This window comes from Streptomyces sp. NPDC020597 (genome assembly GCF_044335095.1).
Lineage (GTDB): Bacteria > Actinomycetota > Actinomycetes > Streptomycetales > Streptomycetaceae > Streptomyces.
The window spans coordinates 171,451-285,697 of record NZ_JBIRUL010000006.1; the positions used below are offsets into that span (position 1 = coordinate 171,451).

General features: G+C 72.2%; 103 protein-coding genes, 1 pseudogene and 2 riboswitches (2 of these 106 running past the window's edge). Of the genes and pseudogenes, 69 read left to right on the forward strand and 35 right to left on the reverse strand.

Annotated elements, in window-relative coordinates; genetic code table 11:
* The 5 genes from ACH4ZA_RS13255 to ACH4ZA_RS13275 form a co-directional block, all read left to right on the forward strand.
* Positions 1–710: the 3' portion of a c-type cytochrome gene (locus tag ACH4ZA_RS13255; RefSeq protein ID WP_319278871.1), read on the forward strand. It extends 103 nt beyond the left edge of the window; the window shows 710 of its 813 coding nt (coding positions 104–813); the start codon falls outside the window, past its left edge; its stop codon occupies positions 708–710.
* On the forward strand, positions 707–1,765 hold the full coding sequence (locus ACH4ZA_RS13260) for a Rieske 2Fe-2S domain-containing protein (protein WP_319278870.1): 1,059 nt from the start codon (positions 707–709) through the stop codon (positions 1,763–1,765). The genes ACH4ZA_RS13255 and ACH4ZA_RS13260 overlap by 4 nt, the downstream gene beginning before the upstream one ends.
* Complete coding sequence (locus tag ACH4ZA_RS13265; RefSeq protein ID WP_319278869.1) at positions 1,762–3,408, forward strand: cytochrome bc complex cytochrome b subunit; 1,647 nt, start codon at positions 1,762–1,764, stop codon at positions 3,406–3,408. Before ACH4ZA_RS13260 ends, ACH4ZA_RS13265 begins: the two co-directional genes overlap by 4 nt.
* Before the next feature lie 146 nt (positions 3,409–3,554).
* Positions 3,555–4,619 carry an anthranilate phosphoribosyltransferase gene (gene trpD, locus ACH4ZA_RS13270; RefSeq protein WP_319278868.1) on the forward strand — a complete coding sequence of 355 codons (1,065 nt, stop codon included), beginning with the start codon at positions 3,555–3,557 and terminating at the stop codon, positions 4,617–4,619.
* Between the two features lie 75 nt (positions 4,620–4,694).
* Positions 4,695–4,811, forward strand: a riboswitch (SAM riboswitch).
* 180 nt (positions 4,812–4,991) lie between these two features.
* Positions 4,992–6,356 carry an aminotransferase class V-fold PLP-dependent enzyme gene (locus ACH4ZA_RS13275; RefSeq protein ID WP_398429403.1) on the forward strand — a complete coding sequence of 455 codons (1,365 nt, stop codon included), beginning with the start codon at positions 4,992–4,994 and terminating at the stop codon, positions 6,354–6,356.
* Positions 6,357–6,773: 417 nt separating this feature from the next.
* Here ACH4ZA_RS13275 and ACH4ZA_RS13280 read toward each other — a convergent pair whose 3' ends face one another.
* A complete protein-coding gene (locus ACH4ZA_RS13280) occupies positions 6,774–7,055 on the reverse strand; it encodes an Lrp/AsnC family transcriptional regulator (RefSeq protein ID WP_057579946.1) in 282 nt (93 codons plus the stop codon).
* Positions 7,052–7,843 (reverse strand): rhomboid family intramembrane serine protease, encoded by a 792-nt coding sequence (locus tag ACH4ZA_RS13285; protein ID WP_398429404.1) that lies wholly within the window; start codon positions 7,841–7,843, stop codon positions 7,052–7,054. Before ACH4ZA_RS13285 ends, ACH4ZA_RS13280 begins: the two co-directional genes overlap by 4 nt.
* Before the next feature lie 182 nt (positions 7,844–8,025).
* Here ACH4ZA_RS13285 and ACH4ZA_RS13290 point away from each other — a divergent pair, with 182 nt between their 5' ends.
* The 5 genes from ACH4ZA_RS13290 to ACH4ZA_RS13310 all read left to right on the forward strand — a co-directional run bounded on the left by ACH4ZA_RS13290 (position 8,026) and on the right by ACH4ZA_RS13310 (position 13,389).
* On the forward strand, positions 8,026–8,265 hold the full coding sequence (locus ACH4ZA_RS13290; protein ID WP_020129990.1) for a hypothetical protein: 240 nt from the start codon (positions 8,026–8,028) through the stop codon (positions 8,263–8,265).
* 69 nt (positions 8,266–8,334) lie between these two features.
* Complete coding sequence (locus ACH4ZA_RS13295; RefSeq protein ID WP_319278865.1) at positions 8,335–9,678, forward strand: NYN domain-containing protein; 1,344 nt, start codon at positions 8,335–8,337, stop codon at positions 9,676–9,678.
* A gap of 215 nt (positions 9,679–9,893) precedes the next feature.
* Entirely contained in the window at positions 9,894–10,928 is a 1,035-nt protein-coding gene (locus ACH4ZA_RS13300) for an NlpC/P60 family protein (RefSeq protein WP_319278864.1), read from the forward strand.
* Between the two features lie 196 nt (positions 10,929–11,124).
* Positions 11,125–12,147, forward strand: a complete 1,023-nt coding sequence (locus tag ACH4ZA_RS13305; RefSeq protein ID WP_319278863.1) for an NlpC/P60 family protein — start codon at positions 11,125–11,127, stop codon at positions 12,145–12,147.
* Between the two features lie 39 nt (positions 12,148–12,186).
* Positions 12,187–13,389 (forward strand): hypothetical protein, encoded by a 1,203-nt coding sequence (locus tag ACH4ZA_RS13310; protein WP_319278861.1) that lies wholly within the window; start codon positions 12,187–12,189, stop codon positions 13,387–13,389.
* A 130-nt stretch (positions 13,390–13,519) separates the two neighbouring features.
* Here the strand turns inward: ACH4ZA_RS13310 and ACH4ZA_RS13315 are convergent, their stop codons facing one another.
* Positions 13,520–14,056, reverse strand: a complete 537-nt coding sequence (locus tag ACH4ZA_RS13315; protein WP_398429405.1) for a PadR family transcriptional regulator — start codon at positions 14,054–14,056, stop codon at positions 13,520–13,522.
* Positions 14,057–14,176: 120 nt separating this feature from the next.
* Between ACH4ZA_RS13315 and ACH4ZA_RS13320 the strand changes: the two genes are divergently transcribed.
* Entirely contained in the window at positions 14,177–15,541 is a 1,365-nt protein-coding gene (locus ACH4ZA_RS13320; protein ID WP_319278859.1) for an MATE family efflux transporter, read from the forward strand.
* Here the strand turns inward: ACH4ZA_RS13320 and ACH4ZA_RS13325 are convergent.
* Positions 15,502–16,749 (reverse strand): glycosyltransferase 87 family protein, encoded by a 1,248-nt coding sequence (locus tag ACH4ZA_RS13325; protein ID WP_398429407.1) that lies wholly within the window; start codon positions 16,747–16,749, stop codon positions 15,502–15,504. The two genes, ACH4ZA_RS13320 and ACH4ZA_RS13325, sit on opposite strands and share 40 nt — an antisense overlap.
* Before the next feature lie 159 nt (positions 16,750–16,908).
* On the opposite strand from ACH4ZA_RS13325, the gene ACH4ZA_RS13330 reads away from it, so the two are divergent.
* Both ACH4ZA_RS13330 and ACH4ZA_RS13335 read left to right on the forward strand, forming a co-directional pair.
* Complete coding sequence (locus ACH4ZA_RS13330; RefSeq protein WP_319278857.1) at positions 16,909–18,063, forward strand: glycosyltransferase family 4 protein; 1,155 nt, start codon at positions 16,909–16,911, stop codon at positions 18,061–18,063.
* A 293-nt stretch (positions 18,064–18,356) separates the two neighbouring features.
* Positions 18,357–19,943: a GMC oxidoreductase gene (locus tag ACH4ZA_RS13335; protein ID WP_319278907.1), complete on the forward strand. Its 1,587-nt coding sequence runs from the start codon at positions 18,357–18,359 to the stop codon at positions 19,941–19,943.
* A 28-nt stretch (positions 19,944–19,971) separates the two neighbouring features.
* On the opposite strand, the gene ACH4ZA_RS13340 is transcribed toward ACH4ZA_RS13335, so the two are convergent.
* Positions 19,972–21,768 carry an AMP-dependent synthetase/ligase gene (locus ACH4ZA_RS13340; RefSeq protein ID WP_319278856.1) on the reverse strand — a complete coding sequence of 599 codons (1,797 nt, stop codon included), beginning with the start codon at positions 21,766–21,768 and terminating at the stop codon, positions 19,972–19,974.
* Positions 21,769–22,132: 364 nt separating this feature from the next.
* Here ACH4ZA_RS13340 and ACH4ZA_RS13345 point away from each other — a divergent pair, with 364 nt between their 5' ends.
* The 6 genes from ACH4ZA_RS13345 to ACH4ZA_RS13370 all read left to right on the forward strand — a co-directional run bounded on the left by ACH4ZA_RS13345 (position 22,133) and on the right by ACH4ZA_RS13370 (position 27,169).
* Positions 22,133–22,888: a metallophosphoesterase gene (locus ACH4ZA_RS13345; protein ID WP_057579968.1), complete on the forward strand. Its 756-nt coding sequence runs from the start codon at positions 22,133–22,135 to the stop codon at positions 22,886–22,888.
* Between the two features lie 80 nt (positions 22,889–22,968).
* Positions 22,969–23,412, forward strand: a complete 444-nt coding sequence (locus ACH4ZA_RS13350; protein WP_398429409.1) for an SRPBCC family protein — start codon at positions 22,969–22,971, stop codon at positions 23,410–23,412.
* A gap of 125 nt (positions 23,413–23,537) precedes the next feature.
* Positions 23,538–24,701 carry an ArsA family ATPase gene (locus ACH4ZA_RS13355; RefSeq protein ID WP_398429411.1) on the forward strand — a complete coding sequence of 388 codons (1,164 nt, stop codon included), beginning with the start codon at positions 23,538–23,540 and terminating at the stop codon, positions 24,699–24,701.
* Positions 24,702–24,782: 81 nt separating this feature from the next.
* Positions 24,783–25,298, forward strand: coding sequence for a DUF5304 domain-containing protein (locus tag ACH4ZA_RS13360; RefSeq protein WP_319278853.1), 516 nt, complete (start codon positions 24,783–24,785; stop codon positions 25,296–25,298).
* Between the two features lie 66 nt (positions 25,299–25,364).
* Positions 25,365–26,318 (forward strand): ROK family glucokinase, encoded by a 954-nt coding sequence (locus ACH4ZA_RS13365; RefSeq protein WP_319278852.1) that lies wholly within the window; start codon positions 25,365–25,367, stop codon positions 26,316–26,318.
* 95 nt (positions 26,319–26,413) lie between these two features.
* On the forward strand, positions 26,414–27,169 hold the full coding sequence (locus ACH4ZA_RS13370; RefSeq protein ID WP_398429413.1) for an endonuclease/exonuclease/phosphatase family protein: 756 nt from the start codon (positions 26,414–26,416) through the stop codon (positions 27,167–27,169).
* 184 nt (positions 27,170–27,353) lie between these two features.
* On the opposite strand, the gene ACH4ZA_RS13375 is transcribed toward ACH4ZA_RS13370, so the two are convergent.
* Both ACH4ZA_RS13375 and ACH4ZA_RS13380 read right to left on the reverse strand, forming a co-directional pair.
* A complete protein-coding gene (locus ACH4ZA_RS13375; RefSeq protein ID WP_319278850.1) occupies positions 27,354–27,992 on the reverse strand; it encodes a hypothetical protein in 639 nt (212 codons plus the stop codon).
* Entirely contained in the window at positions 27,985–28,764 is a 780-nt protein-coding gene (locus tag ACH4ZA_RS13380) for an alpha/beta fold hydrolase (RefSeq protein WP_319278849.1), read from the reverse strand. The genes ACH4ZA_RS13375 and ACH4ZA_RS13380 overlap by 8 nt, the downstream gene beginning before the upstream one ends.
* A gap of 159 nt (positions 28,765–28,923) precedes the next feature.
* On the opposite strand from ACH4ZA_RS13380, the gene ACH4ZA_RS13385 reads away from it, so the two are divergent.
* The 4 genes from ACH4ZA_RS13385 to ACH4ZA_RS13400 are packed head-to-tail and all read left to right on the forward strand — an operon-like array spanning position 28,924 to position 32,799.
* Positions 28,924–29,757, forward strand: a complete 834-nt coding sequence (locus tag ACH4ZA_RS13385; RefSeq protein WP_398429415.1) for a lysophospholipid acyltransferase family protein — start codon at positions 28,924–28,926, stop codon at positions 29,755–29,757.
* 40 nt (positions 29,758–29,797) lie between these two features.
* Positions 29,798–31,024, forward strand: coding sequence for a MacS family sensor histidine kinase (gene macS / locus ACH4ZA_RS13390; protein WP_319278847.1), 1,227 nt, complete (start codon positions 29,798–29,800; stop codon positions 31,022–31,024).
* Positions 31,021–31,716 (forward strand): response regulator, encoded by a 696-nt coding sequence (locus ACH4ZA_RS13395; protein ID WP_398429417.1) that lies wholly within the window; start codon positions 31,021–31,023, stop codon positions 31,714–31,716. The genes macS and ACH4ZA_RS13395 overlap by 4 nt, the downstream gene beginning before the upstream one ends.
* 54 nt (positions 31,717–31,770) lie before the next feature.
* Positions 31,771–32,799 carry a 6-phosphofructokinase gene (locus tag ACH4ZA_RS13400; RefSeq protein ID WP_351671976.1) on the forward strand — a complete coding sequence of 343 codons (1,029 nt, stop codon included), beginning with the start codon at positions 31,771–31,773 and terminating at the stop codon, positions 32,797–32,799.
* A 30-nt stretch (positions 32,800–32,829) separates the two neighbouring features.
* Here the strand turns inward: ACH4ZA_RS13400 and ACH4ZA_RS13405 are convergent, their stop codons facing one another.
* Together ACH4ZA_RS13405 and ACH4ZA_RS13410 are read right to left on the reverse strand one after the other, a co-directional pair.
* On the reverse strand, positions 32,830–34,692 hold the full coding sequence (locus ACH4ZA_RS13405) for an anthranilate synthase family protein (protein ID WP_398429418.1): 1,863 nt from the start codon (positions 34,690–34,692) through the stop codon (positions 32,830–32,832).
* A 109-nt stretch (positions 34,693–34,801) separates the two neighbouring features.
* Positions 34,802–34,858 carry a trp operon leader peptide gene (locus tag ACH4ZA_RS13410; RefSeq protein WP_115913573.1) on the reverse strand — a complete coding sequence of 19 codons (57 nt, stop codon included), beginning with the start codon at positions 34,856–34,858 and terminating at the stop codon, positions 34,802–34,804.
* Positions 34,859–34,978: 120 nt separating this feature from the next.
* Between ACH4ZA_RS13410 and ACH4ZA_RS13415 the strand changes: the two genes are divergently transcribed.
* Complete coding sequence (locus ACH4ZA_RS13415) at positions 34,979–36,331, forward strand: class II 3-deoxy-7-phosphoheptulonate synthase (RefSeq protein ID WP_319278843.1); 1,353 nt, start codon at positions 34,979–34,981, stop codon at positions 36,329–36,331.
* A gap of 151 nt (positions 36,332–36,482) precedes the next feature.
* Positions 36,483–36,725, forward strand: coding sequence for a (2Fe-2S)-binding protein (locus tag ACH4ZA_RS13420; protein WP_319278841.1), 243 nt, complete (start codon positions 36,483–36,485; stop codon positions 36,723–36,725).
* Positions 36,726–36,778: 53 nt separating this feature from the next.
* On the opposite strand, the gene bfr is transcribed toward ACH4ZA_RS13420, so the two are convergent.
* Positions 36,779–37,258, reverse strand: a complete 480-nt coding sequence (gene bfr / locus ACH4ZA_RS13425; protein WP_107444433.1) for a bacterioferritin — start codon at positions 37,256–37,258, stop codon at positions 36,779–36,781.
* Between the two features lie 185 nt (positions 37,259–37,443).
* On the opposite strand from bfr, the gene ACH4ZA_RS13430 reads away from it, so the two are divergent.
* Positions 37,444–38,073: a sulfite oxidase-like oxidoreductase gene (locus ACH4ZA_RS13430; RefSeq protein ID WP_319278840.1), complete on the forward strand. Its 630-nt coding sequence runs from the start codon at positions 37,444–37,446 to the stop codon at positions 38,071–38,073.
* Positions 38,074–38,130: 57 nt separating this feature from the next.
* On the opposite strand, the gene ACH4ZA_RS13435 is transcribed toward ACH4ZA_RS13430, so the two are convergent.
* The 5 genes from ACH4ZA_RS13435 to thiO all read right to left on the reverse strand — a co-directional run bounded on the left by ACH4ZA_RS13435 (position 38,131) and on the right by thiO (position 43,330).
* Positions 38,131–39,009 (reverse strand): deoxyribonuclease IV, encoded by an 879-nt coding sequence (locus tag ACH4ZA_RS13435; RefSeq protein WP_319278839.1) that lies wholly within the window; start codon positions 39,007–39,009, stop codon positions 38,131–38,133.
* Positions 39,010–39,043: 34 nt separating this feature from the next.
* A complete protein-coding gene (gene pknB / locus ACH4ZA_RS13440; RefSeq protein WP_398429421.1) occupies positions 39,044–40,984 on the reverse strand; it encodes a Stk1 family PASTA domain-containing Ser/Thr kinase in 1,941 nt (646 codons plus the stop codon).
* 172 nt (positions 40,985–41,156) lie between these two features.
* On the reverse strand, positions 41,157–41,951 hold the full coding sequence (locus tag ACH4ZA_RS13445) for a thiazole synthase (RefSeq protein ID WP_319278836.1): 795 nt from the start codon (positions 41,949–41,951) through the stop codon (positions 41,157–41,159).
* A 3-nt stretch (positions 41,952–41,954) separates the two neighbouring features.
* A complete protein-coding gene (gene thiS, locus ACH4ZA_RS13450; RefSeq protein ID WP_319278904.1) occupies positions 41,955–42,155 on the reverse strand; it encodes a sulfur carrier protein ThiS in 201 nt (66 codons plus the stop codon).
* Between the two features lie 8 nt (positions 42,156–42,163).
* The gene (gene thiO, locus ACH4ZA_RS13455) at positions 42,164–43,330 is read right to left on the reverse strand and encodes a glycine oxidase ThiO (protein WP_398429423.1); all 1,167 of its coding nucleotides are present in this window, start codon (positions 43,328–43,330) and stop codon (positions 42,164–42,166) included.
* Positions 43,328–43,439, reverse strand: a riboswitch (TPP riboswitch). It overlaps the preceding gene by 3 nt.
* A gap of 52 nt (positions 43,440–43,491) precedes the next feature.
* On the opposite strand from thiO, the pseudogene ACH4ZA_RS13460 reads away from it, so the two are divergent.
* The 6 genes and pseudogenes from ACH4ZA_RS13460 to ACH4ZA_RS13485 form a co-directional block, all read left to right on the forward strand.
* Positions 43,492–43,824 (forward strand): annotated as a pseudogene (locus ACH4ZA_RS13460) (hypothetical protein); the annotation flags it as partial.
* Between the two features lie 113 nt (positions 43,825–43,937).
* The gene (locus ACH4ZA_RS13465; protein WP_398429424.1) at positions 43,938–45,179 is read left to right on the forward strand and encodes an NAD(P)/FAD-dependent oxidoreductase; all 1,242 of its coding nucleotides are present in this window, start codon (positions 43,938–43,940) and stop codon (positions 45,177–45,179) included.
* Between the two features lie 67 nt (positions 45,180–45,246).
* Positions 45,247–45,612, forward strand: coding sequence for an Rv2175c family DNA-binding protein (locus ACH4ZA_RS13470; RefSeq protein WP_319278834.1), 366 nt, complete (start codon positions 45,247–45,249; stop codon positions 45,610–45,612).
* 77 nt (positions 45,613–45,689) lie between these two features.
* Positions 45,690–46,337: a thiamine phosphate synthase gene (gene thiE, locus ACH4ZA_RS13475; RefSeq protein ID WP_398429427.1), complete on the forward strand. Its 648-nt coding sequence runs from the start codon at positions 45,690–45,692 to the stop codon at positions 46,335–46,337.
* Between the two features lie 149 nt (positions 46,338–46,486).
* On the forward strand, positions 46,487–47,410 hold the full coding sequence (gene metF / locus ACH4ZA_RS13480) for a methylenetetrahydrofolate reductase [NAD(P)H] (protein WP_319278832.1): 924 nt from the start codon (positions 46,487–46,489) through the stop codon (positions 47,408–47,410).
* A gap of 56 nt (positions 47,411–47,466) precedes the next feature.
* A complete protein-coding gene (locus tag ACH4ZA_RS13485; RefSeq protein WP_319278831.1) occupies positions 47,467–48,480 on the forward strand; it encodes a hypothetical protein in 1,014 nt (337 codons plus the stop codon).
* A gap of 136 nt (positions 48,481–48,616) precedes the next feature.
* On the opposite strand, the gene ACH4ZA_RS13490 is transcribed toward ACH4ZA_RS13485, so the two are convergent.
* The 5 genes from ACH4ZA_RS13490 to ACH4ZA_RS13510 all read right to left on the reverse strand — a co-directional run bounded on the left by ACH4ZA_RS13490 (position 48,617) and on the right by ACH4ZA_RS13510 (position 54,835).
* The gene (locus tag ACH4ZA_RS13490) at positions 48,617–50,101 is read right to left on the reverse strand and encodes a phytoene desaturase family protein (protein ID WP_398429429.1); all 1,485 of its coding nucleotides are present in this window, start codon (positions 50,099–50,101) and stop codon (positions 48,617–48,619) included.
* A 38-nt stretch (positions 50,102–50,139) separates the two neighbouring features.
* Positions 50,140–50,754, reverse strand: a complete 615-nt coding sequence (locus ACH4ZA_RS13495; RefSeq protein WP_398429430.1) for a DUF4126 domain-containing protein — start codon at positions 50,752–50,754, stop codon at positions 50,140–50,142.
* Positions 50,755–51,154: 400 nt separating this feature from the next.
* Positions 51,155–51,781, reverse strand: coding sequence for a TetR/AcrR family transcriptional regulator (locus tag ACH4ZA_RS13500; protein ID WP_319278828.1), 627 nt, complete (start codon positions 51,779–51,781; stop codon positions 51,155–51,157).
* Between the two features lie 44 nt (positions 51,782–51,825).
* Entirely contained in the window at positions 51,826–53,910 is a 2,085-nt protein-coding gene (locus ACH4ZA_RS13505; protein ID WP_398429432.1) for a YhgE/Pip family protein, read from the reverse strand.
* A complete protein-coding gene (locus ACH4ZA_RS13510; protein ID WP_398429433.1) occupies positions 53,882–54,835 on the reverse strand; it encodes an ATP-binding cassette domain-containing protein in 954 nt (317 codons plus the stop codon). The genes ACH4ZA_RS13505 and ACH4ZA_RS13510 overlap by 29 nt, the downstream gene beginning before the upstream one ends.
* 172 nt (positions 54,836–55,007) lie before the next feature.
* Here ACH4ZA_RS13510 and ACH4ZA_RS13515 point away from each other — a divergent pair, with 172 nt between their 5' ends.
* The 3 genes from ACH4ZA_RS13515 (at position 55,008) to ACH4ZA_RS13525 (ending at position 57,352) form a co-directional block, all read left to right on the forward strand.
* A complete protein-coding gene (locus ACH4ZA_RS13515; protein WP_319278824.1) occupies positions 55,008–55,574 on the forward strand; it encodes an SAV_6107 family HEPN domain-containing protein in 567 nt (188 codons plus the stop codon).
* Between the two features lie 295 nt (positions 55,575–55,869).
* Entirely contained in the window at positions 55,870–56,661 is a 792-nt protein-coding gene (locus ACH4ZA_RS13520; protein ID WP_319278823.1) for a methyltransferase, read from the forward strand.
* A gap of 286 nt (positions 56,662–56,947) precedes the next feature.
* On the forward strand, positions 56,948–57,352 hold the full coding sequence (locus ACH4ZA_RS13525) for a DUF3040 domain-containing protein (protein WP_319278822.1): 405 nt from the start codon (positions 56,948–56,950) through the stop codon (positions 57,350–57,352).
* 102 nt (positions 57,353–57,454) lie between these two features.
* On the opposite strand, the gene ACH4ZA_RS13530 is transcribed toward ACH4ZA_RS13525, so the two are convergent.
* From ACH4ZA_RS13530 to ACH4ZA_RS13545, 4 genes are all read right to left on the reverse strand, one after another.
* Positions 57,455–59,962: a DUF3488 and DUF4129 domain-containing transglutaminase family protein gene (locus tag ACH4ZA_RS13530; protein ID WP_398429436.1), complete on the reverse strand. Its 2,508-nt coding sequence runs from the start codon at positions 59,960–59,962 to the stop codon at positions 57,455–57,457.
* On the reverse strand, positions 59,959–61,332 hold the full coding sequence (locus ACH4ZA_RS13535) for a DUF58 domain-containing protein (protein ID WP_319281357.1): 1,374 nt from the start codon (positions 61,330–61,332) through the stop codon (positions 59,959–59,961). Before ACH4ZA_RS13535 ends, ACH4ZA_RS13530 begins: the two co-directional genes overlap by 4 nt.
* The gene (locus tag ACH4ZA_RS13540; protein WP_319281356.1) at positions 61,332–62,366 is read right to left on the reverse strand and encodes a MoxR family ATPase; all 1,035 of its coding nucleotides are present in this window, start codon (positions 62,364–62,366) and stop codon (positions 61,332–61,334) included. The genes ACH4ZA_RS13535 and ACH4ZA_RS13540 overlap by 1 nt, the downstream gene beginning before the upstream one ends.
* A 251-nt stretch (positions 62,367–62,617) precedes the next feature.
* Positions 62,618–63,163: a carbonic anhydrase gene (locus ACH4ZA_RS13545; RefSeq protein WP_319281355.1), complete on the reverse strand. Its 546-nt coding sequence runs from the start codon at positions 63,161–63,163 to the stop codon at positions 62,618–62,620.
* 322 nt (positions 63,164–63,485) lie between these two features.
* Between ACH4ZA_RS13545 and rsmH the strand changes: the two genes are divergently transcribed.
* The 17 genes from rsmH to ACH4ZA_RS13630 all read left to right on the forward strand — a co-directional run bounded on the left by rsmH (position 63,486) and on the right by ACH4ZA_RS13630 (position 81,918).
* Positions 63,486–64,442 carry a 16S rRNA (cytosine(1402)-N(4))-methyltransferase RsmH gene (rsmH, locus tag ACH4ZA_RS13550; protein ID WP_319281354.1) on the forward strand — a complete coding sequence of 319 codons (957 nt, stop codon included), beginning with the start codon at positions 63,486–63,488 and terminating at the stop codon, positions 64,440–64,442.
* Positions 64,443–64,487: 45 nt separating this feature from the next.
* A complete protein-coding gene (locus ACH4ZA_RS13555; RefSeq protein ID WP_319281353.1) occupies positions 64,488–65,051 on the forward strand; it encodes a septum formation initiator family protein in 564 nt (187 codons plus the stop codon).
* A gap of 5 nt (positions 65,052–65,056) precedes the next feature.
* Positions 65,057–67,024 carry a penicillin-binding protein 2 gene (locus tag ACH4ZA_RS13560; RefSeq protein WP_319281352.1) on the forward strand — a complete coding sequence of 656 codons (1,968 nt, stop codon included), beginning with the start codon at positions 65,057–65,059 and terminating at the stop codon, positions 67,022–67,024.
* A gap of 93 nt (positions 67,025–67,117) precedes the next feature.
* Positions 67,118–68,818, forward strand: coding sequence for a UDP-N-acetylmuramoyl-L-alanyl-D-glutamate--2,6-diaminopimelate ligase (locus ACH4ZA_RS13565; protein ID WP_398429438.1), 1,701 nt, complete (start codon positions 67,118–67,120; stop codon positions 68,816–68,818).
* Between the two features lie 4 nt (positions 68,819–68,822).
* Complete coding sequence (gene murF / locus ACH4ZA_RS13570; RefSeq protein ID WP_319281350.1) at positions 68,823–70,253, forward strand: UDP-N-acetylmuramoyl-tripeptide--D-alanyl-D-alanine ligase; 1,431 nt, start codon at positions 68,823–68,825, stop codon at positions 70,251–70,253.
* Entirely contained in the window at positions 70,250–71,323 is a 1,074-nt protein-coding gene (mraY, locus tag ACH4ZA_RS13575; protein WP_319281349.1) for a phospho-N-acetylmuramoyl-pentapeptide-transferase, read from the forward strand. Before murF ends, mraY begins: the two co-directional genes overlap by 4 nt.
* The gene (gene murD, locus ACH4ZA_RS13580) at positions 71,305–72,723 is read left to right on the forward strand and encodes a UDP-N-acetylmuramoyl-L-alanine--D-glutamate ligase (protein ID WP_319281348.1); all 1,419 of its coding nucleotides are present in this window, start codon (positions 71,305–71,307) and stop codon (positions 72,721–72,723) included. Before mraY ends, murD begins: the two co-directional genes overlap by 19 nt.
* 108 nt (positions 72,724–72,831) lie before the next feature.
* Positions 72,832–74,196 (forward strand): putative lipid II flippase FtsW, encoded by a 1,365-nt coding sequence (gene ftsW / locus ACH4ZA_RS13585; RefSeq protein ID WP_319281347.1) that lies wholly within the window; start codon positions 72,832–72,834, stop codon positions 74,194–74,196.
* A gap of 6 nt (positions 74,197–74,202) precedes the next feature.
* Positions 74,203–75,300, forward strand: coding sequence for an undecaprenyldiphospho-muramoylpentapeptide beta-N-acetylglucosaminyltransferase (murG, locus tag ACH4ZA_RS13590; protein WP_319281346.1), 1,098 nt, complete (start codon positions 74,203–74,205; stop codon positions 75,298–75,300).
* Between the two features lie 27 nt (positions 75,301–75,327).
* Positions 75,328–76,122, forward strand: a complete 795-nt coding sequence (locus tag ACH4ZA_RS13595) for an FtsQ-type POTRA domain-containing protein (protein ID WP_319281345.1) — start codon at positions 75,328–75,330, stop codon at positions 76,120–76,122.
* 277 nt (positions 76,123–76,399) lie between these two features.
* Entirely contained in the window at positions 76,400–77,590 is a 1,191-nt protein-coding gene (gene ftsZ / locus ACH4ZA_RS13600; RefSeq protein WP_398429442.1) for a cell division protein FtsZ, read from the forward strand.
* Positions 77,587–78,315 carry a peptidoglycan editing factor PgeF gene (pgeF, locus tag ACH4ZA_RS13605; RefSeq protein WP_319281343.1) on the forward strand — a complete coding sequence of 243 codons (729 nt, stop codon included), beginning with the start codon at positions 77,587–77,589 and terminating at the stop codon, positions 78,313–78,315. The genes ftsZ and pgeF overlap by 4 nt, the downstream gene beginning before the upstream one ends.
* A gap of 6 nt (positions 78,316–78,321) precedes the next feature.
* Entirely contained in the window at positions 78,322–79,041 is a 720-nt protein-coding gene (locus tag ACH4ZA_RS13610) for a YggS family pyridoxal phosphate-dependent enzyme (RefSeq protein WP_319281342.1), read from the forward strand.
* 128 nt (positions 79,042–79,169) lie between these two features.
* On the forward strand, positions 79,170–79,811 hold the full coding sequence (locus tag ACH4ZA_RS13615; protein WP_319281341.1) for a cell division protein SepF: 642 nt from the start codon (positions 79,170–79,172) through the stop codon (positions 79,809–79,811).
* Positions 79,812–79,884: 73 nt separating this feature from the next.
* Entirely contained in the window at positions 79,885–80,169 is a 285-nt protein-coding gene (locus ACH4ZA_RS13620; protein WP_319167576.1) for a YggT family protein, read from the forward strand.
* 52 nt (positions 80,170–80,221) lie between these two features.
* Positions 80,222–81,475, forward strand: coding sequence for a DivIVA domain-containing protein (locus tag ACH4ZA_RS13625; RefSeq protein WP_398429444.1), 1,254 nt, complete (start codon positions 80,222–80,224; stop codon positions 81,473–81,475).
* Between the two features lie 236 nt (positions 81,476–81,711).
* Positions 81,712–81,918, forward strand: coding sequence for a hypothetical protein (locus ACH4ZA_RS13630; protein WP_319281339.1), 207 nt, complete (start codon positions 81,712–81,714; stop codon positions 81,916–81,918).
* Between the two features lie 86 nt (positions 81,919–82,004).
* Here the strand turns inward: ACH4ZA_RS13630 and ileS are convergent, their stop codons facing one another.
* Positions 82,005–85,142 carry an isoleucine--tRNA ligase gene (ileS, locus tag ACH4ZA_RS13635; protein WP_319281338.1) on the reverse strand — a complete coding sequence of 1,046 codons (3,138 nt, stop codon included), beginning with the start codon at positions 85,140–85,142 and terminating at the stop codon, positions 82,005–82,007.
* 606 nt (positions 85,143–85,748) lie between these two features.
* Here ileS and ACH4ZA_RS13640 point away from each other — a divergent pair.
* The 5 genes from ACH4ZA_RS13640 to ACH4ZA_RS13660 all read left to right on the forward strand — a co-directional run bounded on the left by ACH4ZA_RS13640 (position 85,749) and on the right by ACH4ZA_RS13660 (position 90,547).
* Entirely contained in the window at positions 85,749–86,744 is a 996-nt protein-coding gene (locus ACH4ZA_RS13640; protein ID WP_319281337.1) for a TraR/DksA family transcriptional regulator, read from the forward strand.
* A 67-nt stretch (positions 86,745–86,811) separates the two neighbouring features.
* Positions 86,812–87,408 carry a signal peptidase II gene (gene lspA / locus ACH4ZA_RS13645; protein WP_319281335.1) on the forward strand — a complete coding sequence of 199 codons (597 nt, stop codon included), beginning with the start codon at positions 86,812–86,814 and terminating at the stop codon, positions 87,406–87,408.
* A gap of 72 nt (positions 87,409–87,480) precedes the next feature.
* Positions 87,481–88,425, forward strand: coding sequence for an RluA family pseudouridine synthase (locus ACH4ZA_RS13650; protein WP_319281334.1), 945 nt, complete (start codon positions 87,481–87,483; stop codon positions 88,423–88,425).
* A complete protein-coding gene (locus ACH4ZA_RS13655) occupies positions 88,422–88,895 on the forward strand; it encodes a GNAT family N-acetyltransferase (protein WP_319281333.1) in 474 nt (157 codons plus the stop codon). The genes ACH4ZA_RS13650 and ACH4ZA_RS13655 overlap by 4 nt, the downstream gene beginning before the upstream one ends.
* Before the next feature lie 65 nt (positions 88,896–88,960).
* Complete coding sequence (locus ACH4ZA_RS13660; protein WP_398429446.1) at positions 88,961–90,547, forward strand: Na+/H+ antiporter; 1,587 nt, start codon at positions 88,961–88,963, stop codon at positions 90,545–90,547.
* 102 nt (positions 90,548–90,649) lie between these two features.
* Here ACH4ZA_RS13660 and ACH4ZA_RS13665 read toward each other — a convergent pair whose 3' ends face one another.
* Complete coding sequence (locus ACH4ZA_RS13665) at positions 90,650–91,750, reverse strand: mechanosensitive ion channel family protein (protein WP_398429447.1); 1,101 nt, start codon at positions 91,748–91,750, stop codon at positions 90,650–90,652.
* Positions 91,751–91,848: 98 nt separating this feature from the next.
* On the opposite strand from ACH4ZA_RS13665, the gene ACH4ZA_RS13670 reads away from it, so the two are divergent.
* On the forward strand, positions 91,849–92,418 hold the full coding sequence (locus ACH4ZA_RS13670) for a dienelactone hydrolase family protein (protein WP_398429449.1): 570 nt from the start codon (positions 91,849–91,851) through the stop codon (positions 92,416–92,418).
* Between the two features lie 12 nt (positions 92,419–92,430).
* Here the strand turns inward: ACH4ZA_RS13670 and ACH4ZA_RS13675 are convergent, their stop codons facing one another.
* The 4 genes from ACH4ZA_RS13675 to ACH4ZA_RS13690 form a co-directional block, all read right to left on the reverse strand.
* Complete coding sequence (locus ACH4ZA_RS13675) at positions 92,431–94,113, reverse strand: alkaline phosphatase D family protein (protein ID WP_398429451.1); 1,683 nt, start codon at positions 94,111–94,113, stop codon at positions 92,431–92,433.
* Between the two features lie 199 nt (positions 94,114–94,312).
* Positions 94,313–95,134 carry a thioredoxin domain-containing protein gene (locus ACH4ZA_RS13680; RefSeq protein WP_398429453.1) on the reverse strand — a complete coding sequence of 274 codons (822 nt, stop codon included), beginning with the start codon at positions 95,132–95,134 and terminating at the stop codon, positions 94,313–94,315.
* 173 nt (positions 95,135–95,307) lie between these two features.
* Positions 95,308–96,003 (reverse strand): hypothetical protein, encoded by a 696-nt coding sequence (locus ACH4ZA_RS13685; RefSeq protein WP_398429455.1) that lies wholly within the window; start codon positions 96,001–96,003, stop codon positions 95,308–95,310.
* 68 nt (positions 96,004–96,071) lie between these two features.
* On the reverse strand, positions 96,072–97,397 hold the full coding sequence (locus ACH4ZA_RS13690; RefSeq protein ID WP_319276758.1) for a DUF2252 domain-containing protein: 1,326 nt from the start codon (positions 97,395–97,397) through the stop codon (positions 96,072–96,074).
* Positions 97,398–97,611: 214 nt separating this feature from the next.
* Between ACH4ZA_RS13690 and dnaE the strand changes: the two genes are divergently transcribed.
* The gene (gene dnaE, locus ACH4ZA_RS13695; protein ID WP_398429457.1) at positions 97,612–101,151 is read left to right on the forward strand and encodes a DNA polymerase III subunit alpha; all 3,540 of its coding nucleotides are present in this window, start codon (positions 97,612–97,614) and stop codon (positions 101,149–101,151) included.
* A gap of 90 nt (positions 101,152–101,241) precedes the next feature.
* On the opposite strand, the gene ACH4ZA_RS13700 is transcribed toward dnaE, so the two are convergent.
* A complete protein-coding gene (locus tag ACH4ZA_RS13700) occupies positions 101,242–101,406 on the reverse strand; it encodes a hypothetical protein (RefSeq protein ID WP_306953149.1) in 165 nt (54 codons plus the stop codon).
* A gap of 224 nt (positions 101,407–101,630) precedes the next feature.
* On the opposite strand from ACH4ZA_RS13700, the gene ACH4ZA_RS13705 reads away from it, so the two are divergent.
* The 4 genes from ACH4ZA_RS13705 (at position 101,631) to ACH4ZA_RS13720 (ending at position 105,561) form a co-directional block, all read left to right on the forward strand.
* Positions 101,631–102,851 carry an NYN domain-containing protein gene (locus ACH4ZA_RS13705; protein ID WP_319276752.1) on the forward strand — a complete coding sequence of 407 codons (1,221 nt, stop codon included), beginning with the start codon at positions 101,631–101,633 and terminating at the stop codon, positions 102,849–102,851.
* A 107-nt stretch (positions 102,852–102,958) separates the two neighbouring features.
* Positions 102,959–103,933 (forward strand): ABC transporter ATP-binding protein, encoded by a 975-nt coding sequence (locus ACH4ZA_RS13710; protein WP_319276751.1) that lies wholly within the window; start codon positions 102,959–102,961, stop codon positions 103,931–103,933.
* Between the two features lie 103 nt (positions 103,934–104,036).
* Positions 104,037–104,861, forward strand: coding sequence for an ABC transporter permease (locus ACH4ZA_RS13715; protein WP_319276749.1), 825 nt, complete (start codon positions 104,037–104,039; stop codon positions 104,859–104,861).
* Positions 104,862–104,895: 34 nt separating this feature from the next.
* The gene (locus tag ACH4ZA_RS13720) at positions 104,896–105,561 is read left to right on the forward strand and encodes a DUF2567 domain-containing protein (RefSeq protein ID WP_319276747.1); all 666 of its coding nucleotides are present in this window, start codon (positions 104,896–104,898) and stop codon (positions 105,559–105,561) included.
* A gap of 217 nt (positions 105,562–105,778) precedes the next feature.
* Here the strand turns inward: ACH4ZA_RS13720 and ybaK are convergent, their stop codons facing one another.
* The 4 genes from ybaK to ACH4ZA_RS13740 form a co-directional block, all read right to left on the reverse strand.
* On the reverse strand, positions 105,779–106,282 hold the full coding sequence (gene ybaK, locus ACH4ZA_RS13725; protein ID WP_398429459.1) for a Cys-tRNA(Pro) deacylase: 504 nt from the start codon (positions 106,280–106,282) through the stop codon (positions 105,779–105,781).
* Between the two features lie 7 nt (positions 106,283–106,289).
* Positions 106,290–107,030 carry an LON peptidase substrate-binding domain-containing protein gene (locus ACH4ZA_RS13730; protein ID WP_319276743.1) on the reverse strand — a complete coding sequence of 247 codons (741 nt, stop codon included), beginning with the start codon at positions 107,028–107,030 and terminating at the stop codon, positions 106,290–106,292.
* Between the two features lie 11 nt (positions 107,031–107,041).
* Positions 107,042–108,085, reverse strand: a complete 1,044-nt coding sequence (locus ACH4ZA_RS13735; protein ID WP_319276741.1) for a hypothetical protein — start codon at positions 108,083–108,085, stop codon at positions 107,042–107,044.
* Positions 108,086–108,221: 136 nt separating this feature from the next.
* Positions 108,222–109,796 carry an oxidoreductase gene (locus ACH4ZA_RS13740; RefSeq protein ID WP_398429461.1) on the reverse strand — a complete coding sequence of 525 codons (1,575 nt, stop codon included), beginning with the start codon at positions 109,794–109,796 and terminating at the stop codon, positions 108,222–108,224.
* Positions 109,797–109,960: 164 nt separating this feature from the next.
* Between ACH4ZA_RS13740 and hisD the strand changes: the two genes are divergently transcribed.
* The 6 genes in view from hisD to priA are tightly spaced (at most 4 nt apart) and all read left to right on the forward strand, a layout consistent with a single transcriptional unit that may run on beyond the window.
* Positions 109,961–111,286: a histidinol dehydrogenase gene (hisD, locus tag ACH4ZA_RS13745; RefSeq protein ID WP_398429462.1), complete on the forward strand. Its 1,326-nt coding sequence runs from the start codon at positions 109,961–109,963 to the stop codon at positions 111,284–111,286.
* Positions 111,283–112,392, forward strand: a complete 1,110-nt coding sequence (locus ACH4ZA_RS13750; protein WP_398429463.1) for a histidinol-phosphate transaminase — start codon at positions 111,283–111,285, stop codon at positions 112,390–112,392. The genes hisD and ACH4ZA_RS13750 overlap by 4 nt, the downstream gene beginning before the upstream one ends.
* The gene (gene hisB, locus ACH4ZA_RS13755) at positions 112,389–112,991 is read left to right on the forward strand and encodes an imidazoleglycerol-phosphate dehydratase HisB (protein ID WP_319276735.1); all 603 of its coding nucleotides are present in this window, start codon (positions 112,389–112,391) and stop codon (positions 112,989–112,991) included. The genes ACH4ZA_RS13750 and hisB overlap by 4 nt, the downstream gene beginning before the upstream one ends.
* A 4-nt stretch (positions 112,992–112,995) precedes the next feature.
* Positions 112,996–113,160 (forward strand): hypothetical protein, encoded by a 165-nt coding sequence (locus tag ACH4ZA_RS13760; RefSeq protein ID WP_057580120.1) that lies wholly within the window; start codon positions 112,996–112,998, stop codon positions 113,158–113,160.
* Positions 113,151–113,807, forward strand: coding sequence for an imidazole glycerol phosphate synthase subunit HisH (gene hisH, locus ACH4ZA_RS13765; RefSeq protein ID WP_319276733.1), 657 nt, complete (start codon positions 113,151–113,153; stop codon positions 113,805–113,807). Before ACH4ZA_RS13760 ends, hisH begins: the two co-directional genes overlap by 10 nt.
* On the forward strand, positions 113,804–114,247 hold the 5' portion of the coding sequence (gene priA / locus ACH4ZA_RS13770; RefSeq protein ID WP_351677513.1) for a bifunctional 1-(5-phosphoribosyl)-5-((5-phosphoribosylamino)methylideneamino)imidazole-4-carboxamide isomerase/phosphoribosylanthranilate isomerase PriA. 282 nt of this gene lie beyond the right edge of the window; 444 of the gene's 726 nt are visible here — the first part of the coding sequence; it begins with the start codon at positions 113,804–113,806; its stop codon lies off the right edge, out of view. Before hisH ends, priA begins: the two co-directional genes overlap by 4 nt.

The following is a 114,247-nucleotide window of genomic DNA, read 5'->3' on the forward strand; positions in this document are numbered from 1 at the left end:
CGAGCAAGGCGCAGGCAGACGACACCGCCCAGTCCCTCGCCATCGACGAGGGCAAGAAGCTCTATGCCGTCGGCTGCGCCAGCTGCCACGGCACCGGCGGTCAGGGCAGCTCCGACGGTCCGAGCCTGGTCGGCGTGGGCGCCGCGGCCGTCGACTTCCAGGTCGGCACCGGCCGCATGCCGGCGGCGACCTCCCAGGGCCCGCAGGTGGTGAAGAAGAAGAACATCTACTCGCAGGCCGAGATCGACCAGCTCGCCGCGTACATCGCCTCGCTGGGCTCCGGCCCGTCGGTCCCGACCGAGGCCGAGTACGGCCCGGAGGGCGCGGACATCGCCAAGGGCGGCGACCTGTTCCGCACCAACTGCGCGCAGTGCCACAACTTCACCGGCAAGGGCGGCGCCCTGACGAAGGGCAAGTTCGCTCCGACCCTCGAGGACGTGGACCCGAAGCACGTCTACGAGGCGATGCAGACCGGCCCGCAGAACATGCCCTCCTTCCCCGACACCACCCTGTCGGAGCAGAACAAGAAGGACATCATCGCGTACCTGCACGCGGTCAACAGCAGCGACACCGACAACCCCGGTGGTCTGGAGCTGGGCGGCCTCGGGCCGGTCAGCGAGGGTCTGTTCGCCTGGATCTTCGGACTCGGCGCCCTGATCGCGGTCGCCGTCTGGGTCGCCGCTCGGACCGCAAAGGCCAAGAAGTCATGAGTAGCCAAGACATTCCAGAAGAGAACCTGCCCGTAGAGCAGGGCCACGCGCACGGCGCGGTGGACGTCGCGGACGAGCGGAACCCGTTCGCCGACCCCGGTCTGCCGCCCCACGAGCACCGCGTCCAGGACATCGACGAGCGGGCCGCCAAGCGGTCCGAGCGTGCGGTCGCCTTCCTGTTCACGCTGTCGATGCTCGCCACGGTCGGCTTCATCGCCTCGTACGTGGCGATCCCCGCCGACAAGTCGATCTTCGTGTTCCCGATCGGCCACCTCAGCGCGCTGAACTTCGCGCTGGGTCTGACGCTGGGCACGGCGCTGTTCACCATCGGCGCCGGCGCGGTCCACTGGGCCCGCACCCTGATGTCGGACGTGGAGGTCGCCGACGAGCGCCACCCGATCGCCGCGAGCCCCGAGGTCCGCGCCAAGGTCCACGCGGACTTCCGGCAGGGCGCCAAGGAGTCCGCGTTCGGCCGCCGCAAGCTGATCCGCAACACGCTGTTCGGCGCGGTCGCCCTGGTGCCGCTCTCCGGAGTCGTGCTGCTGCGCGACCTCGGCCCGCTGCCCGAGGACAAGCTGCGGCACACGCTGTGGGCCAAGGGCAAGCTGCTCGTCAACATGAACACGAACGAGCCGCTGCGTCCCTCGGACGTGGCCGTCGGTTCTCTCACCTTCGCCAAGCCCGAGGGCCTGGAGGAGCACGACGAGGACTTCCAGAACGAGATCGCCAAGGCGGCCCTGATGATCGTCCGGCTCCAGCCGGAGAACATCAAGGACAAGCGCGAGCTCGAGTGGTCGCACGACGGCATCGTGGCGTACTCGAAGATCTGCACCCACGTCGGTTGCCCGATCTCCCTGTACGAGCAGCAGACGCACCACGTGCTGTGCCCCTGCCACCAGTCCACCTTCGACCTCTCCGACGGCGCCCGAGTGATCTTCGGTCCCGCCGGTCACGCCCTGCCGCAGCTGCGCATCGGCGTGAACGACGAGGGCTACCTCGAGGCGCGCGGCGACTTCGAGGAGCCCGTCGGTCCTGCTTTCTGGGAGCGCGGATGAGCACCACAGAGAACCACGAGAGCAACGAGTCCCGCGCACGCGGGAAGGCTCCGGCCGGCGAGCGGATCGCCGACTGGGCCGACGGCCGGCTCGGGATCTACTCCCTCGCCAAGGCCAACATGCGCAAGATCTTCCCCGACCACTGGTCGTTCATGCTGGGCGAAGTGTGCATGTACAGCTTCATCATCATCATCCTGACGGGTGTGTACCTGACGCTGTTCTTCCACCCGTCGATGAACGAGGTGGAGTACCACGGCAGTTACGTCCCGCTCCAGGGACAGCTGATGTCCGAGGCGTTCAACTCGACCCTGCACATCTCCTTCGACGTGCGCGGCGGTCTGCTCATCCGGCAGATCCACCACTGGGCGGCGCTGATCTTCCTCGCCGGCATGTTCGTGCACATGATGCGCGTGTTCTTCACGGGTGCGTTCCGCAAGCCGCGTGAGGTCAACTGGCTGTTCGGCTTCCTGCTGTTCGTCCTCGGCATGTTCACCGGTTTCACCGGTTACTCGCTCCCGGACGACCTGCTCTCCGGCACCGGTGTCCGCTTCACGCAGGGCGCGATCCTGTCGATGCCGGTCGTCGGCACGTACATCTCGTTCTTCCTCTTCGGCGGCGAGTTCCCCGGCCACGACTTCGTGGCGCGGTTCTACTCGATCCACATCCTGCTGCTGCCCGGCATCATGCTGGGCCTGATGGTGGGCCACCTGATCCTGGTCTTCTACCACAAGCACACGCAGTTCGCGGGCCCCGGAAAGAGCAACAAGAACGTCGTCGGCATGCCGCTGCTGCCCGTGTACATGGCGAAGGCCGGAGGCTTCTTCTTCCTGGTCTTCGGCGTCATCGCGGTCATCGCGGCGATCGCGCAGATCAACCCGATCTGGGCGATGGGCCCCTACCGTCCGGACCAGGTGTCGACCGGCGCCCAGCCCGACTGGTACATGGGCTTCGCCGAGGGCCTGATCCGCTTCATGCCGGGCTGGGAGATCAACCTCTGGGGTCACACGCTCGTCCTGGGCGTCTTCATCCCGCTGGTCCTGTTCGGCGTGGTCCTCGCGGCGCTGGCGCTCTACCCGTTCATCGAGTCCTGGATCACCGGCGACAAGCGCGAGCACCACATCCTGGACCGCCCGCGCAACGCCCCGACCCGTACGGCGCTCGGCGTCGCCTGGGTCACGATGTACATGATCACGCTGGTCGGCGGTGGCAACGACCTGTGGGCCACCCACTTCCACCTGTCGATCAACTCGATCACCTGGTTCGTCCGGATCTTCTTCTTCGTCGGACCGGTCCTCGCGTACATCCTCACCAAGCGGATCTGTCTCGGTCTGCAGCGCCGCGACAAGGACAAGGTGCTGCACGGCCGGGAGACCGGCACCATCAAGCGCCTGCCGCACGGTGAGTTCATCGAGATCCACGAGCCGCTCAGCCAGGAGCAGCTGCACACGCTCACGGCGCACGAGCAGTACGAGCCGGCCGCGATCGGCGCCACGGTCGACGACAACGGCGTCGAGCGCAAGGTGACGGGCAAGGAGAAGCTCCGCGCCAAGATCAGCGGAGCGTACTTCGGCGAGGACCAGCAGATCCCGAAGCCCACCGTCGAGGAGTACAAGGAGATCACGAGCGGCCACGGCCACCACTGATCGTCGAGGCGTCGCCACGCCACGGTGTAAGGGCCCCGTCCGGTTGTCGGACGGGGCCCTTTGCCGTGCCCGTCGGCTGGATAGGGTGGGCACACACGTCTTCCACGGCACCCACGGAAGATCCGTACGACACCCAGGAGCGGCTGATGAGCGCTGTGACCCCCGCTGGAGGCGACACCGCGGCGGGCCGTTCCTGGCCCGAGGTGCTGAACGGCCTGCTCTACGGCCGCGACCAGGGTGCGGACGCCACGTTCTGGGCGCTGGACCGGATCATGCGCGGCGAGGCCACCGACGCGCAGATCGCCGGATTCGTGGTGGCGCTGCGGGCCAAGGGCGAGACCGTCGAGGAGATCAACGGGCTGGTCCGGGCGATGTACGAGCACGCCAACCTGATCGAGGTGCCGGGGCCGACCGTGGACATCGTCGGCACGGGCGGCGACGGCGCGAAGACGGTCAACATCTCCACGATGTCGGCGATCGTCGTGGCCGGGGCGGGCGCCACCGTCGTCAAGCACGGCAACCGGGCCGCGTCCTCCGCGTCCGGCGCGTCGGACGTGCTGGAGAAGCTCGGCGTCAACCTCGAACTGACCCCGCGCCGGGTGGCCGAGGTGGCGCAGGAGGCCGGGATCACCTTCTGCTTCGCGATCAAGTTCCATCCGGCGCTGCGTCATGTCGGCGCTGCGCGCGGCCAGTTGGGCATCCGCACGGTGTTCAACATCCTCGGCCCGCTGACCAACCCCGCCAGGGTGCGGGCACAGGCCGTCGGCGTCGCCGATCCGCTCATGGCGCCGGTCGTCGCGGGCGTCTTCGCCGAGCGCGGCAACTCGTCCCTGGTCTTCCGGGGTGACGACGGCCTCGACGAGCTGACCACGACGGCCACCTCCCGGGTCTGGGTGGTGCGCGACGGCAAGGTCACCGAGGAGTCCTTCGACCCGCGCGACGTCGGCCTGGACCTGGTGCCGGTGGAGGCCCTGCGGGGCGGGGACCCCTCGTACAACGCCGAGGTCGCCCGCCGTCTGCTGGAGGGCGAGCGCGGTCCGGTGCGCGACGCCGTGGTGCTGAACTCGGCGGCGGCGCTCGTGGCGCTCGAGCCGGGCGGCGGGACGCTGGCCGAGGAGATCCGGGCCGGCATGGCGCGGGCCGCGGAGTCGCTGGACTCCGGCGCGGCCAAGCGGGCGCTGGAGCGTTGGGTGGCCGCCAGCAACGCCTGACGCCGGTGAGACGCGGTCCCGCCATCCGGACACGGGTTGCGGGACCGTGATCGGCTCGCGTAGGTTCCTGTACCAGGTCATGAGTGACAGTCATGAGGCCCCGGCCGACTGTCCGGCAACCCTCCGTCCGTGGCGGGGTGCCCCGGGTGAAGACCAGGCCGTGGGCAACGAGGTCCACGGCAAGCGCGGATCCCTCGCACTCTTTCGAGTGAGAACGCCAGGGGTCCTGGGTCGTCCGAGGGAGTCTCCTGTGAGCAAGCGAATGCGCTAGGGCGTAGAGCCCCGCCTCCGCACCCCCCTTTCATCTTCCTCCGTGCTCGAGCCATGTCCGCTCGCACGGCGGTTCCCCCTTTCCTCTCACGGGAGTTCGCCATGTCCGTCTCCACCGCTGCCGCCCTCCGCCCTGTTTGTGCCCCCCTGGATGTTCTGGGCCGGGATGTCACCGTTCCGCTCGTCACCGGCGGCGAGGTCGCCTACGCGGCCCTCGACTACGCCGCCAGCGCCCCCGCCCTCCAGCGCGTCTGGGACGACGTCGCCGCCTACGCGCCGTACTACGGCAGCGTGCACCGCGGCGCGGGGTACCTCTCCCAGCTCTCCACGGACCTCTTCGAGAACGCCCGCAGGACCGTCGCCGAGTTCCTCGACTGCCGCCCCGACGACCAGCTGGTCTTCACCCGCTCGACGACGGACTCGCTCAACCTGCTGGCACGCGCCCTGCCCGCCGACTGCCAGGTCTTCGTCTTCGAGACCGAGCACCACGCCGCGCTGCTGCCCTGGCAGGACGCCCGGGTCGGCTACCTCGACGCCCCGCGCACCCCGGGCCAGGCAGTGGAGACCCTGGAGCGCGCCCTGGCCGCCCGGGACCCGCACAGCCCGGCGTTGGTCTGCGTCACCGGCGCCTCGAACGTCACCGGTGAGCTGTGGCCGGTGCGCGAGCTGGCGGCGGCTGCGCACGCCCACGGCGCCCGGATCGTCCTCGACGCCGCCCAGCTGGCCCCGCACCACCCGGTGTCGGTGCAGGACCTCGACGTCGACTGGATCGCCTTCTCCGGCCACAAGCTGTACGCCCCCTTCGGCTCCGGCGTGCTGGCCGGCCGCGCGGACTGGCTGGCCGCGGCGGACCCCTATCTCGCGGGCGGCGGCGCCAGCCGCAAGGTCACCCGGCGCGAGGACGGGGGAGTGGACGTGGAGTGGCACGAGAGCGCGGCCCGCCACGAGGCCGGCTCCCCGAACGTGATCGGCGCCTACTCCATCGCGTCGGCCTGCAGGGCCCTCACCGAGGCCGGCTTCGACACCCTGGTGGCACGCGAGCGGCACCTGATCGAGAAGGTGCGCACCGGCCTCGCGGAGGTCCCGGAGGTGCGGATCCTGTCCCTCTTCGGCGACGACGCGCCGCGCGTCGGCGTGATCTCCTTCGTCGTCGAGGGCTGGAACAGCTCCCACCTCGCCGCGGCCCTGTCCGCCGAGTACGGCATCGGCGTCCGCGACGGCCTCTTCTGCGCCCACCCCCTGGTCCGCACCCTCCTGGGCGGCGCCCCCGAGGCGCAGGGCGAGTGCGGCGCCCCCGACGCGGCTCCGGGCGAGAGGTCCCTCAACGCCATCCGGGTGAGCTTCGGCGCGGGCACCCCCGACGAGCACGTCGAACGCTTCGTGACCGCGGTCCGCGAGCTGGTGACCGAGGGAGCGAAGTGGCGGTACCGCACGGAGAACGGCCGCTGCGTCCCCGCACTGAACTGACCCCTGCCCACCACCCGCCCAGCCACATGGAACCGTCACGCGCCCACGCCCCGCAGGCTTCCCCTCGCGGGGCGCCGCGGGGGACGGCTCGTTCGGCTCCCCGGCCGGGGCCGTCTCCTTCAGGGGCGCGGGGAACTGCGCGACCAGCCACATCGAACGATCACCCGCCCGCGTCCCCCAGGGCCCCTCGCGGGGCGCCGCGGGAGACGGCTCGTTCGGCTCCCCGGCCGGGTTCGTCTCCTTCAGGGGCGCGGGGAACGGCGCGCCCAGCCACATCGAACGATCACCCGCCCGCGTCCCCCAGGGCCCCTCGCGGGGCGCCGCGGGGGACGGCTCGTTCGGCTCCCCGGCCGGGTTCGTCTCCTTCAGGGGCGCGGGGAACTGCGCGACCACCCGCCCAACCGGCGGAGCCCCCCGCTACGAGTCCAAGCCGATGGCGAACGCCGCTTCGAGGTCGTGCTGCGAGTACGTGCGGAACGCGACGTGGGTGTCCGTCCCCTCGACTCCGGGGATCTTGCTGATGCTGCCCGGGATGACCTCGGCGAGGTCCTCGTGCTGCTTCACCCGGACCATCGCGATGAGGTCGTAGGTCCCCGTGACGGAGAAGACCTCGCTCACGGACTCCAGCGAGGCGATCCGCTCGGCGATCTCGGGGATCCGGTCCACGCTGGTCTTGATGAGGACGATCGCGGTGATCACGGCTGGTTCTCTCCCTCGGAGGCCGGAGCTGGGGCGGCCTTCACTCTAGCCGCCCGCCCGTCGCCCGCCGCCGCCCTGCCCGGGCGGTCCGTGGGGCCTTTCCCGATCCCGAAACGGGCCCACGCGTAGAGGAGCCCGAGGCCGAAACCCACCAGGTGCGCCAGATACGCCACCCCCGGACCCCTGGGCGCCTGTCCCGCCGCCGCCCACTGCAGGGCCGCCCAGAAGGGCAGCAGCACCCAGGCCGGGAAGCGCAGCGGGAGGAAGAACAGGAACGGAAGGAGGCTGGTGACCCGCGCCCGGGGGAAAAGGTACAGAAACGCGCCGAGCACCGCGGAGACCGCTCCGGAGGCGCCGACCAGGGACTGCGACGACCCGGCGTTGGCGGCGGCGTAGCCCAGCAGGGCCAGATAGCCGCAGCCGACGGTGAAGAGCGCGAACTCGGCGCGGCCCATCCGGTCCTCCGTCATCGCCCCGAAGACGTAGAGGAAGAGCATGTTGCCCAGCAGGTGCACCCAGCTGCCGTGGACGAAGAGGGCGGTCGCGGGGGTGAGGACGGCCCGGGGCGCGCCCGTGAAGAGCTCGGCGGGCACCACGCCCCAGCGCCGGAAGTAGGCCCGCTGGGCGGCCGCGAGCTCGTCGCCGGCCCCGTACGCCGGATCGAGGCCCGAGGCGGGGCTGATCAGGAAGATCAGACAGCACAGGGCGATCAGTCCGTAGGTCACCGGCGCCGAGGGGTTCCTGAGCGCCCTGCCGACCGCCCTGTTCCCGTTCCAGTTGCTGATCATGGGTACAGAGCATGACGTAACGGGACGCACGTGCCCGGAGCGCCTCGCCGCCGGTCGGCCCCCGTGGACGGACGGGCGGAGGGTACCCGCCAGGCCGTAGGGTTACGAGCCACACGCACGGGGGAGCCTCCGGCCCGACCCGGCACAGCGAGCACGACACCAGAAGGAAGTGGAAAGTCACGATGACGGTTCCCCTGCCGACCGCCGCCACGCGGTGGCGCTGCACTCTCTGCGGCAACCTCACGCGGTTCGACGTGACGCGCTCGTCGAAGGTCGTCGAGTACGTGCACCTGGACCTCGCGGGCGAGCCGAAGGTCGAGGAGCGCGAGGTGGTCAGTGAGACCATCGAGTCGGTGCGTTGTCGCTGGTGCAACGCCGTGGACCAGGTGGAACTCGTGGATCGGCCGGGCGCCGGTTCCTGACGACGGGGTCCCCCCGCTCGAGCGACGTCGAGAGTGGGGGCGGGCTCCCACAGTATTGGGGTGTGACGGATGGTGGAGAGCGCAGGCGGGGGGCCGGGCGACGGCGCCGCCGAGATGCTCGACCGTCCGCTGCCGGACGGCGTGCGGCGCAGGGTCGTCACGATCGTCTCCGACGGCTTCGGCGGACTGACCGTCGGTGAACTGCCCGCCCAGTTGCGTCAGTACGCCCGTTTCGCGCCCAACCGGCGCGCCAAGTTCGCGGGCAACGCGATGGCGGCCGCGCTGGAGACCGATTCGCTGTTCAGGCAGCGCATCGCCGAGAAGTTCAGAGAGGCCCAGCCGGAACTGTCCGGCGCCCTCGACTCCGGTGCCCCCACCCCGGCCGCGGACCCGCTCGACGTGGCGGCCGCGGCCTATGTTCTGCGGCCCGTCGGCTGGGTGAAGCTGGTGGCGTCGGCCGGCGAGGAGGCCCAGCGGGCCGACGCCGAGCGGGCCGACGAGGAGAGCCGCGCCGAACTGGAGCGGCTGCGCGAGGAGCTCGAGCGGGCGCGTGAGCAGACCCGGGCGGACACCGAGCGGCTGCGCGCCGAGCTGGACGCGGCGAAGAAGGAGACGGAGTCGCTGCACCGCAAGCTGCGGTCGGCGCTCAGTGACGTCAAGCGCGGTGAGGCAGCCCTGCGCAAGGTGCAGAGCGAGATGGAGACCGTGCGCGCCGAGGGGCACACCCAGGTGTCCGCCGCGGAGAGCGAGTCACGTCGGCTGAAGGCGCGCCTGGGTGAGGCCGAGGCCGCTCTGGAGGCCGCCCGGCGCGCGGCCCGCGAGGGCCGCAGCGTCGAGGACATGCGGGTGCGGCTGCTGCTGGACACCGTGCTCGACGCCGCTCAGGGGCTGCGGCGCGAGCTGGCGCTGCCGCCGGTGTCGGTGCGGCCGGCGGAGACCGTCGACGCGGTCGAACCGGGACGAATGACCCCGAAGGACATCGCCGCACGGGCCTTGTCGGAGCACGATCCGGCCATTCTCGACCAGTTGCTCGCACTGCCGCAGGCGCATCTCGTGGTCGACGGCTACAACGTCACCAAGACCGGCTATCCGCAGATGCCGTTGGAGAAGCAGCGGCTGCGGCTCCTCGGCCAGCTCTCGCAACTCGCCGCGCAGACCGGCGCGGAGGTCACCTGTGTCTTCGACGGCGCCGAACTCGTCGCTCCGGTGCTGCTCGCCCCGCCGCGCGGGGTGCGGGTGCTGTTCTCCAAGCCGGGCGTCACGGCCGACGAGCTGATCCGGCAGCTGGTGCGGGCAGAGCCGCCCGGCCGGCCGGTCATCGTCGCCTCGACCGACCGCGAGGTCGCCGACGGCATCGCGAAGGCGGGCGCCCGGCCGGTGGCTTCCGCGGTGCTTCTGAAGCGACTGTCCTGAGAAGGTGGAAAATGCGGGCCCAATGACCGAATTGGCGGAATCGTCACGCAACGTAGCGTCAATCGGTCAATCACTGCACGTGAGTTGTGTGAAAAAACTGCGTTGCGTGATGGGTTTTTTCTGCCGGGGGATTTGAACTGATCACGGAGAGGTCACTAAGGTCTGGTGATCGAACCTCCAAACGGGTGATCACTCAAAAGAAGGAGCCCGTCTCCGTGGCGTCCCATCGTCGACCGAAGCAGCCGAGTCGCGCGCGCGTGACCGTGCTGACCACCGCAGCCGCCGCTGCCGTCGTGCTGAGTTCACAGGCCGCCAACGCGGCCCCCAGCGAGAAGCTCGGCAAGGACGAGGTCAAGAGCAAGGTCGACAAGCTCTACGAAGAGGCGGAGCAGGCCACCGAGACGTACAACGGGGCCAAGGAGAAGCAGGAGAAGCTCCAGAAGGAGATCTCCACCATCCAGGACAACGTCGCCCGCGGTCAGGCGGACCTCAACGAGCTGCGCGACTCCATGGGCCTGGCGGCCGCGGCCCAGTACCGCACCGGCTCCATCGACCCCTCCCTGCAGCTGCTCCTGTCCTCGAACCCGGACGACTACCTGGACAAGGCGTCCGCCGCCGACCAGCTCAGCGCCCAGCAGGTCGAGGCGCTGAAGAAGATCCAGGAGAAGCAGCGCGAACTCGCCCAGGAGCGCAGCGAGGCGTCCGCCAAGCTCAAGGACCTCGCCACCACCCGCACCGAACTGGGCAAGAAGAAGAAGGAAGTCCAGGGGAAGCTGGCCGAGGCGCAGAAGCTCCTCAACACGCTGACCGCCAAGGAGAAGGCGGCCCTGTCCGCCGCCGACGCCCGCGCCAGCCGCGACGCCGGCCAGCGGGTCGACCTCGGCGACACCCCGCCCGGCTCCGGCTTCGCCATGGCCGCCTTCCGGGCCGCCCAGACCCAGCTCGGCAAGCCGTACCAGTACGGCGCCACCGGCACCGCCACCTACGACTGCTCGGGCCTGACCTCCTGGGCCTACGCCCAGGCGGGCGTCCACATCTCGCGCATCTCGCAGGACCAGGCCAACGACGGCACGCGCATCTACAGCAAGTCCGACCTCAAGGTCGGCGACCTGGTCATCTTCTACGGCGACCTGCACCACGTCGGCCTCTACGCGGGCAACGGCCAGGTGCTGCACGCCCCGCGCACCAACACCGTCGTGCGCTACGAGTCGATCAACAACATGCCCTTCCAGTTCGGCGTCAGGATCTGATCGTCCTCAAGATCAGGACACCACGCCGCCCGAACGGGCGAATCGTGGCGACCCGAAGTGACCCCGCGCCCCGCCGGTGACCTGCGTCAGCGGCGGGGCGTCACTGTGCGTGCCCGCCGAGGTCTTTGGCCGACCCCCCGTCGCGGGGCTACTGTCTGCCGCGTTCTGTCCGCCGGTGGAAGGAGCGCGGCTTCCCGTGGGGTCCCATCGTCGCCTTGCACAGTCCGGGTTCGACCGGGGCGCCTGCAGCGCCCTGAGCGTGCTGTCCGTCGCGGCAGCCGCACTCGGCGCCGTCTCCGCCGTACCGGCCACGGCCGCGCCGCACGACGACACCCGTGCCGAGGTGGACCGTCTCTACACGGAGGCCGAGAAGGCCACCGAGGCCTTCAACGAGGCCGGTGAGCGCGCCGACGCCCTGCGGAAGCAGGTCGGCCTGGCACAGGACCACATCGCCCGCCAGCAGGAGCGCGTCAACGGCATGCGCGAGGAGCTCGGTTCGCTGGCCGGCGCCCAGTACCGCTCCGGCGGCCTCGACCCCTCGTTGGCGCTGCTGTTCTCCGACGACCCCGAGGAATACCTCGCCAAGGCGTCCGTCCTCGACCGCATCACCGCCCGTCAGGCCGGCGAACTGCGCACCCTGCAGGGCGCGCTGCGCGAGCTCACCCAGGAGCGCTCCGAGGCCGCCCGCAAGCTCGCCGAGCTGGAGAAGAGCCGCAAGGCGGTCACCCGGCACAAGCAGACCGTGGAGCAGAAACTCGCCAGGGCGCGGCAGTTGCTCAACTCGCTGCCGTCCGACGAGCGCGCCGCCTACGAGCGGGCCTCCCGGTCCGGCCGCGACGGCCTGCCGGACCTCACCGGGGCCGTCCCGGCGTCGGGGCGGGCGGCCGCCGCCGTGGCCGCGGTGCGCTCGGCGCTCGGCAAGCCGTACATCTGGGGCGCCAACGGCCCCTCCGGGTTCGACTGCTCGGGTCTCATGCAGTGGTCGTACGCACAGGCCGGCGTCTCGCTGCCGCGCACCTCGCAGGCCCAGGCGCACGCCGGACGCCGGGTGCCGCTCTCCCAGGCGCAGCCCGGCGACATCGTCACCTACCGCTCCGACGCCAGTCATGTCGGCATGTACGTCGGCAACGGGCAGGTCATCCACGCCCCCTACCCGGGCGCGCCGGTGCGCTACGACCCGGTCGGGATGATGCCGGTGTCGTCCGTCACCAGGCCCTGACCGGGTCCCGCGCGCCGCTGCCGCCGTACGATCGGGAGAATGGCTGGTCGAAGGCGGGCGCGCGGCGCCGGGGTGCGCGGGCTCTGTCTGCTGCTGGCCCCGCTGTTCGTCGGGCTGGTCGCCTGCGGCGGGCGCGCCGGACCGGACGGTGCGCGGGCCGACGTCCAGCGGGTCCTCGACCGGCGGGCCGCGGCGGTCCTCGGCCATGACCCGCGCGCCTACGCGGCCACCGGGACCGCGACCGGGTACGCCGCGCTGCGGGCCGTGCCGCTGGCGACCTGGTCGTACCGGGTGGCGGCGCTGCACCGGGCCGGGGACGCCGCCACCGCCGACGCCGAGCTGAGCTACCGGGTGGCGGGCTACGACCGGGCGCCGGTGACCGTGGGCCGCACCCTGCGCCTGGCCCGCGACGGCTCCGGGCGGTGGTCGGTGGTTTCGGAGAAGCCCGCCGCCAGGACCGCCCAGCAGCTCTGGGACCAGGGCGCGGTACGGGTCGTGCGGGGCGCCCACAGCCTGGTGCTGGGGGTCGGTCAGACCGACGAGCGGCTGCGGGCCTTCGCCGGACTGGCCGACGACGCCGTCCCGGCGGTCTCGGCCGCGTGGGGCACCGACTGGGCCGGGCGTGTCGTCGTCCTCGTGCCGAAGTCGCTGGACGGCATGGCGGCGCTGCTCGGCTCACCGCCCTCCTCCTACCGGGGGATAGCCGCGGTCACGACCGGCGAGACGGGCGGCGGAGCCAAGGCCCCCGCGGACCGGGTCATCGTCAATCCCGACGCGTACGCCATGCTCGGCCGGGTCGGCCGGCAGGTGGTCCTCACGCACGAGACGACGCACGTCGCGACCCGCGCCCACACCAACGCCGCCACCCCGCTGTGGCTGTCCGAGGGGTACGCCGACTGGGTCGGCTACCGCGACACCGGCCGCACGCCCGCCGAGGCGGCGCCGGAACTCCAGCGCGCCGTCGCCGAGGGGAGGGCGCCGGCGGCGCTGCCCGCCGACGGCGACTTCGGCTTCTCCGGCGACACCGAGCGGCTGGCCACGGCCTACGAGGGCGGCTGGCTGGCCTGCCGCATGATCGCCGACCGGTGGGGCGAGGTGAGAATGGACGCCTTCTACCGGGCGGTGGGGGAGCACGGGAAGCGGCCGGGCGCGGTGGAGGGCGCCCTGCGCGACGTGCTCGGGGTCACCTTGGCGCAGTTCACGGCGGACTGGCAGGGCTATCTGAAGTCGCAGCTCGGCTGACCCGCGTCGGACCGGCGGGACTGCGGATCGGCGGGACTGCTGGCCGCCGGGACTGCGGATCAGTGGGACTGCGGGCCGGCGGGACTGCCCGCGGGGCCGGTTCGGCCCGGTCCGCGGCGAAGCGGCGCGGTCACCCGGGGTCCGGGCGGGTCAGTTCCGCGATCGCCTCGTGCAGCCAGTCCCGCTCCGCCCGGCCCGTGGCCCGCGCGACGCGCAGCATGCCCTGCCGGAACAGGTCGTGCGCCTGTTCCGCCCGGACGGGCTCGCCGTCGTCGTAGAAGAAGCTCGTCGGCGTCTGCAGGAAGTCCAGGCGGCGCTGCAGGACGGCGGCCTGTTCCCGGCGGTCGGGCAGGTGCCGCAGGAACGCCAGGACGGTGTTGAAGCGGACCTGGTCGGTGATCTCGGCCTGTTTCGGCCGCCGCAGGCGTTCCAGCAGGTCTGCGCGGCCCTGCTCGGTGAGGGTCAGGACCCGGCGGGGGGCCGCGCTCGCGCCGTCCTCGGTGTGCTGGTCGAGCGTGCCGGCGGCGACGAGCCGGTTGATCGCCGGGTAGAGGGCGCCGTCGCTGACCGGGCGGACGTGGCCGGTCAGGGCCTTGATGCGCTCCTTCAACTCGTACCCGTGCAGGGGCTCCTCGGCGAGGAACCCGAGGATCGACAGCTCGAGCATGACACTCCTTGCGGTCTCGGCGTCCCCATGTTACCTCTTATCGAGCTACCTCGATTAGAGGTATCCGACATCTCGATCAGGGTCGCGCGCCGGGGCGGCCCGTCCCAGGGGGGATCCGTCATGGACAGCCATCGCAGACGACTCGTCTCGCTCGCCCACCCCGTCTACCTGTCCCTGCTGTCCTCCGTGGCCGCCGGGATCATCAACACGTTCTGGGTGTCCCGCCTCGGCGGGCCGGCGGTCGCCGCCGTCGCGGTCGCGACCAACGCCGAGAACGTGCTGCTCGGCGTCGCGCTGGTGTTCGCCTCGGGGACGACGGTGCTGGTCGCGCATGCCCGAGGGGCGCGGGACCCGGCGGCGGTGCGCGCGGCGGTCCGGGGCGGCTGGGCGCTGTGCGCGGCGATCACCCCCGTGGTCGCGGCCGGCGGCTTCCTGCTGCGCGAGCCGCTGTCCCGGCTGGTCCTCGGCGGGGACGGCGGCCCGGCCCTCCCGCTCGCCGTCTCCTACTTCGCCGTCTCGATGCCGGGCATCGCCGTCTTCTTCGCCCAGCAGCTCGTGGACGGCATCCTCAAGGGCGCGGGCGACACCAGGACCCCGATGCGACTGGCCCTGCTGGCGAACGGCCTCATCCTGCTCTGCGACCCGCTGTTCATCCACCTGTACGGCGTCCCGGGCGCCGCCGCCTCCACGGTGGCGTGCCGGGCCGTCGCCCTCGTGACCGGGCTGCTCGCCCTGCGCCGCGCCCCCCTGCCGAGGGAGGCCGCCGGCGCCCCGCCCGCCCTCGGCGTCGCCGCCTCCCTGCGGCGGACGCTGACCACCGGGCTGCCCATGTCGGCGGACTTCACCGTGCGGCAGGCCGGAACGCTGGCCCTGGTGGCGGTCGTGGCGAGGCTCGGAGTGACGGCGGTTGCCGCCTACGCGATCGCCTACAAGGTCCTGTACGTGGCGACCATGGCGTTCTACGCGGTCCGCCAGGCGGCGTCCATCCACACCGCGCACACGCTGGGCGCGGCCGGAACGCCGGCCCTGCGCCCGGGAGCGGCCGCGACCGCGCGGGTGCGGCGGGCGATCGGGTTGCAGGCGGTGCTCGTCTCGGGCTGCGCGGGTCTCGCGGCCGCCCTGGCGCTGAGCGCGACGGCGCCCGTCGTCATGGCCGCCTTCGGCTCCGGCCCCGCGGTGGCCCACCAGGGGGTGGTCTTCCTGCGCTGCATCGGGCCCTACCTCCTGCTCATGGGCGGATTCATCGCTCTGGGCGGGGTCTTCGAGGGGAGCGGCGGTGCGCCCGTGCTGCTGCGGGTGACCGTGCTGGGCGCCGCCGTCCAGCTGCCGCTGGCGTACGGGCTCTCGGATTGGGGGCTGCCCGGGGTGTGCCTGGCCCTGACGCTCGGGATGGCGGTGCAGTGCGCGGCGGTGGCCGCGGTGCTGCGGCGGGCGTGGCGGCCGGGTCAGGAGGAGACGTTGCGCTCGCCGGCGCGGGCCGTCTGACCGCCGGGGCCGCCGGGCACGGGCGTCGGCGCCGTCGAGCGCCACAGACGTACCGCTGCGGTGAGGGCGGCGGCCACCAGCAGCCCGTTGCGCAGGACCATCAGGCAGACGCCGAGGAGGGTGCTCGCGACGACGTCCTCGAACAGGACCGGGAACTCCAGCACCGTCACCGCCGCGGCAGCCAGGACCAGGCCGGCCGGAAGGGTCATCCGGCTGTCGCGGAAGCACAGGCAGACCGCCGCGAGGCCGATCAGCCACACCAGGTACTGCGGACTGATCACCCGGCTGGTGACGGTGAACAGCAGTACCGCCGTGAAGGCCGCCTCGGCGAGCGGACGCGGTCCGAGGCGCCTCGCGGTCAGCCGGCTCCGCCACCGCCACAGCAGCAGCCAGCCCGACGCGAGCACCGTGAGTCCCAGTGCCGCGTCGTTCACCACGCCCACGTACGGGCCGCCGAACTCCAGGGAGCCGTAGCGGAACAGCACCTCGCCCTGCCAGCCGAACCGCCGGGCGACATGGAAGACGAGAGCGCCCACGGACTCCACCTCGGTGCCCCGGTCGCGCTGGAAGGCGAGGAATCCGAAGGCGCCGGGCATGGCCAGCGCGAACAGGGCGGACAGCGCGAGGGCCGTCACCGCCGCCGCGCCCCAGGCCCGCCTGCGCACGGCGCCCGCCAGCAGCAGCACCGGCCAGACCTTGAGCAGCGCCGCGAAGCCCGTCAGCGCACCCATCACCGCGGGGCGCCGCACACCCGCCACCAGCGCGCCGACCGCGACCGCCGTCACCATCACGTCGTAGCGGGAGTACAGGGTGGGGCCGAGCAGCGCGGCGCCCGCCGTCCACAGCCAGGCGCCGCGCAGCGACCGGCCGGGGCGCAGGCCCGTGTGCAGCAGGAGCATGAGGACGGCGAGGTCGGCGAGGAAGGCCAGCACGAAGAACGCCGACGCGTAGTCGAGGAAGGGCAGCAGGCCCGGGGAGAGGATCGCGAGCGCGGCGGCGGGCGGGTACTGCCAGGTGACGTCGGCCGCCGGGAACGCGCCGCCGCGCAAGCCCTCGTACCAGTCCCGGTAGGTGGCCCAGACGTCGCTGGTGACGTCCGGCCCCGGGAATCCGAGCACGTGGAAGACGAAGAGCAGCAGGACGAGCCGGGTCGTCCCCCAGGTCGTCAGCAGGCCCGTCAGGGGCCGTCCCGTGTCCGTCATCTCCACCCGGAGCCGTCCGTTCCTGTCCGCCCGCCCGTTCCGGTCGGCGCGCTTGTCGCTCCTTCGCCCGGCCGCTCGGGCCGCCGTGAGCGCCATGATCCCCCCGCCGGCTGTGAAGCGCGGCCGGACGCGGCGGTGAACAGCGTTTGGATAAGGTCGGCTGCGATGCACAAGACCCTGATCGTGACGAACGACTTCCCGCCCCGCCCGGGCGGCATCCAGGCGTTCCTGCACAACATGGCGCTCCGCCTCGACCCCGACCGCCTCGTCGTCCACGCCTCCACCTGGAAGCGCTCCCGGGAGGGCGTCGAGGCGACGGCCGCCTTCGACGCCGAGCAGCCCTTCACCGTCGTCCGGGACTCCACGACCATGCTGCTGCCGACGCCCGGGGCGACCCGGCGCGCCGCCGCTCTGCTGCGCGAGCACGGCTGCACCTCGGTCTGGTTCGGGGCGGCCGCGCCGCTCGGGCTGATGGCGCCGGCGCTGCGCAGGGCGGGCGCCGAGCGGCTGGTGGCCACCACGCACGGGCACGAGGCCGGGTGGGCCCAGCTGCCCGCGGCCCGGCAGCTGCTCGGCCGGATCGGCGAGACCACGGACACGATCACCTACCTGGGCGAGTACACCCGTTCGCGGATCGCGACGGCGCTGAGTGCCGAGGCGGCCGCACGGATGACGCAGCTGCCGCCGGGCGTCGACGAGAAGACCTTCCATCCGGGCTCGGGCGGCGACGAGGTCCGCGCGCGGCTCGGGCTGACCGACCGGCCGGTGGTGGTGTGCGTCTCGCGGCTGGTGCCGCGCAAGGGCCAGGACACGCTGATCCTGGCCATGCCCCGGATCCTGGCCGCGCAGCCGGACGCCGTGCTGCTGATCGTCGGGGGCGGCCCGTACGAGAAGGACCTGCGCCGGCTCGCGAGCGAGACGGGAGTCGCGGGCTCGGTCCGCTTCACCGGCTCCGTGCCGTGGTCCGAGCTGCCCGCCCACTACGGCGCCGGGGACGTCTTCGCGATGCCGTGCCGGACGCGGCGGGGCGGCCTCGACGTCGAGGGCCTCGGCATCGTCTATCTGGAGGCCTCGGCTACCGGACTGCCCGTCGTCGCCGGCGACTCCGGGGGCGCGCCCGACGCGGTGCTCGACGGGGAGACGGGCTGGGTCGTGCGCGGCGGCTCGCCGGAGGAGGCCGCCGAACGGATCGTCGTCCTGCTCGGGGACGCCGAGCTGCGCCGCCGGATGGGGGAGCGCGGGCGGCAGTGGGTGGAGGAGCGGTGGCGCTGGGACCTGCTGGCGGAGAAACTGCGCACGCTGCTCGCCGAGCCTTCCTAGAGGGCGTCCGCGCTCGTCGAGCCCTCCTGGGGCATGTTCGTGCGCGTCGAACCTTCCTGGAGCACGTCCGCGCTCGCCGAACTTCCCGGGGGCACGTTCGCGAAGCCCCCCGGCGCGGCCGCTGTGCGGACCCGTCCCGGAGCGTTCCCTTCGGCCCGCGTCTGCTCGGTTTTTTCCGACCTGTCCCATCTTTGCCCTCCGCACCCCTAGCCGGACGGCGGAAATCCGCTGATGCTGCGCACATGACAGCCAAACTGATGCAGCGTCAGCTGACGAGACGTCAAATCCTTGGTATGGCCGCCCTGCAGACGGCGGCCACCCTCGGCTTCACCCGCGTGGGCCTGCAGTCGGCCCGCGCCGACGAGCCCGCGGCGGTCGAATCCGCCCCGGCGATCATCGTCGGCTCCGGTTACGGCGCCGCGGTCGCCGCCCTCCGTCTGGGCCAGGCGGGCATCCGCACCCTCGTCCTCGAGATGGGCCGGCTGTGGAACACGGCCGGCCCCGACGGCAACGTGTTCTGCAACACCGCCTCCCCCGACCAGCGGTCCATGTGGTTCCGCACCCGCACCGAGGCGCCGCTCGCCACCTTCCTGTGGCTGGACCTCGTCAACAGGGACATCACCCGCTACCCCGGCGTCCTGGACCGCGTGCACTTCGACGCCATGTCCGTCTTCGTGGGCCGGGGGGTCGGGGGCGGCTCCCTGGTCAACGGCTCGATGGCGGTCACCCCGCCGCAGTCCTACTTCGCCGAGCAGTTCCCCACCGTGGACGCGACGGAGATGTACGCGACGTACTACCCGCGCGCCCGCACCATGCTCGGCGTCAACACCGTGGACCCCGCGTGGTTCGAGTCGACGGAGTGGTACCGGTTCAGCAGGGTCTCCCGCAAGCACGCGGCGAAAGCCGGACTGAGGACCACGTTCGTGCCCAGCGTCTACGACTTCGACTACATGCAGCGCGAGGCCGCGGGCACCGCCGTGAAGTCCGCGCTAGGCCAGGAGGTCATCTACGGCAACAACCACGGCAAGCGCAGCCTCGACAAGACGTACCTGGCGTCCGCGCTCGGCACCGGCAACGTCACGATCCACACCATGGAGAAGGTGCGCGCGGTCAGCCGGGCGAACGACGGGACGTACGTCCTGACCGCCGACCGCATCGACGACACGGGCCGGATCGTCGAGACCAAGCAGTACGGCTGCACCTACCTCTTCCTGGGCGCAGGCAGCCTCGGCACCAGCGAACTCCTCGTCCGCGCCCGGGAGACGGGCACCCTGCCCGCGCTGAACGCGAGCGTCGGGGCGGGCTGGGGAACCAACGGCAACGTGATGCTCGGCCGGGCCAACCACCTGTGGGACACCGTCGGGGCCAATCAGTCGACCATGCCGGTCATGGGCATCGACGACTGGGCGAACACCGCCAACCCCGTCTTCGCCGAGATCGCCCCGCTGCCCACGGGGCTGGAGCACTGGGTGAGCCTCTACCTCGCGATCACCAAGAACCCGCAGCGGGCCTCCTTCACGTACGACGCCGCGTCCGGCGGGGTGAAGCTCGGCTGGAGCGCCGCGCAGAGCGCGGTCTCGGTGGCCATGGCGAAGAAACTGTTCGACCGGATCAACGCGGCGAACGCCACGATCTACCGATACGACCTGTTCGGCACGTCCAACAAGGTCTTCGCCGACGACTTCACCTACCACCCGCTCGGCGGCTGCGTGCTGGGGAAGGCGACCGACGACTACGGCCGGGTGAAGGGCTACTCGAAGCTGTACGTCACCGACGGCTCGCTGGTGCCCGGCAACATCGGGGTGAACCCGTTCGTCACCATCACCGCGCTCGCCGAACGCACGATGGCGCGGGTCCTCGTCGAGGACACCGCGCCATGACGCTCCATCAGGAGGTGCGCCGAACAGGTCACTTGGCGTAGATCGCCTCGATCTCGCCCGCGTAGTCCTTCGCCACCACGTTGCGCTTGAGCTTCAGCGACGGCGTGAGGTGGCCCGAGTCCTCCGTGAACTGGGAGGAGAGAATGCGGAACTTCCGCACCGATTCCGCTTTCGAGACCGCGGCGTTGCCGTCGTCGATCGCCGACTGGACGGCGGCCTGAAGGTCGGCGTCGTCGCGCAGCGACGCCGCGGTCGAGCCCGCCGGCTTGCCGTGATCGGAGGCCCAACGGCCCAGGAACTCCTCGTCGATGGTGACCAGCGCGCCCACGAACGGCCGCCCGTCGCCCACCACCATGCACTCCGCGACCAGCGCGTGCGCGCGGATGCGGTCCTCGATCACGGCCGGGGCGACGTTCTTGCCGCCCGCGGTGACGATGATCTCCTTCTTGCGGCCGGTGATCGCGAGGTAGCCGTCCTCGTCCAGGGTGCCGATGTCACCCGTGTGGAACCAGCCGTCGGCCAGTGCCTCCGCGGTCGCGCCCGGGTTGTTCCAGTACTCCTTGAACAGGTGCTCGCCGTGCAGCAGCACCTCGCCGTCGTCCGCGATCCGCACGACCGAGCCGGGCAGCGGCTGGCCGACCGTGCCGATCTTCTGCCGGTCCCACGGGTTGAAGGCCGTCGCGGCGCAGGACTCCGTGAGGCCGTAGCCCTCCAGGACGGTGAACCCGATGCCGCGGAAGAAGTGACCGAGGCGCTCGCCCAGCGGGGCGCCGCCGGAGATCGCGTACTCGCCGCGGCCGCCGAGCACCGCACGCAGCTTGCTGTAGACCAGCTTGTCGAAGACCTTGTGCTTGATCTTCAGTTTCAGCGGCGGCCCGGCCGGCAGTTCCAGCGCCTTGCTGTAGGCGATCGCGGTGTCCGCGGCCTTGTCGAAGATCGCGCCCTTGCCGTCCGCCTGCGCCTTGGCGCGCGCCGAGTTGTAGACCTTCTCGAAGACCCGCGGCACGCCGAGGATCAGCGTCGGCCGGAAGGACGCCAGCTCGTCGGTGAGGTTCTTGATGTCCGGGACGGTGCCCAGCTTGATCGGCGCCATCATCGGGGCGATCTGCACCAGCCGGCCGAAGACGTGCGCGAGCGGCAGGAAGAGCAGGACGCTGCACTCGCCGGTGCGGAACAGCGGCCGCAGCCGCTCCACGACGTTCCCGCACTCGGCGAAGAAGCTGCGGTGGGTGAGCACACAGCCCTTGGGTCGGCCGGTCGTGCCGGAGGTGTAGACGATCGTCGCCGGGTCGTCGGCCCTGGCCTGCGAGCTGCGCTCCTCGACGACCTCGTCGGAGACGTCCCTGCCGAGCCGCCCGAGCTCCTCGACGCCGCCCGCCTCGATCTGCCAGACGTGCTTCAGCGCCGGCAGCGACTCGCGCACCGACTCCACGGCAGCCGCGTGGGCGTCCAGCTCGACGACGACGGCGGTGGCGCCCGAGTCGGAGAGGATCCACTGCACCTGCTCCGGGGAGCTGGTCTCGTACACCGGGACGGTGACCCCGCCCGCGCACCAGATCGCGAAGTCGAGCAGCGTCCACTCGTAGCGGGTGCGCGACATCAGGCCGACCCGGTCGCCGGGCTGGACGCCGGAGGCGATGAGGCCCTTGGCGGCGGCGTGCACCTCGGCCAGGAAGGCCGTGGCCGTCACGTCCTGCCAGGCGCCGCCCGACTTGCGGGCGATGACGGCGACGTCGGGATGCTGCGCGGCGTTTCTGCGGACGATGTCGGTCAGATTGCCGTCCGCAGGGACCTCGTACAAAGCCGGAAGGCTGAACTCGCGCAAGACTGCTGCTCCTCATAGGGCGCCGGCGCCACGACGTTGTGCGATGCGACGATGCGGTCCATGGCTCGGGCGTGCGCTCAGGTGTCTCGGCGGGATCTCCGTGGCCGGAATCCCGTGGTTGAAAACCTGAGCACGACTGGACTGCCCGGACGTTACCCGCCGGTATGGCCTCTTCGACAGGGGGGTCCCGCGAGATGTTCGCTGCGTCACACAGATTGGTGTCTCCCGGGCGACACTAGTCCACCACTTTACTGACTGGCCAGTAACCGGTATCCGGGCCGCCACTGTTCACGTATGCCACACACGCCTACCCTTGATCGTCATGGCATCCACACCGCCCGGGAACCGCCGGACACGCATCCACGTGGTCAGCGACGTGCACGGCAACGCGCGCGACCTGGCCCGGGCCGGAGAGGGCGCGGACGCGCTGATCTGTCTCGGCGACCTCGTCCTGTTCCTGGACTACGCCGACCACTCCCGCGGAATCTTCCCCGACCTCTTCGGCGTGGAGAACGCCGACCGTCTCGTCGAGCTGCGCACCGCCCGCCGCTTCGAGGAGGCCCGCGAACTCGGCGGCCGGCTGTGGGCCGGCGTCGGCGGCGACCGGGCCGCTCTGATCGAGAAGGCGGTCCGCAAACAGTACGGCGAGATGTTCCCCGCGTTCCCGACCCCGACCTACGCCACCTACGGCAACGTCGACATGCCGCAGCTGTGGCCCGAGTTCGCCGGACCCGGCACGACCGTCCTCGACGGGCAGCGGGCGGAGATCGGCGGCCGCGTCTTCGGCTTCGTGGGCGGCGGCCTGAGGACGCCGATGCGCACCCCCTACGAGATCAGCGACGAGGAGTACGCCGCCAAGATCGAGGCCGTCGGCGAGGTGGACGTGCTGTGCACCCACATCCCGCCGGAGGTGCCGGAACTCGTCTACGACACCGTCGCCCGCCGCTTCGAACGGGGCAGCCGCGCCCTGCTCGACGCCATCCGCCGCACCCGCCCCCGCTACTCCCTGTTCGGCCACGTCCACCAGCCGCTCGCCCGCCGGATGCGGATCGGGGCCACCGAGTGCGTGAACGTCGGCCACTTCGCGGGCAGCGGGAAGCCCTGGGCCCTGGAGTGGTGAACTCGCCCGGCGGACCGCGCGGTAGCCTTCACGCTGCACCCACGTACCTTTACGGGCCCGTATCCCAAGGAGCCACGGCGATGGCGGAACACACCAGCTCGAGCATCACGATCGAGGCGGCACCGGCCGACGTCATGGCGGTGATCGCCGACTTCGCCCGCTACCCGGACTGGACCGGAGAGGTGAAGCAGGCCGAGGTCCTCAAGGAGGACGGGCAGGGCCGCGCCGAACAGGTCCGCCTGGTCATGGACGCCGGCGCGATCAAGGACGACCAGGTCCTCGGCTACACCTGGACCGGCGAGCACGAGGTGTCCTGGACGCTGGTGAAGTCCCAGATGCTGCGCCAGCTCGACGGCACCTACCTCCTCAAGCCGGCCGGCGCCGGCGGCACCCAGGTCACCTACCGGCTGACCGTGGACGTCAAGATCCCCATGCTGGGCATGATCAAGCGCAAGGCGGAGAAGGTCATCATCGACCGTGCGCTGGCGGGCCTGAAGAAGCGCGTGGAGTCGGGCGGGAAGTAGCCGCTCCTCCTTCGGGCACGTTCCCGGCGGCCCTGACCGGCGGCCGAGGACGAGGCCCCTGAAGGGCCGGGGCGAGGCCCTGGGGCGCAGCCCCCGGGGCGCCACGACGGGTACCGTTCCCCACCATGCGCACCCTCCTGATCACCGGCCCCGGCGGCAGCGGCCGTACGACGATCGCGGCCGCCACCGCACACCACGCAGCCGCCGGAGGGGCCCGCACCCTCGTCCTCAGCGCCGACCGCTCCGACACCCTCGGCGCGGCGCTCGGGACGCCGACCGGGACGAGCCCCGTACGGGTCGCCCCCCGCCTCACCGCCTGGCGTCCCGACGCGGCCGCCGGCTTCCGCGACGACCTCACCGGCTTCCAGGACCGCGCCTCCACCCTCCTCGACCTGGTCGGGGCCTCCCGGCTCGACGCGGAGGAGGTCACCCCGCTGCCCGGCGCCGAGGAACTGACCCTGCTGCGCGCGCTGCGCGACGCCGCCCTCGCCGAGGCCCACGACCTCCTCGTCGTCGATCTGCCGCCCGCCCCGCAGGCCCTCGCCCTGCTGGCCCTCCCGGAGGAGCTGCGCCGCTACCTGCGCCGGCTGCTCCCGCCCGAACGCCAGGCCGCCCGCGCCCTGCGCCCCATGCTCGGCCGGCTCGCCGGCGTGCCGATGCCCGCCGAGCAGCTGTACGAGACGACCGCACGCTGGGACCTGGAACTGGCCGCCGTCGAGGCCGTCCTCGCCGACCGCCGCACCGCCGTCCGGCTGGTCGCCGAGCCCGGGCCGGCCGGCGTCGACGCCGTCCGCGACGCCCGCCTGGGTCTCGCCCTGCGCGGCCTGCCGGTGGAAGCGCTCGTCGCCAACCGGGTGCTGCCCGAGGAGGCGGCGCACACAGGACCGTTCACCGGGATCGCCGCCCAGCAGCACAAGGCCCTCGGCGAGTGGTCCGGCGCCGCGACCGTCGCCCACCTCGGTCACGACCCCCGGGGGGCCGAGGACCTCGCCGCCCTCGCCGTGCCCGCCGTCAACCCGGCGGCCTCCCCGGTCGAGTGGCCCGTCGTCGACCGGCTCGCCCAGGACGGCGTGCTCGTCTGGCACATCCCGCTGCCCGGCGCCATACGCGAGGAACTCGACCTCGTCCGGCGCGGCGACGAACTCGTCGTCAGCGCCGGAGCGTTCCGCCGCATCGTCGCGCTGCCCTCCGTGCTGCGCCGCTGCGGGGTCGACGGCGCCGCCCTGCGCGACGGGGAACTGTGCGTGCGGTTCGCCCCGGATCCCGGACTGTGGCCGCGCGGACAGTGAACGGGATACCGCCGTTCGGGTAACGTCGGAGTGACGAGCCGCAGTCCGGCGCCGTCCACCAGGAGTCGTCAGGAGTCCGCCATGAGCGAAGAGCGCCCCACGCCCGACGCCGCAGGGCAGCCCACCGGGACCGGGTCCGGCGACGTCCCGCCCCGCCCGAGCGACGCCGACGCCTGGGCGACCGCCGCCGCCGAGGACCTGGCGGCGGAGAAGGCCCGCCGCCGCGCCGAGTACGGCCCGCCGCAGGGCTCGGCCGCCGAGGAGCTGCGCAAGCTCCTCGACGCCGTCGGCGACAAGCTGTCCTCCCTGCAGTCCCCGCTGCTCACGGCGGTGGCCGGACCCGCCGCCCAGCAGGTCGTCCGCCAGGTCGTCCAGCAGGCCAAGGCCGCCGTGGAGCCCGTGATCGAGCGCAACCCGCAGGTCTTCGACCACCTCGCGGCGGCCGGCACCGAACTGCTCGCCGCCTACCGCTCCGCGGTCCAGACCCAGGAAGGCCGCTGGACGGCCGGGGCGAACGACCCGCGCGACGAGCCGCCCGGCCCGGGGCGCGACGACGGCGAGGGCACCGGTCCCGGCCAGCGCATCGACTTGGACTGAAGCCCTTCGACGGCAGGGCCTCGGGTACGGTTGACCGTAGCGGGGCTCGACCGAACTGAGGGATTCATGGGACTCACCATCGGCGTCGACATCGGCGGCACGAAGATCGCGGCCGGCGTGGTCGACGAGGAAGGCAACATCCTCTCGACCCACCAGGTGCCGACCCCGGGCACCCCCGAGGGCATCGTGGACGCCATCGCCGCCGCCGTCGAGGGCGCGCGCGTGGGGCACGCCATCGTCGGTGTGGGCATCGGCGCGGCCGGTTATGTCAACCGCCAGCGGTCGACGGTCTACTTCGCGCCCAACATCGACTGGCGCCAGGAGCCGCTGAAGGACAAGGTCGAGGCCCGCGTGGGTCTCCCCGTCGTCGTGGAGAACGACGCCAACGCCGCCGCCTGGGGCGAGTACAAGTTCGGCGCCGGCAAGGGCCACCGCAACGTCATCTGCATCACCCTCGGCACCGGCCTCGGCGGCGGCATCATCATCGGCAACAAGCTGCGCCGGGGCCACTTCGGCGTGGCCGCCGAGTTCGGCCACATCCGGATGGTGCCGGACGGCCTGCTGTGCGGCTGCGGCTCGCAGGGCTGCTGGGAGCAGTACGCCTCCGGCCGCGCACTCGTGCGCTACGCCAAGCAGCGCGCCAACGCCACCCCCGAGCGCGCCGAGGTGCTGCTCGGGCTCGGCGACGGCAGCCCCGACGGCATCGAGGGCAAGCACATCTCCATGGCCGCCCGCCAGGGCGATCCCGTCGCCGTGGACTCCTACCGCGAGCTCGCCCGCTGGGCCGGCGCCGGCCTCGCCGACCTCGCCTCGCTCTTCGACCCGTCCGCTTTCATCGTCGGCGGCGGTCTCTCGGACGAGGGCGACCTGGTCCTCGACCCGATCCGCAAGTCGTACAAGCGCTGGCTGGTCGGCGGCAACTGGCGGCCGGTGGCCGACGTCATCGCGGCGCAGCTCGGCAACAAGGCGGGGCTGGTCGGCGCGGCGGACCTGGCGAGGGAGCCCGACCCGATCATGTAGGGGTACGGCGCGTCTGCGTCCACACGGGGGCCTGCTCGCGCGGCCCCCGTTCGCTTTTGCGGACGTACGGGACGAGGCGGCGTATCTTGATCACCATGCCGACGACGTCGCCGCTCCCCAACTCCTGCACCGAGCCGGACGGTTCGGCCGTCATCCGGGTACTCAGCTACAACGTCCGCTCGCTGCGGGACGACACCGGCGCGCTCGTCCGGGTCATCACCGCCTGTGCCCCCGACCTGGTGCTCGTCCAGGAAGCCCCGCTCTTCTTCCGCTGGCGCAAGAAGCTCGCCCGTCTCGCGGCCGCCTCCGGTCAGGTGATCCTCACCGGCGGCGGCACCGCGGCCGGCCCCGCCGTCCTGTGCTCACTGCGGGCGACCGTCGAGCGCACCGAGGACGTGCTGCTGCCGCTCACCCCGGGTCAGTTCCGCCGGGGCCTGGCGACGGCCGTGGTCCGCTTCGCGGGCGCCCGCCTGGGTGTCGTCAGCTGCCATCTCGGACTGACGGCGGCCGAGCGCCGTGAGCACGGCGGCCTGCTCCTCGACCGGATGGCCGGACTGGGCGTGGAGCACGCGATCGTGGGCGGCGACCTCAACGAACGGCCCGACGGCCGCACCTTCGGCCGACTGGCGGCAGCCCTGCAGGACTGCCGCACCGCGGCCCCCTGGGGCGCCGAGCACACCTTCCCGGCCACCGGACCGGACCGCCGCATCGACTCGATCTTCGCGACGAAGGCCGTGGAGGTGCTGGGCTGCGGGGTGCCGGTCGGACTGCCGGGCGTCACCGAGGCCGACCTGCGCGCGGCCACCGATCACCTGCCGGTGCTGGCCGCGCTCCGCGTGCCCGCGACCTGAACCCCCGTCCGCCCCGCCCCTCCCGCAGGGGCGGCCGCAGGCCGTCAGCGGGCCTGCCCCCCAGGGCGGCCACGGACCGCCCGCCGGGTCCCGCCGCCCGCCGCGACGCACACCGCCCGCCGGCCCGTGCCTCCTACGGCCGGACCGCCGGCCGTGGATCAGACGACTGCTCCCCGGCCGTGGATCAGACGACTGCGCCCCGGCCCGGATCGCCCTCGTCCTCGTCGTCCGTGCGCATCCGTGCCACCAGGGTGGCGAAGCCGCCGAGGAAGCCGCCGATGCAGACGGTCGCGAGCCACCACGTCATCTCCCAGCCCAGCAGCACCGCGAGCAGCAGCAGCACCGGACCGCCGAGCACGCCGAGCCAGGCGAACCTGGACGTGGTGTCCGCGGTGGGCAGCGGAGGCGGCTCCGGCGGGACGAAATGGCCCTCGTCGTCCTCGTCGAAGTCCTCCTCGGCCGGTTCGGGCGTCACGTAGTCCCGCGGGCCGACGCCGGGCGCGAAGGCGACCGAACTGCCCAGCGGCTTGGTGGGTTTCTTCTCCTCGCCGGATTCCTTCGCGGGCTCCGCGCCGGTGTCCGCCCCGGCCTCCTCGTCGTTCGCCTCGAACTCGGGGAGCGCCAGGTCCTCGATCGACTTGAACGGCTTCGCACCCGGCGGGTCCGGGGGCTCGTCGCCGTACCCCGCGACGATCGCCGCCCACGCGGCCGCCTCGTCGAAGGGCACGCTCTGCTCCTCCGGCTCGCGCCCCTCCCGGGCGTCCCGGCCGTCCCGCTCGTCCCGGTTCTCCCGGTCCTCGCGGTCGGCGTCGTGCTCAGCCACCTACGGCCGTCCCTTCCTTGCCGACACTGGGCGCGACCCGGCCGATGAACGCGTAGCTCTCCTCGAAGATCCGGTCCGCATCGTGGTCCAACGTCGCCACGTGGTAGCTCTGTTCCAGCAGGATCTCGGTCACGTCCGTCGACGACACCCGGCTGAGGACCCGTGCCGAGTCGGCCGGCGGCACGACATGGTCCTGCGCGCTGTGCAACAGCAGCAGCGGCTGGGTGACCTGCGGCAGCTCGCCGTCGACCAGGCGCAGGAAGGTGCGCAGGGAGTGCGCCGAGTGCAGCGGCACCCGGTCGTACCCGCTCTCCTCGACGCCCCCCTTCGCGATGTCGCTCGTGATCCCCTTGGTCGTGCGGACGAGATGACGGGCCACCGGGAGGGCGTACGCGGACAGGCCGTGCACCTTGTTCGCCGGATTGACGACGACGACGCCGGCCACGCCCTCCCCGTGCTTCGCGGCCAGCCGCAGCGCCAGCGCGCCGCCCATGGACAGACCGACCACGAACACCGCCGCGCAGCGCCGGCGCAGGGCGTGCAGCTCGCGGTCCACCTCCGCGTACCAGTCCTGCCAGCCGGTCAGAGCCATGTCCTCCCAGCGTGTGCCGTGGCCCGGCAGGAGCGGCAGGGAGACCGTCAGGCCCTGCTCGGCCAGGTACCGCGCCCACGGGCGCAGCGACTGCGGGGAACCGGTGAAGCCGTGACAGAGGAGCACTCCGACCTCCCCGCCCTCATGGCGGTACGGCTCGGCTCCAGGAAGGACCGGCACCTTCGGTCTCCTGTCTTCGTCTGTTCTGCATGGGAGGGATGTGTGCTTCACCGTACGCGACCCCACTGACACCGACCAGGGCCGTCGGAGCCATTGCCGCCGCCCCGGGTTATGGTCTGTGCGACACAAACAGGAGGCAGTCGGTTGTTGTACGGCGCGATGAAGGTCGCTATCGGGGGACCCCTGCGGGTCGCCTTCAGGCCCTGGGTGGAGGGTCTGGAGAACATCCCCGCCGAGGGCGCCGCGATCCTGGCGAGCAACCACCTGTCGTTCTCCGACTCGTTCTTCCTGCCCGCGGTGCTCGACCGCAAGGTCACCTTCATCGCGAAGGCCGAGTACTTCACCACGCCCGGCGTGAAGGGCCGACTGACGGCGGCCTTCTTCAAGGGCGTCGGCCAGCTCCCGGTGGACCGCTCCGGCGGGCGCGGCGCGGGTGAGGCCGCGGTCCGCAGCGGCATCGAGGTGCTGGAGCGCGGGGAGCTCTTCGGGATCTATCCCGAGGGCACGCGCTCGCCCGACGGGCGCCTCTACCGCGGCAAGCCGGGCGGCCTCGCGCGCGTGGCGCTCGCCACCGGCGCGCCCGTGATCCCGGTCGCCATGATCGACACCGAGAAGATCCAGCCGCCCGGGAAGGTCCTCCCGAAGATCATGCGGCCCGGCATCCGCATCGGGGAGCCGCTGGACTTCAGCCGATACCAGGGCATGGAGCACGACCGGTTCGTGCTGCGCGCCGTGACCGACGAGGTCATGTACGAGATCATGAAGCTCTCCGGCCAGGAGTACGTCGACATGTACGCGACCGCCGCAAAGCGGCAGATCGCGGAGGCGGCGAAGGCCGACAAGGAAGCCGAGAAGGCCGCGAAGGCGGCGCTCGCGCAGGCGGAGAAGGACCGGGCCGCGAAGGAGCAGGCGCAGAAGGACCGTGCCGACGACGACGCGCAGCAGCCGGACGGGCAGCAGCCGGACGCGGGGCAGCGGGACGAAGAGCAGTAGGGCAAAGAGCCGTAGTCGGCGGCCCGGGGGCGGGGGACGGATGGCCAGACGCGAGAGGGTCATGAAGATGTCGGTCGAGCTGCCGCTGTGGCGTGCGCTCGCCGGATACCGGGTCCTCACCATGCTCTACGCGGTGGGGTTCTTCGCCACTGCCTACGACGGATTCGCCCGGCCCTGGGTCGCGGTCGCCTACTACTGCGTCCTGTTCGTCTGGACGGTGGCCACCCTGCCCAAGGTCGCGAGCGCCGCGAGCTGCACCAAGCGCTTCCTCGCCGCCGACCTCGCCGTGGCGCTCACCGGCATCATGCTCACGACCGTCGCGGACAGCCACGAACGCATCCAGTCCGGCGGCCCGACGCTCCCGTCGATATGGACCGCGGGCTCGGTGCTGGCGTTCGCCATCAAGGGCGGCTGGCGCTGGGCGGCGTTCGCCTCCACGGCCGTCGCGGTGACCAACCTGGTCGAGCGCGGCACCCCGGCCCGCGACACCGTCCACAACGTCGTCCTCGTCTGGGTCGCCTCCATCGCCATCGGCTACGTCGTCGAGGTCGCCCGCGCCTCCGAGCGCACCCTCGCCCGCGCCCTGGAGATCGAGGCCGCGACCCGGGAACGGGAGCGGCTCGCCCGCGACATCCACGACAGCGTGCTGCAGGTGCTCGCCATGGTGCAGCGGCGCGGCGCCGTCATCGGCGGGGAGGCCGCCGAGCTGGGCCGGCTGGCCGGTGAGCAGGAGGTGGCGCTGCGCACGCTGGTCTCCGGCGGCCTCGTGCCGGTGTCCCGGGTCTCCCGGGACGCGGCGGACGGCGCCGTGGTCTACGCGGTGGACGAACCGGCGGAGGAGCCCGCCGTCGTCGACCTGCGCGCGCTGCTCGCCCCCTTCGCGGGCGCCCGCGTGAACCTGGCCGACCCCGGCGCCGCGGTGCCGCTGCCCGCGCCCGCCGCACGGGAACTGGCCGCCGCGGTCGGGGCTGCGCTGGACAACGTGCGCGCACACGCGGGGCCGGACGCCCGGGCCTGGATCCTCGTCGAGGACGAGCCGGACACGGTCGTCGTCACCGTGCGCGACGACGGGCCGGGCATCCCGGAGGGCCGGCTCGCGCAGGCCGAGGGCGAAGGAAGGCTCGGGGTCGCCCAGTCGATCCGGGGCCGGCTGCGGGACCTCGGCGGCAGCGCCGAGCTGATCTCGACGCCGGGACAGGGCACGGAGGTCGAACTGACCGTGCCGAAGGAGAAGAACGTGCAGCGGGGGAAGGCGGGACGGCGATGAGCCAGGAACACGGCGGTGTGGGAACCGGCGGCGCGATCAGGGTGATGGTGGTCGACGACCACCCCATGTGGCGCGACGCGGTCGCCCGGGACCTGGCCGCGTCGGGACTGGACGTGGTCGCCACCGCCGGCGACGGCGAGCAGGCCGTGCGCCGCGCCAGGGCCGTCACGCCCGACGTGCTCGTGCTGGACCTGAACCTGCCCGCCAAGCCGGGCGTCCAGGTCTGCAAGGAGGTCGTCGCCGCGAACCCCGCCCTGCGGGTCCTGGTCCTGTCGGCGAGCGGCGAACACGCCGACGTGCTGGAGGCGGTGAAGTCCGGCGCGACCGGGTACCTGCTGAAGTCGGCGTCCACCGAGGAACTGCTGGACGCCGTGCGCCGCACGGCCGCCGGCGACCCGGTGTTCACCCCGGGGCTGGCCGGCCTGGTCCTCGGCGAGTACCGCCGGCTCGCCTCCGACCCCGGCTCCGCGGCCGACAGCGACGAGCCGAACGCGCCCCGGCTCACCGACCGCGAGACCGAGGTGCTCCGGCTCGTCGCCAAGGGCCTGAGCTACAAGCAGATCGCCGAACGCCTGGTGATCTCGCACCGCACCGTCCAGAACCACGTCCAGAACACCCTGGGCAAGCTCCAGCTGCACAACCGGGTGGAACTGGTCCGGTACGCGATCGAACGGGGCCTCGACGACGAGTGACCCGCGCGCGACACTGACCCTTCGTCAGACAACTGCGGCGAAGGGACACTTTCCATGCGCGTCGGAGTACTGACCGGAGGCGGCGACTGCCCCGGCCTCAACGCCGTCATCCGGGCCGTCGTCCGCAAGGGCGTCCAGGAGTACGGCCATGACTTCGTCGGCTTCCGGGACGGCTGGCGGGGTCTGCTCGAGAGGCGTTCGGTCCGCCTCGACATCCCCGCCGTCCGGGGCATCCTGCCCCGCGGCGGCACGATCCTCGGCTCCTCGCGGACCAACCCCTTCAAGGAGGAGGACGGCGTCCGCCGCATCAAGGACACCCTCGCCGAGTCGGGTGTCGACGCGCTCGTGACCATCGGCGGCGAGGACACCCTCGGTGTCGCCGCCCGCCTCTCCGACGAGTTCGCGGTGCCCTGCGTGGGCGTCCCCAAGACCATCGACAACGACCTGTCCGCCACCGACTACACCTTCGGCTTCGACACCGCCGTGGGCATCGCGACCGAGGCCATCGACCGGCTGCACACCACCGCCGAGTCGCACATGCGCGTCCTCGTCGTCGAGGTGATGGGCCGTCACGCGGGCTGGATCGCCCTGCACTCCGGGCTGGCGGGCGGCGCCAACGTCATCCTCATCCCCGAGCAGCGCTTCGACATCGACCAGGTGTGCGCCTGGGTGACCTCCCGCTTCCGCTCGTCGTACGCGCCGATCGTGGTCGTCGCCGAGGGCGCGATGCCCAGGGACGGCGACGTGGTGCTCAAGGACGGGTCGCTGGACTCCTTCGGGCACGTGCGGCTCTCCGGAGTCGGCGAGTGGCTGGCCAAGGAGATCGAGCGGCGCACCGGGAAGGAGGCCCGCACGACGGTCCTCGGCCACGTCCAGCGCGGCGGCACCCCGAGCGCCTTCGACCGCTGGCTCGCCACCCGCTTCGGCCTGCACGCCGTCGACGCCGTGCACGAGGGCGACTTCGGCAAGATGGTCGCCCTGCGCGGCACGGACGTCGTCCGGGTGCCCATCGCCGAGGCGACGGCCCGCCTGAAGACCGTCGACCCGAGCCTGTACGCGGAGGTCGGGGTGTTCTTCGGCTGAGCCGCCGCGGGGGGCCGTGGCGCCGAGCCGCTACGAGGGCAGGCCCGTGGCGCGGAGCCGGGCGACGGCCTCCCGCACCAGGGACGTCCCGTTCAGCGTCAGCACAGACTCCGGATGGAACTGCACTCCGCCGAACCCGGGGCCCCGCAACGCGTGCACCTCGCCGTTCGGGGCCCGGCTCACCTCCACCCCGTGCGCGGCCAGCTCCTGCGCGGCCGCGTCGCCGCACCGCGCCACGAAGCTGTTGTAGAAGCCCACCGTCTCGGTCCGCCCGAACAGGTCGATCTCCGTCTGCGCCCCCTGGTACGGAATCTCCTTGCGGACGATGTCCAGCCCCAGCTCGGCCGCGATCAGCTCGTGGCCGAGGCACACGCCGAGCACCCCGTGCCGGTGCTCCCGCAGCACCCGGGCGGTCAGCTCCCGCAGGCGCCGCATCTTGGGATCGCGCAGGTCCGAGGGATCGCCGGGACCGGGCCCCAGCACCACCGGCCCCTCGTGCGCGAACACCGCCTCGGGCAGCCCGTCCTCGTCGTACCGCCGGACGTCCACCTCGAGGCCGCCGGAGCGCAGCACGTGCGCCAGCATCGCCGTGAAGGCGTCCTCGGCGTCGACGACGAGGGCGTGCCCGGTCAGGTCCCGTGTGCGCTCCTGCATCCGCAGCCAGAACGGGGCCAGCGAGGCGCGCCGTCCGTCGAGCGCAGCCCGCACCCGGGGGTCGTCGGCGAGCCTCGGCGGCACCGCCCGGGAGTCCGGCCGGCCCGCGCGGACCCCCAGCGCCGCCAGCACCCCGGCCGCCTTGGCGTGGGTCTCCGCCACTTCGCCCGCCGGGTCCGAACCCCGCACCAGCGTGGCCCCGACCGGCACCCGCAGCCGCCCGGCCGCGTCGACGTCGGCGGTGCGGATGAGGATGGGGGAGTCGAGGGTCTGCGCTCCGCCCGAGTCCCGTCCCAGCAGCGCCAGCGCGCCGGCGTAGTACCCCCGCCCGCCGACCTCGTGCCGCTCGATGACCCGGCAGGCGTTCTGCACGGGCGAGCCGGTCACGGTCGCCGCGAACATCGTCTCCTTCAGCACTTCGCGCGCGTCCAGCGAGGACTTCCCGCGCAGCTCGTACTCGGTGTGCGCGAGGTGCGCCATCTCCTTCAGCCGCGGTCCGACCACCACGCCGCCCATGTCGCCGACCGTGCACATCATCTTGAGCTCCTCGTCGACGACCATCGACAGCTCCTCGATCTCCTTGCCGTCGGCGAGGAAGTCCAGCAGGTGCTCGGGGCTCGGCCCCTCGGCGGGATACCGGTACGTGCCGCTGATCGGGTTCATGACGACCGTGCCGCCGGACATCCGCACATGCACCTCGGGGCTCGCGCCGACGAGCGTCCTGTCCCCGGTGTGCACGACGAACGTCCAGTACGCGCCCCGCTCGCCCTCGAGCAGCCGCCGGAACAGGGCGAGGGCGTCGGCCCGCGAGAACCCGGGGATCTCGCCCTCGTAGGTCCGCCGGATCACGAAGTTCGCGCCCTCGCCGCCGCCGATCTCGTCGCGCAGCACCCGCCCGACGATCCGCGCGTACTCCTCGTCGCCGACGTCGAAGGCGCCGTCGCGGACGCGGACGTCGTGGGCGGGCAGCTGGGCGAGGACGTCCTCGAGCGGGAAGGAGTGGGTTTCCTCGGGGTGCAGCACCGAGAGCGGTGTGCCGTCGTCGCGCACGTCGAAGCCGCGCTCGCGGATCTGGCGGAAGGGGACCAGGGCGAGGCCCTCGTCGGGCAGGTCGGCCAGCCGCTCGTAGGCGCGGACCGGACCGAGGAGCAGTTCGACGACGTTCTCGTCGTGGCCCGGCGTGCGGCGGCGCAGCAGGGCGAACGGGCGGGGGTCGCAGGACAGGTCGGGCAGATCCATGAGGCGTGTCCTTCTCGCTGGGAGGAGTGTGTCGCCAGAGGGACGGCCGGCCCGAAAACACCGAAGGCCGCCCCCCGGGCGGCCTTCGCGAAGTCGTGCGTACGCGCAGTCAGTGGGCCGCCGGATGAGCGGTCCACCACCAGTTCTGGATCGAAAGCGCGAACATGCGCCGCACCCTACCCCATGGGCGCCCGGCCCGCGGGGAGCTCCTCAGGTGAGCGCTACGGCGTCTCACCTGTCGAGCCGGTGCGAAAGCGACGTGACACGACCCCGTAGTGTTGAGGGCGTGACCGTGAACGCTAAGACCAGCGCGAGCGCTGGCAACACCTGGCGAGACCTGCCCGCGGCGCAGCAGCCCGAGTACCCCGACACCGAGGCTCTGCGCGCAGTGATCGCGGACCTCGAGTCGTATCCGCCGCTCGTCTTCGCGGGCGAGTGCGACCAGCTGCGCGCCCGGTTGGCGGCTGTCGCCAAGGGAGAGGCGTTCCTCCTCCAGGGCGGCGACTGCGCCGAGGCCTTCGACGCGGTGTCGGCCGACCACATCCGCAACAAGCTCAAGACGTTGCTGCAGATGGGCGCGGTGCTGACGTACGCGGCCTCCGTGCCGGTCGTCAAGGTCGGCCGGATCGCCGGCCAGTACTCGAAGCCGCGTTCCAAGAACACCGAGACCCGCGACGGCGTGACGCTGCCGACGTACCGCGGCGACTCGGTCAACGGCTTCGAGTTCAACGAGGCGGCCCGGGTCCCGGACCCCGAGCGGCTGAAGCGGATGTACAACGCGTCCGCCTCGACGCTCAACCTGGTGCGCGCCTTCACCACCGGCGGCTACGCCGACCTGCGCCAGGTGCACGCCTGGAACCAGGACTTCGTGAAGTCGTCCCCGTCCGGCCAGCGCTACGAGCAGCTCGCCCGCGAGATCGACAACGCGCTGAACTTCATGCACGCCTGCGGGGCCGACCCGGAGGAGTTCAAGACGGTCGAGTTCTACGCCTCGCACGAGGCGCTGCTGCTCGACTACGAGTCCGCCCTGACCAGGGTCGACTCCCGCACCGGGCGCCTGTACGACGTCTCGGCGCACATGGTGTGGATCGGCGAGCGCACCCGGCAGCTGGACCACGCGCACATCGAGTTCGCCTCGAAGATCCGCAACCCCGTGGGCATCAAGCTCGGCCCGACCACCACGGCCGAGGAGGCGCTGCAGTACATCGAGCGTCTCGACCCCGACCGCGAGCCCGGCCGGCTGACCTTCATCGTCCGCATGGGCGCCGACAAGGTCCGTGACAAGCTGCCCGAGCTGGTGGAGAAGGTCACCGCTTCCGGTGCGACCGTGGCCTGGATCACCGACCCGATGCACGGCAACACCTACGAGGCGGCCTCGGGTCACAAGACCCGCCGCTTCGACGACGTGCTGGACGAGGTCAAGGGCTTCTTCGAGGTCCACAAGGCGCTCGGCACCCACCCGGGCGGCATCCACGTGGAGCTGACCGGCGACGACGTCACCGAGTGCGTGGGCGGCGGCGACGAGATCTTCGTCGACGACCTCCACCAGCGTTACGAGACGGCCTGCGACCCGCGGCTGAACCGCAGCCAGTCCCTCGACCTGGCGTTCCTCGTGGCGGAGATGTACCGCGACCAGTAGGCGCGGGGTGACGGCAGTGGGGCGCGGATCACATGCGATCCGCGCCCCACTCCACTTTTCCCGCCACGCGGCGCCGGGTAAGGTTAGGTTAGCCTCACCGACCAGGGATCCCCTGAGACCCGGTAGGCGCGACTCAGGGACCGGCGAGGAGGTGAACCGCGTGTACGTCTGCAGCTGCTTCGGGGTGACCGAGGCCCAGGTCAAACAGCACGTGGACGACGGCGCCTGCACACCGCGCCAGATCGCCTCCGCCTGCAAGGCGGGCACGGACTGCGGCTCCTGTGTGCGCCGGATCCAGGCCATCCTGGGCCGGGGCGCCGGCCCGCGCCCGGGCGTCGCCGACCTCGCCGACCGCAACGCGCCGGTCCTCGCCGCACTCGACGAAGCGGCTTAGCGCCGCACCCGGTACGGCCGGCCGTGGCATGCTCCGGCCCGGCTTCGCGCCGCTCAGCTCTCCGGCTGCTCGATCAGCTGGGCGATGTAGAGCGCCTCGCCGAGTTTCTCGACCAGCTCCAGCTGCGTGTCCAGATAGTCGATGTGGTGTTCCTCGTCCTCGAGGATCGACTCGAAGATGTTCGCGGACGTGATGTCGCCCTTTTCGCGCATCACCTTGATGCCGCGCTTCAGCCGGTCGATCGCCTCCACCTCGATGAGCCGGTCGGCCTCGAACATCTCCTTGACCGTCTGGCCGACGCGCACATGGAACAGCCGCTGGTAATTCGGCAGGCCGTCAAGGAAGAGAATCCGGTCGGTGAGCACCTCGGCGTGCTTCATCTCGTCGAAGGACTCGTGCCGCGTGTATTTCGCGAGCTTCGTCCAGCCGAAGTTCTCCTGCATCTTGGCGTGGAGGAAGTACTGGTTGATGGCGGTGAGTTCGCCGGTGAGCTGCTCGTTGAGGAATTCGATGACCTCGGGGTCGCCCTGCATGGCAGAGGCTCCTTCCACGTCGGGGAATTCGGGAGGTTCCGCCGCATGATTTCACCGGCATCGAAGATCGTCCAGTAAGTGCGTACTTAGTAAGTTAGTGCATGCTTAGTATCGGTTGCCCGATTCGGGGCGGGCCGGGTCATGGCTGGTCATGTGCATCGTCCGGGGTCTGTCAGGATGGAGTCATGGGTCATCCGGTGGAGCGCGAATCTGGAGCAGAGGTGTCCGAGCTTCCGCCGGGACAGCGACTGCAGCGCGGCTGGCCCGTCACCCACTACGGCCCGGTCCCCAAGTTCCGCCCCGAACGCTGGGAGTTCCGGGTCTTCGGCGCCACCGCCGACGGTGAGAAGCGCTGCTGGAACCACGACGAGATCACCGCCCTCCCGTACGCCTCCGTGCTGGCCGACCTGCACTGTGTGACGAAGTTCAGCATGCTCGGCGCCGAGTGGGGCGGCATCCCGGCCCGCACGATCCTGGAGATCGCGCCGCCCGCCCCGAGCGTCACCCATGTGATGGTGTGGGCCGAGTACGGCTTCAGCTCCAACCTGCGGCTGTCCGACTTCGCCGCCGAGCGCACGATCTTCGCCACCCACAAGGACGGCGAGCTGCTCACGGCCGAGCACGGCTTCCCGCTGCGTCTGGTCGTCCCGCACCTCTACGCCTGGAAGGGCCCCAAGTGGGTCCGCGGCGTCGAGTACATGACCGCCGACCGCCGGGGTTTCTGGGAGGAGCGCGGCTACCACAACATCGGGGACCCCTGGCGCGAGCAGCGCTACTCCTACCAGGAGGAGCCCGGGGAGGGCCCCGAACTCTGACCGGCCGCAGGGCCGGGAGGGCCCGAGGGGCGGGAGCGCCCCGGGCGGACGGACGTCCTAGCCGTCCCGCAGCTTCTTCAGCCGTCGCACGTCCTCCGCGTGGCCCTCCCTGCCGCCCGGCGTCTCGATGATCAGCGGCACGCCCGCCGTCGCCGGGTGCGTCATGAGGTCCCGGAAGGGGTCCTCGCCGATGTGACCCGCGCCGATGTTCTCGTGCCGGTCCTTGTGCGCGCCGGCCACGTCCTTGGAGTCGTTGGCGTGGATCAGCTTCAGTCGGCCCTCGCCGACCGTGTCCACCAGCAGGTCGAGGGTGCGGTGCATGCCGGACGGGCCGGCCAGGTCGTGACCGGCCGCGAAGACGTGACAGGTGTCGAGGCAGACGCCGAGCCTGGGGTGGGAGTCCAGAGCCTCGAAGTACGGCCCGAAGTCCCAGGTCCGGGAGCAGAGCGACGAGCCCTGGCCGGCGGTGGACTCCAGCAGCAGGAACGGGTCGTCGTCGTGGGTCAGCTCGTCCAGCAGCGGCAGCAGGTACTCGCGCACCTGTTTCAGCGCCACCGACCGGTCCCGTCCGCCCGTCGCGCTCCCGGTGTGCACGACCACGCCCAGCGCGCCGATCTCCCGCCCCCGGCGCAGCGAGTGCCGCATCGACGCCACCGACCGCTCGGCCGTCGCCTCGGTGTGCGAACCGAAGTTGATCAGGTACGGCGCGTGCACGTACGCCGGGACCGACCGCTGCGAGCACGCCTCCCGGAAGGCCTCGTCCTGCCGTGGGTCGCCCACCGGCGTGGCCCAGCCGCGCGGGTTGGCCACGAACACCTGGACCGCCTCGGCCTCGAGGTCGTGCGCGTACGACATGCCCACACGGTGCAGACCGCCCGCCACGGGCACATGGCCGCCGACGGGATTGCGGGAGGGGAAGGGGGGACGAGCACTCACCCGGTCAGGGTGTCATGCCCGCCCGCCCGGTCCGTCACCGGATGGTGATCGTGATCGTCGACCCCTTGGGAGCCGACTTCCCGGCCTCGACGGACTGCTTCTTCACGGTGTCGCCGAACAGGCCGAGCAGACCGCGGTCCTCGTCGACCTGGAACCCCGCCTGCTCCAGGAGCGACTTGGCGTCGTCCACGCTCGAGCCGACCACGTTCGGGACCTCGACCATCTCCGGGCCCTTGGACAGAGTCAGCGTCACGGTGTCGCCCTCGGCGAGCTGACTGTCCGCCTTGGGGGTCTGCGCCGCGACCTTGCCCTTGTCGACCCCGGAATTGACCTGCTCGGCGGCGACCTTCACCGTCAGGCCGGCCTCCTCCAGCTCGGCCCTGGCGTCGTCCAGGTCGTCACCGGAGACGTCGGGGACGTCGATCGGCTTGCCCTTGCTGACGACGAGCGAGATCGCGGTGCCCGCACGGCGCTTGGCTCCCGCCTCCGGATCGGTGCTGATCACCGAGCCCCGGGCGACGTCGTCGCTGAACTCCTCGGTGACCAGACCCGGTTCCAGGCCGTCCTTCTTCAGCTGTTCCTGGGCCTTGTCCAGCCCCGTGCCCTGCACGTCCGGCACCTTCACGATCTCGGGGCCGTCGGAGACGGTCAGCGCCACCGAGTCGTTCTTGCGGATCCGGGCGCCGGGCCCGGGGTCCGTCTCCGTGACCGTGCCGCGCTTCGCCGTGTCGCTGTACGTGTGCCGGACCTTGCCGACCTCCAGCCCCGCCGCCTCCAGGCGCTTGCGGGCCTCGGCCTCCTTCTGCGTCAGCACCGGGGGGACCTTGGTGAACTGGCCGGAGTTGATGTACCACACGCCCGCGCCCACGCCGAGCACCAGCAGGACGACGGTGACGAGCGCGATCACCGAGCGCCGGGGCCGCACGGAGCGGCGCCGCGGCGGCAGCGGAGGCGGGCTCTGGAACCGGGAGGTCCGGTTGAGCGCGGCCGCCTCGTCGGCGGGCTCGTCCTCGTTGACGGGCAGCGGGCGGGGGACCGTGAGCGAGCGGGGGATCACGCTCGTGCGGTCCTCGGCGTTGTCGTGCTCGCCGGAGAGGGCCTGCGGGGGCAGCGCGTCCAGCTGCTCCTCGGTGAGCGGGGCGCGCGCCTCGCGGACCTGCGCGAGCAGCGCGACGGCGTCGTGCGGGCGGACCCCGGGCGTGCGCGCGGTGGCCGACGCCACGAGTTCGTCCAGCTCGAACGGCAGCCCGGGGACGAGTGCCGAGGGCGCCGGGACGTCCTCGTGGAGGTGCTTGTAGAGCACGATCGCGGGGGAGTCCCCCTCATGCGGCTTGTCGCCGGTGAGCATCTCGTAGAGCACGACGCCGCACGCGTACACGTCGACGCGGGGATCGGCGACGCCCGGCTGGTCGATCTGCTCGGGGGCGAGGTAGGACACGGTGCCGAGCACCGCCCCGGTGGTGCTGGTGACGGTGTCCACCGAGCGCACCAGACCGAAGTCGGCGACCTTGACCCGGCCGTCGTCCCCGATCAGCACGTTCTCGGGCTTCATGTCCCGGTGCACGAAACCGGCCCGGTGCGCGGCGCCCAGTGCGGCGAGGACGGGCTCGAGGATGTCGAGCGCGGCCCTCGGCTGCAGGGCCCCGCGCTCGCGCAGCACGTCCCGCAGGGTGCAGCCGGCGATGTACTCCATGGCCAGGTAGACGTACGACCCGTCGGCGCCCTGGTCGAAGACCTGCACGACGTTCGGATGGGCCAGGCGGGCGACCGATTTCGCCTCCCGGATGAACCGCTCGACGAACGCCGCGTCGGCGGCGAGCGCCGGATGCATCACCTTGAGCGCGAGCACCCGGTCGAGGCGGGTGTCCACGGCCCGGTAGACCGTGGCCATCCCGCCGACCGCGATCCGCGCCTCCACGCGATACCTGCCGTCGAGCACCTGCCCGACCAGAGGGTCCTGAAGGGTCGTGTCCACGCAGGTGAGTGTACGAGCCGACGCCGACACCCCGCCGATCACACCGGGATCGCAGCGCGACTGCAGCCGAGCTGTGACGCGAACCGGCGGGCGGCGCCGGGACCCGCCGCGTTCGCGGCCCGGCGAGTCCCTAGCCGGTGACGTCCGTGCGCCGCCCGGCGGTCGGCCGCCGTCAGAAAGCGGGGCGTTCCGGGTCCAGGGCGGCCAGGCCCTCGGCGGGAGACGACGCCTCGGCGAAGTAGCGGCGGGGGATCCGGCCCGCCAGCCGGGCCCACCTGCCAGCCTCGACGCCGGCCCGCATGGCGGACGCCATGCGCTCGGGATCGCGGGCCCGTGTCACCGCCGACGCCAGCATCACCCCCGCACACCCCAGCTCCATCGCCAGCGCCGCGTCCGACGCCGTGCCGGCGCCCGCGTCCAGGATCACCGGCACGCGCGCGTTCTCGACGATCAGCTGGAAGTTGTGCGGGTTGCGGATCCCTAGGCCGGACCCGATCGGCGACCCCAGCGGCATCACCGCGGCGCAGCCGGCGTCCTCCAGCTTCCGGGCCAGCACCGGATCGTCGTTCGTGTAGGGCAGCACCGTGAACCCCTCGTCCACCAGCGTCTCCGCCGCGTCCAGCAGCTCCACCGGGTCGGGCAGCAGAGTCCGCTCGTCGGCGATGACCTCCAGCTTGACCAGGTCGGTCCCCAGCGCCTCCCTGGCCAGCCGGGCCGTCAGCACGGCCTCGCCGGCCGTGAAGCAGCCCGCCGTGTTCGGCAGCACCCGGATGCCGAGCCGCTCCAGCACCGACAGCACGGACCCGTGCACCGACGGGTCCACCCGGCGCATCGCGACCGTCGTCAGCTCGGTGCCGGAGGCGATCAGGGCCCGCTCCAGCACCTCCAGGCTGGGCGCGCCGCCGGTGCCCATGATCAGCCGGGAGGAGTAGGAGGTCCCCCCGAGGACGAGGTCGTCGTCGGCCACGGTTCAGCCTCCCTGGACGGCGGTGAGGACTTCCACGCGGTCTCCGTCGGACAGGGCCGTGGACGGCCACTGCGCGCGCGGGACGACGGTCTCGTTGAGCGCGGCGGCCACCCCGGAGGCCGCGGGCGTCAGGGACCGCACGACGCTGTCGAGAGCGGTGCCGGGAGCGAACTGCCGCCGCTCGCCGTTGACCGAGACGTTCACAGGGGCGTTCACGCGGGCTGCTCCAGGAGTGCGGCGGCGCCGAAACGCCGGGGGGTGAAGGGGCGGGCCTCGTCGGGCAGCTCCCCGGTGACCAGGACCTCCGCCATCGCGTCACCGGTCACCGGCGTCAGCAGCACGCCGTTGCGGTAGTGCCCGGTGGCCAGCAGCAGCCCGGGCAGCTCCGTCGGCCCGAGCAGCGGCGCGTTGTCCAGGGAACCCGGACGCAGGCCCGCGCGCGTCTCGGTGAGCGGCAGCTCGGTGATGCCGGGGACCAGTTCGTGGGCGTCGCGCAGCAGCTCGTACACGCCCCCCGCCGTCACGGTCGTGTCCCAGCCGAGCTCCTCGCTGGTCGCGCCCACCACCAGTTCGCCGTTGTCCCGGGGGACCAGGTAGACGTGGCTGCCGCGGACCACGGCCCGCACGGTCCGGTTCAGGAACGGCGCGCACCGGGCCGGCACGGTCAGCCGCAGGACCTGTCCCTTCACGGGCCGTACGGCGGGCAGCACGTCCTGCGGGACGCCCGCGAGCCGCCCGCTCAGACTGCCGCCCGCGAGCACCGTCTGTTCGGCCGCCGCCGTCGTGCCGTCCCGCAGGACGGCCCCCGTCGCCCGGTCGCCCGCGACCGTCAGCCGCTCCGCCCACGTGCGGTGGAACACGACGCCCGCCCGCTCGCAGGCCGCCGTCAGGGCTGCGGCCAGCCGCCGCGGATCGACCTGGTGGTCGCCGTCCGCCCGCAGTCCGCCGCGCACCCCCGGCGCGAGCATCGGCTCCAGACGCCGGCACTCACGCCCGGACAGCCACTGCGACTCCAGCCCCGACTGCCGCTGCAGGGCGTGCAGTTCGCGCAGGTGGGTGCGGTCGTCGGAGTCCAGCGCGACCGCGAGCGTGCCGCAGTGCCGGTAGCCGACGTCGAGCCCGGTCAGCTCCGTCAGCTCGGCCGCGAAGTCCGGATAGCGGCGGGCCGACGCGAGGTTCAGGCCGAGCAGGGTCTGCTCGCCGTAGTGCAGTTCCGTGACGGCCGCCAGCATCCCGGCGGCCACCTGGGCGGCCCCGCCGCCCGGCTCCGGGTCCGCCACCGCCGTGGCGAGGCCGCGCTGTGCGGCCCGCCAGGCGGTGACCAGCCCGATGATCCCGCCCCCGATGACGAGGACGTCTGACGTGCGTGGAGACGACATGGGCGTCCAGCCCCTCCCTTCGCCGGCATGACCCGGATCAGGTTCGTACGGTCGGAGGCCGCCAGCCTCCCTCTCAGCCCGGTGCGTCCGGGCTCCCGCGAGTGCTCTACGTTGGCCACCCTAGCCCGACGTGACACGCCTCAGTAAGGGAGCCCCCGCCCATGGCACGCTCGCTCGACGGCCTCGTCCTCGCCCCCGTGGCCGACCAGGCCCGCGGGCAGGTCGGCCTGCGCACCCGCTTCGCCTACCACGAGCGGGACGGGGCGGTCTGGGCCGAATACGCGGGCGGCGACGTCGTGCGCGGGCGCCTCGTGGGGACCCGCGAGGGGGACCGGCTCGACTTCCGGTACGTCCAGCTGGGACACGACGGGACGACCTCCTCGGGTCACTGCGTGTCGACGGTCCTGGAGTTGCCCGACGGCCGGGTCCGCCTCGAGGAGGCCTGGGAGTGGGAGTCCCGGGCGGGCCACGGCGTCAGCGTCGTGGAGCAGATCCCGGACGAAGGGGAGGAATCCCCGCGCGACGCACCGGGTGCCGCGCGCGGTGTGGAGCAGGTCACCGAGCAGGGCGGCTGACTGACGAAACGTCAGGTGTCTATGGTGATCAGGTGAGCGAGCAGAGGCAGGAAGAGGACCGGTCCGGGGCGCGGCGCGTGGTCGTCGCCGGCGCGGGCATGGCCGGGGTGCAGACCGCGGTCGCCCTGCGCGAGCAGGGCTTCGACGGAGCCGTCACCCTGATCGGCGCGGAACCCCACCAGCCCTACGACCGGCCCCCGCTGTCCAAGGCCGTGCTGCTCGGCAAGGCCGCGAACTCCGCCTTCGACGTCGACTTCGAGGGCCTCGGCATCCGGCTTGAGCTCGGCCGCGAGGTCCTCGGCCTGCGTCCCGCCGACCATGAGCTGGACACCGAGCGCGGGCCCGTCCCCTACGACGTCCTCGTCCTCGCCACCGGGGCGGAGCCCGTCCGGCTGCCGGGCTCCGAGGGCGTGCCCGGCGTGCACCTGCTGCGCACCCTGGACGACGCCGAGCGCCTGCGACCCGTCCTCGCCCGCCGGCACGACATCGTGGTCGTCGGCGCCGGCTGGATCGGCGCCGAGTTCGCCACGGCCGCGCGCGAGGCCGGCTGCGCGGTGACCGTCGTCGAGGCCGCCGACCGGCCGCTGGCCGGGGCGCTGCCGCCCGAGGTCGCCGTCCCGATGGCCGACTGGTACGCCGACAGCGGCGCCGACCTGCGCACCCACGCGCGCGTGGCGCGCCTGGAGCCCGGCGCCGTCGTGCTGGACGACGGCTCGCGGCTGGCCGCCGGCGCCGTCGTGGTCGGCATCGGCGCCCGCCCCGCCACCGCCTGGCTCGCCGGCTCCGGCGTCGAGCTGGGCGCGCACCACGAGGTCGTGGCGGACGCGGGCCTGCGCACGAACCTGCCGGACGTGTACGCGGTCGGCGACTGCGCCTCCTTCCCCTCGCGCAGGTACGGCGAGCGGCTCCTCGTCCACCACTGGGACAACGCCCTCCAGGGACCGCGCACGGTCGCGGCGAACATCCTCGGCGCGGCCACCGGCGAGCCCCCGGTCGCCTACGACCCGGTCCCGTACTTCTGGTCCGAGCAGTTCGGCCGTTTCGTCCAGTACGCCGGTCACCACGCCGACGCCGACGTCGTGCTGTGGCGCGGCGAGCCGTCCGGGCCCGCCTGGACCGTCTGCTGGCTGCGCGAGGACCGGCTGGTCGCCCTGCTGGCCGTGGGGCGCCCGCGCGATCTCGCCCAGGGCAGGCGGCTGATCGAGGCGGCCACGCCGATGAACCCGCGGCTCCTCGTGGACCCCGCCCGGCCGCTCAAGGCGGCCACCGCCTGAGCCCCCGCCCCCCTGGTCGGACCGGCCCGGCTTCCGACTGTCAGCGGCAGATGGCAGGCTTGTTCCCGTGACCGAGATTGACGCAAAGACCGACGCCCTCGTCCCCGCCTGGCTCACCGTGCCCGACATCGCGGAGATGCTCGATGTCGACGTGATCCGCGTCCGGCAGCTGATCAAGGACGGCCAGCTCATCGCCGTACGCCGGGGGGAGAACCGCGCGCTGCACGTCCCCGCCGCCTTCATCGACGGGGACAAGGTGGTGAAGGGCCTGGTCGGGACCCTGACGCTGCTGCGGGACGACGGCTTCTCGAACGAGGAGATGCTCGAGTGGCTCTTCACGCCCGACCCGAGCCTGCCCGGCACGCCCGCGCAGGCCCTGAGTGAGAATCGCGGCACGGAGGTGAAGCGCCGCGCCCAGGCGCTCGCCGTCTGAACCCGCGGACTCGCACCGACACCCGGCGTACGGGGGCGCAGCCGGCCCCCGTGCGCCACCACCCTGGGGGACCCCGTATGCCCGACACCGCCCGCACCCGCCTGGCCGCGGCCCGGCTGTACCTGTGCACGGACGCCCGCACCCGGCAGGGCGACCTCCCGGAGTTCCTGGACGCCGTCCTCGCCGCCGGCGTCGACATCGTCCAGCTGCGCGACAAGGGCATGGAGGCCGCCGAGGAGCTGGACCACCTGAAGGTGTTCGCCGACGCCTGCGCCCGGCACGGCAGGCTGCTCGCGGTCAACGACCGCGCGGACGTGGCGCACGCCGCCGGGGCCGACGTCCTCCACCTCGGCCAGGGCGACCTGCCGGTCCCCGCGGCCCGCGCGATCCTCGGCGGCGACGTCCTCGTCGGCCGTTCCACGCACGCGGCGGCCGAGGCCGAGGCGGCCGCGGTCCAGGAGGGCGTCGACTACTTCTGCACAGGCCCGTGCTGGCCCACCCCCACCAAGCCCGGCCGGCACGCTCCCGGCCTCGGCCTGGTCCGGCACACCGCCGGCCTCGGCACCGACCGCCCGTGGTTCGCCATCGGCGGCATCGACCTGGAGAACCTCGACGAGGTGCTGGCGGCGGGCGCCCGCCGGGTGGTGGTCGTCCGGGCGATCACCGAGGCGGCGGATCCGGGCGCCGCGGCGGCCGAGTTCGCGAAGCGGCTGAGCCAGGCGTAGCGCCCGGCGGCCGCCCGCGGGACCGCCGGGCTCCGGCTCGTACGGTCGTTTCGTGTACGCCTGTCCAAGGGATGGACAACAAGTCGGCAATTCGGGCAAATATCCCCCATCCGGTTGGGGGACCGCCCACCCCTGACTAACCTGCGGGTATGGCCCTAGGAACCGCATCCACCAGGACGGACCGCGCGCGCACCGTGCGCGACATCCTGGCGACCGGCAAGACGACGTACTCGTTCGAGTTCTACGCGCCGAAGACGCCCCAGGGTGAGCGGAGCCTGTGGAACGCGCTGCGCAGGGTCGAGGCGGTCGCGCCCGACTTCGTCTCGGTGACGTACGGCGCCGGCGGTTCCACCCGGGCGACCACGGTCCGTGAGACCCAGCAGATCGTCGTCGACACCACTCTGACCCCGGTCGCGCACCTCACCGCCGTGGACCACTCCGTCGCCGAGCTGCGCAACATCATCGGCCAGTACGCCGACGCCGGAATCCGCAACATGCTCGCCGTGCGCGGCGACCCGCCCGGCGACCCGATGGGCGCCTGGGTGCCGCATCCGCAGGGCCTGACGTACGCCGCCGAACTCGTCCGGCTCATCAAGGAGTCGGGCGACTTCTGCGTGGGCGTCGCCGCGTTCCCCGAGATGCACCCGCGCTCCGACGCCTGGGAGGCCGACGTCGCGCACTTCGTCGACAAGTGCCGGGCCGGCGCCGACTACGCCATCACACAGATGTTCTTCGAGCCCGACTCCTATCTGCGGCTGCGCGACCGCGTCGAGGCGGCCGGCTGTGTGACTCCGGTCATCCCCGAGGTGCTTCCGGTGACGAGTGTGAAGATGCTGGAACGCCTGCCACAGCTCAGCAACGCCCACTTCCCGGCCGCCCTGAAAGAGCGGATCCTCACAGCCAAAGACGATCCGTCCGCTGTACGCTCCATTGGCATCGACTTCGCCACGGAGTTCTGCGCACGGCTGCTGGCCGAGGGAGTGCCCGGACTGCACTTCATCACGCTCAACAGCTCCACGGCGACGCTGGAAATCTACGAGAACCTGGGCCTGCACCATCCGCCGCAGGCCTAGACCGGTCGCACCGACTTACGACACACTGCGTAGCGGCCACTGGGAGAGGGGCGTACATGGGCTGGACGGTCCTCTACATCGCGTTCGGCATCGTCGCGCTGTGGCTGCTGGGTGAGGTGCTGCTGCAGTACAAGGCGCGGCTGCGCTGGCGGCTGCTGGCGTTCGTCGGCTTCCTCGGCGTCGTCCTCGGCGTCCTGATCCCGTCGGTCGTCGTCATCGCGCTGGGCGCGGCCGCCTTCGCGGTCGGCCAGACCTACGTCACGCTCTCCTTCCGGCGCGGCTTCGCCGAGGGCTGGGCCTTCCGGCGCGCCGACGCGGACGCCGAGGGCGGCGAGTTCGGTTCGCTCGTCAAACGCCGCCGCGGCAAGGCCGAGCGCCAGGACCCGGTCCTCGAGGACTCCGATCCCGGGGCCGCCGAGGCGGGCTTCGCGTCCGGTGCGCCGTACGACGACGCCGCGGACCCGGCCCGGGACGGCGGCCGGCGCGGCGACGCCAACGCCTACGACGACGACTTCGACCGCGACGACGTCTTCACCCCCGCCGGCCGCACCGCCGCGGCCTCCGTCTACGAGCCGCAGCCCATGCCCGACGACACCGGCTCCTACGGCATATACAGCGACGCCGCGTACGCGGCGTCGACCGGCCAGGGGCAGCAGCAGGGCCAGCAGCAGGACCAGTACGCGACGGCCGGCCAGGGCGCCGACCAGAACTACGGCTACGACGGCTACTCCAACTACCAGCAGCAGTACGGCTACGACGCCACCGGCGAGCAGCAGTACGCCGCCTACTCCGACCCGTACATCGGCACCCAGACCTACGGCACCGGGTCCTACGACCCCGCCTACGGGCAGCAGCAGTACGGACAGCAGGGCTACGGCCAGGACCAGTACGGCACGGGCGGCTACGGGGAGACCCCGGCCGGCGGCGTCTGGGTCCCGCAGCAGCGCAACACCGACGATCCGCTGGGCGGCGACTACCAGTCCGGGCAGCAGCAGTACCCCTACCAGGGCGACGACCGGCAGCAGGGGCCCGGCCAGGGCACCGGCTACGACGAGCAGTACCGGTTCTGACGGCCGCGCCCACCCACCGCACGCCCCGGCCGAGCGTCACCGCGAGCCGGGTCGGCCCACCTCCCGCACGCTGCGCTCACTGCCGAGCCGGGTACGCCGGCCGCTGAGCCGCGCCCGCCCACCGCGCGCCGGACGCTCACTGCGAGCCCCGGAACTGCGGGCCCTCCACGATCAGACCGGACACCAGCGCGCCGGACATCCCCGCGTGCGGCAGCCCGCCGCCCGGGTGCGACCAGCCGCCCACGGCGAACAGGCCCTCCAGTGCCGTGGAGTTGGCGGGATGCAGCAGCCGTCCGCCGGCCGCCGCCAACGCCGGCGCCGGAACCGCCCCGCCGGCCGCACCGGTCTCCCGCGCGATGTCGGCCGCGGTGCGCACCTCCCGCCACAGAACGCGGTCGCGCAGGCCCGGGACGGCCCGCTCGGCGGCGGCGACCAGGGCGTCCGCCAGGGCGTCCGTCTGCCCGGCGGGCAGCTCCGGTCCGGCGGGGACCACGGCGGCGACCGTCACGGCCTCGTGGTCGCCGTCCGGGACCAGCCGGGCGTCGTCCGGCCGCAGGACCGTCACCGTAGGCAGCGCGGGCACGGACGGCACAGCGCCGAAGAGGCCGGTCAGCTCGCCCTCCCGGTCCGGCGTGTGCACCACCGTGCGATGCGCGGCGTCCCGCGGACGGGGGCCGCGCAGGGCCAGCAGCACGGTCAGCCGGCTCGGCAGGGAACGCTGGGGGACGACCTCGCCCTCGCCCCGGACGGGCAGGCCCGCGAAGCTGCCCGGGGCGACCACGAAGTCCGCGTCGGCCACGCGGCCGTCGGCCAGCTCCACGCCCGCGGCCCGGCCGTCCTTCTCGAGGACGCGCGTCACCTCGGCGTCGAAGACGAACCCGACCCGGCGGGCCAGGCACCGCTCGTACACCGCGCGCGCCAGCTCCCGCATCCCCCCGCGCACGTACCACGTGCCGAAGGCGTGCTCCATGTAGGGAAGGACGGCCGCGCTCGCCGGAGCGACCCGCGGGTCGAGACCGTACGCGAGCGCGTGGGACTCCAGGAGCGCGGCGAGCCGGGGGTCGCGCAGCTCCCAGGCGCCGACCTCGGCGAGGGTGCCCGCGCGTCGGGTGCGCAGCAGACGCCGGTGCGGCACCGCCGGGTAGGGCTCACGGTCGGCCAGCACCGACCAGTTCGGCCACAGGGGCTCCTCCAGGAGCGGCCGACGGGTGCGGTCCCAGGCTTCGCGGGCCCGCACCAGGAAGTCGCCCCAGCGCTGCCCGGCCTGCCCGCCCAGTGCCTCGTCCAGCGCGGAGACGACCCCCGCACGTGAGGCGTTCGGCAGCGCCGCCCCGGTGCCGTCCGCGAAGACATGGCGGGCGGACGGGTCGACCTGCACCAGCTCGACGCACTCCTCCAGGGGCTCCTTGCCGGTCTTGACGAACAGGTCGCGCCAGACGGCCGGGAGCGTGAGCAGCCCGGGGCCGGTGTCGAAGCCGAACCCGTCCCGCTCGAAGCGGCGCACCGCTCCGCCGTACGTGCCCGTCCGCTCGTACACCGTCACCCGGTGGCCTGCGACGGCCAGCCGGGCCGCCGCCGCCAGCGCGCCCATGCCGGCGCCGATCACCGCAATCCCTGCCATGTCCGCGACCTTATCGGCCGCCGCCGGCCCACACGCCGTCAGCCCGGCGGCGGCCAGGGGAGCCGGGTGAGCCGGCGTTCTTCGCGCCGCTGCGCCCTGCGCCGCAGGAACCGCCGGATCCGTGAGACGAGGAAGAACAGCACGGTCAGGCCGGCCAGCAGCAGAGCCGCCGCGACGACCGAGGCGGCCACCGGGTGGAAGATCGCGAACGTCACGATCCCGGCGACGCCGAGATCCTCGGCCAGACTCACGATCACGTTGCTGAACGGCTCCGGCGAGGAGTTCACCGCCATCCGGGCGCCTGCCTTGACGGCGTGGCTGGCCAGCGCCGTCGATCCGCCGAGCAGGGCGGCCGCCGCGTCGGAGAGCGAGCCGCTCTGCCCGGCGAGCACCGCGCCCACCCAGGCCCCCGCCGCCGGACGGACGACCGTGTGCACCGCGTCCCACGCCGAGTCCACGTACGGGATCTTGTCGGCCACCGCCTCGCACAGGAACAGGATGCCCGCGACGACGAGCACCTCGGGGCGCTGGAGCGTCCCGGGGACGTCGTCGCTCAGGCCGGTGGCGCCGAACACGCCGAGGAGCAGCACCACCGCGTAGGCGTTGACGCCGCTGGCCCAGCCGCTGGTGAAGACGAGGGGGAGTACGGACACGGAGGCGATCGTAACGAGTCGGCCGCACGGCGTCCTGGGGATGAGCGCGCAGGCCTGAGTACGCGTACCTATGAGGTGAGATGAGTACGCGCGCGGATGGGGGTGGACCTGCGCGAACGGGAGAGTGGAGGCACGGAGAGAGGGGCGGCTCCGGCACCGGCGACACGGGGCGCCGGAACGGAGCGGCCCTCGATCCGCTCCTTCCGCCGACGGGTTCGGCGGGAGCGAGGCACGGGGGACCCCGGGGGGAACGACCGGACGGGGGACACGGGGGACGGGGGAGGGGAAGAAAGAACGGGGGGAGCACGGGGGAGCACGAGGAAGCGCCGGTCGGCGGCGGCACACGGGGGACGTGGCCGCGGCGGACCGGCGCTTTCGTGTGCCCGCGTGTGCCGTTCTGCTACCGCCGCCCGCTGACCCTTCCCTGCAGCAGCCGGGAGAGCGCGGAATGGACGTCGTCCAGCGACCGCTCCGGCTGGAAGGCCTGCCAGTCGAGGGCGGCCACCAGGACCATGCCGACCAGCGCGGCCGCCGTCAGCGGCACGTCGATCTCGTCGCTGAACTCGCCGTTGTCCACGCCCTCGCGCAGCACCCCCTCGACGACGGCCACCGCCTCCTGACGGACCACCATGAGCGTGGACTGCCAGGCCCGGTTGGTGCGCCACAGCTCGGCCACGTAGAGCTGCGTGAAGGACGGGTAGCGGTCGATGAAGACGAGGCCCGCGCGGATCATCGCGTCCAGCGCGTCGACCCTGCCGCCGCCCTCCCTGGCCGTGCGCTCGGCCGCCTCGCGCAGCGACGCGGTGAGCAGGCCCACGCCGTGCCGCAGCAACTCCTCGAACAGGACCGACTTGCTCGCGAAGTTGTAGTAGACCGTGCCCTTGGCGACGCCGGCCCGTTCGGCGATCTCGTCGACGGTGGTCGCGGAGAACCCCTGCTCGGCGATGAGGGTGACGGCCGCCTCGTAGAGCTTCTGCCGGGTGGCCTCGCGGCGGGTGCTGCCGCCCGGGGTGGTGCTGCTTTCCATGGTCCCGATTGTCACAGGGATCCGGCCGCCCGGACGACGCATCCTCACAGGGTCAGCTCCGGGTGCAGCCGGGCCGGCGTCCACACCTGCCGGCGGCGTGCCGACAGGGCCGTCAGCGCGAGGGCTCCCGCGGTGAAGGCGACGAGCACCACGCACGCGTGCCACACCGGGCCCAGGCCGCCGCCGGTGATGAGCCGGCGCAGCGCGTCGACCACGTGACTCATCGGCAGATAGGGATGGACCGCGTTGAAGAACCCGGGGCTGGTCTGCACGGGATATGTGCCGCCCGCGGACGTCAGCTGCAGCATCAGCAGGGCGAGGACGAGGATCCGGCCCGCCGCCCCGAAGCGCGCGTTGAGCCACTGCACGAGCGCCGCGAAGCACGCCGACACCAGGAACAGGAAGCCCACCGTGCCCGCCGCCCGCACCATCTCGAGACCGACCCACCAGTGCAGCACGGCCATCAGGGCGCTGGTCTGCAGCACCCCGATCGCCACCACCGGGAGCCAGCCCGCCAGCGCGATCCGCCAGGCCGGGGCGCCGGCGGCCAGCGCACGCCGGTTCATCGGGGCGATCAGCATGTACGCCACCATCGCGCCCACCCACAGCGACAGCGGGATGAAGTACGGGGCGAAACCGGTGCCGTAGTTGGGCGCCTTGTGCAGGTCCTGGGAGACGAGCCGGACGGGGTCGGCCATGACGGAGGTGCGCGCGTCGCGCTGCCGCTCGTCGTAGTCGGGGATCCGCCGGACGCCGTCGTGCAGGCCGTCGGCGAGCTTGCCGGAACCGTCGGAGAGCTTGAACATGCCGCCGTCGAGGTTCTCGGCGCCGGTCTCCAGCTTGCCGACGCCCGTGTCCAGGTCGACGGAGCCCGTTCTGGCGGCGCCGAGCCCGCCGTTCAGCTTCTTGACGCCCTTGGCCACCTTGGAGGCGCCCGTGTTCAGCGCGTTGACCTTCGTCACGGCGTCGGTGAGGTCCTCGGAGAGGTGCGGGGCGTCCTCGGCGAGGGACTTCGCCTGCTTGCGCAGGGCGCCCAGGTTCGTGCGGAGCGTCTTCAGGTCGCCGTTCTGGTCCGCGATCAGCGTGTTGACGTCGTCGGCGACCGTCGCGACGTCGGCGGCGGAGTCCTTGGCCTTCGCCAGCTCGGCGCAGGCCGGGTCGGGCAGCACGGGCGTCTCGCAGCGCGCCCTGTGGACGGCCGCGAGGGCGTCGGAGGCCGTGTGGGCGGCCTTGGCGGCGGGCGGCGCCGCCTTCACCAGGGCGGCCAGGTCGCCGTCGATCAGCTCGGCGGAGTCGGCGACCAGCCGGGCGGTGTCGCCGATGGTCTTCTCGTTGTCCTGGAGGAAGGGCCCGATCGCCCCGGAGAAGCCGTTGACCTTGTCGGCGAGCGCCTGGGTGCCGTCCGCGACCTTCTGCGAGCCGTCCTCCAGGGCGTCGGCCCGCTCGTCGAGCTTGGTCAGCCCCTTGGCCAGCTTGCCGCTGCCGTCCTTGGCGTCGCCCAGCCCGTCGGCGAGGGCCTTGGAGCCCTTCTTGGCCTTCCCGATGCCGCCCGTGAGGTCGTCGGCCCCGTCCGCGGCCTGCCGGGTCTTGCCGTGGATATCGGAGAACGACACGAAGATCCTGTCGAGGAAGGTCCGGGAGGTCTTCGTGGAAGCGGCCGTGCGCACCTCGCTGAAGACGGTCCGGGAGATCTGCCCGACGATGTAGTTGTTCGCGTCGTTCGTGCGCACCTGGAGGGCGCTTGTCGCGGGGGAGTCGCCGGAACTGGAGGCGATGCGCCGGCTGAAGTCGGCGGGCATGGTCAGCGACAGGTAGTACCTGCCGTCCTCCAGGCCCGCGCGTGCCTCCCGGGCGCTCACCTCGTGCCAGTCGAAGACCGCGCTGTCCCGCAGCTTCGCGGTGATGTCGTCCCCGGCGGCGATCCGCTTCCCGTCGGCGGTCGCACCCCTGTCGTCGTTCACCAGCGCCACGGGGATGCGGTCGAGCCTGCCGTACGGGTCCCAGAAGGAGTACAGGTACAGCGCTCCGTACAGCAGCGGCAGCAGCAGCAGCGCGACCAGGGCCGCCCGCGGGAGCCTGCCCCGGCCGAAGCGCCGCAGCTCAAGCGCGGCCAGTCTCGGCGTGCGCATGCGTCCTCTCCTCCTCGTCCTCGTCGTCTTCGGTCCGGGCGCCGGAGTCGCCCTGCGCGGTCTCCGCGGCGTGGCCGTCGTCCTGCTCGGCCCCGCCGGGCCCGGCCTCCGGTCCGCCCGGTGCGTGGACGCCGTCCCGCTCGGCAGGCGCCTCGGCGGCCGCGCCCGCTTCGGAGCCTGCGCCGGAGCCCTCGTCCGTGCCTTTGTCCCTGCCGGTGCCGGTGCCGACGTCGGCGTGGGTGTCCGTGCGGACCCGGACGGCGTCCCCGGGAGCCTCGCCGCCGCACACGGCGACCACGGTGGTCCCCGCCTCGGTGAGCGATCGGAGCAGCGCCCAGACCTCGGTCCGCTCGGCGTCCGTCAGCTTCAGGTCGATGTCGTCGACGCCGAGCAGCCGGGGGCGCCCGATGAGCGCCAGCGCCACGGAGAGCCGCAGGGCCTCGACGCGCTCCAGATCGCGGACGGCCGTACGCGCGCCCTTGGGCAGGGACTCGCGGTCGAGCCCGGCGGCATCGAGCGCGGCGTCGATCCGCGACGTCGTGCGCGCCTCCCGCTCGGCGCGCGGTCGCAGCAGATCCCGTACGGAGCCGTCGAACCGCCTTTGCAGCAACGCCCGTTCGCGCAGGTGCTCGCCGACCGTCAGGGCCGGCTCGAGGTCGGTCACACCGGCGACGTGCGCGAGCGCGCTGACCCGCCGTACGGCGGCCATCTGCCGGGGCAGACGGGCCGCGCCGACGGCCGCCGTCCCCTCGGTGGCCTTCATCCGCCCGGTGAGGGCGAGCAGCAGGCTCGTCCGGCCGGAGCCGGAGGGCCCCTCGATCGCGATCAGCGACGCGGGCCCCGCGTCGACGTCGACCCCCCGGAACGCCCATCCGCGGGGGCCTCGCAGCCCCAAGCCGTCGGCTGCGACCCCGACTCCGTCCACCACTGGTTCCCCCTGGCGGTTTTGAACTGACTGGTCAGTGCAAAAACTAGCCCGAACTCGCGATCGAAGCAAAGGTGCAGGTCAGAACGGATTGTCAGTGGCATACCGCACGATGGGCACATACGGCAGCCCGTATCGGACGTGCCGTCACACTGACGACAGGAGGTTCGTCATGGCCAACCACCACGCAGCCGCCGCACACCGGCGCCGCGCCACCGGCCCTGCCCCCTCACTGACCGGCCCGGCGAGCGATGTGCACCCCGTGCTCCGCCGCACCACAGCCCCGCCCGCCGCCCTCGACCTGCTCGCCCAGGCCCGCGCGGGTCTGGAGGAGGCGGCCGCCCTCGAGACCCCCAACGACCGCTATGCCACGGCCCATCTCGCCGCCCTGCGCACCGCGGCGGCCGTGCTCGCCGCCCGGGGCCGCCCCGAACCCTCCTCCCGCCGCCGCGCCCGCATCCGCAGCGCCTGGGAGGTGCTCCCCGAGATAGCGCCCGAACTCACCGAGTGGAGCGCGCTGTTCGCCTCCGGCGCCCGACGGCGAGCCCGTGCCGAGGCGGGCATCCAGGGCGCGGCCGGGCGCCGGGACGCCGACGACCTGATCCGCGACGTGGCGATGTTCCTCCGCCTCGTCGAGCGCATGCTGGTGCTCCAGCCGGTCCTGCCCCAGCCGCGCCACGAGGAGGACGACCCCGCCGGCCCCGGCGCCCACCGGCGCGACCTGCCGGACGCAGGCTGACATGCCCGCCCGGCACCGGGCGCCCCCGGCGGCCCCGCACACCGCAGGGTCCCGGCCTCGCACCGCCTCCGGAGCGGTCGCCGGGCCGCCCGAGCGGGCCGGGACCGGCGCCACCCGCCGCGGCCTGCCGGCCCCCGTACCGCCGGCACCGGTCGAGGCGGCGGAGGCAATAGGGTGGAAGGCGCCTGAAGCCTCCTCTCCGCCCGCCCGCACCCCGGCGCGGGCCGGGCCCCGGGGAGGCAGCCCGTTCGCTCCGCCGCGCAAGAGGCGGTGCCGCGCCGAGGAGTCAACTGCCGTGTCGGATCCGATGCGCCCGCCCGCCTCCCACCCCCGCTCCCGCGCCTCCCTGCGCACCGCCGTGGTCTGGGAGGTCCTCCAGGACGCCCTCGAGCGCCGGGTCAAGGCGACCGGCCGTGAGTCGCTGGACGTCCTCGACACCGGGGGCGGCAGCGGCAACTTCGCGGTGCCCGTGGCCCTCCTCGGGCACCGGGTCACGGTCGTCGACCCCAGCCCCAACGCGCTGTTCGCCCTGGAGCGCCGCACCGCAGAGGCGGGCGTCGCCGACCGCGTGAAGGGCGTCCAGGGCGACGCCCACGGGCTGTTCGACGTGGTCGATCGCGGCGGTTACGACGCCGTCCTGTGCCACGGCGTCCTGGAGTACGTCGACGACCCGGCCGAAGGAGTGCGCAACGCGGTGGCCGCACTGCGCTCCGACGGCCTCCTCAGCCTCCTGGCCGCCGGCCTCGGCGGGGCCGTGCTCGCACGCGCCCTCGCCGGCCACTTCACGGAGGCCCGCCGGGCCCTCACCGGCACCGACGGCCGCTGGGGCGAGGGCGACCCCGTGCCGCGCCGCTTCACCGCCGAGCAGCTCACCGGACTGGTCGAGGGCGCGGGCCTGCGGGTCGGCGCGGTACACGGGGTCCGGGTCTTCGCCGACCTCGTGCCCGGCGTCCTCGTGGACACCGAGCCCGGCGCCCTCGACGCGCTGCTCAAGCTCGAGGAGGCCGCGGCCGAACTCCCCGCGTTCCACTCCGTGGCCACCCAGCTCCATGTGCTCGGTGAGACGCGGGGGGCCGACGGGAGCTGACGGGAGCTGAGCGCCTCCCGGGGCGTACCGCTGATCAGGGGCTTGGCTGCGCATGGAGTACGCCACAGGCCCCCCGTTCGGGCCCGGTGCGCCGTATGATCGAGGGAGACCGCCCGGCATGACGGGTCGGCCGCCGGGGAATGGACACCTCAGCGAGCCGGGACGCCCATGGCGGGCTCCGGTTGGCCAATTGGCGTAGAGGGGCGGGTTTCACGGGGGCGATTCCCTGCCTATCCTGAAGGGACCCCCGGGGTCGCCCCGGCGACTGCACGATGAGGAGGACTCCGTGCCGCTCTCGGAGCACGAGCAGCGCATGCTCGAGCAGATGGAGCGAGCGCTGTACGCCGAAGATCCCAAGTTCGCGTCGGCGCTCGAGGGAAGCGGGCTGCGTACGTACACCCGGCGGCGGGTCTACCAGGCGGTCGCTGGCTTCCTCGTGGGTATCGCGCTCCTCATGGCCGGAATGGTCGCCAAGCAGGTCTGGCTGAGCGTGGTGGGGTTCCTCGTCATGCTGGGATGCGCGGTGCTCGCCGTGACCGGCTGGCGCAAGGCCCCCAAGCCCGGCGAACAGGCCGCCGCAGGAGCGCCGGGCGCCACGCGCACCCGCGGTCAGGGTCGACAGAAGCGCTCCATGATGGACCGTATCGAGCAGCGCTGGCAGCGCCGGCGTGACGAGCAGGGCGGTCACTGACACCGCCCCCCAGCACCGCCCACCGGACGAGCAACGTCGAGGGGGCGACCACCCGGCCGGGTGGTCGCCCCCTCGCTCCGTCTGCGGCCAGGCCCCTCCTGCTCAGCCGCTCGGCTGCTGGTGGCGGGACGGGCGGCGGACCAGCGTCGCCAGACGGCCCGCCCAGGACGCCTTGAGGGCGCTCCAGCGGTCGGCGAGGTCCCACACCGCGCGCACGGCCGAACGCGGCGCCACCACCGCACGCACTCGCGTGGCGCTGCCCGCGTTCTCCCGCAGGGCCGCCCGCACCCGGCGGACCTCGTCCGCCAGTCCGGTCTGCGCCCTCGGCACCGGGGCGAACAGCACTTGTTCCACGGCGTCCGCGACCCGGTGCACCGAACGGCTCGCCGTCTCGTCCAGCTCCCCGATCCGCACGATCCGCGCCGCGGCCCGCCGCGGCGTGAGCGCCTCGTCCGGCTCGATGCCGTAGTCCCAGGCCGTGTCGGTGAGCTCGCGCCACACCGCGAGGACATGCCTCGCGGCCGCCTCGGATGCTTCCTGCGGCGGCACGTCCAGCAGCACCGCAGGGTCACCGTCGCCGTCGTGCAGGCCGTCGGCGCCGTCCTTGCGGCGGCCGGGCGGCGCGCCGGACGCCGAGGCGGCGGCGTGCTGGGCGGACGCCAGCCGCACCGAACGCCGTCGCAGCCGCCACAGCATCGGCAGCAGCGGCAGGGCGAGCGCCGCGGCCCCGAGCAGCGCCCAGCCGGCCGTCCGGTACCACGGGGCGCCCCCTCCGCCCTGGTCCGCCTGGTCGAGCGGCAGCGGGTCGGCGCAGTTGCCGAGCTTCTTGTCCGTAGCGGAGCAGCTGGCGCTCGCCGACGGAGCGGCCGACGGGACGGCGTTCGCCGAGGCGGAGGACTGCGGCAGATCGGGCACCGTCTGCCCCGAGGTCTCCGGCAGCGTGTACGTCGGGGTCGAGCCACGCGTCGGGGTCGGCTCGAAGCGCGTCCAGCCGACGCCCTCGAAGTACAGCTCGGGCCAGGCGTGCGCGTCCTTCAGGCTCACCGTCACCGTGCCGTCCGCCTGGGGCGAGCCCGGAGCGAAGCCCACCGCGACCCGCGCCGGTATGCCCAGCGTGCGGGCCATCGCCGCCATCGCGAACGAGAAGTGGACGCAGAAGCCCTGCTTGTCCCGCAGGAAGCGGGCGATCGCGCCCGGGCCGCTGCCGACCTCCACCTGGGTGTCGTACTCGAAGCCGCCCGTCACCGCGAAGTAGTCCTGGAGCGCGACCGCCTTCTCGTAGCCGCTCGTGGCGTTCTTGGTGATCTCCCGGGCCTGCTTCGCCACCACCGTCGGCAGGGAGTCCGGGACCTTGGTGTACTCCCGCCGGATCGTGTCGGGAGCCTTGGCCGCGGAGGCCAGCTGCTGTGCCGTGGGCTGCACGTCCAGGCTCTTCACCAGGTACGTTTTGCCGCTGGTGTTCTGGCCGTGGTCGCCGACGAGGGTCATGCCGACCGGCTCGTAACGCCAGTTGCCCTTGATCTGCACGCCGCTCGGGGGATAGGGCATCGGCAGCCAGTCCTGCGCGTAGGTGCCGGCGGCCGCGATCCGGGTCGTGATCTCCGCCCGTTTCACGTCGGGACCCAGACCGGTGGGCGCCGGGAAGTCGTCCGGCACGGCCGTGATGTGGCGCTTGGCCGGCTTCCACGTGGTGCCGTCGAAGTCGTCCAGGGACACGATCCGCAGGTACAGGTCCGAGAGATTGCCGCTGTTGGTGCGCAGGGTCAAAACCGTGCGGTCCTCGTCCACGTTCAGGCTGTCCCGCAGCGACACCAGCGGGTTCACCGCGGAGATGGTGCCCCCGCTGCCGTTCCCGGCGCCCACGCCGGCCCCTGTCCCGCCCAGCAGACCGTCCTGGATGGCCGGCAGCGGCAGCAGCGGCACCACGAGGGCGACGCCCAGTGCCGCCATGCCGATGCGGCGGCCGGTGCGCACCGGGGCCACCGGTCCGGACGGCTCGCCCGGGCCGTGCGCGGCTCCGCCGAAGACCCTGCCCCACTGCGAGAGCCGCTCCCGCCCCTCGGCGAGCAGCAGCATCAGGTAACCCGCGGCGGCGACCAGGAACCACAGCCAGTCCGCCGACCCGTCGAACAGCCCGGCGGCGACCGAGTACAGCGCGAGCAGGGGCAGACCGGCCGGGGCCGCGTTGCGGAACGTCACCGCGAGGGTGTCGACCGCGAGGCCGATCACCAGGACCCCGCCGATCACCATCAGCCGGATGCCGTCGGACAGCGGGGCCGGTATCGCGTACCGCCCGATGTCGTCGGCGCCTGCCTGCAGCAGGTCGCCGAAGTGCCGGAAGGCCTCCGGGCCCGGGAGCAGCCCGAGAACCGCGTGCTCCCGGGCGAAGACCAGTGTCAGCGCCATCAGCGTGACCAGGGCCTGGACGGCCGCGGTCAGCGGCCGGGCCAGCGGCACGCGCCGGGCCGCCGCACCCGCCCCGGACTGGATCGCCAGCAGGAACGCCGCCTGCAGCAACCATGTCGCCGGCTCCACCAGGGGCAGCAGGGCGCACGAGGCCAGCAGCGTCGCCGCCGCGGAGCACAGTGTCAGTCGGGCCCGCCCGCTCATGCCCTTCCCTCCCCGCCGTGCGACGTCGCCACGCCCGCCCGGTCGCGCTCCGCCAGTCGCCACAGCTCGTCCAGCGATGCGCCCCGCGGCACACCCAGGGCCGTCCAGCCCGCCTCGCGGAGCATCCGCAGCCGCTCCTCCTGCCTGTTCATCGGATCGGGCACGCCGTTCGGTTCACGCATCCAGGCGTCGTCGTCCAGAAGGAAGGCGACCGCGCCCGCGCTGCGCTGGCGCATCTTCGCCGCGATGGCCGCCTGCTCCTCGTCGAGATCGCCGAGGAAGGCCACCAGCAGCCCCTCGTGGCCGCCGCGCAGCACGTCGTACGACCGGGACAGGCCCGCGCCGTCGGAGTGGTCGACGATCGCGAGGGTGTCCATCATCAGCCCGGCCGCGTCGGTCGAATCCTGGCCGCCCCCGGCGTAGCCGTCGGGGCCCTCACCGGGCACGGACGCGCCGGTGTCCGTCAGCAGCCGCACGGAGAAGCCCCGCTCCAGCATGTGCACCAGCACGGACGCGGCGCCGGAGACCGCCCACTCGAAGGCGGAGTCCGGGCCCGCCCCGCGGTAGGCCAGGCCCCGGGTGTCCAGCAGCACCGTGCAGCGGGAGCGCCGCGGCTGTTCCTCGCGCCGCACCATCAGCTCGCCGTAGCGTGCGGTGGAGCGCCAGTGCACCCGGCGCAGGTCGTCGCCGTAGCGGTAGCCGCGCGGGATGACGTCGTCCTCGCCGGCCAGCGCCAGCGAGCGCCGCCGGCCGTCGCCGTACCCCTTGGCCTCGCCGCTCAGCCGCACCGGGGGCAGCGGTTCCACGCGCGGTATCACCGTCAGGGTGTCGTGCGTGGAGAAGGACCGGGTGAGCTCGCACATGCCGAAGGGGTCGCTCAGGCGCAGCTGGAGCGGGCCCAGCGGATAGCGGCCGCGCAGGTCGGAGCGGACCCGGTAGGACACCTCGCGGCGGCCGCCCGCCTCCACCCGGTCCAGGACGAAGCGGGGGCGCGGGCCGAGCACGTACGGCACCCGGTCCTGGAGCATCAGCAGGCCGGTGGGCAGCCGCGAGACGTTGTCCATCCGCAGATGGACGCGGGCCTCGCTGCCCGCCGGCACCCGCGCGGGGGAGAGCCGGCGACTGCCGGCGACCCGGTAGCGGGTGCGGTAGACGACGGCCGCGCAGATCAGCGGCAGGGCGGCCAGCAGCAGCCCGACCCGCAACAGGTCGGGCTGTCCGAGCACATAGGCGCAGACGGCGGCGGCGACGCCGGCCGCCAGGAAGGAGCGGCCGCGAGTGGTCAGACCGGCCAGGGCCGTGCGCGCGCCGCTCCGGTCCCCCCGCCCCGCCCGGCCGGCGGACGGCTGCCCGGTCCCCCCGGCGGACATCACAGCCTCCGCGGCTGCTGCCGGCCGTACGCCTGGGTGCCGTGGCCCAGCCCGTATCCGTGCTGCTGGGGCGTGGCCGGCACCGAGGTGCGCTGGATGATGTCCTCCACGACCTGCTCCGCCGTGCGGCGGTTGAGCTGGGCCTGCGCGGTGGGCAGCAGACGGTGGGCGAGCACGGGCACGGCGAGGTTCTGGACGTCGTCCGGCAGCGCGTAGTCCCGGCCGTTGAGCGCGGCGGTCGCTCTCGCCGCGCGCACCAGATGCAGCGTGGCGCGCGGCGAGGCGCCGAGTCTGAGGTCCGGGTGGGTCCGGGTGGCGGCGACCAGGTCGACCGCGTAGCGCCGCACCGAGTCGGCCACGTGGACGCTCCGGACGGCGTCGATCAGCTTGACGATCTCGTGGGCGTGGGCGGCCGGCTGAAGGTCGTCCAGCGGGCTGACCCCGCCGTGCACGTCGAGCATCTGCAGCTCGGCCTCGGCGCTCGGGTAGCCGATGGAGACCCGGGCCATGAACCGGTCGCGCTGCGCCTCGGGCAGCGGGTAGGTGCCCTCCATCTCGACCGGGTTCTGCGTGGCCACCACCATGAACGGGCTGGGCAGCTCGTAGGTCTGCCCGTCGATGGTGACCTGGCGCTCCTCCAGGGACTCCAGGAGCGCCGACTGCGTCTTGGGCGAGGCCCGGTTGATCTCGTCGCCGATCACGATCTGCGAGAAGATCGCGCCCGGCTTGAACTCGAAGTCCCGGCGCTGCTGGTCCCAGATGGACACGCCGGTGATGTCCGAGGGCAGCAGGTCCGGGGTGAACTGGATACGGCGCACCGAGCAGTCGATGGACTTCGCCAGCGCCTTGGCCAGCATCGTCTTCCCGACGCCCGGCACGTCCTCGATCAGCAGATGCCCCTCGGCGAGCAGCACGGTCAGCGAAAGCTGTACGACCTCGGGCTTGCCCTCGATCACTCCCTCCACCGAACTGCGGACACGCTCCACAGTGGCGGTCAGATCTGTGAGGCTCGCTCGATCGTCATAGGTCGTCACCCGGCCCTCCTCGGCCCGTACTGTTCACGGGCCGACGCTCTGTCGCGCTAACCGGCCCACCCCGAATCACGGACACCACCCGCGAACTGCTCAGCGCGGCGTCACATCCGCATTCTTGCTGCCGTTACCGTTTCGTGTCACTCGGGTGTGGACAACTGTCCGTGATATGTCGGGGTTATGGCCGTTTGGGCGTCCTGGGGGCGCACATCAACAGCGAAACGACAGGGAAAAACGACGGTCCGGTCGCGAGGTCACGCGGGGTCGATCTCGCGGAGCAGTCCGGTCCGCACGTCGAACACGAAGCCGCGCACGTCGTCGGTGTGCAGCAGGAACGGCGAGGTGCGCACCCGCTGCATCGACTGCCGGACGTCCTGGTCGACGTCCCGGAAGGACTCCACCGCCCACGCCGGACGCTGCCCGATCTCCATTTCCAGCTCGGTGCGGAAGTCCTCGGTGATCGCCTCCAGACCGCACCCCGTGTGATGGATCAGGACGATGCTGCGGGTGCCCAGCTTGCGCTGGCTGATGGTGAGCGAGCGGATGACGTCGTCGGTGACCACGCCGCCCGCGTTGCGGATCGTGTGGCAGTCGCCGAGCTCCAGGCCGAGCGCGGCGTGCAGGTCGATACGGGCGTCCATGCAGGCCACGACCGCGACGTGCAGAACGGGGCGGGCGTCCATGCCGGGGTCGGTGAAGGCGTCGGCGTACCGCTCGTTGGCCTCCACGAGGCGGTCGGTCACGGTACCGCCGCGTATGGCGCCCGCGGTCTCACTGGGTACGGATGCGGAAGTCGTCATATCCATGACGTTACTGGTCACACGCGTCGCGGTCCTGCTGTGAGGAGGGAAAAAGAGCGTCATCACGCCCCCTTTGTGAGGTAAGCCACAAGGCGTGCGGGGCCGGAAGGCCCCGGGCCGCGCCGCACAGGCCGGTTGATTGACCGCGCGACACCGTGGACTAAAGTGACGCGAAGCGGGAGGCGACGATCTCCCTGCTGGACTGAACCCGTGAGACCCCGGCCCGGCCGCCGAGATCTCCCCGCGGCGCCGGCAGGCCTTCCCTTCACGAGGGGCGGGGACCCGGCGGTGCGTCATCACCCGCCGGATCTGAGAGGCCCCCTTGAGTCACAGTCGACACGTCCCGGTGATGCTCCAGCGGTGCCTGGACCTGTTGGCCCCCGCCCTGCAGCGGCCCGGAGCGGTGGTCGTCGACTGCACGCTCGGCCTCGGCGGGCACAGCGAGGCCCTGCTGACGCGGTTCCCCGAGGCCCGGCTGATCGCCCTCGACCGCGACAAGGAGGCGCTGCGCCTGTCCGGCGAGCGCCTCGCCCCCTTCGGTGAGCGCGCCACCCTCGTGCACGCGGTCTACGACGAGCTTCCCGACGTACTGGACCGGCTCGGCGTCGCGCGCGTGCAGGGCGTCCTGTTCGACCTCGGCGTCTCCTCCATGCAGCTCGACGAGGCCGACCGCGGATTCGCCTACGCCCAGGACGCCCCCCTCGACATGCGCATGGACCAGACGACCGGCGTCAGCGCCGCCGAGGTCCTCAACACCTACCCGCCCGGCGAACTCGTGCGGATCCTGCGGGCGTACGGCGAGGAGAAGCAGGCCAAACGGATCGTCTCCGCGGTGGTGCGCGAGCGCGACAAGGAGCCCTTCACCAACAGCGCGCGCCTCGTCGAACTGATCCGGAGCGCCCTTCCGCAGGCCGCCATGCGCACCGGGGGCAATCCCGCCAAGCGCACCTTCCAGGCACTGCGCATCGAGGTGAACGGCGAACTCTCCGTCCTGGAACGGGCGATCCCGGCCGCGGTGCAGTCGATCGACGTGGGCGGGCGGATCGCCGTCCTGTCGTACCACTCGCTCGAAGACCGGCTCGTGAAGCACGTGTTCGCGGCCGGCGCCGCCAACACCGCGCCGCCCGGGCTACCGGTCGTCCCCGAGCGCTACCAGCCGAGACTCAAGCTGCTCACCCGCGGTGCCGAACTTCCCACGGAGGAGGAGATCGCCGAGAACCGGCGCGCCGCCCCGGCGCGGCTGCGCGGTGCCGAGCGAATCAGGGAGTCCATCGAATGACGGGCGTGAGCCGAGGGTCCGCACGCCGGGTCCGGGGGAGGGCGAGTGAGCAGTAAACCCGCACTGAAAGGGAGGGCCGCCCGCCTCGCGCGGCTCTTCCCGGCCGGCCCCCGGCAGGCGGCCCGCACACCGTTCGTCCTCCTCGTCGTGCTGCTGCTGGGCGGCGGCCTGATCGGACTGCTCGTGCTGAACTCGGCCCTCAGCGAGGGCTCGTTCCAGAAGGACGACCTGCAGAAGGACACCAAGAGCCTCACCGACGAGGAGCAGGCGCTCCAGCGCGACATCGACTCCTACTCCGCCCCGGACGCCCTTCAGCGGCGCGCGCGCGAACTGGGCATGGTCCCGGGCGGCGACCCGGCCTTCCTGAACCCCGACGGCACCGTGAAGGGCGTCCCGTCCGCGGCGGCCCGGCAGTCCGTGGACCCGGTCGTACGGCCGCCGGAGACCGTCACGCTCTCCGGGACGCTCCCGCAGGCGCCCGAACCCGCCGGCTCCGACGCGCCGGGCGACGCCTTCGCCCGGCCGGACCTCCCCGACCGGGACGCCGCCCCCGCGCGGAGCGCGGCCCCCGACCCGACCGCAGCCACCCCCGAGACCCCCGGCAGGTGACGGAAGTGTCCGACAGGGAACCGCCGCGCCGGCGTGTGCCCGGCCCCGCCCGGCCCTCCCGTCCCGCGTCCGCCCAGCGGCGCCCGGGACCCGGAGCCCGCCCGGCCCGCCGCCCGACCGCACCGCCCCCACGCGCCGCCGCCCCGCGCGTCATCCGGCTCGGCAGCCCCCGCCCCCGGCTGCGCATGGTGGGCCTGGCCCTGGCCCTGGTGCTCATCGCCTTCGTCGTCCGCCTCCTGCAGGTGCAGGCCGTCGACGCGAGCGCCTACACCGCCAAGGCCGAGCAGAACCGGTACGTCGGCCAGGTGCTGCCCGCCGAGCGCGGCGAGATCACCGACCGCACCGGAGTGGCCTTCGCGACCAGCGAGGACGCCTACGACATCACGGCCGACCCCACCATGTTCGCCCGCCCGCAGCTGAAGATCGACGACGGTCCCGAGCGGGCGGCCGCGCTGCTCGCGCCGATCCTCGGCCAGCAGCAGTCCGTCCTGGTCGCGAAGCTGCGGCCGAAGGACCGGAATCTGCGCTACGTGAAGCTCGCCGGGCGCCAGACCCCGCAGGTGTGGAAGCAGATCCGCGACCTGAGGTCCGCGCTCTCCGCCAAGGCCGAGACGGACCGCTCCACGGTCAACGTCCTCGCCGGGCTGTTCTCCGTGCCCAGCAGCAAGCGCGTGTACCCGAACAAGGAGCTCGCCGCCGGGATACTGGGCTGGGTCAACGCCGACGGCAAGGGCGGCGGCGGCGTCGAGCAGCAGCTGAACTCCACGCTGGCCGGCACGGACGGCAAGATCCGCTACGCCCAGTCCGGCGGCCGTCAGGTGCCGACCGTCGGCTCCACCGAGACGCCCGCGGTGCCCGGCTCCGACGTGGAGCTGACGATCGACCGCGACATCCAGTGGGCCGCGCAGAACGCCATCACCGAGCAGGTGCACAAGTCCGCGGCGGACCGCGGCTACGTCATCGTGCAGGACACCCGCACCGGCGAGATCCTCGCCCTGGCCAACTCGCCCGGCTTCGACCCCAACGACCTGTCGAAGGCAGACCCGGGCGCCCTGGGCAACGCGGCCGTCCAGGACGCCTACGAGCCCGGCTCGACCGCCAAGATCATGTCCATGGCCGCCGTGCTGCAGGAGAACGCCGCGACCCCGCTGACGCACGTCACCGTGCCCAACCGACTGCACCGCGGCGACCGGCTCTTCCAGGACGACATCGACCACCCGACCTGGTACCTCACGCTCAACGGGGTGCTCGCCAAGTCCAGCAACATCGGCACCATCCTCGCCACCGGACAGCTCGGCAAGACGCAGGCCGAGGCCAACCGGGTCCTGTACTCGTACCTGCGCAAGTTCGGCCTCGGCAGCCACACCGGGCTCGGTTTCCCCGGCGAGACGAAGGGCATCCTCGCCCCGCCCGACAAGTGGTCGACCTCGCAGCAGTACACGATCCCCTTCGGCCAGGGCATGTCCCTCAACGCGGTCCAGGCGGCCTCGGTGTACTCGACGATCGCCAACGGCGGCGTACGCGTCCAGCCCACCCTGGTGCGCGGCACCAGGGGGCCGGACGGACGCTTCACGCCCGCCGCGTCGCCCGCGAAAAGCCGGGTCGTCAGCCAGAAGACGGCGAAGACCCTCGCCCACATGCTGGAGTCGGTCGTGGACGACCGGGAGGGCACGGGCGCCAAGGCGCGCATCCCCGGCTACCGCGTCGCGGGCAAGACGGGCACCGCCAACCGCGTGGATCCGGCCACCGGCACCTACAAGGGCTACACCTCGTCGTTCGCCGGCTTCGCCCCCGCCGACAGCCCCCGCATCACCGTCTACTGCGCCATCCAGAACGCCACCGAGGGCAGCTACTTCGGCGGCCAGATCTGCGGCCCCGTCTTCAAACAGGTCATGGAGTTCGCCCTGAAGACCCTGCAGGTCCCACCGACCGGGGCGAAGGCCGCGAACCTCCCCGTCTCCTTCACGCCCTGACCGCCTGCCCCGCCCCGTCCGGAGCCCCCGCCCCTTTCCGCCCTCGCACCCCGAACGCCACTGTTCAGCGCCGAGCAAGCCAGGAACCAGCCCGTGACCATGATCACTCCCGACCCCGGGACTCCCGCACCGCCCACGGCGCCCCCCGCCGGGCCGCCCGCGAGTCCGCCGACGGCCCCGCCCTCGCTTCGCCCGCAGCCGGGTGCGCCCGGTACGCTCACCGCCGTGCCACACGCTGATCAGTCCCAAACCACCCAGAAGGGCGCTTCCGTGACATATCCGGGGCCGCCGCGACCGGCTCAGGTCTCCGCCACACCCCTCGCGGAACTCGCCGATCAGCTGGGCGCCGCGCAGCCGGGCGACGCCGCCGTCGAGGTCACGGGCATCACCCACGACTCGCGCGCGGTCCGCCCCGGCGACCTGTACGCCGCCCTGCCCGGCGCCCGTCTGCACGGCGCCGACTTCGCCTCCCAGGCTGCGAGCCTGGGTGCGGTCGCCGTGCTGACCGATCCGGCCGGCGCCGAGCGCGTCGCCGCGACCGGCCTGCCGGCCCTGGTCGTCGACGACCCGCGCGGGTCGATGGGCGAGCTGGCGGCCGCGATCTACGGCCGACCCGGCCGCGGTCTGCTCCAGATCGGCATCACCGGCACCTCCGGCAAGACCACCACCGCGTACCTCGTCGAGGGCGGCCTGAAGCCCGTCAGGTCCACCGGGCTGATCGGCACGGTCGAGATGCGCATCGGCGACGAGCGCATCAAGTCCGAGCGCACCACTCCCGAAGCCACCGACCTCCAGGCCCTGTTCGCCGTCATGCGCGAGCGCGGCGTCGAGGCGGTCGCGATGGAGGTCTCCAGCCACGCGCTGGTCCTCGGCCGGGTCGACGGCTGCGTCTTCGACATCGCCGTCTTCAACAACCTCAGCCCGGAGCACATGGAGTTCCACTCGGGCATGGAGGACTACTTCCGGGCCAAGGCCCAGCTGTTCACGCGGAAACGCAGCAAACTCGGCGTGGTCAACCTCGACGACGAGTACGGCCGGAGGCTGGTCCAGGAGGCGGAGGTGCCGATCGTCACGTTCTCCGCCGAGGGCCACCCGGACGCCGACTGGCGCGCGGTGGACGTCGAGACCGGTCCGATGGACTCGACGTTCACCGTCCTGGGTCCCGACGGCGTGCGGATCGCCGCCAGGTCGCCGCTGCCGGGCAGCTTCAACGTGGCGAACACCCTCGCCGCGATCGTCTCCCTCGCCGCGGCCGGCATCGACCCGCGGACCGCCGCCGACGGCGTCGCCGCCGTGCCGGGGGTGCCGGGCCGCCTCGAGCGGGTGGACGCCGGACAGCCCTACCTCGCCGTCGTCGACTACGCCCACAAGACGGACGCCGTCGAGTCGGTGCTCAGGGCGCTGCGCAAGGTCACCAAGGGCCGGCTGCACGTGGTCCTCGGCTGCGGCGGCGACCGGGACCGCACCAAGCGCGCCCCGATGGGCGCCGCCGCCGCCCGGCTGGCCGACACCGCCGTACTGACCTCCGACAACCCCCGCTCCGAAGACCCCCTGGCGATCCTCGCGACGATGCTCCAGGGCGCGGCGTCGGTGCCGGCCCACGAGCGCGGCGACGTGCAGCTGTTCGAGGACCGGGCCGCCGCGATCGCCGCGGTGGTGGCCCGGGCGCACGCCGGGGACACCGTGCTGGTCGCGGGCAAGGGCCATGAGCAGGGCCAGGACATCGCCGGAGTGGTCCGTCCGTTCGACGACCGCCAGGTGCTTCGCGAAGCTATCCAGCAGACCCAGGGATGAACTTGTGATCGCCCTCTCCCTCGCCGAGATCGCAGCAGCCGTCGGCGGGCAGACGCACGACATACCGGATCCGTCCGTGGAAGTCACCGGACCGGTCGTCCGGGACTCCCGCGAGGTGGCTCCCGGCAGCCTCTTCGTCGCCTTCGTCGGCGAACGGGTGGACGGCCACGACTATGCGGCAGCGGTCGTCGAGGCGGGCGCGGCGGCCGTGCTGGCCTCCCGGCCGGTCGGCGTGCCCGCGATCGTCGTGGACGACGTCCAGACGGCGCTGGGGGCCCTCGCCCGGCACGTCGTCCACCGGCTCGGCGCCACCCTCGTCGCGCTCACCGGCTCGGCCGGCAAGACCAGCACCAAGGACCTGATCGCCCAGGTGCTGCAACGCAAGGCGCCGACGGTGTTCACGCCCGGCTCCCTCAACAACGAGATCGGACTGCCGCTGACCGCGCTGTCGGCCACCGAGGAAACCCGTTTCCTCGTGCTGGAGATGGGCGCCCGCGGAATCGGCCACATCCGCTACCTCGCCGGTCTGACGCCCCCGAAGATCGGCCTCGTCCTCAACGTCGGCACCGCCCACATCGGCGAGTTCGGCGGTCGCGAACAGATCGCACAGGCAAAGGGCGAGCTGGTCGAGTCGCTGCCGTCGGCGGCCGACGGCGGCGTCGCGATCCTCAACGCCGACGACCCGTTGGTCCGGGCCATGGCCTCCCGTACGAAGGCGAAGGCGGTCTTTTTCGGAGAGTCCGGCGAAGCGGACGTACGGGCCGAGAACGTGCGACTCACGGACACCGGACAGCCCGCCTTCCGCCTTCACACACCCTCCGGGTGCAGCGATGTGACCATGCGCCTGTACGGTGAGCATCACGTGTCGAACGCGCTCGCCGCGGCCGCCGTCGCCCATGAGCTGGGCATGTCCGCGGAAGAGATCGCCACCGCGCTCTCCGAGGCGGGCTCCCTCTCCCGCTGGCGTATGGAGGTCACCGAGCGCCCGGACGGCGTGACGATCGTCAACGACGCCTACAACGCGAACCCTGAGTCCATGCGAGCCGCCCTGCGTGCACTGGCGGCCATGGGCGAAGCCTCACGGGCGAAGGGGGGCCGGACCTGGGCGGTGCTCGGCAAGATGGCCGAGCTCGGGGACGAGGCGCTCGCCGAGCACGACGCGGTCGGACGGCTCGCCGTCCGGCTCAATGTCGGCAAGCTCGTCGCGGTCGGGGGCAGGGAAGCCGCCTGGCTGCAACTGGGCGCATACAACGAGGGTTCGTGGGGTGAGGAGTCGGTGCACGTGTCCGACGCACAGGCGGCTGTCGACCTGTTGCGCAGCGAGTTGCGCCCGGGGGACGTCGTCCTCGTGAAGGCGTCCCGTTCGGTCGGTCTGGAGACCGTCGCGCAGGCGCTGCTCGCGACCGACGCCGAGGGCGAGGTCGTCGCCCGATGATGAATCAGATCCTCTTCGCGGGCGTCATCGGTCTGTTCCTGACGCTGATCGGCACGCCGCTGCTGATCAAGCTGCTGGCGCGCAAGGGCTACGGCCAGTACATCCGTGACGACGGCCCGCGCGAGCACGCCAGCAAGCGCGGTACGCCGACCATGGGCGGCATCGCCTTCATCCTGGCGACGGTCGCCGCGTACTTCCTGTCCAAGCTGATCACGGGCAATGCGCCGAGCTACACCGGTCTGCTGGTGCTGGGCCTGATGTGCGGCATGGGCCTGGTCGGCTTCCTCGACGACTACATCAAGATCGTCAAGCGGCGCTCGCTGGGCCTGCGGGCCAAGGCGAAGATGGCCGGCCAGCTCATCGTCGGCATCGCCTTCGCGGTCCTGTCGCTGCAGTTCTCCGACGCCCGCGGCAACACCCCGGCCTCCACGAAGCTGTCCTTCATCACGGACTTCGGCTGGACGATCGGCCCCGTGCTGTTCGTCGTCTGGGCGCTGTTCATGATCCTCGCGATGTCCAACGGCGTGAACCTGACGGACGGTCTGGACGGCCTCGCCACCGGCGCGTCCGTGCTCGTCTTCGGCGCCTACACCTTCATCGGCGTCTGGCAGTTCCAGGAGTCCTGCGCCAACGGCGAGACCCTGACCAACCCCAACGCCTGCTACGAGGTGCGCGATCCGCTGGACCTCGCGGTCATCTCCGCGGCGCTGATGGGCGCCTGCCTGGGCTTCCTGTGGTGGAACACCTCGCCGGCCAAGATCTTCATGGGCGACACCGGTTCGCTGGCGCTCGGCGGCGTCCTCACGGGCCTCGCCATCTGCTCCCGCACGGAGCTGCTGGTGGCCATCATGGGCGGCCTGTTCGTCCTCATCACCATGTCGGTGGTCATCCAGGTCGGCTCCTTCAAGCTCACCGGCAAGCGGGTCTTCCGGATGGCGCCGCTCCAGCACCACTTCGAACTCAAGGGCTGGTCCGAGGTCCTCGTGGTGGTCCGTTTCTGGATCATCCAGGGCATCTGTGTGATCGTCGGACTGGGCATCTTCTACGCGGGATGGGCAGCAGAGAAGTGACCGACTGGCAGGGGAAGAACGTCACCGTCGCCGGGCTCGGCGTCTCCGGCCTCCCGGCGGCCAAGGTGCTCCACGCGCGCGGCGCGAACGTCACCGTCGTCAACGACGGCGACGACGCACGCGCGCGTGAGCAGGCCGCCGAGCTGGAAACGCTGGGCGTCACCGTGCGCCTCGGTGACGGGGCGACCCTGCCCGAGGGCACCGAGCTCGTCGTCACCGCGCCCGGCTGGAAGCCCGACAAGCCGCTGTTCACCGCGGCCCACGCGGCCGGAGTCCCGGTCTGGGGCGACGTCGAACTCGCCTGGCGGCTCAGGGGTCCGGACGCGGCGCCCTGGCTGTGCGTCACCGGCACCAACGGCAAGACGACCACCACCCGGATGCTCGCGTCGATCCTCGAGGCGGCGGGCCTGCGTACGGCGGCCGTCGGCAACATCGGCGTCTCCCTGCTGGACGCGGTGCTCGGGGACGAGGAGTACGACGTCCTCGCCGTCGAACTGTCCAGCTACCAGCTGCACTGGGCGCCGTCCCTGCGCGCGCACTCCGCGACCGTCCTCAACCTCGCCCCCGACCACCTCGACTGGCACGGCTCCATGGAGGCGTACGCCAAGGACAAGGGGCGCGTCTACGAGGGCAACCGGGTCGCCTGTGTCTACAACGTCGCCGACAAGGCCACCGAGGACCTGGTGCGCGAAGCCGACGTCGAGGAGGGCTGCCGGGCGATCGGCTTCACCCTCGGCGCCCCCGCCCCGTCCCAACTCGGCGTGGTGGACGGCATCCTGGTCGACCGGGCCTTCGTCGAGGACCGGCACAAGAACGCCCAGGAGCTCGCCGAGGTCGCCGACGTCGATCCGCCGGCCCCGCACAACATCGCCAACGCCCTTGCCGCGGCGGCCCTCGCACGGGCCTTCGGAGTGCCCCCCAAGGCCGTACGGGACGGCCTGCGGGCCTTCGTGCCCGACGCCCACCGCATCGCCCACGTCGCCGACGTGGACGGAGTCGCGTACGTCGACGACTCCAAGGCGACCAACACCCACGCGGCGCAGGCCTCGTTGGCGGCCTACCCGTCGATCGTGTGGATCGCCGGCGGACTGGCCAAGGGCGCGACCTTCGACGAGCTGGTGGCCGGGTCGGCCGAGCGGCTTCGCGGCGTGGTGCTCATGGGCGCCGACCGCGCCCTTATCCGGGAAGCCCTGGCGCGACACGCCCCGGAAGTACCCGTCGTCGACCTCGACCGGACCGACACTGGGGCGATGTCCGCAGCCGTCCAGGAGGCCCGGCGGCTCGCCGCCGAGGGCGACACGGTGCTCCTCGCCCCCGCCTGCGCCTCCATGGACATGTTCGTCAACTACAACCAGCGCGGTGACGCGTTCGCTCAGGCCGTCCGCGAACTCGGAACCTGACCCGGCCGCCTGCCGGGCGACCTTGGGAGGGACGCGTGGGACCGTCACGGCCGACGTACGGCGCAGCAGCCGAGCGCGGCGGCTGCGCCGCGTGCAGCGGAGCGGCAGATGCCCGGTAGCCGTACCGGGCGGCCGCCCGTCCAGCGAACCGTCCGCAGACCTGCCGGCGCCTCCCGGCCGCGCCGCGACAACCCCGTACGACGGCTGCACGCACGCGTGCAGAAGGCCTGGGACCGCCCGCTGACGGCCTACTACCTGATCTTCGGCGGCAGTCTGCTGATCACCGTGCTGGGCCTCGTCATGGTCTACTCGGCCTCTCAGATCACCGCGCTGCAGATGTCCCTGCCCGGTTCGTTCTTCTTCCGCAAACAGTTCCTGGCCGCCTCCATCGGGGCGGTGCTCTTGCTGGTCGCGTCCCGCATGCCGGTGAAACTGCACCGCGCCCTCGCCTACCCGATCCTCGCGGGCGCCGTCTTCATGATGGCGCTGGTGCAGGTCCCCGGGATAGGGATGTCGGTCAACGGCAACCAGAACTGGATCTCGCTGGGCGGCTCCTTCCAGATCCAGCCCAGCGAGTTCGGCAAGCTCGCGCTCGTGCTGTGGGGCGCCGACCTGCTCGCCCGCAAACAGGACAGGAAGCTGCTCGGCCAGTGGAAGCACATGCTGGTGCCGCTCGTGCCGGTCGCGTTCATGCTGCTCGGGCTGATCATGCTGGGCGGCGACATGGGCACGGCGATCATCCTCACGGCCATCCTGTTCGGCCTGTTGTGGCTGGCGGGTGCGCCCACGCGGCTCTTCGTCGGCGTGCTGTCGATCGCCGCCACGCTCGGTGTGATCCTCATCAAGACCAGCCCCAACCGCATGGCCCGGCTGCAGTGCATCGGCGCGACCGATCCCGGCCCGGGCGACGCCTGCTGGCAGGCGGTGCACGGCATCTACGCCCTGGCCTCCGGCGGGATCTTCGGCTCGGGACTCGGGGCGAGTGTGGAGAAATGGGGGCAACTCCCCGAAGCGCACACCGACTTCATCTTCGCCGTCACCGGTGAGGAACTGGGTCTCGCGGGGACGCTGTCGGTGCTCGCCCTGTTCGCGGCTCTAGGCTATGCGGGTATCCGCGTGGCCGGACGCACGGAGGACCCCTTCGTGAGGTATGCCGCGGGAGGCGTGACCACCTGGATCACCGCTCAGGCGGTGATCAACATCGGTGCGGTGCTCGGCCTGCTGCCGATCGCCGGCGTCCCCCTCCCGCTGTTCTCCTACGGGGGCTCCGCCCTGCTGCCGACCATGTTCGCCATCGGGCTGCTGATCGCCTTCGCACGCGACGAGCCCGCTGCGCGGGCTGCGCTTGCGATGCGGCCCCGCCGCTTTGGTAGAAAGCGGGGGGCGGGGGGCTCCGCGTTCGCACGGGGCCCCCGGAGATGGAACACGATGCGACGGCGTGCCTCGGCGGCGCGCCCGTCCGGAGAGCGGTGAATTTCGGTGCATGTCGTACTCGCTGGTGGGGGGACCGCCGGCCACATCGAGCCCGCGCTCGCCCTCGCGGACGCCCTGCGCAGGCAGGACCCCGGTGTGGGGATCACGGCCCTGGGCACGGAGCGCGGCCTGGAGACCACGCTCGTTCCGCAGCGGGGCTACGACCTCGCGCTGATCCCCGCCGTGCCGCTGCCGCGCAAGCCCACCCCTGAGCTGATCACCGTCCCGGGCCGGCTGCGCGGCACGATCAAGGCCGCCGAGCAGATCCTGGAGCGCACCAGGGCGGACGCCGTCGTGGGCTTCGGCGGCTACGTGGCCCTGCCCGGCTACCTCGCGGCCAAGCGCCTCGGTGTGCCGATCGTCGTCCACGAGGCCAACGCCCGCCCGGGCCTCGCCAACAAGATCGGCTCGCGCTACGCGGCCCGGGTGGCCGTCTCCACGCCCGACAGCAAGCTGCGCGACGCCCGCTACATCGGCATCCCGCTGCGCCGCTCCATCGCCACCCTGGACCGCGCCGCGGCCCGCCCCGAGGCCCGGCACATGTTCGGCCTCGACCCCAACCTGCCGACCCTGCTGGTCTCGGGCGGCTCGCAGGGCGCCCGCCGGCTCAACGAGGTCGTCCAGCAGGTCGCGCCCTGGCTGCAGCAGGCCGGCATCCAGATCCTGCACGCGGTCGGCCCGAAGAACGAACTGCCGCATGTGCAGCAGATGCCGGGGATGCCCCCGTACATCCCGGTACCGTACGTCGAGCGGATGGACCTCGCGTACGCCGCAGCCGACATGATGCTGTGCCGGGCGGGCGCGATGACCGTCGCCGAGCTCTCCGCCGTGGGACTTCCGGCCGCCTACGTTCCGCTGCCCATCGGCAACGGCGAACAGCGGTTGAACGCCCAGCCGGTGGTCAAGGCGGGCGGCGGACTGCTGGTCGACGACGCGGAACTGACCCCCGACTGGGTCCGGGAGAACGTCCTGCCGGTCCTCGCCGATCCGCACCGGCTGTACGAGATGTCCCGCGCCGCCAGCGAGTTCGGCCGCCGGGACGCCGACGACCTGCTCGTCGGCATGGTGTACGAGGCGATCGCCGCCTCCCGTGCGCACCGTTAGGCACGATGGACGAAAGGGCAGGGGAGCGTGGCCGGATCCGCCACCGCCGAGCGCGGTGCACGCCAGCAGGAGTCGTCCGGCCCGCCCCTTGTCCGGCGGTTGGGGCCGCGCCGGCTTCGTATGATCATCATTTTCGCGCTGGCGGTCTCCCTCCTCGGCGGGGGCGCCGTCTGGGCGTTGTACGGCTCGCAGTGGCTACGGGTGCGGGAGGTCACCGTCACCGGCACCGCCGTGCTGACCCCGCAACAGGTGCGTGACGTCGCGGACGTGACCGTCGGAACCCCGCTCATTTCGGTCGACACCGACGCGGTCGAGTCGAGACTGCGCAAGGAATTGCCCCGGATCGACTCGGTTGAGGCGGTCCGTTCCTGGCCGCACGAAATCAGCGTGAAAGTGGTGGAGCGCACGCCGGTTCTCCTGATCCGAAAAGGGGCGAAATTCGTGGAAGTGGACGACGAAGGCGTCCGTTTCGCCACGGTTTCCGAGGCCCCGAAGGGCATCCCCCTGCTGGAAACGGCGGCCTCCTCCTCGCGATCGGCGGCGGCGAGTCTGCGCCGCTTCACGCAGGCCCGGCTCGTGCGGGAGGCGGTCCGCGCGGCCGACTCGCTGCCGTCCGCCGTCGCCCGCGAGACACGGCTGGTCAGGGTCCGTTCCTACGACGACATCGCACTGCGGCTGACGGGCGGCCGTACGGTGGCCTGGGGCAGCGCCGAGAACGGCGCCGCGAAGGGCCGCGCACTCACCGCTCTCATGAAAGCCGCCCCGGCCGCACGGCACTTCGACGTCAGCGCTCCCACCGCTCCCGCGTCATCGGGGAGTTGACGCACATCCGCGCAGGCCAGCACCCTGGTTGGGCAGCGACATGGCTGATCACATAGGGTGAAAAGAAAAACGGGAGGTTCGGCGTGTTCGTTGAACGGGCGCCACTTGTCGACTTAGTGTCCTGTTCAGAAGACTTCAACGAACGGACACACTGGTAACCCTAAACTTCAGCGTTAGGGTTCGGGTCGGCGAAACGGACCGTCCCATTCGGCATCAGTCGTCGGATCGCATCACCTGTGACGCGACGACACGTAACTCGAGGCGAGAGGCCTTCGACGTGGCAGCACCGCAGAACTACCTCGCAGTCATCAAAGTCATCGGTGTCGGCGGCGGTGGTGTCAATGCCATCAACCGGATGATCGAGGTCGGTCTCAAGGGCGTCGAGTTCATCGCCATCAACACCGACGCGCAGGCGCTGTTGATGAGCGACGCCGACGTCAAACTCGACGTCGGACGCGAACTCACCCGCGGACTCGGCGCCGGCGCCAACCCGGCCGTCGGCCGCAAGGCCGCCGAGGATCACCGCGAGGAGATCGAGGAGGTCCTCAAGGGGGCCGACATGGTCTTCGTGACGGCCGGAGAGGGCGGCGGCACCGGTACCGGCGGCGCGCCGGTCGTGGCCAACATCGCCCGCTCCCTGGGCGCCCTCACCATCGGCGTGGTCACCCGCCCGTTCACCTTCGAGGGCCGGCGCCGCGCCAACCAGGCCGAGGACGGCATCGCCGAACTCCGCGAAGAGGTCGACACCCTCATCGTCATCCCCAACGACCGGCTGCTGTCCATCTCGGACCGCCAGGTCTCGGTCCTCGACGCCTTCAAGTCGGCCGACCAGGTCCTGCTCTCCGGCGTCCAGGGCATCACCGACCTCATCACCACCCCCGGTCTGATCAACCTCGACTTCGCCGACGTCAAGTCGGTCATGTCCGAGGCCGGCTCGGCCCTCATGGGCATCGGCTCGGCCCGCGGCGACGACCGCGCGGTGGCCGCCGCCGAGATGGCGATCTCCTCGCCGCTCCTGGAGGCCTCCATCGACGGCGCCCGGGGCGTGCTGCTCTCCATCTCCGGCGGCTCCGACCTCGGCCTGTTCGAGATCAACGAGGCCGCCCAGCTGGTCAGCGAAGCCGCCCACCCCGAGGCCAACATCATCTTCGGAGCGGTCATCGACGACGCCCTCGGCGACGAGGTGCGGGTCACGGTGATCGCGGCCGGCTTCGACGGCGGGCAGCCGCCGGCCCGGCGGGAGACCGTCATGGGCTCTTCCTCGGCCCGGCGCGACGAGCCCACTCCGGTACGGCAGCCCGAGAGCCGCCCGTCCTTCGGCTCGCTCGGCAGCGTGACCCCGAAGGAGGACCCGGAGCCGGCGCCCGAGCCGGTGGCCGACCTCCCGTCCTCCCCGCCGGTGCCGCCGTCGCGGACCTACTCGGACAGCGCGGCCGAGGAGCTGGACGTGCCGGACTTCCTGAAGTGATAGGACAGCGCGAGAGCGTGAGCGGCGCGCACTTCGCCTTCACCGACCGGTGGGGCGGGGTGAGCGCCGTTCCGTATGAGCAGCTCAACCTCGGCGGGGCGGTCGGCGACGAACCCGGCGACGTGCTCGCCAACCGTGAGCTCGCCGCCAAGTCGCTCGACCTCGACCCGGGCCGGGTCGTCTGGATGAACCAGGTGCACGGCGCCGACGTCGCCGAGGTCGACGGCCCGTGGGCCGCCCGGCCCGTCCCCGAGGTGGACGGCCTGGTCACCGCCGTGCGTGGGCTGGCCCTCGCCGTGCTGACCGCGGACTGCGTGCCGGTTCTGCTGGCCGACCCGGCGGCGGGCGTGATCGCCGCGGCCCACGCGGGAAGACCGGGGATGGTCAAGGGGATCGTGCCCGCCGCGGTCGAGGCGATGACCTCGCTCGGCGCCGACCCCGCCCGGATCGTCGCCCGCACCGGACCCGCCGTGTGCGGGCGGTGCTACGAGGTGCCGGAGGCGATGCGCGCCGACGTCGCCGCCGTCGAACCGGCGGCGCACGCCGAGACCGGCTGGGGCACTCCCGCCGTCGACGTGACCGCCGGGGTGCACGCCCAGCTCGAGCGGCTCGGGGTACGTGACCGGGCGCGGTCGCCCGTGTGCACAAGGGAGTCGAAGGACCATTTCTCATACCGGCGCGATCGCACCACGGGGCGACTCGCGGGATATGTCTGGCTGGACTGATGGGGCATGACGGACCGTAAGGACGAACTCGCCGCGAATCTGGCGAAAGTGGAGGAGCGCATCGCCGCCGCGTGCGCGGCCGCCGGACGGGTGCGGGAGGAGGTGACCCTGATCGTGGTCACCAAGACCTACCCGGCGAGCGACGTGCGCATCCTGTCCGGACTCGGCGTGCGCCATGTCGCCGAGAACAAGGACCAGGACGCGGCGCCGAAGGCGGCAGAGTGCTCCGACCTGCCCCTGAGCTGGCACTTCGTCGGGCAGCTGCAGACCAACAAGGCGCGGTCGGTGGTCGGTTACGCGGATGTCGTGCAGTCCGTCGACCGCGCCAGGCTGGTGACGTCGCTGTCGAAGGAGGCGGTCCGGGCCGGGCGTGAGGTGGGCTGCCTCATCCAGGTCGCCCTCGACGCCGGGGTGAGCGAGCGGGGCGAGCGGGGCGGCGTGGCCCCGGGCGGCGTCGCGGAGTTGGCCGACCTGGTGGCCGGCTCGCCGGGGCTGCGGCTCGACGGACTGATGACGGTCGCCCCTCTGACCGGGGAGTTCGCGGGACGTCAACGAGCGGCGTTCGGGCGGTTGATGGATTTGTCGACTGACCTGCGCCGAGCTCATCCTGCTGCGAACATGGTGTCCGCGGGAATGAGTGCGGACCTCGAGGAGGCTGTGGCGGCCGGAGCGACACATGTACGCGTCGGCACTGCGGTACTCGGAGTCCGCCCCGGGCTCGGGTAACGTCGCCAGGAAGTCGGACCACAGCAGAAAATATGGTCATTACCGCCGAAAGGCGGCCATAAGGGCCACGTGGATCGAGGGACTTGGCAGTAGGAAGTCGATCCACCACAGAGCGGAGGACTCAGAGCATGGCCGGCGCGATGCGCAAGATGGCGGTCTACCTCGGCCTCGTGGAGGACGATGGTTACGACGGCCGGGGATTCGACCCCGACGACGACTTCGAACCCGAGCTCGACCCGGAACCCGAGCGGGAGCACCGGCGACACGAGTCGGCGCACCAGTCCCACGGTGCACACCAGTCCCAAAGGGATGAAGAGGTGCGAATCGTACAGCCGCCCGCCCAGCGTGAGCCGGTGGCGCGATCCTCTTCGCTCCCCGCGGAATCCGGGCGTCCGGCGCGCATCGCGCCCGTGGCGTCCATCACACAAGAACGCCAGTCCCTGGAGAAGAACGCACCGGTGATCATGCCCAAGGTCGTGTCGGAACGAGAGCCGTACCGGATCACCACGCTTCACCCTCGGACCTACAACGAGGCCCGTACCATCGGGGAACACTTCCGTGAGGGCACCCCGGTGATCATGAATCTGACTGAGATGGATGACACAGACGCGAAGCGACTTGTCGACTTTGCGGCCGGTTTGGTGTTTGGTCTTCACGGCAGCATCGAGCGGGTGACGCAGAAGGTGTTCCTGTTGTCGCCTGCTAACGTCGATGTCACGGCGGAGGACAAGGCCCGCATCGCAGAAGGCGGGTTCTTCAACCAGAGCTGAGACGTAAGACCGGTAGAAGCAGTACAAAGCAGTACAGAGCAGCACGGAAACAGGGGAGAGGGAAGCACCGAACATGGGCGTGGTCCTGGATGTCGTCTACATCGCGCTGATGGTGTTCCTCATCGTGCTCATCTTCCGGTTGGTCATGGACTACGTCTTCCAGTTCGCCCGCTCATGGCAGCCCGGCAAGGCGATGGTGGTCGTTCTGGAGGCCACCTACACTGTCACCGATCCACCGCTCAAGCTTCTGCGGCGGGTAATCCCGCCGTTGCGTCTCGGGGGCGTGGCGCTCGACCTGTCCTTCTTCGTACTGATGATCATCGTTTACATCCTGATCTCGATCGTGAGCAAGCTGTGAGCGATGTGAACTACCGTCTTGCCGATGCCGACGACTACGTTGAGGTGAAGAGATGCCGTTGACCCCCGAGGACGTGCGGAACAAGCAGTTCACGACCGTCCGCCTCCGAGAAGGCTATGACGAGGACGAGGTCGATGCCTTCCTCGATGAGGTCGAAGCCGAACTGACCCGCCTGCTCCGTGAGAACGAGGACCTGCGGGCCAAGCTGGCCGCGGCCACGCGCGCTGCTGCCCAGAACCAGCAGAACATGCGCAAACCTCCGGAACAGGACCAGCAGCAGGGCGGCATGCCCCAGCAGGGCGGCATGCAGCAGGGCGGTATGCAGCAGCAGGGCATGCCGCAGCAGGGGATGCCCCCGCAGGGAATGCCGCAGCAGGGCATGCGAGGTCCGGGCGGACCGGTGCCCGCCGGCATATCGGGCCCGCCGCAGCAGCAGATGGGTGGCCCCATGGGTGGCCCGCCCCAGCTGCCGAGCGGTGCCCCGCAGCTGCCCGCCGGTCCCGGCGGTCAGGGTGGTCCCCAGGGTCCCGGCCCGATGGGCCAGGGCATGGGTCCCGGCCCGATGGGTCAGGGTCCGATGGGCCAGGGCCCCATGGGTCAGGGTCCGATGGGTGGCCAGCCCATGCAGCAGCAGATGGGCGGTCTGATGGGCGGCCCCATGGGCGGTCCGATGGGCGGCCCCGGTCAGGGCCCCGGTGGCGACAGCGCCGCCCGTGTCCTCTCGCTGGCCCAGCAGACCGCCGACCAGGCGATCGCCGAGGCCCGATCCGAGGCCAACAAGATCGTCGGCGAGGCCCGCAGCCGCGCCGAGGGTCTCGAGCGGGACGCCCGTGCCAAGGCCGACGCCCTGGAGCGGGACGCGCAGGAGAAGCACCGCGTCGCGATGGGCTCCCTGGAGTCCGCCCGCGCCACGCTGGAGCGCAAGGTCGAGGACCTGCGCGGCTTCGAGCGCGAGTACCGCACGCGTCTGAAGTCGTACCTCGAGTCCCAGCTGCGCCAGCTGGAGACCCAGGCGGACGACTCCCTCGCGCCGCCGCGTACTCCGGCCACGGCCTCCCTGCCGCCGTCCCCGGCGCCCTCCATGGCTCCGGCCGGCGCGAGCGCCCCGTCCTACGGGTCCGGCGCTCCGGGCATGGGTTCGGGCATGGGTGCGCCCAGCCCTGCCGCCCCGTCCTACGGCGGTCAGCAGCAGATGTCCCCGGCGATGACTCAGCCGATGGCTCCGGTACGTCCGCAGGGTCCCTCCCCGATGGGCCAGGCTCCCTCGCCGATGCGCGGCTTCCTCATCGACGAGGACGACAACTGACGGCCAGTAGTACGCCTTAGGCGTCGGCAGCGTTCAAAGGGCGGGCCCCGGATTCGATCCGGGGCCCGCCCTTTTTACGCGCGTTGCGACCGAACACCGCCAGCTGCGGGCACGACAGCGGGCGGCGGCGACGGTCCGGCAGATTCCGGCCGTCGCCGACCTCCCGGTCCTGTCGGACGGCACATACCCGGAAGGGGCCCCGGAGCCGTCGTGTGGGTGGGCCCCGGGAAGGAAGTGTGGCGGGCACCGGCGTCTGGATCGGCCGGGGTGTGGCGCCGGTCCCGAACGCGTGCCGCGGGCCGGACCTGGTCGGCACCGAGGAGGGGGCCGCCGCGGAGACGTCCGCCCGCGCGGGCGTCGAGGCGATGCCGGGTGCGATGCGCGACGTCCTTGCCGCCGTCGGCTCCGGTGTGACGGTGACCCCGGCGCGGACCTGTCCTTGACCTTGACCGTCCGCGTCGTGACCGCCGCGCAACGACGGGCGCGGGGCCCGGTTCCCCGAGGGATCCGGGCCCCGCGCCGTACGGCCTTACGCCTTGCGCAGACGGAACGTCAGAGTCAGGGCCTCGTCCGTGAACGGGGCGCCGTAGGTGTCGTCCGCCTCTCCCTGGCCGAAGTCCGTCGCGAGGACCTCTTCGGCGATCAGGCCGGCGTGACCGTCGAGGGCGTCGAGGACCCCCGGGTCGGTGGCCGTCCAGCGGAGCGCGATGCGGTCCGCGACGTCGAAGCCGCTGTTCTTGCGGGCCTCCTGGATCAGGCGGATGGCGTCCCGGGCCAGACCGGCTCGGCGCAGCTCCTCGGTGATCTCCAGGTCGAGGGCGACGGTCGCGCCCGAGTCGGAGGCCACCGACCAGCCCTCGCGCGGGGTCTCCGTGATGATCACCTCGTCGGGGGCCAGAGCGATCGTCTCGCCGTCGATCTCGACCGATGCCGTGCCCTCGCGCAGGGCGAGGGAGAGCGCGGCCGCGTCGGCGTTCGCGACGGCCTTGGCCACGTCCTGGACGCGCTTGCCGAACCGCTTGCCCAGGGCGCGGAAGTTCGCCTTGGCGGTGGTGTCGACCAGTGAGCCGCCGACCTCCGAGAGCGACGCCAGGGACTCGACGTTCAGCTCCTCGGTGATCTGCGCGTGCAGGGCCGGGGAGAGCGCGTCGAACCCGGTGGCCGCGATGAGTGCGCGCCGGAGCGGCTGGCGGGTCTTGACGCCCGATTCCGCGCGCGTGGCGCGGCCCAGCTCCACCAGGCGGCGGACCAGGGCCATCTGCTTCGACAGCTCCGGGTCGATCGCCGAGAGGTCCGCCTCCGGCCAGGCCGACAGGTGCACGGACTCCGGGGCGCCCGGGGTGACGGGGGCGATCAGGTCCTGCCAGACCCGCTCGGTGATGAACGGGGTCAGCGGGGCCATCAGCTTGGTCACCGTCTCGACGACCTCGTGCAGGGTGCGCAGCGCCGCCTTGTCGCCCTGCCAGAAGCGGCGGCGGGACCGGCGCACGTACCAGTTGGACAGGTCGTCGACGAACGCCGAGAGCAGCTTGCCGGCGCGCTGGGTGTCGTAGGCCTCCAGCGACTGCGTCACTTGGTCGGTGAGGGCGTGGAGTTCGGACAGCAGCCAGCGGTCCAGGACCGGGCGGTCGGCCGGGGCCGGGTCCGCCCCGCTGGGCGCCCAGCCGGACGTACGGGCGTACAGCGCCTGGAAGGCGACCGTGTTCCAGTACGTCAGGAGCGTCTTGCGGACGACCTCCTGGATGGTGCCGTGGCCCACCCGGCGGGCCGCCCACGGGGAGCCGCCGGCCGCCATGAACCAGCGGACCGCGTCGGCGCCGTGCTGGTCCATCAGCGGGATCGGCTGCAGGATGTTGCCCAGGTGCTTGGACATCTTGCGGCCGTCCTCGGCGAGGATGTGCCCGAGGCAGACGACGTTCTCGTACGACGACTTGTCGAAGACCAGGGTGCCGATCGCCATCAGCGTGTAGAACCAGCCCCGGGTCTGGTCGATGGCCTCGGAGATGAACTGCGCCGGATAGCGCGCCTCGAACAGGTCCTTGTTCTTGTACGGGTAGCCCCACTGCGCGAACGGCATCGAACCCGAGTCGTACCAGGCGTCGATGACCTCGGGTACGCGTGTGGCCGTCTTCGCGCACTGGGGGCACGCGAAGGTGACGTCGTCGATGAACGGGCGGTGCGGGTCCAGCCCGGACTGGTCGGAGCCGGTCAGTCCGGTGAGCTCCGCGCGGGAGCCGACGACGGTGAGGTGGTCGTCCTCGCAGCGCCAGATCGGCAGCGGGGTGCCCCAGTAGCGGTTGCGGGACAGCGCCCAGTCGATGTTGTTGTTCAGCCAGTCGCCGTACCGGCCGTGCTTGACGGTGTCCGGGAACCAGTTGGTGTTCTCGTTCTCCTGGAGGAGGCGGTCCTTGACGGCCGTGGTGCGGATGTACCAGGACGGCTGCGCGTAGTACAGGAGCGCGGTGTGGCAGCGCCAGCAGTGCGGGTAGCTGTGCTCGTACGGGATGTGCCGGAAGAGGAGGCCGCGCTGCTGCAGGTCCTCGGTGAGCTTTTCGTCGGCCTTCTTGAAGAAGACGCCGCCGACCATCGGGACGGACTCCTCGAAGGTGCCGTCCGGGCGGACGGGGTTCACCACGGGGAGGCCGTAGGCGCGGCAGACCTTGAGGTCGTCCTCGCCGAAGGCGGGCGACTGGTGGACCAGACCCGTGCCGTCCTCGGTGGTGACGTATTCGGCGTTCACCACGTAGTGGGCGGGCTCCGGGAACTCCACCAGCTCGAACGGACGTTGATAGGTCCAGCGCTCCATTTCGGCGCCGGTGAAGGTCTGGCCGGTGGTCTCCCAGCCCTCGCCGAGCGCCTTGGCGAGCAGCGGCTCGGCCACCACGAGCTTCTCCTCGCCGTCGGTCGCCACGACGTAGGCGACCTCGGGGTGCGCGGCCACGGCCGTGTTGGAGACCAGCGTCCACGGCGTCGTCGTCCACACCAGGAGGGCGGCCTCGCCGGCGAGCGGACCGGAGGTGAGCGGGAAACGGACGTACACGGACGGGTCGACGACCGTCTCGTACCCCTGGGCCAGCTCGTGGTCGGAGAGGCCGGTGCCGCAGCGGGGGCACCAGGGGGCGACGCGGTGGTCCTGGACCAGCAGGCCCTTGTTGTGGATCTCCTTCAGCGACCACCAGACCGACTCGATGTACTCGGGGTCCATCGTGACGTAGGCGTCGTCGAGGTCGACCCAGTAGCCCATGCGGGTCGTCAGGTCGGAGAAGGCGTCGGTGTGTCGGAGCACCGACTCCCGGCACCTGGCGTTGAACTCGGCGATGCCGTAGGCCTCGATGTCCTGCTTGCCGCTGAAGCCGAGCTCCTTCTCGACCGCGAGCTCCACCGGCAGGCCGTGGCAGTCCCAGCCGGCCTTGCGGGCCACGTGGTAGCCGCGCATGGTGCGGAAGCGGGGGAAGACGTCCTTGAAGACACGCGCCTCGATGTGGTGGGCGCCCGGCATGCCGTTGGCGGTGGGCGGGCCCTCGTAGAACACCCACTCGGGGCGGCCCTCGGACTGCTCGAGGCTCTTGGCGAAGATCTTCTGCTCGCGCCAGAACTCGAGCACCGCGTGCTCGAGGGCGGGCAGGTCGACCTGGGCGGGCACCTGGCGGTACTGCGGCGTTGTCATCTGCGAGCTTCCTCCGGCGGACGTACTGCCTTCCGTCGGAGGGACGAGAGCCTTCTTGCCTGTGGACGCCGTGTGCGGCGCGCTCCCGCGGTACCACCCTCCTTGGCCCTCCGGTGCGCCCTGCGCGCCGGTGAGCCCCCTCATTGGGGTCGCGATGCCGGTTCTACCAACCCGCTGGGGGTCTTCTTCCGGCGGCTCCGGGGTGATCTTCACGTCGCGCTCGCCCCCGGGCTCCCACCGTCCCCGGGTCGCTCTGGGCCGCGTACGCCGCTACTCGTCCCCATCCATGCTTTTCGCTCCGCCCAGTGTACGGCTCCCCGGCGACGGCGGCCGACCGCTTTTCGGGGCCCTCGGGCGCGGCCCGCGGCCGGGGCCCGGATGCCCCGAATGGCTGCCGGGCTCGATGCCGCGCGCGTGTGCGGACCGGGACGTCCCGTGCGGCGGATTACCCGGCGGGGAGCTGGGCACAACGGATGCAGGCTTGCCGCGTGGCGTGCGCGAGGCGGGCGAATCGGGCGGTGTGCCCCGTTGCCGCGGGCTCCAAGTCGATTTATCGTCCCAGCACGATTTGCGTGCAAGATCACAAAATGTGAAGGGGCCGCGGCCATGGTGGCGAAGAAGACCGCCGTACAGCAGCCGGCGTCCGGAACGTCCACGGACGCTCCCGGCGGCCCGGCCGAGGACGTGAAGGCCGTGAAGGCGGTGAAGGCCGTGAAGGCGGTGAAGTCCGTACGGTCGTCCGCCGCCGCCGGCACGAAGAAGGCGGAGCGGAAGGCGTCCGGCAAGGCCTCGCCAGGGAAGGCGGCGTCCGGGAAGGCGGCGGCGAAGTCGGGCGCCGCACCCGAGGACGTCCCCGAAGACATCCCCGAGGGCGCCTCCGCCGGTGAGGCCGCCGGGAAGGCGGCCGCGAAGCGGACGTCGGCCGCGAGGACCGCCTCGAAGAAGAAGGCGGCCGCGTCGAGGACGGCCGCGGGGAAGGCCGGCGCCGGGAAGGCGACGGCCGGGAAGGAACCGGCCTCGAAGGCGACCGGCGGGAAGAGCGTGGCCGCGACGAGCGCGGGCAGGAAGAACACGGCCAAGAAGGTGGGCGCGGCCTCGGCCGCGGAGCAGACGGGAGCCACGACTGTGGTTGCGAAGAAGACTCCGGGTACGGCCACGGCGGCGAAGACCGCCGTCCCCAAGGCACGCCTCGCCGCGGCGGAGCCGGGCGAGCTCGCGGTGCGCCCCGGCGAGGATCCGTGGACGCCCGAGGAGGTCGAGGAGGCCCGTACGGAGCTCGACTCCGAGCAGGCGCGGCTGCGGGCGGAGCTGGCCGCGTCCGAGGCGGCCCTCACGGGGCTGATGCGGGACTCGGGAGACGGCGCGGGCGACGACCAGGCCGACACCGGCACCAAGAACATCACGCGCGAGCACGAACTGGCGCTGGCCGCCAACGCGCGCGAGATGCTGATCCAGACCGAGCACGCCCTGGAACGGCTGGACGCCGGCACCTACGGGCTGTGCGAGAACTGCGGCAACGCCATCGGGAAGGCCCGGATGCAGGCCTTCCCGAGGGCCACGCTGTGCGTCGAGTGCAAGCAGAAGCAGGAGCGCCGGTACTGATCACCTGGCAGGCGGGGGGCGTGCCGTACCCTCGTGCTCAGTCAGGTACCTAGGTTGAGGGACTCACGTGGCAGAGGCGGAGCGCGTCATCGGTACGCCGGACACCCCAGAGGCGGGGTCCGAGCCGGAGCAGTCGTCCGGCCCGGGCGGGCAGGAGAGCGCCGGAGCGCGGCCGAGGGGCCGGCGCCGCATCGCCGTGCTCTTCGCCGTCGCCGCGTTCGCCTACGCACTGGACCTGGTCAGCAAGATGGTCGTGGTCGCCAAGCTGGAGCACCACGCGCCGATCGACATCGTCGGGGACTGGCTGCGGTTCGAGGCCATCCGCAACGCGGGCGCGGCCTTCGGCTTCGGCGAGGCCTTCACCGTCATCTTCACGGTGATCGCCACCGCGGTGATCGTGGTGATCGCCCGGCTCGCGCGCAAGCTGTACAGCCTGCCCTGGGCGATCGCGCTCGGTCTGCTGCTCGGCGGCGCGCTGGGCAACCTCACCGACCGGATCTTCCGGGCGCCGGGCGTCTTCGAGGGCGCGGTCGTGGACTTCATCGCGCCGAAGCACTTCGCGGTCTTCAACCTCGCCGACTCGGCGATCGTGTGCGGCGGCATCCTGATCGTCCTGCTCTCCTTCAAGGGACTCGACCCGGACGGGACCGTCCACAAGGACTGACCCGGACCCGGCGGCCACGGGTTGTCCACAGGCCCGTACGGCGGTGTCGCGGGCGTCCGGCATACTCGACGGGTGAGCACGATTCCCGAGATCCGTACCCTGCCCGTGCCGGACGGCCTGGAGGGCGAGCGCGTCGACGCCGCCATCTCCCGCATGTTCGGCTTCTCCCGTACGAAGGCCGCCGAGCTGGCCGCGGCGGGGAAGGTCACGGTCGACGGCTCGGTGGTCGGCAAGTCCGAGCGGGTCAGCGGCGGGGCCTGGCTGGAGGTCGAGATGCCGCAGGCCCCGGCGCCCGTGCAGGTCGTCGCCGAGCCGGTCGAGGGCATGGAGATCGTCCACGACGACGACGACGTGGTCGTGATCGTCAAGCCCGTCGGCGTGGCCGCGCACCCGTCGCCCGGCTGGAGCGGCCCCACCGTCATCGGCGGGCTGGCCGCGGCCGGCTACCGCGTCTCCACCTCGGGGGCCGCCGAGCGTCAGGGCATCGTGCACCGGCTCGACGTCGGCACCTCCGGTCTGATGGTGGTCGCCAAGTCCGAGCGCGCCTACACCTCGCTCAAGCGCCAGTTCAAGGAGCGCACGGTCGACAAGCGCTACCACACGCTCGTCCAGGGCCACCCCGACCCGACCAGCGGCACGATCGACGCGCCCATCGGCCGCCACCCGCAGCACGACTACAAGTGGGCGGTCACCGCCGAGGGCAAGCCCTCGGTCACGCACTACGACCTGATCGAGGCCTTCCGCGCGGCCTCCCTGCTGGACGTGAAGCTGGAGACGGGCCGCACGCACCAGATCCGCGTGCACATGGCCGCCCACCGCCACCCCTGCGTGGGCGACCTGACGTACGGGGCCGACCCGACGCTCTCCAAGCGGCTGCACCTGACCCGGCAGTGGCTGCACGCCGTGCGGCTGGGCTTCGAGCACCCCGGCGACGGGCAGTGGGCGGAGTTCGCCAGCGACTACCCCGAGGACCTGCAGAAGGCCCTGGACCAGGTCCGCGAGGAGACCTACGGATGAGCGGCGCGCCCGTGTACACGGTGCGCGTGGCCGAGGACCTCGCCGACCGGGAGGCGTGCTTCGCGGTGCGCAAGGAGGTCTTCGTCGGCGAACAGGGCGTCCCCGAGGACCTGGAGTACGACGAGCACGACGCCTGTGCCGTGCACCTGCTGGCGGTCCGCGAGGACGGGGTCGCGCTCGGCACCGGGCGGCTGCTGTTCGGCGAGGCCGCCGCGGCCAGGACCGGCGGCGACCCTTCGGTGGGGTCGCTCGGGCGGCTCGCCGTGACGCGCGAGGCGCGCGGGCTGGGCGTCGGGGTCGCCCTGGTGCGGGCCGTCGAGGACGCGGCACGCGCGCGGGGGCTCACCGCCGTGGACCTGCACGCGCAGACGCAGGCGCTGGGTTTCTACGAACGTCTGGGGTACACGGCCTACGGGCCGGAGGACCTGGAGGCGGGTATCCCGCACCGGTCCATGCGCCGTCCGCTGTAGCGGACGGCGGGCGTGCGACGCTGAGGGCCTGGATGCACTGATCGTCTAGACCCGGAGCGCTGACCGTGGACCAGTTGGCCCTGCTGTTCGTCCTGTTGCTCGGGGCCGTGGTGAGCGTCCCCGTGGGGGACCGGTTCGGACTGCCCGCTCCGGTGCTGATGACCCTGCTCGGCATAGTCCTCGCGGTGCTCGACTTCGTGCCCAACGTGGAGGTCCCGCCGGATCTGATCCTGCCGCTCCTGCTGCCGCCGCTGCTCTACGCGGCGGTGCGGCGGACCTCGTGGCGGCAGTTCGCGGCGAACGTGCGGCCGATCTTCCTGCTGGCCGTGGCGCTGGTGTTCGTCACCACGGTCTGTGTGGCCGCCGTGGCCCACTCGATCGTGCCGGGGCTGCCGGTGGCCGCCGCGGTGGCGCTGGGTGCGCTGGTCGCGCCGCCCGACCCGGTGGCGGCCACCGCGGTGGCCGGACAGCTCGGGCTGCCCCGCCGGCTGGTGTCCATCCTGGAGGGCGAGGGGCTGTTCAACGACGTGACGGCCATCGTGCTCTACCACGTCGCGATCGCCGCCGCCGTGAGCGGGACGTTCTCCCCGTGGCGGGCCGGACTCGACCTGGTGCTGTCCGCGGTGGTCGCGGTGGCGGTGGGCGTCGCGCTGGGCTGGGGCGCGAACCGGCTGCTGGACGTCCTCGGGGACACGACGCTGCAGATCGGGCTGACGCTCCTGGTGCCCTACGCCTCGTACGTCCTGGCGGAGGAGTTCCACGGGTCCGGGGTGCTGGCGGTGCTGACCACCGCGATGTTCCTCGCCGAGTACGCCACCGACCCCGACGACGTGCTGACCCGGCTGGCCGGCCACACCTTCTGGGACATCGTCGACACGCTGGTCACGGGCGTCGCGTTCGGGCTGATCGGCCTGGAACTGCACAACGCGATCCGCACGGCGTCCGGGCGGTGGGGGGAGATGCTCGGGTGGGCGGCGGTGATCGTGGCGGTGGTCGTCGTCGTACGGCTGCTGTGGCTGCTGCCGGCGACATGGCTGACGCAACGGCTGCACGCCAGGAAGGACCACCTCGAGGACATCCCGACGAACTGGCGGGAGACCCTCGTCATGTGGTGGTCGGGGATGCGCGGGGTGGCCTCGGTGGCGCTGGCGCTGGCCGTGCCGCTGAAGACCGACGACGGCGGGCCCTTTCCGGACCGCGACGAGATCGTCTTCATCGCCTTCGGCGTGATCATGGCGACGCTGGTCCTGCAGGGGCTGACCCTGCCCTGGCTGGTGAAGCGGCTCGGCGTCCAGTCGGACACCGGCCGGGAGAAGGCCTTCGAGAAGGAACTGGCCGTGCGCGCGGCCAGGGCGGCGAAGCAGCGGCTGCGGGAGATCGAGGCCGAGGAGGACCTGTCGGAGGAGCTGTCCGAGCAGATGCTGCGCCGGGCCTTCGACATCGGGCTGCGGATCAGTCCGGACATGGGCGAGGACGAGCGGCGGGAGGGGCACGACCATCGGGTGCGCAGGCTGAAGCGGGTGCGGCGGATCCAGGGGGAGATGCTGAGCGCGGCTCGGCACGAGGTGGTGGCGGCGCGCAGCGAGCCGGGCGCCGACCCGGAGATCGTGGACCGGGTGCTGCGCCACCTGGACGTGCGCAGCCTCAAGTGAGGCGCGGGGCGGCCCCCGCCCGCCCGGACCGGGACGGGCGGGAGCCGCCCCGTCACGGTGCGGCCCCCGGGAACCGCCGGTCGGCGGTTCGTCGGCGGTTCGTCAGTGGATGTTGGTGGACGCGGCGGGCCGCTCCGTCGGGCGGGGCGACTGGCCCGGGACGCGCCCCGGAGGCAGCGCCGCGTCCGCCGTGTTGACCCGGGGAAGCGCGTACGGGTGCTCCTTCGACAGCCAGCGGATCATCTGCTCGCGGACCGCGACGCGCACCGTCCAGATGTCGTCGGCGTCCTTGGCCGTGACCAGGGCCCTCACCTGCATGGTGTTGGGCGTGGTGTCGGTGACGTCGAGACCGCAGGCGCGGCCGTCCCAGGCCGGGCACTGGCGCAGGATGTCGCGCAGCTTCTCGCGCATCGCCTCCACCGGCGCCGCGTGGTCGACGTGCCAGTAGACGATGCCGGTCATCTGCGGGGTGCCGCGCGACCAGTTCTCGAAGGGCTTGGAGGTGAAGTACGACACGGGCATGGTGATCCGGCGCTCGTCCCAGGTCCGCACGGTGAGGAAGGTCAGGGTGATCTCCTCGACCGTGCCCCATTCGCCGTCCACCACGACCGTGTCGCCGATGCGCACCATGTCGCCGAAGGCGATCTGCAGGCCGGCGAACATGTTGCTCAGCGTCGACTGGGCGGCCACACCGGCGACGATGCCGAGGATTCCGGCCGAGGCCAGCAGAGAGGCGCCCGCCGCGCGCATGGCGGGGAACGCCAGCAGCATCGCGGCCGCCGCGACGACGCCGACGACGGCCGAGACCACCCGCATGATCAGCGACACCTGGGTCCGCACCCGCCGGACCCGGGCCGCGTCACGGTGCACGCGCGCGTAGCGCGAGTAGGACGTCTCGACGACGGCCCCCGCGATGCGGATCACCAGCCAGGCCGCCGAACCGATCAGCACCAGGGTGAGGGTCCGGCCGATGCCCACCTTGTGGTGGTCCAGCAGCTGCGCCTCGTCGTAGGACCCTCTGAGCATCGCCGCGCACAGCACCAGCTGATAGGGGATGCGGCCACGGCGCAGCAGGCCCCACAGCGGGGTCTCCGGGTGTCGTCGGTCGGCTTTGGTCAGCAGGCGGTCGGTGGCCCAGCCGATGAGCACGGTCAGCACCACCGAGCCGCCCACCACGATCACGGGGCGGAGCAGGTTCTCCATGCCTTCGAACGTAACCGGGCCGGCGGGGTCCTGAACCTGTTACTTGTGTGAAGAGGCGCACGCGCGGGGCCGTCGGTGCGGGCTGGCACCATGGGCGCATGAACATCATGCTCTTTCACTCGACCTACGGTCCGCGGCCGGCGGTGCGTGCCGCGGCGGACCGGCTGCGTGCCGCCGGGCACGAGGTCTGGACGCCCGACCTCTTCGGGGGGCGCACGTTCGACACGGTCGAGGAGGGCATGGCGTACAACGAGGAGATCGGCAAGGACGAGCTGCTGAAGAGAGCCGTGCTGGCCGCCGCGCCCTACTCGGAGCGCGGGCTGGTGTACGCCGGGTTCTCGCTGGGCGCGTCGATCGCCCAGACCCTCGCCCTCGGCGACGACAAGGCGCGCGGCCTGCTCCTTCTGCACGGCACCTCGGACCTCGCGCCGAACGTCTTGGTGGACGATCTTCCGGTGCAGCTGCACGTCGCCGAGCCGGATCCGTTCGAGACCGACGACTGGCTGAGCGCCTGGTACCTCCAGATGGGCCGGGCCGGCGCCGACGTCGAGGTCTACCGGTACGCGGGCGCCGGGCACCTGTACACCGACCCCGGGCTGCCCGACTACGACGAGGAGGCGGCCGAGGCCACCTGGCGGGTGGCGCTCGGCTTCCTCGAGACCCTGTAGCGGCTGAGTGCCCTAGACGGGGTCGTACGTCCGTTCCACCTTCTGGGTGCCGCTGCGGGTGCGGTAGGAGCGCTGCCAGGAGGAGGTCGCGGTGGCGCTGGTGCGGTCCGACAGTACGTAGTAGTCCATCTGCGCGCGTTCGGCGGTGATGTCCAGGACGCCGTAGCCGTGGCGGTCGGTGTCGACGAAGTGGACGTGCCGGTTCGCGGCCCGGATGACGGGCGAGGCGATCGCGGTGAGCGTGCCCTCGGGGACCTTCACGATGTCGTCGAGGTTGTCGGAGGTCACCGACGTGACCACGAACTCGGTGGCGGCCGACGCCGACAGCGGGTACGTTCCGGCGTCCACCGGCACGTCGTTGGCCCACGCCATGTGGATGTCGCCGGTCAGGAACACCGTGTTGCGGATGGCGTTCGCACGCAGGTGGGCGAGGAGCTCGCGGCGGTCGTCGGTGTAGCCGTCCCACTGGTCGGTGTTGAGGCCGAGGCCGTCCTGCGGCAGGCCGAGCAGCTTGGCGAGCGGCTTGAACAGGTCCGCGGAGAGCGAGCCGATGACGAACGGCGAGATCATCACCGAGTTGCCGACCAGCCGCCAGGTGGTGTCCGACGCCTTCAACCCGGCCTTGAGCCAGTCCAGCTGGGCGCGCCCGGTGATCGTGCGGTCGGGGTCGTCGACCGTGCCGTTGCCGACCTTGACCTGCTGGGAACGGAAGGAACGCAGGTCCAGCAGGGAGAGGTCGGCGAGCTTGCCGAAGCGCAGCCGCCGGTAGGTGGTGCCGGCGATCGCGGGTCGGACCGGCATCCATTCGAAGTAGGCCTGCTTCGCGGCCGCCTGACGGGCCGACCAGGCGCCCTCCGCGCCCTCGGTGTGGTTCTCGGCGCCGCCCGACCAGGTGTCGTTGGCGAACTCGTGGTCGTCCCATATCGCGATGACCGGCGCCTTCACGTGCAGGGCCTGAAGGTCGGGGTCCGTCTTGTACTTGCCTTGCCGCGTGCGGTAGTCGGCGAGCGTGAGGATCTCGTGGGTGGGCGAGGTCTGCCGTACGACGGCGCCCCGGGCCCCGTACTGGCCGGTGCCGTACTCGTAGATGTAGTCGCCGAGATGCAGCCAGGCGTCGAGGTCGCCGCGGGCCGCGAGGTGACGGTACGAGGAGAAGTAGCCGGCCTCCCAGTTGGCGCAGGAGACCACGCCGAAGCGCAGACCCGTGACGGCCGCGTCCGCCGCCGGCGCGGTGCGGGTACGCGCCACCGGGGTCTCGACGCCGCCCGCCGAGAAGCGGAAGTAGTAGTCGGTGGCCGGCTGGAGGCCTCGGATGTCGGCCTTGACGGTGTGGTCGGAGGCCGCGGTGGCGGTGGTCGAGCCCTTGTTGACGATGTTCGTCAGCGCCCTGTCCGTGGCGACGACCCAACTCACCTCGGTGTCCGGGCCGAGTCCGGAGCCCGGCGTCGCCTCGGCGGCGGGCGTCACCCGGGTCCACAGCAGGATGCCGTCGGGCAGCGGGTCGCCGGAGGCGAGGCCGTGCAGGAACGCCGGGGTCTGGGCGGCGGCCCGGGCCGGGAGCGCGGCGGCGAGCGGGCCCGCCAGCACAGCGGTCGCCGCCGCGGCCTTGACGACCGTACGGCGGCGCGGAGAAAGGGAGTCGGAGCGCTGCGACGGGACGCCGGCGCTCGTGGAGGATCTGTATCGACTGGTCACGGGCAATCAGATTACTGACCAGTACGACCGAGAGCGGGCGAACCGGAAAGAAGTTCGCCCGCTCTTCGGCTGCGCGTCGGACGCCGGTCCCCGAGGCCCGTGAAAGCGCGATGCCAGGCGCGAAGTCACGCGCAACGCGGAGCCGGATACCGAGCGGAACGCCACGGACCGGTTCCCCGGTCCGGGGCGTTCCCGTTGCTCAGCCCTTGAGCGCTGCGGCGATCGCGGTCTCGTAGTCGGCGACCGACATGGGGACGTTGCCGTTGGCGGCCTTGATCAGCTTGCCGTCCATCACGAGGGACGGGGTGCCCTCGATGTTGTACTTCTTGCCGTCCGAGTCGAACTTCGCGCTCATGACGAGAGCCCACTTGTCATAGGTGCCGTTCTTCACGGCGCTCTGGAACTTGGCGTTGTTCTTCAGAGCCGAGACCGTGTCCGCCACCTTGATCAGGTACGAGTCGTCCTTGAACTTGTCGTCGCTCTCCTCGGGGTGGTACTTCGTCGAGTACAACGCGGTCTTGTACTCCAGGAAGGCCTCGGGGCTGACGTTCAGCGCCGCGCCGAGAGCGCTCAGCGCGTTCTTCGAGCCCTCGCCGGTCAGCTTGTCGTCGAGGAATGTGGCGCCCACGTACTGGATCTTGTACTTGCCGGCCGCGACGTCCTTGTCGACGGTCTGGCCGACGGTCTGCTCGAACTGGGCGCAGATCGGGCAACGCGGGTCCTCGTACATCGCGAGGGTCTTCTTCGCGTCCGCCTTGCCGATGACGACGGTCGTGCCGTCCTCGCCGCTGGTGTTGGCCGGCTTGACGAGCTTCTGGCTCTTGACGTCGTCCCAGTACGCGGGCTTGTTGGCCTGGACGACCGCGTAGCCTATGCCGCCGGCGGCGGCCAGTACGCCGACGACCGAGAGGCCCACGATGATCTGACGCTTGGTCTTGGCGCGCTTGGCCTCGCGCTCGCGCTCGATGCGCAGCCGCTCCCGGGCCGCCGTCTTCGCCGCAGCGCTGTTCCGCTTGCTCATGGTGATCTCCAAAAAGGACGCGCACACGTCGTACGCGGAAGTTCGTGTGGGGACTGAGGGACTGAGGTGGTGCCCGGCGTGCCCGGTCCGTGCAGACCGCCCGTGCAGACCGCCCGTGCAGATCGCCCGTGCGGACGGGCCGTGCCGGCGTCCGTGCGGACGGGGCGTCTGTGTCAGACCGTGGCGGGCGAGCACGGCGGTCCACGCCGTCCCAGGGAGTGCACGAGGAGCCGGTCACGGGCGGTGGCCGCGCGGCCAGCGGGCCGCGGCAGGCGGCGGGCCGCCGGGGCGCGTCGCACGGTCACGGCGGCCACCGCGACCAGCAGGGGCCGGAAGGTGGTCACGGTGGCCGCCCGCAGCAGCTGGACGAGCGCCCGCTCGCCCCGGCGCAGCCAGGCAGCGGCGATCAGGCCGACGCACACGTGCGCGGCGAGCAGCAGCCAGGCGGCGGCCGGGTAGACATGGGCGAGGTCTGCGCCCAGCCCCGTGGGACCGGGACCGGCCGCGACCTGTGCCAGCGGGGTGCCGACGCGGGTGCCGTCGCCGCACAGCACGTCCCAGCCGATCGAGGCCAGCGGGCCGGCGACCGGGCCGCCGGCCCGGCCGTAACAGACGTGCTGGCCGGTGGTGAAGACGGTGTCGGCCGCCAGCTCCAGCGGGATCAGCCAGGCGGCGATCCGCCCGAAGCCGCACTCGCGGCCGGCGAGGGCGTACGCGAGGGCGAACACGGCGGCCGCGACCGCGGCCACCGTGTTGAGCGGCAGCGGGGCCCGCGACAGCAGCACGTGCGACGCGGTGCTGAGCGTCACGACGAAGGCCGTGAACAGCGCCGCGCGTACGGCTCTGAGGCGGGTCCCGGATATGTCCATAGCGGAGGAGAGTGTGTCACGTACTGCGGTAGGGGACCCCTAAAGAGTCCCTGTGAGACGGCCTACTGTCACAGACCCGGAATCCGGCCGTTGCGGAAGAGGTCGACGAAGATCTGGTGGTCGGCACGCGCGCGTGCGCCGTAGCCGTGCGCGAAGTCGACCAGAAGGGGTGCGAAGCCCTCCTCGTCGGCCGCGATCGCCGCGTCGATGGCCCGCTCGGTGGAGAAGGGGACCAGGGACTCGCCGGAGGTGTCGTCCGCCGCCGCGTGCATGGTGGCGGTGGCCCGGCCCAGGTCGGCGACGACGCCCGCGATCTCCTCCGGGTCGTCGATGTCGCCCCAGTCCAGGTCGACGGCGTACGGCGAGACCTCGGCGACCAGTTGACCGGCGCCGCCGAGCTCGGTCCAGCCCAGCCACGGGTCCGCGTGCTGCTGGAGGGCACGCTGGGAGATCACCGTGCGGTGGCCCTCGTGCCGGAAGTAGTCGCGGATCGCCGGGTCGGTGATGTGCCGGGAGACGGCCGGGGTCTGCGCCTGCTTGATGTAGATCACGACATCGTTCTCCAGGGCGTCGCTGTGGCCCTCCAGGAGGATGTTGTACGACGGCAGACCGGCCGAGCCGATGCCGATGCCGCGGCGGCCGACGACATCCTTGACCCGGTAGGAGTCCGGGCGGGCCAGCGACGTCTCCGGCAGCGTCTCCAGGTAGCCGTCGAAGGCGGCGAGCACCTTGTAGCGGGTGGCCGCGTCCAGCTCGATGGAGCCGCCGCCGGGCGCGAAGCGGCGCTCGAAGTCACGGATCTCGGTCATCGAGTCCAGCAGCCCGAAGCGGGTCAGCGCACGCGCGTCGCGCAGGGCGTCCAGCAGCGGGCCCTGGGCGGTGTCCAGGGTGAACGGCGGCACCTCGTCGCTCTTCGCGCCGGTGGCCAGCGCGTGGATGCGCTCGCGGTACGCGCCCGCGAAGACCTCCACCAGTTCGCTGATCTGGTCGTCGGAGAGCGCCTTCGCGTACCCGATGAGGGCGAGGGAGGCGGAGAGGCGCTTGAGGTCCCAGGTGAAGGGGCCGACGTACGCCTCGTCGAAGTCGTTGACGTTGAAGATCAGCCGGCCGTTGGCGTCCATGTACGTGCCGAAGTTCTCCGCGTGCAGGTCGCCGTGGATCCACACGCGCGAGGTGCGCTCGTCCAGGAACGGACCGCCCCGCTTCTCCGCGTCCAGGTCGTGGTAGAAGAGGCCGGCCGTGCCCCGGTAGAACGCGAAGGCCGAGGCCGCCATCTTCCGGAACTTCACGCGGAACGCGGCCGGGTCGGCGGCCAGGAGCTCGCCGAAGGCGGTGTCGAAGACGGCGAGGATCTGCTCGCCGCGGTGCTCGTCGTCGAGCTGCGGAACCGACATCGCTGGGTGCCTCCTGGTGCATGACGGGTACGACGGCGTCTCTGCCGTCTCCAACGGACGAGGGGATGCGGGAGTGCCCGTTCCCCTCCGGTGAAGGTACGCGGCGCAGCGGTCCGCGTGTCAGTGGTCCGGCATAGACTTCGACGCTGTCCCCCCGACCGCCCGAAACCGGTGGGACGCCAGTCGACCCATGTTTCCCCTGGAGGCCGCAGCCGTGTCAAAGCCGCCGTTCACGCACCTGCACGTCCACACCCAGTACTCGCTGCTGGACGGTGCCGCGCGGCTGAAGGACATGTTCGACGCGTGCAACGAGATGGGCATGACCCACATCGCCATGTCCGACCACGGCAATCTCCACGGGGCCTATGACTTCTTCCACACCGCGAAGAAGGCGGGCGTCACCCCGATCATCGGCATCGAGGCGTACGTCGCCCCCGAGTCGCGGCGCAACAAGCGCAAGATCCAGTGGGGCCAGCCGCACCAGAAGCGCGACGACGTCTCCGGTTCCGGCGGCTACACCCACAAGACCATCTGGGCGGCGAACGCGACGGGCCTGCACAACCTCTTCAAGCTCTCCTCGGACGCGTACGCCGAGGGCTGGCTGCAGAAGTGGCCCCGGATGGACAAGGAGACCATCTCCCAGTGGTCCGAGGGGCTCATCGCCTCCACCGGCTGCCCCTCGGGCGAGCTCCAGACCCGGCTGCGCCTCGGCCAGTTCGACGAGGCCCTGAAGTCGGCCGCCGAGTACCAGGACATCTTCGGCAAGGACCGCTACTTCCTGGAGCTGATGGACCACGGCATCGACATCGAGCACCGGGTCCGCGACGGACTGCTGGAGATCGGCAGAAAGCTCGGCATCCCGCCGCTGGTCACCAACGACTCGCACTACACCTACGCGCACGAGGCGACCGCGCACGACGCGCTGCTGTGCATCCAGACCGGAAAGAACCTCTCCGACCCGGACCGCTTCCGCTTCGACGGCACCGGCTACTACCTGAAGTCCACGGAGGAGATGTACGCCATCGACTCCTCGGACGCCTGGCAGGAGGGCTGCGCCAACACCCTCCTGGTGGCCGAGCAGATCGACACCACCGGCATGTTCGTCGAGAAGAACCTCATGCCGAAGTTCGACATCCCCGACGGCTACACGGAGATCACCTGGTTCAAGGAGGAGGTCCGCCGGGGCATGGAGCGCCGCTTCCCGGGCGGCGTCCCCGACGACCGGCAGAAGCAGGTCGAGTACGAGATGGACGTCATCATCAAGATGGGGTTCCCGGGATACTTCCTCGTCGTCGCGGACTTCATCATGTGGGCGAAGAACCAGGGCATCGCGGTCGGTCCGGGGCGTGGTTCCGCGGCCGGCTCGATCGTCGCCTACGCCATGGGCATCACCGACCTCGACCCGATCCCGCACGGTCTGATCTTCGAGCGCTTCCTCAACCCCGAGCGCATCTCCATGCCCGACGTCGACATCGACTTCGACGAGCGCCGGCGCGTCGAGGTGATCCGGTACGTCACGGAGAAGTACGGATCCGACAAGGTCGCCATGATCGGCACCTACGGCAAGATCAAGGCGAAGAACGCCATCAAGGACTCCGCGCGCGTGCTGGGCTACCCCTACGCGATGGGCGACCGTCTCACCAAGGCCATGCCCGCCGACGTCCTGGGCAAGGGCATCGACCTCAACGGCATCACCGACCCCTCGCACCCGCGGTACAGCGAGGCGGGCGAGATCCGCGCGATGTACGAGAACGAGCCGGACGTCAAGAAGGTCATCGACACCGCCAAGGGCGTCGAGGGCCTGGTCCGGCAGATGGGTGTGCACGCGGCCGGCGTGATCATGTCCAGCGAGCCCATCGTCGACCACGCCCCGATCTGGGTGCGGCACACGGACGGCGTGACCATCACCCAGTGGGACTACCCGCAGTGCGAGTCGCTCGGCCTGCTGAAGATGGACTTCCTCGGCCTGCGCAACCTGACGATCATGGACGACGCCGTCAAGATGGTGAAGTCCAACAAGGGCATCGACCTCGACCTGCTGGCCCTGCCGCTCGACGACCCGAAGACCTTCGAACTGCTCCAGCGCGGTGAGACCCTCGGCGTCTTCCAGTTCGACGGCGGCCCCATGCGCTCGCTGCTGCGTCTGATGAAGCCCGACAACTTCGAGGACATCTCCGCCGTCTCCGCGCTCTACCGTCCGGGCCCGATGGGCATGGACTCGCACACCAACTACGCGCTGCGCAAGAACAAGCTCCAGGAGATCACCCCGATCCACAAGGAGCTGGAGGAGCCCCTAGAAGAGGTCCTGGCCGTCACCTACGGTCTGATCGTCTACCAGGAGCAGGTGCAGAAGGCCGCCCAGATCATCGCCGGGTACTCGCTCGGCGAGGCCGACATCCTCCGCCGTGTGATGGGCAAGAAGAAGCCCGACGAGCTGGCGAAGAACTTCACCATCTTCCAGGCCGGCGCCAAGAAGAACGGCTACAGCGACGAGGCGATCCAGGCCCTGTGGGACGTGCTGGTCCCGTTCGCCGGCTACGCCTTCAACAAGGCGCACTCCGCCGCGTACGGCCTGGTCTCCTACTGGACCGCCTACCTGAAGGCGAACCACCCCGCCGAGTACATGGCCGGCCTGCTCACCTCGGTCAAGGACGACAAGGACAAGTCGGCCGTCTACCTCAACGAGTGCCGGCGCATGGGCATCAAGGTGCTCCCGCCCAACGTCAACGAGTCGGTGCACAACTTCGCCGCCCAGGGCGACGACGTGATCCTCTTCGGCCTCGAGGCCGTCCGTAACGTCGGCACCAACGTGGTGGAGTCGATCATCAGGAGCCGCAAGGCCAAAGGCAAGTACGCCTCCTTCCCCGACTACCTCGACAAGGTCGAGGCCGTTGCCTGCAACAAGCGCACCACGGAGTCGCTGATCAAGGCGGGCGCGTTCGACACCCTGGGGCACACCCGCAAGGGTCTCACCGCGCACTTCGAGCCGATGATCGACAACGTGGTCGCGGTCAAGCGCAAGGAGGCCGAGGGACAGTTCGACCTCTTCGGCGGCATGGGCGAGGAGGAGACCAGCGAACCGGGCTTCGGCCTGGACGTCGTCTTCACCGAGGACGAGTGGGACAAGACCTATCTGCTCGCCCAGGAGCGGGAGATGCTCGGTCTGTACGTCTCCGACCACCCGCTCTTCGGCCTGGAGCACGTGCTGTCCGACAAGGCGGACGCGGGGATCGCCCAGCTCACCGGCGGCGAGCACGCGGACGGCGCGGTGGTCACCATCGGCGGCATCATCTCCGGCCTGCAGCGCAAGATGACCAAGCAGGGCAACGCCTGGGCGATCGCCACCGTGGAGGACCTCGCGGGCTCCATCGAGTGCATGTTCTTCCCCGCGACCTACCAGCTCGTCTCCACCCAACTCGTCGAGGACGCCGTCGTCTTCGTCAAGGGCCGCCTCGACAAGCGCGAGGACGTGCCGCGGCTGGTCGCGATGGAGCTGCAGGTCCCGGACCTGTCGAACGCGGGCACCAACGCGCCCGTGATCCTCACCATCCCGGCGACCCGGGTCACCCCGCCGATGATCAACCGCCTCGGCGAGATCCTGACCCAGCACAAGGGCGACAGCGAGGTCCGCATCCGGCTCCAGGGCCCGACGAAGACGACCGTCCTGCGTCTGGACCGGCACCGGGTCAAGCCCGACCCCGCCCTCTTCGGCGATCTGAAGGTCCTGCTCGGCCCGTCCTGCCTGGCGGGCTGAGCGCGCGGGGGACCCGACGGCGAGGGGCGCATCCGGCACCGGATGCGCCCCTCGTGCATGCCCGGGCCGCGACGGCCCGCCGTGCAGACGTCAGTTGTGTCCGAAGCGCTTCTGCCGGCCCTTGCGGGCGATGTCGGCAGGCGTCGCCTGGGCGATGCGCTGCTCGGTCTGCGACTCCATCGACGACGGCTGCGCCGCCTGCGGGCCACGCTCGGACTGCGGCTGCTTACGGTCCTGCTTCTTGTTCTTGGCCATGGTGATCTGCCTCCTGTGGGTGATCTAGGGGCCAGGGCCGGGACCAGATTCACATAGGCTGACGCACGACGCATTTCGGATAATTACCGTCTGTGACAGGGTTCGTCGGAGCGTGGCGCCTCCAAACGCCACGCCGAAGATCGAGTTCCAGCCGTTAACCTCCGCGCGGTCGGGCAGACTCGAAGGAAGCCCGAAGCAAACCTCCCGGAAAGAGGGTGAGTCGTGTGGACCGCTGCATCGTCCTGGTGGACGCCGGGTATCTGCTGGGGGCGGCCGCGAGTCTCCTCGCCGGAGAACCCTCGCGATCCCGTATCACCGTCGACCACGCCGCGCTCGTCCAGGGACTGCGCGAACAGGCCGAGTCCGAGACCGAGCGTCCGCTGCTGCGCATCTACTGGTTCGACGGCGCCCCGGACCGCGTCCCCCAGCCGGAGCACCGCAGACTGCGCGTGATGCCCCGGGTGACGGTCCGGCTGGGCGCCCTGACCCGCAGCGACGGGCGGTGGGCGCAGAAGGGCGTCGACGCCGCCATGCACGCCGAGCTGACCGAGCTGGCCCGCAACCGCGCCTGCTCCGACGTCGTCCTCGTCACCGGCGACGGCGACCTGCTGCCGGGGATGATGGCCGCCAAGGAGCACGGCGTCGCCGTCCACCTCTGGGCCGTCCAGGCCGCCGACGGCGACTACAACCAGTCCGAGGACCTGGTAGCCGAGGCCGACGAGCGGCGCGTCCTGGACCGCATCTGGATCACGAAGGCGGTCCGCGCGAAGGAGCTCGGCGGGGTCTGCGCGCCGCCGCCCGCGCCGCGCCCCGAGATCGCCGCGATCCTCTCCGCCCCGCTGCCGGACTCCGGGCTCGCCCCCACCGTCGAGCGGCCCCCGGAGGAGGCCGAGCACCCCTCGGTGACCGCCGGCTCCGACAGCGGCACACAGGACCGCGGACCCGCCCCCAAGGGCGTCCCCACCCCCAAGGACCTCGCCGCCCTACGGGCGCCCGGGGCGCCCGCCGCCCAGCATCCGGCCACCGCGACCCTGCGCTGGTCCTCCGACAAGGGCTGGGTGGACCGCCCCGGCTCCGCCCCCGAGCCCGCAGAGGTCGCCTCGATGCCGACGCTCGCGCAGGTCACCACCGCCGAACAGCGGTGGGCCGACCGCGAGGAGGACATCACCACCGTCGGCGGCGACCCCTACGAGGTGGGACAGGTGTTCGCCCGCCGCTGGATGGGGCGCCTCGGCGACCAGAGCCACCTGCAGAAGCTGTCGGGCATGTACCCGCGTATCCCGCACCGCATCGACGGCGAGCTGCTGAGGTACGCGGCCCGCTTCGGGCTGCTCGCCCACAAGGACGACCAGATCGACGAGCACGACCGGTACGCCATCCGGGCGGGTTTCTGGCGCGAGATCGACGTGCGCACGGCCGCCGGGCACGCTCCGGCGGCGGACTGAGCGGGCCGCCCGCGACGCCCCGACCGCGAGCTGCGGCCCGCGACCCCGTACTCTCGTCCCTTGTGAGTACGCGCGCGGCACCGCCCCTTCGGCACGGGAACGAGGTCGTGTGTGCCGTGCGCGGTCTGACCAAGACCTATCCGGCGGTCCGCGCCCGGCGCGGCACCCCCGCGACAACCGAGGTCCGGGCCACCGACGACGTACGGCTGGACATCCGGCGCGGTGAGATCTTCGGGCTGCTCGGACCCAACGGCGCCGGCAAGACCACCCTCGTCCGGCAGATGACCGGGCTGATGCGTCCTGACGCGGGCAGCGTGGAGATCCTCGGTCACGACATCGTGCGCCACCCCGAGCGGGCCGCCCGCATCCTCGCCTACCTCGGCCAGGAGTCCACCGCCCTCGACGACCTCACCGTCTCCCTCGCCGCCGAGACCACCGCGCGACTGCGCGGCCTCGACGTGCACACGGCACGCCGGGAGCGGGACGCCGTCCTCGACGAACTGGGCCTCACCCCGCTCGCCGGACGGCCCCTGCGCAAGCTGTCCGGCGGTCAGCGCCGGCTGGCCTGCTTCGCCGCCGTCCTGGTGGGGGAGCGGCCGTTGCTGGTGCTGGACGAGCCGACCACCGGCATGGACCCGGTGGCCCGGCGGGCGGTGTGGGCCGCCGTCGACCGCCGGCGGGCCGAGCGCGGCACGACCGTGCTGCTCGTCACCCACAACGTCATCGAGGCGGAGACCGTGCTCGACCGGGTCGCCGTCCTCGACCAGGGCCGGGTCATCGCCTGCGACACCCCCGCCGGCCTCAAGCAGCAGGTCGCCGACGAGGTGCGGGTCGAGCTGGTGTGGCGGGATCGGGCCCCGATGGACGTCCCCGAGGTCGCCGCGCTGCGCGAGCGGGCCCTGGAGTCGGGGCGCCGCTGGACGCTGCGGCTGGCCCCCGACGAGGCCCGCGCGGTCGTCGCCACCGTCACCGGCGGGGCCGCTTTCGCCGCGCTGGACGACTTCACCCTCGCCACGCCGAGCCTGGAGGACGTCTACCTGGCGCTCGGCGGGGCGGCACGGCAGGGGCTGGTGAGGGCGTGAGCGCGAGGTGGACGGCGAGCGCCCCTGGCGGCGGACTGAGCGGGCGGGCCGCCGGACCCGTATGGGACGGTATGAGAGCCGTAGGGAAGAGGAGCAGCGCCACGTGAGTGTCGTACCCGCCGAGGTTCTGCCGGGCGGCGCCCGGGCCGTCACCGAGACGCCCCGCGCCGCGGCCGCCGAACTCGCGCCGCGCGCCCGGCTGTGGCCGTCGCTCGTGGCCGTGTACCGGGCCCAGCTGTCCCGGGCACGGGTGGCGCGCATCCCGCTGCTGTTCGTGGCGACCTTCCAGTCGGTCGGCATCCTGATCATGATGCGCGGCGTGGTGGACGGCGGAAGCGAGGCGGAGGCCGTCGTGGCGGGCTCCGCGGTGCTCGTCGTGGCCTTCGTCGCGCTGAACCTGCTCGCGCAGTACTTCGGGCAGCTGCGGGCGAGCGGGGGGCTGGACCACTACGCGACCCTGCCCGTGCCGCCGGCCGCGGTCGTGCTCGGCGCGGCCGGGGCCTACGCCTCGTTCACCGTGCCGGGGACGCTGGTGACCGCGGTCTTCGGCTGTGTGCTGTTCGGTCTGCCGCTGACCCATCTGTGGGTGCTGGCGGCCGTCATCCCCCTGGCGGGCGCCGCGCTGTCCGGTCTCGGCGCGGCCTGCGGGCTGCTCGCGCCGCGGCCGGAGCTGGCCACCGTGCTGGGGCAGCTGGGCATGTCGGCGGCGCTCCTGCTGGGCGTGCTGCCCCCGGACCGGATGCCGGAGGCGGTGCGTCTCGCCCGCGACCTGCTCCCGTCCACGTACGGCGTCGAGGCCTTCGCGCGGACCTTCGGGCCGCACCCCGACTGGGCGTTCGTGCTCGGTGACCTCGCCGTCTGCGCGGGCGTGGGCGTGGTCTCGCTCGCCGTCGCCACCTGGGCGTACCGCCGGGCCGCCGTCCGGTGACGCGCCGCACGGGCGGGCCTGGCACGATGTCAGTGTGACCGCACCGCTGACTCCGCCTCCGCCGCCGCACGAACCGTCGTCGCACGAGACCTGGCCGCCCTCGCCCGGAGGGTACGCGGGAGTGGCCACCGCGCCCCACGACGGCGCGTACGGACAGGACGGGCCCGGGATGAAGACCGAACTGCGGGAAGCCGCCGTGATCACGGCGGGGGTCGCCCTCCTCGGAGTCCTGCTGGGACTGCTGTGGGTGTGGCTGGCGCCGAAGGTGCCGCTCGTCGGCGAGCTGTCGGACGGCAGCTGGGTCGTCTACTTCAAGGACACCGAGGGGGAGCAGGCGATCGGGGTGGACGGCACGTTCACCCTGCTGGCCCTGGCGTGCGGCGCCGTGAGCGCGGCGGCGGTCTTCCTGTGGCGGCGGCGCGGGGGAGTGCCGCTGGTGGTGGCGCTCGGCGTGGGCGGTCTTCTCGGATCGCTGCTGGCCTGGCGGCTGGGGGTGTGGCTCGGGCCCGACTCCGACGTGATCGCCCATGCGCAGGCCGCCGGCAAGGGTGTCACGTTCTCGGCGCCGTTGAAGCTGGGGGCGAAGGGGGCGCTGCTGGCGTGGTCGCTGGCGGCGATGCTGGTGCATCTGGGGCTCACGGCCCTGTTCGGGCCTCGGGATCCCGAGCCGTTCCCGCCGTACGGGGCGCCTACGGCGTAGGGGCGGTGCCGCTGCGGGGTGCTGTGGGGGCGGTTCTCGCCCCCGCCGCCCCTTCCCTTCCCTTCCCGTCCCGTCCTCAGGGGTGCTGCCCCTGTGCTCACCCCGCCAGGGGGCTCTGCCCCCTGGACCCCCGATCGGCCTGGACGGCCTCGTCCTCAAACGCCGGACGGGCTGGATGGCCGGGCGGCCTTGAGAGGCGTGGGGGCTGGATGGCCGGTCAGGGGCGGGCGATGGGGGCCAGTAGGGCGGCGGTCTGGGTGGTGAGGTCTGTGGGGGACAGTTCGATCTCCAGGCCCCGGCGGCCCGCCGAGATGCAGATCGTGGCGTGCTTCGTCGCCGAGTCGTCCAGGACCGTGCGGAGCTTCCTGCGCTGGCCCAGCGGGGAGATGCCGCCGCGGACGTAGCCCGTGGTGCGTTCGGCGAGGACCGGGTCGGCCATCGCCGCCCGCTTGCCGCCCACCGCCGAGGCCAGGGCCTTCAGGTCGAGGGAGCCCGCGACGGGGACGACCGCCACGGTGAGGGCTCCGTCCACGTCCGCGACCAGGGTCTTGAAGACGCGGTCGGGGGAGACGCCCATCGCCTCGGCCGCCTCCTCGCCGTAGGAGGGGTGGCTCGGGTCGTGGTCGTAGGCGTGGACCGTGTAGTCCACGCCCGCCGCCGTCAGGGCCACCGTCGCGGGCGTGCCGCCGGACTGCTGCTGCTTCTTCGGCTTCTTCGCCATGGGGCCTTCAGTTGAGACTGGTCGGGGCGCGGGTCAGGTCCGCCGCGGGCAGTGAGGGCAGGCTGCGGATGATCGCCGTCTCGGCGCGCAGCACGGTCAGCTCGTCCCGCAGACGTGAGGCCGTGTCGGGGGCCTGCAGCAGGCGCTGCTTGCTCGGGACGTCCAGCATCATCGCCGCCGCCACCAGGTACGACACCACCGAGGGGTCGTCCGGCAGGTCCGCGCCGGTGGCCAGCGAGCGCTCGCGGGCCCCCGCCAGCCGCTTCTGGTACTGGCGGAAGGCGCGCAGCACGCCCTCGGCGAGGGCGCCCGCTTCGTCGCCCGGTTCCTCCGGCAGCTCTTCGAGCTCCGCCGTCAGGAAGGGGCCCGAAGCGTCCACCGACAGCAGCTTGACGCGGGTGGTGCCCGTCGCCAGCACCTCGAAGGTGCCGTCGGCGCGCTCCCGGATCGTCGCCGCGTCGGCCACGCAGCCCACGCCGTGGAACGTCCTCGCGGGGTCGTCGCCGAACCCGGCGGCCGGGCCGCGCTCGGTCACCGCGGTGCGGTCGGGGAGCCCCCGGGCGCTGGGCGCCACCTCGTGGCCGTCACGGATGGCCACGACGGCGAACCGGCGCGATTCTTCCTCGGGGGTCTTCAGAAGATCGCGCATCATGGCGCGATAGCGCTCCTCGAAGACGTTGAGCGGGAGCACGAGTCCCGGGAACAACACCGAGTTCAGCGGGAAGAGCGGCAGACGGACGGTGGTCACGACGCAGAAGCCTAATGGTCCAGCGACCGGGCTCGTCCGCCGTGCCCGTCACCCGGCTGCCACGGGGGGCGTTCGGACGGCCCCGAGCGGACCTCCTCGCGCACGGCCAGGAAGTGGCCGAGCGGGTCGTCCGACAGCCGTCCCCAGGGGAAGGAGGTGGCGTACGGGCCGATCAGCCGCAGCTGGGCGAGTGCGTCGGCGCGGCGGTCCAGGCGGACCAGGACGTACGTCAGCACGTTGCGGATCTCGGCGGGCCACGGGTCGGCGGCCGGGAAGCGCGCGGAGAGCGCGACGGCGCGGTCGGCGGCCGCGTCCAGCCGCTCGCGCGGCACCTCGGGGCCGCAGCCGTCGGTGAGATAGGCGAAGGCCGCGCGGGCCGGCAGCGCCTGGACGAGGGAGCCGGCCGGCGCGTCCTGCGCGGCCCGGTCGGCGAAGTCGAAGCACTCGCGGTGGGAGCCGTGCCAGGACTCGGCCAGATAGCGCTTGGCGGCGACATGGCAGCCGTAGTGGTGCGGGGCTCGGCGCACCGCGGCCGCCCACAGTTCGCCGAAGTACTTGTGCCCGGCCCGGGAGCCTCGGGCGTGGTCCAGGGCTATCCGCCACGGCACCGGGTCGCGGACGTCGCTCTGCGCGGCGGCGGTGATCAGCGGGCTCACCTCGCGCAGCAGCTCGGCCCGGGCCGGCGACTGCCAGGCCCGCGCCACGGCGAGCTGGGCGGCGACGAGCAGGACGTCGGGGTCGCGTGGGGCGGCGGCGCGCCAGTCCTCGAACCACTCCGGGCGGGAGCGGGCGAAGGCCGCGAGCCGGGTCGCGTACCGGTCGCGGTACTCCCACTCGGCCCGTTCCCGGGTGTGGGCCAGCAGTTCGGCGGCGGGCGCGTAGGCGCCGAGGGCGGCGGCGACCAGCGCGGGCCCGAGCCGGTCGTCGGGCACGTCGAGGAGCACCTCGTCGTCGGTGGGGAGCCCGGCGGCGCTGTGGGGGGCGGCGTTCCGTGCCTGCCGGGTGCTCCGGGGGGCGCGGATGAAGGGGGGCAGCAGAGCCATGGTGCCGACCATTGAAAAGCCGCGGCTTCAGATTCCGCCAGAGGGATCGCGCAACCTGTGGAAAGTTGTACGCCCCCAGGTCAAGGGATGGTAAAGGTGAGCGTTCAACAACTTTTTCCGTTGCGCACCCCTGCGGACCCGCTGTCCCTCAGCCCCGGCGCAGCAGTCTCGTCGCCCCCGCCGCCACCGCCGTCGCCAGGACCCAGCCGAGCAGGACCAGCGCCGACGACAGCCACTGCCAGCCGCCGCTCAGCTGCCACTGGCCGACCTGCCCGAGGTCGATGACCGGCAGCAGCAGGTCGAGGGCGAACAGCGCCGGGTTCCAGGGCGGGTGTCCCTGCCGGTCGACGGGCGGGTGCGCCGCGTGTGCGAACGCCAGCGAGCTCGCCGCCCACAACACCGCCATCCACACCGCCGCGCGGCCCGGACGGTACCCGTAGGCGACCGTCCAGTCCTGCGCGTAGCCCCAGAGCTTCGCGGCCGGCGGCAGGGTCTCGCGACGACGGCGCTGCTTGGCCAGCAGGACCTCGCGCGCGTCCTCGTCCTCCCCGCCGCTGCGCAGCACGGCCGCCAGCCGCTCGTACGGCTCCGGGGCGTACTCGGCCGTCGCCGCGGCCACCCAGCGCAACCGCTCGGTCAGCGGGAACGGCCCCTGCGGCACCAGGTTCTCGTAGGCGAAGCCGCCCATGTGCAGCGCGCCCGGAGCCGGCCACGCGCTCGCGCGGTCCACCAGGTTGATCACCCGCGCGCCGGACAGGACCACCTTGCCGCGCAGCGGCTGCTCGCCCAGGAAGCGCAGCTCGGGAGTCTGCACCCGGCGCAGAGACAGCTCCTGGTCGTCCGTGAGGACGAACCGGGCCCGCTCCAGATCCACCGCGTCCCCGAACCGGCCGTCGTCCAGGCGTATCCCGCCCCGGCACTCGAAACGCTGGATCCGCGTGCCGCGGGCCGGGGTGACGCCGCTCAGCGCGTGTCCGCCGACCCCCGCCGGGGTCAGGTACAGCGAACGCTCCACGGTCAGCTGGGGCGCGTTCAGCGCGAGCCGCGTGTACGGGTTGACCAGCCGCGCCCCGCGCAGGCTCAGCGACACGCCGATCTTGGCGCTGCGCAGGCTCAGCTCGCCGTGCGACTCGAGCAGTTCGGCCTGGAGGTCCTGGCCGACCGTCATGCCGTCGGCGGCGATCGAGCGGCCGGTGCGGTCCCGGTGGACGATCGCCTGGTTCAGCATCAGGTCCGTGCCGATGTGCGCGTCGGTGAGCCGCACGCCGTTGTGGAAGCGGCAGCGCGGGAGGTGAAGATCGCCCTCGGTGTGCACCCGCGCCGCCTCCAGGCGCGGCACCGAGCAGTCCACCAGCCGCATGGTCGTGAACCGCGCCTCCGGCAGCAGCACGTCCTGCTCGAAGCGGCAGCGCTTCATCTCCACGTAGGGCACCACCGTGCCGCCCGCGAGGTCCAGCGAGCCGCTGATCTGCACGCCGGCCAGCTTCATCGAGGCGACCCGGCCGGACAGCGCCGGCGGCCCGTCCAGCAGCAGCCAGGCGACCGTCCGGGCCCGCACGGTCCTCGCCCCGCCCCACGGACGGCCCCCGTGCGGATCGTCGTCGACCGGGTCCCCGCTGCTCAGGTCGTACACGCTGCCGTTGCGGAAGGCCTGCCACATGCCCGCCTCGGCCGCGGTCAGGTCGTCCGGCAGGTCACCGGCGCCGTCGGTCACCGCTGTCACCCGTCCCCCCTCCGTGACTCATGGGTATCGCCCCGCTGGTTCTGCCCGCCGGGTGACCGCCCGAACACCCCTCGTGAAGGCGATCTTCCGATTCCGGCCACGGTCTGTATCAGCCATTGATACGCGCGGACGACGCCCGATCCCGGTCTGAGAGAATTGGCGACGTGATCTCCCGAATCGATCTGCGCGGCGACGCCCTTCCCGAGGGACCCGCCCTGCGCGACCTGCTGCCCCGAGCCGACTTCGACGTCTCGGCCGCCCTCGAGAAGGTGCGTCCGATCTGCGAGGCCGTGCATCATCGGGGCGACGCGGCGCTGATCGACTTCGCCGAGCGGTTCGACGGGGTCCGGCTGGAATCCGTCCGGGTCCCGGCCGGGGCCCTCGCCGACGCGCTGGGCGGGCTCGACCCCGCCGTGCGGGCGGCCCTGGAGGAGTCCATCCGCCGCGCCCGTCTCGTCCACCGTGAGCAGCGCCGTGCGACCCGCACGACCCAGGTCGTGCCCGGCGGCGCCGTGACCGAGAAGTGGGTGCCCGTCGACCGGGTCGGTCTGTACGCGCCCGGCGGCCGCTCCGTCTACCCGTCCTCCGTGGTGATGAACGTGGTGCCCGCACAGGAGGCGGGCGTCGAGTCCATCGCCCTGGCGTCACCCGCACAGGCCGAGTTCGGGGGGCTGCCGCACCCGACGATCCTCGCCGCGTGCGCCCTGCTCGGCGTCGACGAGGTGTACGCGGCCGGCGGCGCGACCGCCGTCGCGATGTTCGCGTACGGCACCGAGTCCTGCGCGCCCGCGAACATGGTCACCGGCCCCGGCAACATCTGGGTCGCCGCCGCCAAGCGCTACTTCGCCGGCAAGATCGGCATCGACGCCGAGGCGGGACCGACCGAGATCGCCGTCCTCGCCGACGCCACGGCCGATCCCGTGCACGTCGCCGCCGACCTGATCAGCCAGGCCGAACACGACCCGCTGGCCGCCGCTGTCCTGGTCACCGACTCCGTCGAGCTGGCGGACGCGGTCGCCAAGGAGCTGGCGCCGCAGGTCGCGGCCACCAAGCACGTCGAGGACCGGATCGTCCCGGCGCTCTCCGGCCGGCAGTCGGCGATCGTGCTGGTCGACGGAGTCGACGAGGGCCTGCGGGTGGTCGACGCCTACGGCGCGGAGCACCTGGAGATCCAGACGGCGGACGCCGCCGCCGTGGCCGACCGGGTGAGGAACGCGGGCGCGATCTTCGTCGGGCCCTGGGCGCCGGTCTCGCTCGGCGACTACGCGGCCGGCTCCAACCACGTGCTCCCGACGGGTGGCTGCGCCTGCCACTCCTCGGGGCTGTCCGTGCAGTCCTTCCTCCGCGGCATCCACATCGTCGACTACACGCGCGACGCGCTCGCCGAGGTCGCGCACCACGTGGTGACGCTGGCGGAGGCGGAGGACCTGCCGGCCCACGGGGCGGCCATCAAGGCGCGGTTCGCATGGAAGGTGCCGACGACCCAGTGAGCTTCGGAATCGACGATCTCCCCGTACGGGACGAGCTGCGCGGCAAGTCCCCCTACGGCGCGCCCCAGCTGGACGTGCCCGTACGGCTGAACACGAACGAGAACCCCTACCCGCTGCCCGAGCCGCTGGTCGAGCGGATCGCCGAGCGGGTGCGCGACGCGGCCCGCCACCTCAACCGGTACCCCGACCGCGACGCCGTGGAGCTGCGGACGCAGCTGGCGAGGTACCTCACCGACACGGCGGGGCACGAGGTCGCCCCGGCCAACGTGTGGGCCGCCAACGGCTCCAACGAGGTCCTCCAGCAGCTGCTGCAGACCTTCGGCGGACCCGGCCGCACGGCGATCGGCTTCGAGCCGTCGTACTCGATGCACGGGCTCATCGCCCGCGGCACCGGGACCGGGTGGATCTCCGGGCCGCGAGGCGCCGACTTCACCGTCGACGTCGCGGCCGCGGAGAAGGCCATCGCCGAGCACCGCCCTGACGTCGTCTTCGTGACCACCCCCAACAACCCCACCGGCACCGCCGTCCCGGCCGAGACGGTCCTCGCGCTGTACGAGGCCGCCCAGGCCGCGAAGCCGTCGATCGTCGTGGTCGACGAGGCGTACATCGAGTTCAGCCACGGCGACTCGCTGCTGCCGCTGATCGAGGGCCGGCCGCACCTCGTCGTGTCGCGCACGATGTCGAAGGCCTTCGGCGCGGCGGGACTGCGCCTCGGGTACCTCGCCGCGCACCCGGCGGTGGTGGACGCCGTCCAGCTGGTCCGGCTGCCCTACCACCTGTCGGCCGTCACCCAGGCGACCGCGCTGGCCGCCCTGGAACACACCGGCACCCTGCTGAAGTACGTCGAGCAGCTGAAGTCGGAGCGGGACCGCCTGGTGGGCGAACTGCTCGCGGCCGGCTACGAGGTCACGCCGTCCGACGCCAACTTCGTGCAGTTCGGGCGGTTCGACGACGCCCACGCGGTGTGGCGGCAGATCCTCGACCGGGGCGTCCTGGTCCGGGACAACGGCGTGCCCGGCTGGCTGCGGGTCACCGCCGGAACCCCCGAAGAGAACGACGCGTTCCTCGACGCGGTCCGTGAACTGAAGAAGGAGACGAACGCATGACTCGCGCAGGCCGCGTCGGAAGAATCGAGCGCACCACGAAGGAGACCTCGGTCCTCGTCGAGGTCGACCTCGACGGCACCGGCAAGGTCGACGTGTCGACCGGCGTCGGCTTCTACGACCACATGCTCGACCAGCTCGGCCGGCACGGGCTGTTCGACCTGACCGTGAAGACCGACGGCGACCTGCACATCGACTCGCACCACACCATCGAGGACACCGCCCTCGCGCTGGGCGCCGCCTTCAAGCAGGCCCTCGGCGACAAGGTGGGGATCTACCGCTTCGGCAACTGCACGGTCCCGCTGGACGAGTCCCTCGCCCAGGTCACCGTCGACCTGTCCGGCCGCCCCTACCTCGTGCACACCGAGCCCGAGAACATGGCGCCGATGATCGGCGAGTACGACACGACGATGACCCGGCACATCCTGGAGTCCTTCGTCGCGCAGGCGCAGATCGCGCTGCACGTGCACGTGCCCTACGGGCGCAACGCGCACCACATCGTGGAGTGCCAGTTCAAGGCGCTCGCCCGGGCCCTGCGCTACGCCTGTGAGCACGACCCGCGCGCGGCCGGCATCCTCCCCTCCACGAAGGGCGCGCTGTAAAGCCATGACCGGACTGTCGACCATCCTGATCGTCGTCGGCCTCTTCCTGGCCGGCGGCATCTACTCCTTCGTGAAGCAGCAGATGCCCCGGAGCCTGATCGTGCTGCTCTCGATAGGGGCCGCGATGTGCCTCGTCGCCGGTGTGATGCGGCTGGAGGTGTGGAATTGAGCAGCGCGAACGGCGCGAAGAAGGTCGTGGTCTTCGACTACGGCTTCGGCAACGTCCGCTCCGCCGAGCGCGCCCTCGCGCGCACCGGCGCGGACGTCGAGATCACCCGTGACTTCGACACCGCGATGAACGCCGACGGACTGCTGGTGCCGGGCGTCGGCGCCTTCGCCGCCTGCATGCGCGGCCTGAAGGAGGCCCGGGGCGACTGGATCATCGGCCGCCGGCTGTCCGGCGGCCGGCCGGTGATGGGCATCTGCGTCGGCATGCAGATCCTGTTCGAGCGCGGCATCGAGCACGGCGTGGAGAGCGCGGGCCTCGACGAGTGGCCCGGCGCGGTCGAGCCGCTGCAGGCCGACGTCGTGCCGCACATGGGCTGGAACACCGTGGACGCCCCGGCCGACTCCCAGCTGTTCGCCGGCCTCGACGCGGACGCCCGCTTCTACTTCGTGCACTCCTACGCCGTCCACGACTGGTCCCTGGAGGTGCTCAACCCCGCGATGCGCGCCCCCCGGGTGACCTGGGCGACGCACGGCGAGCGCTTCGTGGCCGCGGTCGAGAACGGCGCCCTGTGGGCCACGCAGTTCCACCCCGAGAAGTCCGGCGACGCCGGAGCCCAGCTCCTCACCAACTGGATCGGAACACTGTGAGCAAGCTCGAACTCCTCCCCGCCGTCGACGTCCGCGACGGCCAGGCCGTCCGTCTCGTGCACGGCGAGTCCGGGACCGAGACCTCCTACGGCTCCCCGCTCGACGCGGCCCTCGCCTGGCAGCGGTCGGGCGCCGAGTGGCTGCACCTGGTCGACCTGGACGCCGCGTTCGGCACCGGCGACAACCGCGCGCTGATCGCCGAGGTCGCGAAGGCGATGGACATCAAGGTGGAGCTCTCCGGCGGCATCCGCGACGACGACACCCTCGCCGCCGCCCTGGCCACCGGCTGCACGCGGGTGAACCTGGGCACGGCCGCCCTGGAGACGCCCGAGTGGGTCGCCAAGGTCATCGCCGAGCACGGCGACAGGATCGCGGTCGGCCTGGACGTCCGCGGCACGACCCTGCGCGGCCGCGGCTGGACCCGCGACGGCGGCGACCTC

Excerpts from the sequence above, each read along its gene's own strand:
- ACH4ZA_RS13260 (WP_319278870.1), top strand. The coding sequence starts at position 707 with ATGAGTAGCCAAGACATTCCAGAAGAGAACCTGCCCGTAGAGCAGGGC.
- ACH4ZA_RS13265 (WP_319278869.1), top strand. The coding sequence starts at position 1,762 with ATGAGCACCACAGAGAACCACGAGAGCAACGAGTCCCGCGCACGCGGG.
- trpD (WP_319278868.1), top strand. The coding sequence starts at position 3,555 with ATGAGCGCTGTGACCCCCGCTGGAGGCGACACCGCGGCGGGCCGTTCC.
- ACH4ZA_RS13275 (WP_398429403.1), top strand. The coding sequence starts at position 4,992 with ATGTCCGTCTCCACCGCTGCCGCCCTCCGCCCTGTTTGTGCCCCCCTG.
- ACH4ZA_RS13285 (WP_398429404.1), bottom strand. The coding sequence starts at position 7,843 with ATGATCAGCAACTGGAACGGGAACAGGGCGGTCGGCAGGGCGCTCAGG.
- ACH4ZA_RS13290 (WP_020129990.1), top strand. The coding sequence starts at position 8,026 with ATGACGGTTCCCCTGCCGACCGCCGCCACGCGGTGGCGCTGCACTCTC.
- ACH4ZA_RS13295 (WP_319278865.1), top strand. The coding sequence starts at position 8,335 with ATGGTGGAGAGCGCAGGCGGGGGGCCGGGCGACGGCGCCGCCGAGATG.
- ACH4ZA_RS13310 (WP_319278861.1), top strand. The coding sequence starts at position 12,187 with ATGGCTGGTCGAAGGCGGGCGCGCGGCGCCGGGGTGCGCGGGCTCTGT.
- ACH4ZA_RS13315 (WP_398429405.1), bottom strand. The coding sequence starts at position 14,056 with ATGCTCGAGCTGTCGATCCTCGGGTTCCTCGCCGAGGAGCCCCTGCAC.
- ACH4ZA_RS13320 (WP_319278859.1), top strand. The coding sequence starts at position 14,177 with ATGGACAGCCATCGCAGACGACTCGTCTCGCTCGCCCACCCCGTCTAC.
- ACH4ZA_RS13330 (WP_319278857.1), top strand. The coding sequence starts at position 16,909 with ATGCACAAGACCCTGATCGTGACGAACGACTTCCCGCCCCGCCCGGGC.
- ACH4ZA_RS13335 (WP_319278907.1), top strand. The coding sequence starts at position 18,357 with ATGGCCGCCCTGCAGACGGCGGCCACCCTCGGCTTCACCCGCGTGGGC.
- ACH4ZA_RS13350 (WP_398429409.1), top strand. The coding sequence starts at position 22,969 with ATGGCGGAACACACCAGCTCGAGCATCACGATCGAGGCGGCACCGGCC.
- ACH4ZA_RS13355 (WP_398429411.1), top strand. The coding sequence starts at position 23,538 with ATGCGCACCCTCCTGATCACCGGCCCCGGCGGCAGCGGCCGTACGACG.
- ACH4ZA_RS13360 (WP_319278853.1), top strand. The coding sequence starts at position 24,783 with ATGAGCGAAGAGCGCCCCACGCCCGACGCCGCAGGGCAGCCCACCGGG.
- ACH4ZA_RS13365 (WP_319278852.1), top strand. The coding sequence starts at position 25,365 with ATGGGACTCACCATCGGCGTCGACATCGGCGGCACGAAGATCGCGGCC.
- ACH4ZA_RS13370 (WP_398429413.1), top strand. The coding sequence starts at position 26,414 with ATGCCGACGACGTCGCCGCTCCCCAACTCCTGCACCGAGCCGGACGGT.
- ACH4ZA_RS13385 (WP_398429415.1), top strand. The coding sequence starts at position 28,924 with ATGAAGGTCGCTATCGGGGGACCCCTGCGGGTCGCCTTCAGGCCCTGG.
- macS (WP_319278847.1), top strand. The coding sequence starts at position 29,798 with ATGGCCAGACGCGAGAGGGTCATGAAGATGTCGGTCGAGCTGCCGCTG.
- ACH4ZA_RS13395 (WP_398429417.1), top strand. The coding sequence starts at position 31,021 with ATGAGCCAGGAACACGGCGGTGTGGGAACCGGCGGCGCGATCAGGGTG.
- ACH4ZA_RS13400 (WP_351671976.1), top strand. The coding sequence starts at position 31,771 with ATGCGCGTCGGAGTACTGACCGGAGGCGGCGACTGCCCCGGCCTCAAC.
- ACH4ZA_RS13405 (WP_398429418.1), bottom strand. The coding sequence starts at position 34,692 with ATGGATCTGCCCGACCTGTCCTGCGACCCCCGCCCGTTCGCCCTGCTG.
- bfr (WP_107444433.1), bottom strand. The coding sequence starts at position 37,258 with ATGCAGGGCGACCCCGAGGTCATCGAATTCCTCAACGAGCAGCTCACC.
- ACH4ZA_RS13430 (WP_319278840.1), top strand. The coding sequence starts at position 37,444 with ATGGGTCATCCGGTGGAGCGCGAATCTGGAGCAGAGGTGTCCGAGCTT.
- thiO (WP_398429423.1), bottom strand. The coding sequence starts at position 43,330 with ATGTCGTCTCCACGCACGTCAGACGTCCTCGTCATCGGGGGCGGGATC.
- thiE (WP_398429427.1), top strand. The coding sequence starts at position 45,690 with ATGCCCGACACCGCCCGCACCCGCCTGGCCGCGGCCCGGCTGTACCTG.
- metF (WP_319278832.1), top strand. The coding sequence starts at position 46,487 with ATGGCCCTAGGAACCGCATCCACCAGGACGGACCGCGCGCGCACCGTG.
- ACH4ZA_RS13485 (WP_319278831.1), top strand. The coding sequence starts at position 47,467 with ATGGGCTGGACGGTCCTCTACATCGCGTTCGGCATCGTCGCGCTGTGG.
- ACH4ZA_RS13490 (WP_398429429.1), bottom strand. The coding sequence starts at position 50,101 with ATGGCAGGGATTGCGGTGATCGGCGCCGGCATGGGCGCGCTGGCGGCG.
- ACH4ZA_RS13500 (WP_319278828.1), bottom strand. The coding sequence starts at position 51,781 with ATGGAAAGCAGCACCACCCCGGGCGGCAGCACCCGCCGCGAGGCCACC.
- ACH4ZA_RS13505 (WP_398429432.1), bottom strand. The coding sequence starts at position 53,910 with ATGCGCACGCCGAGACTGGCCGCGCTTGAGCTGCGGCGCTTCGGCCGG.
- ACH4ZA_RS13515 (WP_319278824.1), top strand. The coding sequence starts at position 55,008 with ATGGCCAACCACCACGCAGCCGCCGCACACCGGCGCCGCGCCACCGGC.
- ACH4ZA_RS13530 (WP_398429436.1), bottom strand. The coding sequence starts at position 59,962 with ATGAGCGGGCGGGCCCGACTGACACTGTGCTCCGCGGCGGCGACGCTG.
- ACH4ZA_RS13535 (WP_319281357.1), bottom strand. The coding sequence starts at position 61,332 with ATGTCCGCCGGGGGGACCGGGCAGCCGTCCGCCGGCCGGGCGGGGCGG.
- ACH4ZA_RS13545 (WP_319281355.1), bottom strand. The coding sequence starts at position 63,163 with ATGACGACTTCCGCATCCGTACCCAGTGAGACCGCGGGCGCCATACGC.
- mraY (WP_319281349.1), top strand. The coding sequence starts at position 70,250 with ATGATGAATCAGATCCTCTTCGCGGGCGTCATCGGTCTGTTCCTGACG.
- murD (WP_319281348.1), top strand. The coding sequence starts at position 71,305 with ATGGGCAGCAGAGAAGTGACCGACTGGCAGGGGAAGAACGTCACCGTC.
- ftsW (WP_319281347.1), top strand. The coding sequence starts at position 72,832 with ATGCCCGGTAGCCGTACCGGGCGGCCGCCCGTCCAGCGAACCGTCCGC.
- ACH4ZA_RS13610 (WP_319281342.1), top strand. The coding sequence starts at position 78,322 with ATGACGGACCGTAAGGACGAACTCGCCGCGAATCTGGCGAAAGTGGAG.
- ACH4ZA_RS13615 (WP_319281341.1), top strand. The coding sequence starts at position 79,170 with ATGGCCGGCGCGATGCGCAAGATGGCGGTCTACCTCGGCCTCGTGGAG.
- ACH4ZA_RS13620 (WP_319167576.1), top strand. The coding sequence starts at position 79,885 with ATGGGCGTGGTCCTGGATGTCGTCTACATCGCGCTGATGGTGTTCCTC.
- ACH4ZA_RS13625 (WP_398429444.1), top strand. The coding sequence starts at position 80,222 with ATGCCGTTGACCCCCGAGGACGTGCGGAACAAGCAGTTCACGACCGTC.
- ileS (WP_319281338.1), bottom strand. The coding sequence starts at position 85,142 with ATGACAACGCCGCAGTACCGCCAGGTGCCCGCCCAGGTCGACCTGCCC.
- ACH4ZA_RS13640 (WP_319281337.1), top strand. The coding sequence starts at position 85,749 with ATGGTGGCGAAGAAGACCGCCGTACAGCAGCCGGCGTCCGGAACGTCC.
- ACH4ZA_RS13655 (WP_319281333.1), top strand. The coding sequence starts at position 88,422 with ATGAGCGGCGCGCCCGTGTACACGGTGCGCGTGGCCGAGGACCTCGCC.
- ACH4ZA_RS13665 (WP_398429447.1), bottom strand. The coding sequence starts at position 91,750 with ATGGAGAACCTGCTCCGCCCCGTGATCGTGGTGGGCGGCTCGGTGGTG.
- ACH4ZA_RS13670 (WP_398429449.1), top strand. The coding sequence starts at position 91,849 with ATGAACATCATGCTCTTTCACTCGACCTACGGTCCGCGGCCGGCGGTG.
- ACH4ZA_RS13680 (WP_398429453.1), bottom strand. The coding sequence starts at position 95,134 with ATGAGCAAGCGGAACAGCGCTGCGGCGAAGACGGCGGCCCGGGAGCGG.
- ACH4ZA_RS13685 (WP_398429455.1), bottom strand. The coding sequence starts at position 96,003 with ATGGACATATCCGGGACCCGCCTCAGAGCCGTACGCGCGGCGCTGTTC.
- ACH4ZA_RS13690 (WP_319276758.1), bottom strand. The coding sequence starts at position 97,397 with ATGTCGGTTCCGCAGCTCGACGACGAGCACCGCGGCGAGCAGATCCTC.
- ACH4ZA_RS13700 (WP_306953149.1), bottom strand. The coding sequence starts at position 101,406 with ATGGCCAAGAACAAGAAGCAGGACCGTAAGCAGCCGCAGTCCGAGCGT.
- ybaK (WP_398429459.1), bottom strand. The coding sequence starts at position 106,282 with ATGGCGAAGAAGCCGAAGAAGCAGCAGCAGTCCGGCGGCACGCCCGCG.
- ACH4ZA_RS13735 (WP_319276741.1), bottom strand. The coding sequence starts at position 108,085 with ATGGTCGGCACCATGGCTCTGCTGCCCCCCTTCATCCGCGCCCCCCGG.
- hisB (WP_319276735.1), top strand. The coding sequence starts at position 112,389 with ATGACTCGCGCAGGCCGCGTCGGAAGAATCGAGCGCACCACGAAGGAG.
- ACH4ZA_RS13760 (WP_057580120.1), top strand. The coding sequence starts at position 112,996 with ATGACCGGACTGTCGACCATCCTGATCGTCGTCGGCCTCTTCCTGGCC.